This window comes from Paenarthrobacter sp. 22069 (assembly GCF_052046035.1).
In the GTDB taxonomy this organism is placed as follows: Bacteria; Actinomycetota; Actinomycetes; order Actinomycetales; family Micrococcaceae; genus Arthrobacter.
In genome coordinates this window covers 11,005-122,129 of the sequence record NZ_JBQEQF010000012.1, presented here as the reverse complement: position 1 = coordinate 122,129, position 111,125 = coordinate 11,005, and the positions used below count along the sequence as shown (strand labels likewise).

Below are 111,125 nucleotides of genomic sequence, written 5' to 3'. Positions count from 1 at the left end.
CCCAACGCCGTTATCGCCTGAGTACTGGTGAGGACTGGTGAGACCGCCCACGCCACTTCCAGCGCAGCTAGATCGAACTTATGTGATCGCGCACACGTTGGCAAGGGTTTTGACTTGGTAAACCTGTTGACCCCCTCCCCGAGGGCACCTAGCTTTAATTCATCAGGTGATGAATTCCGGGAGGAGTTTCCCGGGCTCCCTGGCAGAGCATCCGGAGGCAGCCGTGTCCCACCCCGCAGCATCCAGAACCGCCCAGCCCGGCCCCCGTGCCGATGCCATCGTGGGCGCCGGGCTTACTGTCAGGCTTGCACGGCAGCCCGTGCTCCATGGACTGGATTTCACGGTCCCCGCCGGACAAATCACCGGGCTGCTGGGGCCGTCCGGAAGCGGCAAGACCACCCTGATGCGGACCATCGTAGGGGCGCAGCGGGTCTCCGCCGGGACCATCCAGGTGCTGGGGCTGCCCGCCGGAAGCCCTGCCCTGCGCCGGGAGGTGGGCTATGTCACCCAGTCCCCCAGCGTCTACCCCGACCTGACGGTGGAGGCAAACGTCCGCTACTTCGGGGCGATGCACCGCAAAGGCAAAACCGACGTGGCAGAGGCGATCGCCGCCGTCGGGCTTGAATCCCTGGCGCGCCGAAAGGCGTCCGACTTATCCGGCGGGCAGGTCAACCGCGTGTCCCTGGCCTGCGCCCTGGTGGCACGCCCCCGGCTGCTGGTCCTCGACGAGCCAACCGTGGGCCTGGATCCCGTCCTGCGAGCCGACCTTTGGGAACGGTTCCGTGCCATGGCCGGGGCGGGTACAACGCTGCTGGTCTCCAGCCATGTGATGGAGGAGGCCGGCCGGTGCGACTCATTGCTGCTGTTGCGGAACGGACGGCTCCTGGCCCATCTGACGCCGGAGGAGCTCGGCAGGAAGGGCCACAGCAGCAATCTGGAGCAGGCCTTCCTGGCAATCATCAGGGAGCAGGAAGAGTACGACGGCGGGAGGCCGCCCGGGCAGGACACCTCCCGGAGCGGTGATAGTGCGGGAATGGAACAGAACAGGAGCGTGCGGTGATGGACGTCCGGATGATGCTCGCGACGGCGCGCAGGGTGCTCAGCCAGTTGCGCCACGACCACCGCAGCATAGGCATGATCCTGGTAGTGCCTGCACTGCTGCTGGCGGCTGTGTATTTCCTCTACGAAAACGAGACACTCCCGCCGGGCGTCCCGCGCACCTTCGACCGGGTGGGCTTGATGATGCTGGCTATCTTTCCGTTCGTGGTGATGTTCCTGGTCACCTCCATCACCATGCTGAGGGAACGCACGTCCGGGACGCTGGAGCGGCTGCTGACCACTCCCGTGCACAAGGCCGACCTGCTGTTCGGTTACGGCCTGGCTTTTTCCCTCATGGCCGCACTGCAGTCGCTGGTGGCCACCGCGGTGGCCTACTGGGTCTTCGGATTGGATATCGCGGGCGCGCCGGGCTATGTGGTGATGATTGCGGTGATCAATGCGGTTTTGGGCGTGGCGCTTGGACTGTTTTGTTCAGCCTTTGCCAGGACCGAGTTCCAGGCGGTCCAGTTCATGCCAATCGTGGTGGTGCCGCAGATCCTCCTGTGCGGCCTGTTCGTGGTGCGTGAACGGATGAACGATGTCCTGGAGGCAGTCTCCAACGTGCTGCCCCTGACCTTTTCGGTTGACGCCCTGCAGGAGATCGCGGCCCATGCGGAGGCGACCAGCCGGCTGTTGCAGGACGCGTTCGCCATGGCGGCCATCGCCCTGGGCGTACTGGTGTTGTCCGCCCTGACGCTGCGGCGGCGGACGTGAGGCTGGAGAATCCGGCGGGCAGTCCTGGCCGGTCTGGCAGGGTCCGAGCCGGAACAGCCGGCGGAACAGCCACGGCCCGCAGAGGGCGCCGCGGCGGCACCACGGAGTCCCGGGACCTCATCCTGGACGTCGCCCGCAAACTCTTCGCCGAGCACGGTTTCGAGGGCACCAGCCTGCGGCAGGTCGCGCGCAGTGCAGGAGTGGATCCGGCCATGATCCACCACTTCTTCACGGGCAAGGACGAACTTTTCGCCCTCAGCGTGGAGCTGCCTGCCGACCCGGACAAGATCCTGGCAGGCATGGCCGGCACGGATCCTGACCAGCGGGCGGAACTGGTTGTCCGGACGGTCCTCCGGCTCTGGGAGAGCCCCGCCCAGGCCGGCCTGCTGGCCTTCCTCCGCGGGACGATCGGGTCCAAAGCCAAGACGGCGCTCCTGCGGGACATGGTGGCCAAACGGGTGATCAGCCGGATCATGGCCGGCGTCCCCGGGACACCTGAGGAGGTGGCACTGCGCGGAAGCCTCGTGGCCACCCAGGTGGTGGGGCTGATGATGGTCCGCTACGTTGTCCGGCTGGAGCCGCTTGCGTCCGCAGCGCCCCAGGACGTTGTGCGGCTCGTGGCCCCGACCGTGCAGCGGTACCTCACCGGACCCCTCGCATGACTTTGTTGGTTGGAGCGCACCACCATGCTGGCCTGCGTGACCAGGGTTCGGGCAGCGGCCGGCTTACTTGATGAGGGCGGCAGCAGCGTCCATCAGCGCGCCTGCCCGCCGCACGGCGTCGGCCTCGCTTTCGCCGCCGGATGCGACAGAGGTAAGAACAACCCCTTGCCGGACCGCCTGGGCCGTGAGCGTGGACTGCGTGCGGCCGTCAGGCAATGTGCTGTCCGTGCGGTATGCAACAGCGCCGGGAACCGAGCTGACCCCAGGAACGGCTTGCACCGTGACAGCGATCTCCATTCCCGAGGCGGTCATGGTCATTGACGGGCACTTCGCCAACTGCTCCGGGGAGTCCGTGACTTTGGCGAGGAAGCTCTGATCCAGGCCTGCCACCAGCGATAGTGCCGTGACCGCGCCGGTGCCGTTATCGGTGCTCATACCGACCGCCATGGCGGCACCGTCGACTGATGGCACCGTGCTGGCGGCGGCAAGCTCCTTGCATTCAGCTGGCTTGACGTCGATGGATGCGAGCATGGACTTGGTTTGCTCCAGGGTACTGGCGATATCCCCGGTGGGCAGGACGGAAAGCCTCCGGTCGGCCGCGTCCCTGACCTGGCCCACGATGGCAGCCAGCTCTTCGGCCGTATATGCCTTGGCGGTGGGTGTTGGCGTGGGTGTGGCGGTTGGAGTGGGCACCGGCGTCGTTGTCTGGGCTGCTGCCGGGGAAGAGTCCGCGGCCTGTGGGGCAGCTGGTCCGCCGCAGGCGGAGATGGAGATGGCCAAAAGGACCGAGGCCCCAAAAGTTCCCAGCACGGACGTCTTCAATTTTTTCCCCCAATATGCAGCTGTGCGCCGGCGTTCGCCGGCTAGAAGAGAACTGTAGCGAATGTCCCCACTTGGCGGAAGCCGACCCGTTCGTAAGTTGACCTGGCCCGGGTATTGAAGCCGTTCACATAGAGGCTGGTGACCGGGGCGATCTTCTGGGCCTGCTCCACCACAGCGGACATGTAGCCGGCGCTCAGCCCCTGGCCGCGGAAAATCGGGTTCATCCAGACGCCCTGGACCTGGGTAACGTCTTCGGTCACCGCTCCGAGCTCGGCTTTGAACACCACCTCGCGGGCTTCGTTGAGGTGGACCAGGGAATGCCCCTGCCGGATGAGGCCCTCGACCCGGCGGCTGTAGAACTCCCTGCCACCCAAATAGGGCGAATACCCGACTTCTTCCTCAAACATGGCGGCGCAGGCGGGAAGGATGCGGTCGAAGTCGGCGAGGTTTCCCTGGGCAAGGCCGGGATTGGCCTGCACCTGGGGGGCGCCGTCAATGACCATCAGGGGCTGGTCCCCGCGGACCTCGTGGGCGTGGTGGCCCAGCTCCGCCAGTTCGGTATTGAGGGCCAACACTGCTGCGGCGGGACCGAAAGCGGACGCATACCTGCGCCCGGAGCTGTTGGCAGCCTGCGCCACCAGGGGCGCCAGCGCGGGATCGAGCTGGACCGGAACCAGGTTGGCTCCGGCCCAGCACGCACCCGCCAGAACGCCGTCGTCGAATATTCCGATGACGCCGGCACCGCCGCTGGTGGGTGCCGCCGTCCCTGTGGCCCGGAGGTGGGCCAGGATGAACACGTTGGCCACCGGGTCCTGCAGGGCCAGCGATGTCAGCGCGGGGGTGTCCTGCCCGTCGAGCGTACGGACTGACAGCCCCGCGGGGTCGGCAACGTCCTTACGAGACGCTAACCACGGGGCTACCCTTGACAGCATCTTCGCCATCGGCCTCCCCCATCTCTTCCGCGATACGCATGGCCTCTTCGATCAGTGTCTCAACAATCGCGCTCTCCGGAACAGTCTTGATGACCTCGCCCTTAACGAAGATCTGTCCCTTGCCGTTGCCGGAAGCAACACCAAGGTCAGCTTCGCGTGCCTCCCCGGGGCCGTTGACGACGCAACCCATGACGGCGACACGCAGCGGGATTTCCATCCCTTCAAGACCGGCAGTGACCTGTTCCGCCAGAGTGTACACGTCCACCTGGGCGCGGCCGCAGGAGGGGCAGGACACGATTTCCAGCTTGCGTGGCCGCAGGTTCAGCGACTGGAGGATCTGGTTGCCCACCTTGATCTCTTCCACCGGCGGAGCGGAGAGGGACACGCGGATGGTGTCACCGATGCCGCGGGACAGGAGCGCCCCGAACGCCGTGGCCGACTTAATGGTGCCCTGGAACGCAGGTCCGGCTTCCGTGACGCCGAGGTGCAGGGGCCAGTCGCCCTTTTCCGCGAGCATCTCGTAAGCTGCCACCATAATCACGGGGTCGTTGTGCTTGACCGAGATCTTGAAGTCGTGGAAGCCGTGCTCCTCGAAGAGCGACGCTTCCCAGACGGCGGATTCCACCAGGGCTTCGGGCGTGGCCTTGCCGTACTTCTTAAGGATGCCGGGCTCCAGGGAGCCTGCGTTGACGCCGATGCGGATTGAGGTTCCGTGGTCCTTCGCGGCCGCCGCGATCTCCTTGACCTGGTCGTCAAACTTGCGGATATTGCCGGGGTTCACCCGCACGGCAGCGCAACCGGCTTCGATGGCCGCAAAGACGTATTTGGGCTGGAAGTGGATGTCCGCAATAACGGGGATCTGGGACTTCCGGGCGATGATGGGCAGTGCCTCCGCATCATCGGCGGATGGGCAGGCAACGCGGACGATGTCGCAGCCGGACGCCGTCAGTTCGGCGATCTGCTGCAGCGTGGCGTTGATGTCCGTGGTGGGCGTGGTGGTCATGGACTGCACGCTGATGGGGTAGTCGGATCCTACGCCTACCGAACCGACTTTGATCTGGCGCGTCTTGCGGCGGGGGGCAAGGACGGGCGGTGGTGCGGACGGCATTCCCAGGCTGACCGAGGTCACGTGGACTCCTTGAGTTGAAAGGGTAAAAGGCGGCTACGCGGCAATCCCGGCCAGGATGCCGGTTACCGGAGACCACTCGGTGATGCGCGTTCCGGCGATCACGCCGGCCGCGGCGAAAGGGTCCTGCTTGAGGATCGAGTTGAGGGCGGCTTCGTCCGATGCCTTGAAGATCAGCAGGGCACCCGCTCCGTCACCATAGGGGCCGCTAGCCACGATGACGCCATCCTCTGCCAGGCCGCCGGTCCATTCGCGGTGGGCGGGACGGACCTCGTTGCGGGTTTGGGTGGAGTCTGCGGCATAAACGTACTCAACGGCAAAAACTGTCATACCGCTACCCTATCGCCATGGCAGGCGTGCCAGCGTACCCATACAGTTCCGGGGACGGTCCAGTACCGGAGACAGAGCGGCACCAGCGACGCTCACTGCAGGAAGAGGACCTTCGCTGCTGCGGCGGTTCCGGCCGCCCAGAGCATGGAGGTGAGGGTGCCGATAATGAACCGTTCGGCGGCCACCGGCGTCTCCTTCAGCTCGGCGAACCTGCCGAGGCCCTTGATGGCGACAATATAGGCGATGGCCACCGGCTGGCCGGCGAGGATGGCAAGGCAAACCCCCAGCCGTTCGAGCACGCCGATGATGGCGCCGCCGCGCAGGATGCGCTGGGTTGGTTGGGCGGGCCCGGCGGCAGTCCCGTCCGACGCCGGGTGGCCGGGCGGGGCGCTCAACTCGCCGTCCACGGCCTGGCCGCCCAGGCCTGTGGCGCCGTCTGCAGCGGCAGGGGACGCATCCGCGGGAGTGCGGGGAACGACGGTTTCGCCGGCTCCCGCAGGTTCGCGGGAGGGATCATCCACGGTGACATCGGCGGAAGGGTCCTGCTCCGCCCGGCGGGAATCCTCCGCTGCCTTGGCGGCGTCTGCCTTGTCATCGATGGTCCTGGCCAGCTTGAACACCAGTGCGGTGACGGGCCAGCCGGCAAAGCCCGCGACCAGAAGGGCCGTTGCCACCCAAAGTGCGCTCACCTGTCTCCTTTGTTCCGCGATCCGGGGGTCCGAACCGGCTGCTGCCAGGGCCAGACCCCATTGCCGGGGCCAGGCCTGCCCTTCAGGCGCCAGGCCCTTTCCGGCGCCAGGCCTGTCCTTCAGGCGCCAGGTCCTTCGGGGCGGGAATTCCTTCAGGCCCGGGCTATCTGCGAGTCTGCCAGGTCCAGAAGCATGGAAGCAGCCGGCCTGGCTGCCCATTCTTCCTGCCACCCGGACCGCAACACGGTACGGCTCACCGACTGCTCCGAAATTCCAAGTTCATGCGCCACCTGCTTCTGGCTTCCATGCCGGCCAGGCCCCGCGCTGCCCGCACCCAGGCGGCGGAGCGCATCCACCACGCGCCACTGTGCCTCGGTGCGTTCCTGGACGAGCCGGCCGAGCAGCCGCAGCACCGCTTCCGCGTTGGCACACGCCTGGACCCCTTTCCCGGCTGGGCCTCCCCCGCCGCTTTCCCCTGCCATGATGCCCGGCACCACTGACAGCGGCACCTGGGAGCCGGCACCCTTGGCGAGTTCGACGGCTCGTCGGGCCGCAACGAAAGCCGTTCCGGATCCTTCCCGCGGGCTGGCGCCGCTGGGCAGCGCAACGGTTCCGACGCCGATCCCGACGTACCATCGCCCGGCGCGGAGGGCGTGCAGGGCGATCTCCACCACCGCGGACGGGTCCCGCACCACACCCTGGACTTCATCCCCCACGGAGCGGTCGAAGACGGGCGGTTCCGAATTCGCCAGATCCAGCCGCGCAACCTCGGCAAGCAGGGCAGGGACCCGGTCCTGGTCTCCGGTACTTCCGCGCTGGTCAATGGTCATTACGAACATGCCTCAACCCTAAACGGCTGATCGCACATAATCAATCAGATTTGGCTGATTCCTGGCTACCAACCGATTTTATCTGGAGCAGGAATATCTACCCGAAGAGGTTCACGGGCTTGACGATGTCCGCGTAGATCAGCAGCATGCTCATTCCCATCAGGAGTGCCGCAACCACATACGTCACGGGAAGCAGTTTGGCGATGTCGAAGGCGCCGGGATCGGGGCGTCCCCGAAGCCTGGCAACCCAGCGGCGCGCGCCCTCGTACAACGCCCCGGCCACGTGGCCGCCGTCCAGCGGCAGCAACGGGATCAGGTTGAATACCGCGAGGGCGAAGTTCAGGCCGGCGAGCAGGCCAACCAGCGTGGCGACCCGCGACTGCAGTGGCACGGCTTCCATGGCCGCCACCTCGCCGGCCACCCGGCCTACGCCCACCACGCTGATGGGGCCGTTGGGATCGCGGGGCTCTTCGCTGAAGGCAGCCTTGGCAACGCCCACCACGCGGGCCGGCAGGTTGAAGACAACCCCGGCCACCTGGCGGATGTTCTCCCCCGCCATGGGCAGGACGGACGACGCCGGCTGGGGCACCAGCGCCGTTTGCGCACCGATGCCAAGGAATCCGACGTCCTGGTACTGCAGGTTGCCGGCAGCGTCTGTGGCCTGCCGTCCGTCGGCACCCATGACCGGCCGGGCCGACAGGACAGGGGTGACGGTGGTGGACACCTCGCTGCCGTCCCGCTCCACGGTGATGGCTACCTGCTTGCCGGCGGAAGCCCGGATCCACTCCGTCAACTGGTCCCAGCTGGTGACCTGCCTGCCGTCAAAGGAGGTGATCGTGTCATTGGGCTTCAGGCCGGCCGCCGCGGCGGGCGTCAGCTGGCAGTCGGCGGAATTTGGATCGACCGTCTGCCCCGCTGCCACCTGGCATTTGGAGACATCGGAAATAGTGGTGGTGGCCGTGGCAAAGCCGAAACCCATGAGCAGCACGGCGGTGAGCAGCACACCAAGGATCATGTTCATGGCCGGACCCCCGAGCATGATGATCACTTTCTTCCAGACCGGGAGGCGGTAAAACACGCGGTTTTCGTCCCCGGGGCCCACTTCCTCGTGCGCCATGGACCGGGCCTCGGTGGCAAGCGTCTGGAACATGCCGGTGCTGGAGGGCCGGACGGAACCGTCCTCCTTGTTGGGCGGGTACATGCCGATCATGGAGACGTAGCCGCCGAGCGGCACGGCCTTCACGCCGTATTCGGTTTCGCCTTTGCGGCGCGACCACAGGGTGGGCCCGAAACCGATCATGTACTTGGTCACGCGCACCCTGAAGATCTTGGCCGGCACCAGGTGCCCCACCTCGTGGAGCGCGATGGATACCGCAATGCCAAGGGCGACGAAGACGACGCCGAGGATGAAAAGTAGAACAGGGGTCATGGAGGTGCTGCTGCTTCCTAGAGGCTGCTGACTGCTAAACGTTCGTGGGCGCGGGCGCGTGCCCAGCTTTCAGCATCCAGCACCGATTCCACCGTCAGCCCGGAAGAACCTGAGTGTTCGCTGAGAACGGCCGCGACGGTGTCGACGATGTCAGTAAACCGGATCCGGCCGGCGTGGAAGGCCGTGACGGCTTCCTCGTTGGCGGCGTTGAACACAGCCGGGAACGTGCTCCCCTGCCGCGCTGCCTCCTTGGCCAGGCCGACGGCGGGGAAGGCCCCAGTGTCCAGCGGCTCGAAGGTCCACGTGGCGGCCTGCGTCCAGTCGCAGTGGCTGGCGGCTCCCGGCACCCGGTCCGGCCAGCCCAGCCCAAGGGCGATGGGGAGCCGCATGTCCGGCGGGGATGCCTGGGCGATGGTGGAGCCGTCAATGAACTGCACCATCGAATGGACGACGGACTGGGGATGCACCACCACGTCGATCCGGTCCAACGGGATATCGAACAAGAGGTGTGCCTCGATGAGTTCGAGGCCCTTGTTCACCAGGGTGGCCGAGTTGGTGGTGACCATAACTCCCATGTCCCAGGTGGGATGGGCAAGGGCCTCCTGGGGCGTAACTGCGTGGAGTTCCTCCCGGCTCCTGCCCCGGAACGGTCCCCCCGAAGCTGTGAGGATGAGCTTGTCCACCTCGGCGGCAGTGCCGGAGCGCAGGCACTGCGCAATTGCGGAGTGCTCCGAATCGACGGGGACGATCTGGCCTTCGCGGGCTGCGGCCTTGACCAGGCTCCCGCCCACGATCAGGGACTCTTTGTTGGCAAGGGCAAGAGTAGCTCCGCTTTTGAGGGCTGCGAGCGTAGGTGCCAGGCCGATGGACCCGGTGATGCCATTGAGCACCACGTCCGCCTCAATCGCGGCAATGCGGGCGGAGGCGTCCGGCCCGGCCACGATCTCCGGCCGGTAACCCGGGCGGCCGGCTGCAGCGGCGGCGTCGCCGATCAGCGACGCCAGCCGGGCAGGATCCCCGCCGGCAATTCCCACCGCAGCGGCGCCGGTGTGGACGGCCTGCTGCGCCAGGAGCTCAAGGTTGCCGCCCCCGGCACTGAGTGCCACTACCTCGAACAGGTGCGGGGCGCCGTCGACGACGTCAATCGCCTGGGTGCCAATGGAACCGGTGGATCCGAGGAGGACGACTCTTCGTGGCTGCATTACTTAAGTATCCCGCACCCGTCACGGCCTGCCGTGCCCCTGACCTGCTGCTGTGCCTTGACCGCCGTGCCGGCGGGCGTAACGTGGATTGCGTGGACTGGCTCTCGTGGTTCGACGCACCGGAGTACGAATTCGCGCGGCAGGTGCTGCAACGGGGTGTGGCGGCACTGTATTGCGTTGCGTTCCTGTCCACGCTGAACCAGTTTCCCGCCCTGCTCGGCGAGCGCGGCCTGCTCCCCGTGCCGGAGTTCCTGGCCGCCTTTACCCGGCTGCGCCGGCCCACGTTCTTCCGCTGGCGGTACTCCGACCGGCTGCTGCGCACCGTCTGCGCCGCTGGCTTGCTGGTGTCGGCGCTGCTTGTGGCCGGCGTCCCCCAGCTGGGCCCGCCCTGGGTGCCGCTGATCGCATTCCTGGCCCTGTGGCTGCTCTACATGTCGATCGTGAACGTGGGCCAGACGTTCTATGGGTTCGGCTGGGAAATGCTGCTCCTGGAGGCAGGCTTCACCGTGGCGTTCTTGGGTTCGGACCAGACGGTGCCGCCCCGGACCATCCTGATCCTGACCGTGTGGCTGGTGTTCCGGTTGGAATTCGGCGCGGGGATGATCAAGATCCGCGGCGGCCGGGAGTGGCGCGACCTGACGGCGCTGTACTACCACCACGAGACACAGCCGATGCCCGGACCGCTCAGCCGCCAAGCGCATCTCCTGCCCAAGCCCCTGCACCGGATCGAGGTGGTGGGCAACCACATCGCCCAGCTGGTGGTGCCCTTCCTGCTGTTCGCGCCGCAGCCCGTGGCCAGCGTCGCTGCGGCGGTGGTGGTGGTCACCCAGCTCTGGCTGGTGGCCAGTGGAAACTTTGCCTGGCTGAACTGGATGGCAATCGTGCTGGCGTTCGCGGCGGTCAGCGATCCCGTGGCGCATGCCGTCATCCCGGCCATTCCCGCCGATTGGGATGCGGCCACGGGAGTGCAGCGGCAAACGCCCCTGTGGTGGCTGGCCATCACCCTGGCGGCGTCAGTGCTGCTGCTGGTCCTGAGCTACTGGCCGCTGCGGAATTTGTTCTCCCGCCGCCAGTTGATGAACGCCAGTTTCAACCGGTGGCAGCTGGTCAACGCGTACGGGGCGTTTGGAACGGTGACGAAGCAGCGCATTGAAATTGTCGTGGAGGGCACGCTGGACGAGGACCCCGACGACGGCCTGGACTGGCGTGAGTACGGCTTCAAGGGCAAACCCGGTGACGTGCGCCGGATTCCACGGCAATGGGCCCCTTACCATCTGCGGCTGGACTGGCTGATGTGGTTCCTGCCCCTGCGGAGCGTGCATGAGGAGTGGTTCTACGCGTTCCTGGCCAAGCTCCTGGCCGCGGACCGGCAGGTGCTGCGGCTGCTGCGGCATGATCCGTTCGACGGCGCTGCCCCGCGCTGGGTGCGCGTGCGCAGCTTCCATTACCGCTTCGCCAGCCGGAAGGAGTTCCGGGAGACCGGCAACCGGTGGGTGCGGACACTGCTCTACGAGCCCATTCCACCAACCTCACTGCGGCGGTCGCCCGGCCGGCAACGCTAAGTGCCGGCAGCGGAAGGAATTGCGCCGCCGGGAGCGCCTCCGCCGCCAGATCCTTCCGTCCGCTAGACCCGTTCCGCCGCGCGGCGGATGATCTCCTGGGCATGCTTGAGGATGGGCCCGTCGATCATCTTCCCATGGTACGTGAAGACTCCCGATCCGGCCGATGCGGCGGCATCCAGGAGCGCCTGGGCCGCGGCCACCTCCTCATCGGAGGGCGCGTAGGCCTTGCGGACGACGGCGGCCTGGCTGGGGTGGATGCATGCCTTGGAGCTGAACCCGGAGGCCACGGCATCGGCGGCTTCTGCGGCCAGTCCGTCAAGGTCCGGGATGTTCGTGTAGACGGCGTCCACTGCTTCCTTCCCATGGGCGCGCGCCGCCAAGAGCACCGACGAGCGGGCGTGCAGCGCCACCGCCCGGTAGCCGCCGTCGTCATTCCTGCTGGACGTGCCGCCAAGTGTGGCGAGCAGGTCCTCCGCCCCCCACATGAGGCCCACCACGTTGGGGGCAGCGGCGATAGCCGTGGCGTTGAGCACCCCGAGGGCTGTTTCACACAGGGCGATGACCTGGTACCCCTCCAGCGCCTTAAGCTGTTCGGCCGATTCGGCCTTGGCCAGCATCACGGTCCGGTAGGGCGTGTGCGCCAGGCAGTGCAGGTCCTTTTCAAAGTCGCCGGTGCCAACAGGATTGACCCGCACGATGGTGCAGCTGGGTTCAAGTTCCGGTTCCACTCCCGTGGTTCCGAGCTGGGCGAGGATGGCGCCCCGGGCACGCTGCTTGTCCGCCGGCGCCACCGCGTCCTCGAGGTCCAGGATCACGGCGTCCGCGCGGGCGGCGGCCTTTTGGTACCGCTCCGGCCGGTCGGCGGGGCAGAAGAGCAGCGCGGGTCCCATCACAAAAGTCATACCGGCATTCTCTCCTGTCCGCTGCCCTGCGCCTTCATGTGCGCATCCCGGATCCACATCAGGCAGCTGCGGGTGGCACGGGCCACCACCGTTCCGTCCTGGTTGCGCCCGGTGTGCTCCATGGTGGCGATCCCCTGCCCGGGGCGCGAGGCCGAAAGCCGCTTCCCGGTGATCACCGTCTCCGTATAGAGCGTGTCCCCGTGGTAGAGCGGATGCGGGAACGACACGTCCGTCAGGCCCAACTGGGCGATGATGGTCCCCTGGGTCAGCTGCGTCACCGACTGTCCCACCATGGTGGCCAGGGTGAACATGGAATTCATCAGCCGCTGGCCGAAGGGCTGGCCGGCGCTCCAGGCCGCGTCCAGGTGCAGCGCCTGGGTGTTCATTGTGAGCGTGGTGAACAGGACATTGTCCGTTTCCGTCACCGTGCGTCCCGGGCGGTGGGCATACACTACGCCCTCCTCCAGTTCATCGAAGTACAGCCCGCGCTGTTCGACCACGCGCCTGCCGCCGTCGCCCTGCCGGGTGCCGGTGGAATCCTTGGCGCTCATACGGTGAGTTCCTGGTCTTCCTCGAAGAGGTCCGCGCCGGTCGCGGCCACGACGTCCTCGGCGGAGACATTGGGGGCGAGTTCGCGCAGGACCAGGCGCGGGGAACCACCGTCCTTGACGACGTCGATGACGGCCAGGTCCGTAATAATCCGGTCCACGCAGCCCTTCCCGGTCAGCGGCAGTGAGCACTCCTGGACGATCTTGGGGTTGCCGCTGCGGTCCACGTGCTCCATCATGACGATCACCCGCTTGGCCCCGAACACCAGGTCCATGGCCCCACCCATTCCCTTGACCATCTTTCCGGGGATCATCCAGTTGGCCAGGTCTCCGTTGGCGGCAACCTCCATGGCGCCCAGGACGGCAAGGTCCACGTGGCCGCCGCGGATCATGCCGAACGACGTTGCCGAGTCGAAGAATGCGGCTCCCCTGTTGACCGTCACGGTTTCCTTGCCGGCATTGATCAGGTCCGGGTCCACCGCGTCTTCCGCGGGGTAGGGGCCCACCCCGAGGATCCCGTTCTCGGAGTGCAGCACCACTTCCACCCCGTCGGGTATGTAGTTCGGAATCAGGGTGGGCATGCCGATGCCCAGGTTCACGTATTGTCCGTTGCGGAGCTCCCGGGCGACCCGTTCTGCCAGTTCGTTTCTGGTCCAGCCTTTGCTGTCGGCGGCGGAGGCCTGGTCGCCGGGGGCGGCATGGCGCTGGGAGCCTGCCCGGCGGTACTCCGGGCGGACCGCTTCGGGCCGCGGCGCTTCGGGGCTGTTCGGATCCATGGTCATGCTCCTGCCTGCTGGACGCTGCCCGGTGTACTTCCGCTGGAGGCTGCGCCCCCGGCAGTTCTCCCCGTCAGGGCGACGGTGCGTTTCTCGATCCGCTTCTCGCCGTCCTTCGCAAGGACCACGCGCTGGACGAAGATCCCCGGGGTGTGGATGTGCTCGGGATCAAGTTCACCGGGCTCCACGAGTTCCTCGACCTCGGCGATGGTGATCCGTCCGGCCATGGCGCACAGGGGGTTGAAGTTCATCGCCGTGGCGTGGAAGACCAGGTTGCCGTGGCGGTCGCCCTTCCACGCATGCACCAGTCCGAAGTCCGGTGTGAGGGACTCTTCCAGGACGTAGTCCACTCCCCCGAACGAGCGGACCTCCTTCGGGGCGGAGGCAACAGCAATGCCGCCGTTCGCGTCGTATTTCTGCGGCAGGCCGCCGTCGGACACCTGGGTTCCGACTCCCGCCTTGGTGTAGAACGCGGGTATGCCGGCGCCGCCGGCGCGCAGCTTCTCCGCCAGCGTGCCCTGCGGGGTCAGTACCACTTCCAGTTCACCGGCGAGGTACTGGCGGGCGAACTCCTTGTTTTCGCCCACGTAGGAGCTGATGGTACGGCGGATCCGCCCGTCCCGGAGCAGGATGCCGAGCCCCCAGTCGTCCACGCCGCAGTTGTTGCTGACGGTCTCCAGCCCCGACGTGCCGGCCCGGTGCAGGGCGTCGATCAGGGCCACCGGGATACCGCAGAGACCGAACCCGCCCACAGCGACGGAGGCGCCGTCGGGAATGTCCGCGACGGCTTCATCGGCACTGGCAACAACCTTGTCAATCATCATCGATCCTTTCAGGCCGGCTGCGTTTCCTGCCGCATGTGCAGGGGCTACAGTCCCAGTTCGCGGGCGATGAGCATCAACTGGACCTCCGTGGTGCCCTCCCCCACTTCAAGGATCTTGGAGTCGCGGTAGTGGCGTGCCACGGTGAACTCGTTGATGAAGCCATAGCCGCCGAATACCTGGGTGGCATCCCGCGCATTGTCCATGGCCGCCTCGCCTGCGACCATCTTAGCGATGGCCGCCTGGGTCTTGAACGGCTTCCCGGCGAGCATCCTGGCGGCAGCATCGTAATAGGCCAGGCGGGCAGTGTGGGCCCGTGCTTCCATCCTGGCGATCTTGAACGAGATGGCCTGGTACTTGCCGATTTCGCTGCCGAACGCGCGCCGCTCCCGGGCGTACCGGACCGACAGGTCAACGCAGCCCTGGGCCGCGCCGGTGGCCAGGGCCGCGATGGCGATGCGCCCCTCGTCCAGGATGGAGAGGAAGTTCGCGTAGCCGCGCCCCTCGGCGCCCAGCAGGTTTTCCTCCGGCACGCGGACATCCTTGAGCGTCAGCGGGTGCGTGTCGGAGGCGTTCCAACCCACCTTGTTGTAGGGCTTTTCCGCCTTGAAGCCCGGGGTGTCCGTGGGCACCAGGATGGTGGAAATCTCCTTTTTGACGCTGCCGTCCCCGCGGTCCGTTTCCCCCGTGACGGCCGTGACGGTGACCAACCGGGTGATGTCCGTCCCGGAGTTGGTGATGAACTCCTTGTTGCCGTTGATCACCCAGTTGCCGTCCTGGCGGCGGGCATGGGTCTTGGTCCCGCCGGCGTCCGAGCCCGCCTCCGGCTCGGTCAGCCCGAACCCGGCGAGCGCCTGTCCGGAGGCCAGCATGGGCAGCCATTCCGCTTTTTGCGCGTCGGTGCCGAAGCGGTAGACGGGCATGGCACCCAGGGACACGCCCGCCTCAAGGGTGATTGCGACGGACTGGTCCACGCGGCCGAGCTGTTCCAGGGCGAGGGCCAGGGCGAAGTAGTCCCCACCCATACCGCCGTATTCCTCCGGGAACGGCAGCCCGAACAGGCCCATCTCCGCCATCTGCTTCACCACTTCGTACGGGAAGCTGTGCTCTTCGTCGTGCTTTGCCGAAACCGGGGCCACCACGTTGTCCGCGAAGTCGCGCACGGTGTCGCTGAGGTCCTGGTATTCCTCGCTGAGTTCAAAACCGGTCATGGTCAGGCTCCTTCGCCTTGCTGTGCAGCTGAATCTGTGTCTGTGGCTTGCGATGTGTCCACGGCGTCCCGGGTGGGGTCCGGGTGGATGGTGGCCAGCACCTGGTCCGCCTTGACCAGGTCGCCGGTACGGGCGGTCAGGTGGACCGTCCCTGCCAGCGGGGCCACCAGGTGGTGTTCCATCTTCATGGCCTCCACGGACACCAGGACGTCCCCGGCCTGGACCGCTTCGCCATCGGCGACCGGGACGGCCACCACGGTCCCGGGCATCGGCGAGCGCACCTCGGGGTCGGCCGCGCCTTCCTGCCGCTGGATGGCAGCCAGCACCCGTTCCAGCCGCGCCTCGCGGGTCAGGACGTCCAGGCCGCAGGACCAGCCGGCATTGCCGAGGAACAGCCGGGCGGGCCCGGCGGGAAGGGCGTTGTCCACCGCAGGAGCCGGCGGCCCTGCATGCACCGGTGCCAGCCGGTAGGCGTGGCGTTGGCCATCGAGGTCAAGGTCGAAGCTTCGCCGGCTGGACCACTGCAGTGACGCACGCATCGCGGGGCCGCCGTCGACGGCAACCACGGCAGTGCCACCCCCGTTGGGGGTGCCGGTCACCTGGATGGTGGCCACGCCGCCGTCGGGCGTTCCCAGGCTGATGCGGCGGGGCGCCGGCTTCCCAAGGCGCCAGCCGCTGCGGTCCCGCCAGGGGCCGCTCCCCGGGTAAGGGTTGCTGTCATCCTCTATGGAGAGCGTGTACAGGGCGGCGGCGACCAGTTCCGCGTCGCCCGCGCGCCGGAACTCCAGCCCGGGCAGTTTCCGTTCGATCAACCCGGTGTCCAGGCGGCCTGCCCGGACCTCGGGATCGCTGAGCAGGAGCCTCAGGTATTCAACGTTGGTGTCGATGCCAAGAGCTGTGTAACCGGACAAGGCTTCGTCCAGGGTGGCCAGGGCGGCTGCGCGGTCTTCACCCCATGCGATGACCTTCGAGATCATGGGGTCGTAGTTGGCCGGGAGCTCCAGCCCTTCGACCAGGGAGGAATCCACCCGGACCCGGCCGGCGGCCTGCTCCACTTCCACGCGGGCAGGAGCGCTGGGCCGCGCCTTGGGCCCAGGCAGTTCGTCCAGCACAAGCACCGTTCCGGTGGACGGGAGGAAGTTCTTTTCCGGCACCTCGGCGTACACCCGGGCCTCCACGGCATGCCCGGAAAGCCTTACGTCGTCCTGCCGGAGCGTCAGTTCGGCACCGGCGGCGATCCGCACCTGCCATTCCACCAGGTCGGTGCCCGTCACCATCTCGGTGACCGGGTGTTCCACCTGCAGCCGGGTGTTCATTTCCATGAAGAAGAATTCGTCCGGCGCATCGTCGGAGACCAGGAATTCCACGGTTCCCGCCCCTGTGTAGTCCACGCTGCGGGCGGCGTTGCAGGCCGCTTCACCGATCCGCGCGCGCACTTCAGCCCCGTTGGGGAGGCTCTCCAGCAGGGGTGAGGGGGCTTCCTCAATGACTTTCTGGTGCCTGCGCTGGAGGGAGCATTCGCGCTCCCCCAGGTGGATGACGTTGCCATGGCCGTCCGCCAGCACCTGCACCTCGATGTGCCGGGGCGTGGTGACCAGGCGCTCCAGGAACAGGGTGTCATCGCCGAACGCTGCGGCCGCCACGCGCCGGGCGGTTACCAGGGCGGAGGGCAGGTCCTCCGGCTTTGCGACGGCCTGCATGCCTTTGCCCCCGCCGCCCGCTGACGGCTTGATCAGGAGGGGAAAGCCGACGGCGGCAGCCGCCTCCATAAGTTCGGCGTCGGTCATCCCGGGCTTGGCGATGCCCGGAACAACCGGCACGCCGTACCCGGCCACGTGGTTCTTTGCCCGGATCTTGTCGCCCATGACATTGAGCGCTTCCACGCCGGGGCCGATGAAGGTGACCCCGGCCTTCTCCAGGGCGCGGGCGAAGTCCACATTCTCGCTCAGGAAGCCATAGCCGGGGTGGACGGCCTCGGCCCCGGTCTCCTTGCAGGCCCGGATGATGGCGTCGGTATTCAGGTAGCTTTCGCTTGCCGCGGCGGGGCCGATCCGCACGGAAGCGTCCGCTTCCCGCACGTGGCGGGCACCGGAGTCGGCGTCGCTGTAGACCGCAATGGAACGGATTCCGAGGCGGCGCAGGGTGCGGATGACGCGGCAGGCGATCTCGCCGCGGTTCGCGACCAGCACCGTGCTGAACACCGGCGCGCCGCCGGCTCCGTGGGTGGCACCAGTACTGGCAGTGGCTGGATCTGTGGTGGTCTGCATGGTCATTGCTGGCTCACATCCGGAAGAGGCCGAAGGAGGTCTCCGGCAAGGGGGTGCGGGAGACGACGTCAAGCGCCAGGCCCAGGACGGTGCGCGTATCGGCAGGATCGATGACGGCGTCATCCCACAGCCGGGCCGTGGAGTAGTAAGGGCTGCCCTGTTCCTCGTACTGCCGCCGGATGGGGGCCTTGAACTCCTCCTCGTCCTGTTCCGGCCATTCCCCGCCGGCCGCCTCGTACTGGTCCCGCTTAACGGTGGCCAGGACAGTGGCGGCCTGGTTTCCTCCCATGACCGAAATCCTGGCCGCGGGCCACATCCACAGGAACCGTGGGGAGTAAGCACGGCCGCACATCGAGTAGTTGCCCGCACCAAAGGAGCCGCCGATGACCACAGTCAGCTTGGGCACCCGGGCGGTGGCAACGGCGGTGACCATCTTGGCGCCGTTCTTGGCGATGCCGCCCTGCTCGGCGTCCCTGCCCACCATGAAGCCGGAGATGTTTTGCAGGAACACCAGCGGGATGCCGCGCTGGTCGCACAGTTCAATGAAATGGGCGCCCTTGAGTGACGATTCGCTGAACAGCACCCCGTTGTTGGCCACGATTCCCACTGGATGCCCCTCGATCCGGGCGAACCCTGTGACCAGGGTGGTGCCATAGTCCTTCTTGAACTCATGGAACCTGCTGCCGTCCACCAACCGGGCGATGACCTCGTGGACGTCGTAGGGGGCATTGACGTCCGTGGGCACGGCGCCATAGAGGCCGTCCGGGTCCACGGCCGGTTCGACGGCGGGTTCCACCTGCCAGGCGGGGGCGCCAGGGGGCGGCAGGGTGGCCACGATGTCCCGGACGATCTGCAGGGCGTGTTCATCATTTTCAGCCAGGTGGTCAGTGACGCCGGAGACCCGGGAGTGCACCTCGCCGCCGCCCAGCTCCTCCGCCGTGACGATTTCGCCGATCGCGGCCTTCACCAACGGCGGGCCGCCAAGGAAGATGGTGCCCTGGTTGCGGACGATGACGGTCTCATCGCTCATGGCGGGGACGTAGGCTCCGCCGGCCGTGCAGGAGCCCATGACGGCCGCGATCTGCGGGATCTTCGCCGCGGACAGGCGGGCCTGGTTGTAAAAGATGCGGCCAAAGTGGTCCTTGTCCGGAAACACTTCGTCCTGTTTGGGCAGGAAGGCGCCGCCGGAGTCCACCAGGTAGATGCACGGCAGCCTGTTTTCCAGGGCGATCTCCTGGGCGCGGAGATGCTTCTTCACCGTCATCGGGTAGTAGGTGCCGCCCTTGACGGTTGCGTCGTTCGAGATCACCAGGACCTGCCGGCCGTGCACCAGGCCGATCCCGGCGATGACACCGGCGCCCGGAGCCTCGTCGTCGTACATTCCGTTCGCTGCCAGCGGGGCAATCTCCAGGAAGGGGCTTCCGTCATCCAGCAACTGGTCGATCCGGTCCCGCGGCAGGAGCTTGCCGCGGGCCACGTGGCGGTCCCTCGACTTTTGCGGGCCGCCCAATGCCGCGTCCGCCAGCCTTTTCCGCAGCTCTTCAGCGAGCGAGAGCTGCGCTTCCCGGTTGGTTCGAAAGGACTCGCTTGCTGCATCAAGCCGGGTGGCAAGGGTCTCCATCGACGGTCCGTCCTTGTGTTGACCGGGTGGCTTCAACGCCAATTCGGTTAGTGTTTAATAACTGAAATTCAGGTTAGTCGCGATTAACTGTGATGTCCAACACACCATCGGCTTGCTAGACTCTGCGTCGGTCCTAGGAGGAAAAGTGGCCAGCACGGAAACACAACCCGGCAATGCAAGGCAGCCAATCACCGCACCGCCCGGTCCCACTACCCAGCGCGGCAGGGCCAAGGAGAACCGGCGGCAGGCATTGCTGGCTGCTGCCGCCTCACTGTTCGCCCTGAACGGTTTCAACCGTGTCTCGCTGGAGGACCTGGGGGCGGCGGCCGGAGTCAGCGGGCCTGCGGTGTACCGCCATTTTTCCGGCAAGCAGGCCGTCCTCGCCGACCTGCTGGTCACCGTGAGCCAGGAACTGCTGGACGGCGGGCGCCAGGTGGCGGAAAGCAGCGCCGACCCCCTGGCCGCGCTGCGCCGGCTGGTGGAGTTCCAGGTGGATTTCGCCCTGGGCAAGCCGGATGTGATCCGGGTGCAGGACCGCGACTTCAGCAACCTGTCAGAGCGGGACCAGTTGGCGGTGCGCACCCTGCAGCGCAGCTATGTGGAGGTATGGGTCGAGGTTCTGGCCAAGGTGCATCCCGGAATTGATACAGCCGAGCTGCGAATGCGGGCACACGCCACCTTTGGCCTTATCAATTCCACTCCGCACTCCGTCCGCACCCACGGCAGGCGGATGGCCGTCGGGGTGGCCCGGCCGCTGCTTGAGCGCATGGCGCTCGCCGCGCTGACCGTGCCGTCGGCCTGACCCGCCCGGCACCGCACGAACGGCCCCGGCCCGCACAACCGGCCCCGGGCAGCGCCGCTTATGCGGGTTGGGGCCGGTGATGTGCAGGTCAGGACCCGTTAGACCATCGTGAGCACCATCCCGGGTTCGGCCAGGATGGCCCCGACGTCGGCCAGGAACCGCGAACCCTGTTCCCCGTCCACCAGGCGGTGATCGAAGGACAGGCTCAGCGTGAGCACCTGTCGCAGCGCCACCTCGCCTTTGTACTCCCACGGCAATGTCCGGACTGCTCCGAGGCCCAGGATGGCAGCTTCCCCGGGATTGAGGATGGGGATGCCGGCGTCGATGCCAAAGACGCCGATGTTGGTGATGGAGATGGTGCCCCCGGAAAGATCTGCGGGGGTTGTCTTTCCGGCCCGTGCGGTTTCGGCGAGCGCCGTCAGGGACTGGGCCAGCTCCGGAAGCGCCAGGGTGTCGGCGTCCTTGATATTGGGAACAGTGAGTCCCCTCGGCGTGGCGGCCGCGATACCCAGGTTCACGTAATTGAAGGTGATGATTTCCTGGTTTTCCTCGTCCCAGCGGGAGTTCAGGGCCGGGTTGCGGCGCAGGGCGATCAGGACCGCCTTGGCCGCGAGCGTCAACGGGGTGAGCTTGACGCCTGCGAACGCCCTGCTGTTCTTGAGTTTGGCCAGCAGCTCAAGGCTTGGCGTGACGTCCACGGTGAGGAACTCGGTGGCGTGCGGCGCGGTGAACGCGCTGTGCACCATGGCAGCCGCGGTGTGTTTGCGGACGCCCTTGATGGGGGTCCGCGTCTCCCGCGCACCGGGGCGGGCTGCAACGTCTTTCGGCGCCGGTCCGGCCGGAGGCGCCGGTTCTTCCGGGTGTCCGGCGAATCCCTGGACGTCTTCGCGGGTGATGAGGCCGCCCGGACCGGTGGCGNCCACGCCGAGGTCCTTGGCCAGCTTGCGGACCGGAGGAGTGGAACGGGGGCGTTCGGCGGGCCGGGGTTCGCCAGGCCTGGTTTCGGCTGGCTTGATTTCGACAGGCTCAACCACCGGAGGCTCGGTTTCGACAGGTTCAACCACCGGGGTGAAGTTCCGCGCCCGCCGCGTGGGCCGGCCGGAGGCTTCGACGACGGCACCGTATCCCACCAGGTTCGGTTCCCTTTTCGGCGTTACCGCAGCGGATTCCCCTTCCCCCGCCGCCAAGCCGGCGGACGGCTGCGAAGGTGACGCGCCGGCGTCGTCCGGAACTTCGAAGGAGACGATCGGCTTGCCCACCTCCACTACGGAACCGGGCTGTTCGTGAAGTTCCTTGATGACCCCGGCAAACGGTGACGGCAGTTCCACCACGGCTTTGGCGGTTTCAACTTCGGCGATGACCTGGTTCAGGCTGACGGTGTCGCCAACGTCCACCTTCCAACTGAGGATTTCTGACTCGGTGAGTCCCTCGCCCAGGTCCGGGAGGCGGAATTCCTTGATCATGGTGGCGCTCATCCTTCCAGTCCACTCAGGGAGTTGGGGCGGCCCAGGGCCCGGTCCACGCCGTCAAGGATGCGGTCCAGGCCCGGCACGTGGTGCATTTCCAGTTTTGAGTAGGGGTAGGGGATGTCAAAGCCGGTCACCCGAATGGGGGCGGCCTCCAGATGGTAGAAGCACCGCTCAGTGATGCTCGCCGCAACTTCCGCGCCCAGGCCGCCGGACTGACCGGCCTCGTGCGTCACAACCAGGCGCCCGGTCTTCCGCACGGAGGCCACTACGGGTTCGTAATCAACGGGAGCCAGCGAGCGCAGGTCGATGACTTCGATGGAGATGCCCTCGTCGGCTGCGGCAGAGGCGGCATCCAGCGCGGTCTTGACCAGGGGACCGTAGGCAACGAGCGTGACGTCGCTGCCGGTGGTCAGCACCCGGGCCTTGTCCATGGGCAGGGCCGACCGCGGGTCGACGGACTCGTCCACTTCGCCCTTGTCGTGGTACCGGCGCTTGGGCTCGAAGTACAGGACGGGGTCGTCACAGGAGATGGCCTGCTGGATCACCGTGTAGGCATCCTGCGGGTTCGCCACTGTCACCACGCGCAGCCCGGAGGTGTGCGTGAAGTACGCCTCCGGGGATTCGGAGTGGTGTTCGGGCGAGCCGATGCCGCCGCCGAACGGGACCCTGATGGTGATGGGCATCTTCACGGCGCCGCGGGTGCGGTAATGCAGTTTGGCCACCTGGCTGACGATCTGGTCAAACGCAGGGTAGATGAACCCATCGAACTGGATTTCCACCACCGGCCGGTAACCCCGGTAGGCCAGGCCGACGGCTGTGCCCATGATCGCGGACTCCGCCAGCGGCGTGTCCACCACCCGGTGCGTGCCGAAATCCTTTTGCAGGCCGTCCGTCACCCGGAAAACACCACCCAGGGCACCGATGTCCTCGCCCAGGAGGACCACCTTGGAGTCGTTCTCCAGCGACTTGCGCAGCCCGGCGTTGATGGCACGGGCAAAGGTCAACTGGGTCATCAGCGTGCACCTTCTTCGGAAACGGCTCCTGCGGGATCGCCGAAGGAGGCCAGGTAGCGGGCGTAGTGGTCCTGCTGGCGTTCCAGCCAGGAATTGGGGGTGCTGTAGACATGCTTGAAGATGTCCATGGGCTGCGGGTCCGGCATGGTGGTGCATCCGCGGCGCATCTGCGCCGCAACGGTGTCGGCTTTGTCCTTGACCTGCTGCTGCAGCGTGTCGGTCAGGAGGCCCTTGCGCTCCAGGAGGCCGGCCAGCCTGGCGATGGGGTCCTTGGCGGCCCAGTCCTCGAGTTCGTTGGGATCGCGGTACCTCGTTGGGTCATCCGCCGTGGTGTGCGGGCCCATGCGGTAGCTGACGGCCTCGATGAACGTGGGTCCGCCGCCCCGCCGGGCCCGGTCCAGCGCAAGCCGGGTGGCAGCCATGACTGCCAGGACGTCGTTGCCGTCCACCCGCAGGCTGGGGATGCCGAAGCCGGTGGCCCGGTCGGCGAGGTGGATGTGGGACTGGAGCCGCACGGGCTCGGAAATCGCCCAGTGGTTGTTGGTGCAGAAGAAAACCACCGGGGCCTGGAAGCTGGCGGCGAACACCAAGGCCTCGTTCACGTCGCCCTCGCTGGTGGCACCGTCGCCGAAGTAGGTGACGGCCACGGCGTCGGCCCCGTCATTCTGGATGCCCATGGCATAGCCGGTGGCGTGCAGGGTCTGGGCACCGATGATGATCTGCGGCGTGGCCATATTGATGCTGTACGGATCCCAGCCGCCGGAGGCGTTGCCGCGCCAGACCCGCAGGAGGTCGGTCAGGTCCACGCCCCGGCAGTAGGCCACGCCGTTCTCCCGGTAGCTGGAGAATACGAAATCGTCGGCCCGCAGGGCCCGTCCCGATCCGATCTGGGCTGCCTCCTGGCCCAGGAACGGCGGCCACAGGGCGAGCTCCCCCTGGCGCTGGAGGGCGGTGGCCTCCACGTCGATCCTGCGGATGACGGTCATGTCCTCATAAAGGGAACACAACTGTTCGTCTGTAATGTCCTTCACCCAGAAGTCGAACTCCGGATGGCTGATGCGTTCACCCGAAGGGGTGAGCAACTGGAGGAGTTCCTGTCCCGCCGCGGAATCTCCTGCGCTTTGCGGGGTCTTTGTACCGCCATGGCCCGTTTCGTCTGTAGACACGATTGCCGCAACCTTCGTACGTCGTTGACCCGTGGTTTTACGGGCTTTTGGCCCCTGCCGCCACCGGCCTTCCGGGCGTCATTGCCCCAGATACTGTGACCCTACTCACAACACCCAGGGGGTACAACCACTGCGGAAATTTTTGAGCAGAGTGCCCTGCCCGGCGTCCCGGGACCGTGCTAGCGTTGCGCATTATGCGAGCTTTGGATGGCACTGACACCCGCCTGCTGTCGGCAATGGCGCAGGATCCGCGGCGCACGGTGGTGGCGCTTGCCCAGAAGCTCGGCTTGTCCCGCAACACCGTCCAAGCGCGCATGGCGCAGTTGGAGAAGAAGCACGTCTTCCTGTCCTTTGAACGTCGCATCAATCCGGTGGCGCTCGGGTACCCGCTGATGGCCTTCATCTCCGTCCACGTCCAGCAGCAGAAGCTTGGGCGCCTGGCGGAGGAGATCGCGGCCATCCCTGAGGTGCTGGAAGGATACGGGCTCACGGGTTCGGCGGATTTGCTGCTGCGCGTGGTGGCCCGGGATGCGGAGGACCTGTTCCGGATCAACGGCAAGATCCTGGCCTGCGACGGGGTAGAGCGGGCAGACACGGCGCTGGCGATGGGTGAGTTGATCCCTTTCCGGGTGCAGCCCCTGCTGGAGCGGGGCTCCGAGGGCGGGTAGAACGATGCGGGCGCCGGGTGCGGCTGGTACGACGGCGGCGGGCAGGGTTATAGGCTGGATGCAGTCATGCGCCGGGCCGGGAAGGCCCGGGTTGGCTCCCCGCGCCAGAGCCCAGTTCGTTGAAAGGTCCCCCTTGAGCAGTCCCCAGGATCCGTACCAGCAGGGCCGGGCCGCCTATACGCCGCAGCAGATTCCCCCCATGCCGGAGCAGCCGGCCCCGTTCGGCCTCCCAGGGGAACCGCCGCAACAGCCCAGCCGGCGGAAGCTCTGGATCATTCTTGGCAGCATCGGCGGCGTGCTGCTGCTGGTGATCATCGGCGTCGCCATCCTGGTGAATGTGGTGGGCAGCGCCACCAACCAGGCCCGGGGACTCGCGGACGAGTTCACCAGGAAGGTGATCGCCGGCGAGACAGCTGGCGCCTACGACGAGTACCTCGACCCCGCCCTGCAGAAACAGCTTTCCAAGGAAGCGTTTATTTCCGGGGTGCGGAGCCTGGAAATGGACAGCTCCTGCAGGCCCGCCTACAACGACCTCAAGGTGGCCACCGAGAACGGGGTGAAGTCGGCGGACGTGATGGGCCAGATCAGCTGCACGGGCAAGAAGGTTGACCTCGCATACCGGTTCGAGGGCAGCGACCGGCTCCTGATGACCAGCATCAAGCTGCGCCCAGCCTCGTAGGCCGTCCCGGCGGCCTGCCCGGAAAATTGGAAAGGGTGCTGATCTTTCTACCCATCCACACCGGCCAATGGTCCGAATCGCTTCCGAGGGTCCCATCCGGGACCCCGCAGCCGGCGGGAACATTCCTCCCCGCCCTATCGGAAGGACCCGGTCCATGCGCAACTCACCCAACCGCCTTGTCGCCACCATCTTCGGAGCCGTCTACCTGCTGGTGGGACTTTTGGGCTTCGCCGTCACATCCGGCGTCGGTTTCGTTGCCACCGAAGGCGCGAACCTCATCATCTTCGAAGTCAACCCCCTGCACAACGTCATCCACCTGGCCATCGGCGCCGCGCTGCTCTTCGCCGGACTCCGCGGTACGGACACCGCACGCACCGTCAATGCCACTGTGGGCGCCGTCTACCTCCTGGTGGGCATTGTCGGCCTGTTCCTGCTGAATTCGCCGCTGAACATCATCGCCCTGAACGGCGCCGACAACGTCCTCCACCTGGCCAGCGCCGTGCTCCTCCTGGGCGTGGGCCTGTCCCTGGACAAGTCCCCGGCCACGGCCCGGGCCTAGCATGGCAACGCCCGGCATGGCAGCACCTGGTGCCGCAGCACCAGGCATGGCAGCACATGCTGCCGCAGCACCGGACAGGACCACATCACCGGACGCCACAGTGTCCCCGGCGGCAGCCCCGGTCCGGCTGCTGACCGGGTTCGCCGGCTTTGGTGCGGGTTCGGTAAACCTTGCCATTTCGTCCAGCATGTTTGCATCATCAGGCGCCGTGGAACCGGCGCGGCTCCTGGCCGGAGTGCTGGCGGGGCTTTGGGGTGCGGCCCTGTTTGCCGGCGCCGTGGTGTTCCTGGCCAAGGAGCGCCTGGTGGGTGGCCGATGGACCCGGTATGCACTGTCCAGTGCGGCCGCGGTGCACCTGGCGGGCATCGTCTTCACTGCGTCCGGAACCCCCGGACTGGGCCTGACGCAGCTTTCCGCACTGTTGCTCACCCTGATGGTCATCGCGTCCGTCGGATGGCTCGGGCGGTCCGGGGACCGCCGGCAGCGGATGGCCACCTCCCCGCAGGCCGCCGGAATGCGGCCGGGCCGGCTCCTGCTGGCTGCTTTCGCCGGTGCCGTCCTGGTGGCCGGAATTGCGACGCCGGGACTCGCCGCATCGACGGCTGGCCAGTATGCCGTGCCGCATGGCGGGCACGGCAACCTGGCGCCGGCCGGCCACCACCAGCGGTAAGCCCCCGCCGGGACCACAGTGGTCCCGGCCCGCCAACGAAAGAGCCTCCGTGCCGCGGCCAGCGGCAGGAGGCTCTTCACGTTTATTGCCGGTTCAGCCCGGAGTGGGCGTCAGTGGTCCACCGCCTTTTCGGCCCCAATGCCCGTCAGTGAACGGACTTCCATCTCGGCCTGCTTGGCAGGATCCTCCCGCCGCTTGTCCAGGGTGGTGCCCAGCCAGCCCAGGAAGAAGGCCAGCGGGATGGACACGATGCCCGGGTTGCTGAGCGGGAAGAGGGCGAAGTTGGCACCCGGGATCATCGAGGTCTTCAATCCCGAGACCACCGGGGAGAACACGATGAGCAGGATGGCCGCGGCCAGGCCGCCGTACATGCTCCACACCGCGCCCTGGGTGGTGAACTTCCGCCAGAACAGCGAGTAGACGATGGTGGGCAGGTTGGCGGAGGCAGCGACGGCGAAGGCCAGCGCCACCAGGAACGCGACATTCTGGCCGTTGGCGAAGATGCCGCCCAGGATGGCCAGGATGCCGATGACCACCACCGTGCGGCGTGCCACCCGGACCTCGGTGGCCGCGTCCGCCTTGCCCTTGGCGATGACGTTGGCGTAGATGTCATGCGCAAAGGACGCGGCAGCAGTGATGGTCAGCCCTGCCACCACCGCGAGGATGGTGGCAAACGCCACGGCCGAGATGAAGCCCAGCAGCAGCGGCCCGCCAAGGTGGAACGCCAGCAGCGGGGCGGCAGCGTTGACACCGCCGGGTGCCGACTTGATGGTGTCCGCTCCCACCAGGGCGGCAGCGCCGTAGCCCAGCACCAGGGTGAAGAGGTAGAACAGCCCGATCAGCCAGATGGACCAGACCACCGACTTGCGTGCCTCCTTGGCCGTGGGCACCGTATAGAAACGCATCAGCACGTGCGGGAGGGCTGCGGTGCCCAGGACCAGGGCCAGGCCCAGGGACATGAAGTCCAGCTTGGAGGTTTCGGTCTTGCCGTACTGCAGGCCCGGATTGAGGACGGCCGGGTTGTTGGCGGTCTCCACGGCGCCGCCCAGCAGGGCCGAGAGGTTGAAGCCGTAGATGGCCAGGACCCAGAGGGTCATGACGGCGGCGCCAGCGATCAGCAGCATGGCCTTGATGATCTGGACCCAGGTGGTGCCCTTCATGCCGCCGATGAGGACATACATGATCATGAGGGCGCCGACGACGACGATCACCAGGGCCTGTCCGCCCCAGTCGCTGATGCCCAGAAGGAGGGAGATCAGGCTTCCCGCGCCGGCCATCTGGGCCAGCAGGTAGAAGAAGCAGACGGCGAGGGTGGAGATGGCGGCTGCGATCCGGACGGGGCGCTGCTTCAGCCGGAAGGACAGCACGTCCGCCATGGTGAACTTGCCGGTGTTGCGCAGCAGTTCAGCCACCAGCAGCAGCGCCACCAGCCAGGCCACCAGGAAGCCGATGGAGTACATGAACCCGTCGTAGCCGTTGATGGCGATGGCACCGGTGATGCCCAGGAACGAGGCCGCGGACAGGTAGTCGCCGGCGATGGCGGTGCCGTTCTGTGAGCCGGTGAAGGAGCGGCCGGCAGCGTAGTAGTCCGCTGCCGTCTTGTTGTTGCGGCTTGCGCGGAACACGATCACCATGGTCACAGCCACGAACAGGCCGAAGATGCCCATGTTGAGCAGGGTGGTGTCCTTGAGGGCGGCCACATCAACCGCAGCAGGAATCGAGATCATTTGTTGGCTCCGCCCACTCGGTTTCCGTCCTTATCGAATTCATGCCCCTCGATTTCCTGCCGGATTTCCGAGGCGATGGGGTCCAGTTTCCGGTTGGAGTAGTGGACATACCAGCCAGTGATGGCGAAGGTCGAGACGAACTGGAGCAGGCCCAGGATCAGGCCGATGTTGATGTTGCCCCAGACCTTGGTGGACATGAATCCCACCGCATAGTCGGCGAGCAGCACGTAGGCGAAGTACCACAGCAGGAAGACCACTGCCATGGGGAAAACAAAGCTGCGGTGACGCCTGCGCAATTCCTGGAACTGCCCGGTCGACTGGACTTGCTCGAAGTCCACGGACGCCGCTGCGTCCGGAGTATGGGCATCATTACCCATCGTTCCTCCTCATTGAGTTGCCGGTACACACCAGGCGGCAGGCCCGGGTGGACACCGCAGATGTGACACCAATCACTCTGCCGTCCGCCGGGCTGTCCGTTCCAGAACTTCGCAGCGCACGGTCGCTCAACGGCTGTGATGCTGCGGCAAACGGCACCCCCCGCTACGCTGGGCACCATGCCGGACTCCCCCCTCCTCACCGCCGCGGCCGTGGCAGTGATTGCCATGGCGATTGCCGTCGTCGTGGGCGTGGGCCTGAAGGTGCTCCGCTCCTTCCGTGAGCTGGGCACTGACGCAGAACGCGCCACGTACCACACGCTCCACGCGGCATCCCAGGCCGGGCAGCACCTGCGCCGCGGACTGAACCCGGCCGGCGCCGCGAAAGCCAGCCGCCAGCTGCGGGCCCTGCTGGCCTGCGACGCCCTGGCGATTACGGACACGTCCGGCGTCCTGGCCTGGGATGGCGGCGCCGAGGACATCAGGCCGCGCCTCATGGACCTCGCTGCCGACGTGCTGGGCTCCGGCCGGACCGCTGTCCTGCCCGCAGGGGCCAACGGAACGGGCGGCCGGCTTGCCGCCGTGATCGCCCCGGTGCGGGCCGGCACCCGCGTGGTGGGTGCCGTCGCCGCCTTCGCCCCGTCCGCCGGGGCCGGCCTGGTCCGGGCCACCGGCGAGGTGGCCGACTGGGTGGCCGTCCAGGTGGAACTCGCCGAGCTGGACGCCTCCCGGACGCTGCTGATGGAGGCGGAGGTGCGGGCGCTGCGCGCCCAGATCAGTCCACACTTCATCTACAATTCGCTCAACGCCATCGCATCCTTCATCAACACCGACCCGCAGCGCGCCAGGGAGCTGGTCGTGGAGTTTGCGGACTTCACCCGCTACTCATTCCGGCGGCACGGCGATTTCACCACCCTGGCGGAAGAGCTGCGCTGCATTGACCGCTACCTGCTGCTGGAACGCGCGCGCTTTGGCGAACGCGTCCAGGTCAGCCTGCGCGTCGCCCCCGAGGTGCTCAGCACGGTCATCCCGTTCCTCAGCCTCCAGCCGTTGGTGGAGAACGCCGTCCGGCATGGGCTGGAGGCCAAGGAAGGACCCGGGCACATCAGCATCACGGCAGAGGACGCCGGCGCCTTCGCAGAGGTCACCATCGAGGACGACGGCGTGGGGATGGATCCGGAGCACCTCCGTTCGGTGCTGGCCGGCCACACCGACGGGGACCACGTGGGGCTGCGGAACGTCGATGCCCGGCTCCGCCAGGTGTACGGCAACGACCACGGGCTGGTGGTGGAAACGGCACCCGGCGAGGGCACCCTGATCACCATGCGGGTGCCGAAGTCCCAGCCCGGCCACGACGCGTGAGGCAGGACCTGCCGCTGGAAGTACCCTAAGAGCATGATTAACGTCCTCGTCGTTGATGATGAGCTGCCCGCCGTTGAGGAGCTGGCTTTCCTGCTGGGCAGGGATGACCGCATCGGGAAGGTGCTGCGGGCGACTTCCGGCGCTGAAGCCCTCACAGCCCTGTCCAGCGGCAGCATCGACGCCGTGTTCCTGGACATCCATATGCCGGCAGTCTCCGGGCTGGACATCGCCGCGGCGATTGCCCGCAGCAGTACTCCGCCCGCCGTCGTCTTTGTCACCGCTGACGAGGACCACGCCCTTGCGGCCTTCGAACTCGCGGCCGTGGACTACCTGCTCAAGCCCGTGCGCGCAGAGCGGCTGGCCCGTTCCGTGGGGCGGATCAGTGAACTGCGCGACGGCGGGACGGCGCCGGAGATGATCACCGTTGACCAGGGCGGGACCACCAGGATGATCCGCCGCGACGACGTCACCTACGTCCAGGCCCAGGGCGACTACGCCCGGCTCCACACCGCCGACGCCAGCTACCTCATCCGGGTGCCGCTGGCCGACCTGGAGCAGCAATGGGCGGACGCCGGCTTTATCCGAACCCACCGTTCCTATTTGGTGGCCCTGAAGCATGTGTCCTCGATGAAGCTCGCTGCCGACGGGCCCCGCGTGACCGTGGCCGGTGCCGGGCTGCCCATCAGCCGGCGGCACCTGCCAACCGTGCGGGAGAAGCTGGAGGCCACCCGGATCAGGCCGCACGCATGACGCGCGTCCGGGTCACGGCGCCCCACGGCGCCGCCCGCACGCCGGTGCGCGCCGGGCAGCGAACGGGCGAATCGCGGGAAGCGGCGCAGGACTCCGAAGTTGGACAGGTATTCGTGCGGTCGCTGATCAGGTCCCAGCTGCGGCTGGCCCTGGTGGTGGCCGGCGGCTTCCTGCTGGTCCTTGCCGCGTTTCCCCTGGTCCTGCTGGCAGTGCCCGGCCTGGCCGATGCCCCGGTCGCCGGGATCCCGTTCGGCTGGCTCCTGCTGGGCGCGGGAATTTACCCGGTCATCGGTCTGAGTGCCTGGTTGTATGTGCGGACCGCGGCCCGCAACGAGGCACGCTACCGTGACCTCGCCGGCGAGCAATGAGGCACGCATGAACGCCGGGACCGCCATTGCAGCCGTGGCGGTAGTGTCGCTCGCGACGGCCATCATCGGCTTTTACGGGCTGCGGATCTCCCGTACCACGGGCGACTTCTACGTTGCCTCGCGTACCGTCCGGCCCTGGTGGAATGCGTCGGCGATCGGGGGCGAGTACCTGTCCGCGGCAAGCTTCCTGGGTGTGGCCGGGCTCATCCTGCTCTCGGGGACGGACGCGATCTGGTTCCCCGTGGGGTACACCGCCGGCTATCTGATGCTGCTGCTCTTCGTCGCCGCCCCGCTGCGCCGTTCCGGGGCTTACACCATTCCTGACTTCACCGAGTCCCGGCTGGCGTCCCGGGCCGTCCGGCGCGTGACCAGCCTCCTGGTGGTGATGGTCGGCTGGCTGTATATCGTGCCGCAGCTGCATGGTGCCGCCCTGACCATCCAGATCGCCACCGGCCTGCCGGCCTGGGTGGGTTCGGTCGCCGTCGTCCTGGTGGTCTGCCTGACGGTGGTGGCCGGAGGCATGCGGTCCATCACCTTCGTCCAGGCCTTCCAGTACTGGCTGAAGCTGACCGCCCTTGCCGTGCCCATCCTGTTCATCATCTTCGTGCTGGCCGGCCAGGGGAGCGGACCGCAGTCCACTCCGGCGGTCAACCCCACCGGACTGGCACCGGCGGGGCCCTACCAGAACGTTTCCCTGCTGGTGGCGCTGCTGTTCGGCACCCTGGGCCTGCCGCACGTGCTGGTCCGCTTCTACACCAATCCGGACGGGCACTCCGCCCGCCGCACGACGCTGATCGTCCTGGGGCTGCTGTCCGTGTTCTATCTCTTCCCCACCGCCTACGGGCTGGTGGCCCGCACCTACGCGCCCGGCCTAGCCCGCTCGGGGCAGCCGGATGCCATGGTCCTGCGGTTGCCCGGCGAGCTCGTTGGCGGCGTGGCGGGAGACCTGCTCTCCGCCCTGGTGGTGGCCGGGGCGTTCGCCGCGTTCCTCTCCACCACCTCCGGCCTGGTGGTGTCCCTGGCCGGCGTCATCAGCCAGGACGTGCTGGGCGGCGGCGTCCGCGGCTTCCGGCTGGCCGCCGTCGTCTCCGCGCTTGTCCCCCTCGGGTTTGCCTTCATGACCGGATCCTCAGCCTTGGCCGGCAGCGTGGGCCTTGTCTTCGCGTTCACCGCCTCCACGGTGTGCCCGGTCCTGTTGCTGGGCATCTGGTGGCGCGGCCTCACAGACGCGGGGGCGATCGCGGGGATGGTAACCGGCGGCGTGCTGTGCGGCGGGGCGATGATCGCCGGTGCCGTGTCCGGTCCGGGAACGGTCCCGGGGTGGCTGGCGCAGCCGGCGGCCTGGAGCGTGCCTGCCGCCTTCGCCGTCATGGTGATCGTGTCCAAGGCCACGGCCCACCGCATTCCTGCCACGATGCCGCGGATCATGACCCGGCTGCATACCCCGGAACGGCCGCTGGCGACGGAGCGGTGGTCGGGAGGACAATAGCGCCATGTCCAGCGAGGACGGCGCAGAGTCCCGGCAGCCAGGTGGGGTCCCGGCCTCCGTGCGCGCCCAGCTGCTCGCCACGGAACACTGGGGCCTGTTGGCATCGCGCAGCACTGCCCAGGGCGAGGTGCTGACGCGGATCAGCATGTTCCTGACCTTCACCTCGGCAAGCGTGGTCAGCATGGCACTGGTAGGCCAGGCCACAGGGTTTTCCGGCGCCTTCGTGCTGCTCGCCGTGGTTGTCCTGTTCATCGACACGGCGATCGGGCTCCTGACCCAGTTGAGGGTGCTGAACGTGGCCCACGAGGACCTCATGTACGTCACCGCAATGAACCGGCTGCGGGCCGCCTACGTGGACCTTGACCCGGGTGTGGCGCCGTACCTGATGGCGGCGCACCATGACGATGAGGCAGGCTCCAAGCAGACCTACTATTTTTTTGGCAACCGCGGCAGCTTCAGCCACGTGGCGGGCAGCAGCATGATCTTCATGACGACGGCGAACGCTGCCTTGATCGCCATCCTGGCCGGGCTGCTGGTGACGCTGGCGGGTGCGGGTACCCCGGCCGCGCCCGTGGTGGGCGCCGTGTGCGGAACCGCATTCCTGGTGGTCTCCGCCGTGCGCGGCTTCCGGAGCTACCGCGGGGTGTGGCGGGGCTTTACGCCGCTGTCCCCTACCCCTCCTGGCTCGGAATAGCAGAATGCCGGCCTGCTAGTCGATGGCCGCCATCAGCTCGACGACGCGGTCCAGGAAGGCGTCAACCTGCGATTCCTCATAGCCGTCGGCGCCAACCGCCGGACGGAAGACGGCGCGGCGCACGCTGTCAACGCTCAGCGGCTTGTCCTGTTCAAGGTAGGCGACGAGTTCGCGGCACAGCCGGTCGACGTCGTCCGTGTTGTAGCTGCGGGCCTTCTTCCTGGTGGGCCGGCGGAAGCGGTCGCCGTCGGGCCGGTGCAGCCGGCCGCGGAGGATGCCGGAGAGGCTTCCGATTTCGCGGAGCCAGGCTTCCTCGCCGTGGGCCGCGATCAGCTCATCCCGCTCCCGGCGGGCGAAGGCGTCTTCGAGCCGGTCCAGGGCCGCGTCCACGACGGCGGCCGAGTAGCCGCCTTTGACGGGGTCGAAGGACACCGCCCGCACGTCGGCGCTGTTCACTGGGTCCGTGGCGGAGCCCGGTGCTTCCAGCGAGACCCGCGCCCGCTGCAGGAACTGGTCCACCTGCTTGGCGTTGTACCCGTACTCGCCGCGCTGTACGCGCTCAAAGGACGCAGGGATCTGCCGATGAATGTCCAATGCCACTTCGATTCCTTCAGTGCTCTTCAGCCGTAGTGCTTCCGCACCAGTTTAGGGTGCCGGAGTCTTGGCGGCCGCCCGGGTGCTGTTTGTGTCAGCCCCGGCGCCTGCCGCTGTGGAGGGGGTTAGGCGCCGGCTACCAGGCCATACATGATGAACGCAACCGGCGAGGCGAAGACGATGGAATCCAGCCGGTCCATCACTCCCCCGTGCCCGGGCAGGATGCTGCTCATGTCCTTGACGCCCAGCTCGCGCTTGACCATGGACTCGGCAAGGTCCCCGGCCGTTGCTGCCGCCACGGTACCCACGGCCAGCAGCACGCCGACCCACCAGGGCTTGTCCAGCACGAAAAGTGCTGCCAGGACGCCGATCAGCGTGGCCCCGGCCACCGATCCCGCGAAGCCCTCCCAGGACTTCTTGGGGCTGATCTTCGGTGCCATGGGGTGCTTTCCGAGGGACGCGCCCACCAGGTAGCCGAAGGTGTCGTTGGAGACCACCAGGAGCAGCATGACCGCAATCTCCCATGCTCCGATGGGCGCAATACCCCCGGGCCACAGCCCCAGCGGCGTGGTGCCGGCGGCATGCAGGGGCAGCGCAGCGAAGCTGATGAAGAACGGCACCCAGCCCAGGGTGAAGACTCCGGCGAAGATGCTGTTGGCGGATCCGGCGGCGCTTTCGATCGAGCGCCACAGCAGGACCGCGACGGCGCTGAGCAGCAGGGCAAACAGCTGGCTTTCAATGCCGCCGAAGTAGGCGGCGAAGGGCATGGCCAGCGTGCCCGTCATCACCGGAACGATAGGCATCCTGGTGCCGTTCGCTTCCAGCGCGCGGTAGATTTCCCAGACGCCGAACACCGCAAAGACCGTGACGATGGCTACGAAGGCCAGCGGGAGGAACAGCAGCCCACCCAGGACACCGAGCAGCATTGCCAGGCCCACCACGACGGCGGCTGGCAGGTTCCTGCCGGCCTTTGGCGTCGGATTGCTCCTGGGCTGCTTCCCCCGCGCGCCGGCCCGTGAAGCCGGGGCCTGATCTGCCTGGCCCATCAGACTTCGAGCAGCTCTGCTTCCTTGCGCTTGAGCAGCTCATCGATGCCGTCGACGTGGGCCTTGGTGAGGCCGTCCAGTTCCTTCTCGGCGCGGTTGCCTTCGTCTTCACCGGCTTCGCCGTCCTTGACGAGGCGGTCAAGGGTCTCCTTGGCCTTCCGGCGGATGTTGCGGATGGAGATCTTGGCGTCCTCGCCCTTGGTCTTGACGATCTTGACGTATTCCTTGCGGCGTTCCTTGGTCAGTTCAGGAATGGTGATCCTGATGACGTTGCCGTCATTGGACGGATTCGCGCCGACCTCGGAATCACTCAGGGCACGTTCGATGTCGCGCATGGCCGACTTGTCGAAGGGGGTGATCAGGATGGTCCGCGCGTCCGGGATGGCGAAGGAGGCCAGCTGCTGCAGGGGCGTGGGCGAGCCGTAGTAGTCCACCAGGACCTTGTTGTACAGGCCGGGGTTGGCGCGGCCGGTGCGGATGGAGGCGAAGTCTTCCTTGGCTACCTCGACCGCTTTGTCCATCTTTTCTTCGGCTTCGAGCAAGGTTTCTTCGATCACGGTGTCTCCTGACGGTTCTGGTGCGGTCCGGGGCGCCGGCTCCATGCACTCACGTGGTTCTTTGCTGCTGTTTCCATCCCCGCCGGGAGGGGCGGGGACGGAACTGTCCTGGAATCATCCTAGCCGGAGCTAGGCGGTGACCAGCGTGCCCAGCTTCTCGCCAAGGATGGCGCGGGTAACGTTGCCTTCACCCTCCATGCCGAACACCACCATGGACAGGTTGTTGTCCTTGCACATGGTCATTGCCGTCTGGTCCATGACCCGGATGTCGCGGCGCAGGGCATCGTCGTAGCTGAGGGTTTCCAGGCGCTCCGCGGTGGGATCCTTCTTGGGGTCGGCCGTGTACACGGCGTCCACGCCGCTCTTGGCCATCAGGACCACGTCGGCATGGACTTCCAGGGCGCGCTGCGCGGCAACGGTGTCCGTGGAGAAGTAGGGCAGGCCGGCGCCGGCACCGAAAATGACCACGCGCCCCTTTTCCATGTGGCGGATGGCGCGGCGCGGGATGTATGCCTCTGCCACCTGGCCCATGGTGATGGCGCTCTGCACCCGGGTTTCCACGCCCGCCTGCTCCAGGAAGTCCTGCAGGGCCAGGCAGTTCATGACTGTTCCCAGCATGCCCATGTAGTCGGCGCGGGAGCGGTCCATGCCGCTTTGGGACAGTTCGGCGCCGCGGAAGAAGTTGCCGCCGCCCACCACAATGGCTACCTCGACCTGCGGGACGGCGGCGGCGATCTGCTTGGCAACGTCGCGGACGGTTTCGGGATCGACACCGAGTTTCCCGCCGCCGAAGACCTCGCCGGAGAGCTTCAGGAGGACCCGCCGCCGGCTCTTCTCTGATTGCGTGACAGTGTTGACGGCTTCCATGATGCCTTCCCGTTGGTGACTCTGAAAAAAGGGTATCCTGCCGGCTCCGGTGGTCGGAACCGCCCGCGCCCGATGTGGACTGCGCGCGGGGTGGATTGTGAGCATGCAAAAGGGGCGGCCACCGAAGTGGCCACCCCTTGCAGTTCGACTAGGAGCCGACGCGGAAACGCGTGAACGCGGTTCCCTTGACACCGGCCTCTTCGAGGACCTGTGCCACTGACTTCTTGGCGTCCTTGGCAAATGCCTGGTCCACCAGGACCTCACCCTTGTAGAAGCCCGTCACGCGGCCTTCCACGATCTTGGTGAGGGCGGCTTCGGGCTTGCCCTCGGCCTTGGCGGTCTCTTCGGCGATGCGGCGCTCGGACTCGACGAGCTCGGCCGGAACGTCCTCACGGGTGAGGTAGTTCGGAGCCATGGCGGCGATGTGGACGGCAACGTCGTGGGCGGCGGTTGCGGCGGCTTCGCCTTCACCGTCGACAGCGAACAGCACGCCAACCTGGGCCGGGAGGTCCTTGGAGGTCTTGTGCAGGTAAGCGTCAACGGTTGCACCCTCGATGCGGGAGATCCGGCGGACAACAACCTTTTCGCCCAGGATGGCGCCCTCTTCGACGACGACCTCAGACAGCGGCTTGCCGTCGACATCGGTGGCGAGCAGGGTCTCGAGGTCGGCAGCGCCGGACTCGACGGCGACGGCCAGGACCCGGTCGGCCAGCTGGATGAACTTGTCAGCCTTGGCAACGAAGTCGGTCTCGCAGTTGACCTCGATCATGACGCCAACGCCGTTGCTGACCTTGGCAGCCACCAGGCCTTCGGCGGTGGAGCGGCCTTCACGCTTGGTAGCGCCCTTGAGGCCCTTGATGCGGATGATCTCGATGGCCTTCTCGGCATCACCGTTGGCTTCGTCAAGAGCCTTCTTGACGTCCATCATGCCGGCGCCGGTGCGCTCGCGCAGGGCTTTGATGTCCGCGGCAGTGTAGTTCGCCATGTGAACCCCTCTGTCTAGAAATGTGTGGTGGTGTACGGACCGACAGGACGGCAGCCCACGGGGGTGGGCTGCCATCCTGTCAGCAGCTCCGGCTGCGGACAGCGCGGAGAATCCGGATTTTGCGTGTGTTACTTGGCGTCTTCGGCGGGAGCCTCGGCAGCTGCCGGAGCTTCCTCGGCGGCCGGAGCTTCAGCGTTCTCAGCCGGAGCGGCAGCAGCTTCTGCCTTGCTGCCTTCGAGGAGCTCGCGCTCCCACTCGGCCAGCGGCTCTTCCGGAGCTTCGGTGGCGCCCGTGCCGCGGTTGTTGCGGGCGATCAGGCCCTCGGCAACAGCGTCGGCAACAACGCGGGTCAGGAGGTTCACGGAGCGGATGGCGTCGTCGTTGCCCGGGATCGGGAAGTCGACTTCGTCCGGATCGCAGTTGGTGTCCAGGATGGCCACAACCGGGATGTTCAGCTTCTTGGCCTCGTCAACGGCGAGGTGTTCCTTCTTGGTGTCGACAACCCACAGCAGGGACGGAGCCTTGGTCAGGTTGCGGATACCGCCCAGGTTGGACTCCAGCTTGGTGAGCTCACGCTTGAGGAGCAGGAGCTCCTTCTTGGTGTAAGCGGAACCGGCGACGTCGTCGAAGTCGATCTCTTCGAGTTCCTTCATGCGCTGGATGCGCTTGGCAACCGTCTGGAAGTTGGTCAGCATACCGCCGAGCCAGCGCTGGTTGACGTAGGGCTGGCCCACGCGGGTTGCCTGCTCGGCAATTGCTTCCTGGGCCTGCTTCTTGGTGCCGACGAAGAGCACGGTGCCGCCGTGGGCAACAGTGGCCTTGACGAACTCGTAGGCGCGGTCGATGTAGGACAGCGACTGCTGCAGGTCGATGATGTAGATGCCGTTGCGCTCGGTGAAGATGAAGCGCTTCATCTTCGGGTTCCAACGGCGGGTCTGGTGTCCAAAGTGGACGCCGCTGTCAAGCAGCTGGCGCATGGTTACGACGGGCATTCCGGCGCTCCTTATTTTCCGGCAGGTCATTCATGAGAAAACCCGGAGGCTTCTTACCCTGCCAATAGTTGACGGTTGATCAGCGTGGCCCGGACGGGCCGTGCTCCTGGCATCCCCCGCACTTCCCATCAGGACCAAAGCCTGACCGCAGGAAGCGCGATCCTCCATGGACGACGCCGGGGCGTTGGCTGCCGGAGGGCTGGATGCGCGTAGTCAGCCGCCGCTCCCCCACACTCCTGAATGAGATGTGCCGACGCGATCCGGACAGGGGGATGCACCGCGGGGGTGGACCACTGGGACGTAACGCGTTGAGGGCGCAGCAAACTGCTCCATCAAGTGTACTACAGGCACCCCCGCCCGCCGGACAGTTCGTGCCCGGCGGCGGCGGTTGTCCACATGGCCGGAATCTGCCCTCCCGGTACGGCCCGGGGCCGGGCAAGGTGGTGCCATGAAACCGCCATTCCTGCTTGCCGCACTCCTGCTGTTGCCGGCGTCGGTGGTGTCGCCAGGCACCGCCTTCCAGTACAGGACTGTTCCCTACGGCGCTGCTCCGCAAGCCACCCCGGCCACCTTCCGGCCGCCTATGCACGTCCAGGCTGCACCGGTCCGGGCCGCCGGCAACGAACAGGAACATACGACGTCCGGCGGAGGGCCGGCCGCCAAACCCTCCTGGCCGTGGCCGCTGGCACCGCGCCCGCCGGTGCTGCGCGGCTTCGATCCCCCGCCCAAGCCATGGCTCAGCGGGCACCGTGGAGTGGATCTGGGAGTTGCCGCCGCCGGGGCCCAGGTTTCGTCCCCCGCAGCCGGAACAGTGAGCTTTTCAGGCGTGGTGGTTGACCGGCCGGTTATCACCATTGACCACGGCGGCGGATTGCGGAGCAGTTTCGAACCCGTGCAAAGCGCCCTCGCCGCCGGCGACACCGTGGCCGCTGGGCAGGTTATCGGAACCGTCACGCCGGGCCACTGCCCGCCGGCCCTGTGCCTCCATTGGGGCGTCAGGGACGGGGATCAGTACGTCAATCCCCTGCAGTTCGTCCTGGACCTGCGCCCCTCGATCCTGCTGCCGCTGGCGGAGGGACCCTAGCCGCAGTTCGGCGGCCTGGGCGGGGTACCGCCTAGACGATGGCCGAGATTCCGGTGATGGCGCGGCCCGTTACGAGCGTGTTGATTTCGGCGGTGCCCTCGTATGAATAGATCGCCTCGGCGTCGGCGAAGATCTTGGCCATCTCATAATCGGTCACGATGCCGTTGCCGCCCAGAATGCCGCGGCCCAGCGCCACGCTCTCGCGCATTCGTGCCGTGGCGAAGGCCTTGGCCAGCGCCGACTGTTCATCCCTGGCCGCGTCCCCGTCCTCCAGCTGGGAAAGCCTGACCATCATGCCTGTGGAGCTGACGGCGTTGCCCAGGATCCGGACCAGCTGGTCCTGGATGAGCTGGAAGGAGGCGAGCGGACGGCCGAACTGCCGGCGCTCAACGGCGTAGCGGCGGGCTACGTCGAACGCGGCCAGCTGGAGGCCGACAGCCTGCCAGGCAACCGCCAGCCGGGTGACCTTCAGCACCTTGTTGACGTCGCGGAAGCTGTTGGCGTTTGCGAGCTTGAAGTGGTCCGGGACTGCAACGTCCGCCAGGACAATGTCCGCGTTCTGGACCGTGCGCAGCGAGATCTTATTCTCGATCTTCGCGGCGCTGAACCCGGGCAGTGAGGTGTCCACCATGAAGCCCTTGACCTGGTTGTCTGCCACGTCCCGGGCGTACACCACCACCCAGTCAGAAAAGGTCGCGTTGCCGATCCAGCGCTTGGCCCCGTTGAGGATCCAGGTATCGCCCTCTTTGCGGGCTGTGGTGCGCGTTCCGCCGGCAACGTCGCTGCCCCCCAGCGGCTCGGTCAGGCCGAAGGCGCCGATCTTTTTCAGCGCATAGATATCGGGGAGCCACTCGTCCTTCTGCTCCTGCGACGCCAGCAGCTCGATGGAACCGGTGAAGAGCCCGTCGTGCACGCCGAGGAACGTGGCAATGGAAGCGTCTGCCCGCGTCACCTCTGCATGCAGCATGCCCGCGAAGAGGTTGGAATATCCCTGGCGGCGCACGGGGCTGACCAGGTCCAGGCCGGCGAGCTTCGGCACCAGGTCCATGGGGAATTCGCCCCGGTTCCAGCAGTCAACCGCCAGCGGCCTGACCTCGCGCGCCAGGAAATCACGAACCTCAGCCAGGCGGTCCTGCTCTTTTCCGGACAGGAGCTGTTCGAAGGCGAAGAAGTCGCCGTCGGCGTAGGGAAGCTCGTGGGGACCGGATGCAGAGGGAGCCATGGGTACCTTCTCGATGATCAGCGCCGACCATGCCTCCAAGCGGGGCACGGTATGTTACTGATCAGTAACATACCGTAGGGCGGAGCGTTAACCAAGGCAACCGCGGCCAACGTGTATCGTCGGCCGCGGTTGTCGGATGGCGGTAGGGCTACTCGGACTTGAACCGAGGACCTTAGGATTATGAGTCCCGCGCTCTAACCAGCTGAGCTATAGCCCCCCAAACCCTGGGAGCTGAGGTCAATCGACCCGCTCCGGCAGGGCAGAAACACTCTAGCAAACCCGGGAACGGGATCAGACCACCTTGTCGTCATACGTGGCGCCGCGGTACAGGTCCTCGAAAGTCTGCAGCGTTCCCTGGATGCTGTGGGGCTCCACCATTTGCCGGCTTGCGCGGCCCATGGCGCGCTGCTCCTCCTGGGGCAGCTCCAGTACCTGGGTGATCTTCTTCGCCAGGTCGTCGCTGTCGTTGGGCGTGAAAAGATACCCGTTCTCGCCGTCGCGCACCAGGTGCGGCAGCGCCATCGCGTCCGCGAGGACCACCGGGGTGGAGGCGGACATCGCTTCCAAGGTCACCAGGGACTGAAGTTCCGCCGTTCCCGGCATGCAAAACAGGTCGGCCCGGATGTAGGCCGTGCGCAGTTCGTCGTCGCTGGCAAGGCCAAGGAACTTGACCCGGTCACTGAGTCCAAGCCGACGCACGAGTTCCTCAAGTGCGGACCGCACGTCGCCGCCGCCAACAATCTCCAGGTGCACGTTCAGCTCCGGCGGTGTCTTGCCGATCGCCTCGATGAGCACATCGACATGCTTTTCCTCGGCCAGGCGTCCGGCGAACAGGACGGTGGGGTTTGCGTGGGGCTCGATGTACTCTCCGGGCTTGAGTTCGTACGCGGCGGAGTCGATGCCGTTGGACAAGGGCAGCACCTTGCGCAGGAAGGCGTGCTCGTGCATGGCACGGGCGGCAAGCGGCGTGGGGGTGGTGACGACGTCGGCCTGGCCCATGACCTTGCCCATGTCCTTCCAGGAGACACGGCCAATGATGTCCTTGAACCACTGCGGGAACGGCAGGAAGGGGTTGAGGTTCTCGGGCATGAAGTGGTTGGTCGCGATAATCCGGACCCCCCGCTTCACCGCCTCGTAGAGTACGTGCTCGCCAATCATGTAATGGCTCTGGATGTGCACCACGTCGGGCTTCACCCGGTCGAAGAGGAGGCTGATTTCCTTCTTGATTTCCCAGGGGAAGCAGAGGCGGAAGGTCTCGTGGGTGAAGGCCTTGTGCGAGCGGAGCCGATGCACGGTTGCTTCCTCGCGGAACTCGGTGAAGCTCTTTCCCTTGCTGTCACGGGACGCCAGGACATGGACCTTGTGGCCCCGGGCAGTCATGCCCTTGGCCAGCCGGTATCCGAACTGGGCCGCCCCGTTGACGTCGGGCGGATACGTGTCCGCCGCAATCAGGATGGTCAGGGGGCGCTGGTCGGCTGGCGTGGTCATATGGAGTACTCCTGATGGTCACGGTGCGGGCAGCGTGGAACTGACAGCACGGTTGGCCGCCGGCGTGGTTGGCTTACGGCCTCGTGGACTTGCTTGGGTGTGCGGAATTCGGTTAGTGGGTGGGCCTGCCGGCGGCCTTCCGCGCGTCCTTCTTGCGCTTGGTGACCTCCGGGTGGTGCCGGGAAAGGGCGATAACCCCAACGATAGCAAGGCACGCAGCCGTTCCCATTGCAACGGCCATGACGGCATGGACGTCCGGGCGCAGTTCGCCCAGGATGATGACCCCGATGGCGATGCCCACCATGGGGTCGATCACCGTGAGGCCGGCGATGACCAGGTCCGGCGGGCCGGTGGAGTAGGCGTTCTGCACGAACCAGGATCCAAGGCCGCCGGCCGCGATGATTGCCACCACCGAATACCACTGGACGTTCAGCAGGAAGAGGCCGTTCGGGTCCAGCAGGTGCTTACCGATGATCCGGGTGAGGACAGCGACGAAACCGAACAGGATGCCGGCGCCGAGGATGTACACAAACGCGTTCATTCGATGCCTGAACGTTACGGCCAGCGTGCCGAACAATCCCACCGCCAGGGCGAGCAGCAGCACGATGGTCAGCTCATCCTCGAGGCTGACGTGGTGGCTCTCCTGGGTGACATTGACGGCGAGGAGGACGAACAGCGCCGAACCGGTGACGCATGCGGCGATGGAAACGGCGGTGGCACGGTTGATGGTCAGGTCCTGGTCCCGGGCGTTGACCACGGTGGTGATCACAAGGGCAATGGCGCCGATCGGCTGGACCACCGTGAGGGGGGCGGACACCAGCGCCACGGCGTTCATGGCCATTCCGGTGCACAGCAGCAGGAGCCCGAACATCCACCGGGGATTGCGCAGCAGGCGCAGGAAACCGTTGGAGCTCAGGGCGAGGCCGCCGGTATCGGCTTTGACGGCGCTGCCCTGCCGCTGGGCGCCCAGGGCAAGGCAGAACGCGCCAAGGACCGCCAGGCCGACGGCGAGCCAGACCATCAGCCGTGACCGCCGTCGTGCTGTTTCTGTTCCCGGCCTTTGCGCAGGATGGCCCAGAAGTAGTTGTAGGCGGCAACCCAGTGGCCAACCAGGCCCAGGCCCAGCACCACCCAGGCGGCGGCGAAGAGCTGGTCCGCGGCGCCGGTATCCAGGCGGGAGAGGACCAGCAGCGGCGTACCAAGGAGGAGGAGCCCGGTCCGGACCTTGCCCACGACACTGACGGGAAGGTCGGGGTGTCCGTGGAAGAAGGAAAGCGTCAGGACCAGCAGGACTGCATCGGGCACCACGAGCGCCGCCAGGTACAGCCAATGCACGACGCCGGCAATCACCAGGGTGGCAGCCACAGCCAGCAGGGCCAGCCGGTCGGCGATGGGGTCCAGGACCCTGCCGAGCTTGGAGGCCTGGTCGAACCGCCGGGCAATATAGCCGTCGATCCAGTCGGTCCCGGCCATGACGGCCAGGACGATGACGCCGGCGCCGTACTCGTGCCGGGCCAGGACCAGCCACATGAACAGCGGGACCCCCATGAACCGCACGATGGTCAGCAGGTTGGGGATGGTCAACACGGAATCGTGGTCCACCAGGGGACGGCCGGGGCGGGCGCCTGCACCAATGAACTTCACCCGTCCCCCTCTCCTTCCTGCCGCGCCGCAGCGCAGTCTTTCGATTGTGTCCAGTGATCCGCCGGCCCGCTTCCTAGCTGGAGCGGACCAGCTTCCGGAGGAGGACCGCCAGGACGGTTCCGGCCGCAACAAAGGCCGCCAGCGGCTTCCAGCGCCGCCGCAGGTCCGCGGAACCGGACAGCGCGGCAAGCCTTTGTCCTGCTGCGTCCACGCCGCGCCGTGCCACGACCTGGCCTTCACGTAGCCTGACCTGCGCCGCGGCCAGCAGGTACCGGGCCTGGGTCTTGACGTCCAACTCCGTGCCGAGTTCGTCGCGGACCTCGGCAAGGTGGTGCCTGCGCTGGCTCAGGCGGCGCACCAGTTCGGGTTCGGACGCATGCGGGAATTCCTGGTCGTGCTGGGCGGCCTTGGCTTGCTTTTCGGCCTTGGCCTTGGCCGCTGCGGCGTCCTTCTGGGCCTTGGCTGCCTTGCCTTCGGGGCTTTCCGGATCCAGGACAGCGGGGTTGAAGGCGGAGCCTTCCCTGGCCACGCCGATATCGTGCCGGATGCCGCGGATGGTTTCTTCGGGCATGAGCGGCATGGCCTTCTTGAACCTTGCCATGCCCACCAGTCCGCCGACCAGGGCGATGATGAGGAATGCTGCGGAGACCAGGAGGGCGGCCAGCCATGCGGGCATGATGGTGGCCAGGCCCATGATCGCTGCAACGATCAGGCCAACCACCAGGAACGCCAGGAACAGAAGCGCGACGGCAAAGAAGGCGGCGGCCACCCCCACCTGGATTCCCTTGCGCTTGAGTTCAATCTTGGCGAAGGCGATCTCGTCGTTGAGCTGGCGGGGCGCCAACCGGAATAGGAGTCTTGCCGTCCCGGGCAGTGCACTGATACGCAATCCCGGGCTGGTACGCCCGCTGTGACGTCCGCTCATCGGTTCCGCCTTACTGGTTTCATGGGTCCATACTGCTTCCGTTCGCTGCGGAAATGTGCAGCCGCACAGTCCACGCCACCCCAAACTACCATTGAGGTTCTGGGCGGACTTGGGGGCATGCCGGACGGCGCGGCCTACAACGCTGCAAAAACAGCGGCGGCCCGGCCTAGGATTGTTCTCCGTGACCACTCCCCCCAATCCGGGCGACCTGCTGAGCCGGCGCCGGAAGCTCCTGTACATCCTCCTCCTGGGCGCGCTGACGGCCCTCGGTCCGTTCACCATCGATCTGTACCTGCCGGCTTTCCCTGCCCTGGAGGCAAGCCTCGGGGTGACAGAGGCCCAGGTCCAGCTGACCCTCGCCGGCACCACGGTCGGTTTCGCGTTCGGCCAGCTGGTGGTGGGGCCGTTCAGCGACAAGTTCGGCCGCCGCACCCCGCTGATCCTGGCCACGGCACTGCACATCGCTGCGTCCCTGGGCGCCGCCCTGTCCACGGACATCTCCACGCTGGGGATCTTCCGTGTACTGATGGGCGTGGGCGCGGCCGGCGGAGGCGTGGTAGCCATGGCCATGGTTCGGGACCTGTTTTCCGGCTACGCCATGGTGCGGATGTTCTCGCGGATGTCGCTGGTCAACGGACTGGCGCCCATCCTGGCCCCCGTCATCGGGTCGCAGCTGCTGCTGGTGATGCCGTGGCCCGGTATCTTCGTGTTCCTTGCCTCCTACGGGACCCTGGTGATCGTCGCGGCCCTGGTCCTGGTGCGCGAAACACTGCCGCCGGAGAAGCGCGGGAAGAGCGGCATGACTGCCGGGCAGCGCTACAAGGCGCTCTTCAGCGACCGGATCTTCGTGGGCCTGCTCATGGTGGCGGGCTTCAATTTCGGCGGGCTCTTCACCTACCTGTCGGCGTCACCCTTCCTCTTCCAGGACGTGTTCGGCTTTTCCGCCCAGCAGTACGGGCTGCTGTTCGGGATCAACTCGCTGGGCATCGTGGCCGGCGTCCAGACCAGTTCGCGGCTGATCAGGATTGTCCCGCCGCAGTGGATCCTGGCCGGGGCCACGGCCTGGATGTTCCTGATGGCGCTGCTGATTGTGGTCTTCGACAGGGCGGGGCTGGGCCTTTGGGGCGTCATGGTCCCGCTGTGGTTCTACATCATGGGGACCGGCTTCATGTTCCCTTGCGTTCAGGTGCTGGCCCTGGCCAGCCACGCGGCACAGGCAGGCACCGCTGCCTCCCTGCTCGGGGCGGCCACGTTCCTCATGGCCGGGCTGATCTCTCCTGTGGTGGGCTGGCTCGGCATCACCAGTGCAGCGCCGATGGGCGCGGTGCAGGCGGCGTGTATCCTGCTGGCAATTGCAGCCCTGTGGCTCGTGGTCCGGCCACGCACGGTTCCATCGATCCACTGACCATCCCTCCACAGACAGTCCATCCACTGACCCGGACCGCCAGCCCACCTGCCAGCCGTTGAACCGAAAGGGCCGCCCATGAGCCGCAGACCGCACCGCAACGGAAGGGGACTTTTCCTGGGCGCCGTGCTTGGCGCCGTCGTCGGCTATTTTGCCGGCCACGCTGTGGGAAACCCCGCCTGGGGCATCATCCTCGGGACGCTGGCGGGCGCCGCGATCCTGTACCGGATCAACCCAGGCCCGCCCAACCGCCGCTGACCGGGCGCCAGCCGGATGTGCCCGGCGCGGCGCTGCGGTCCCTGCCCTCCGGCCCGCTCCCGCGATAAAATGATCCCGTGTCCAGCTGGCAGAACCAACCGCCACTTCCGGCCACATGGCAACGGTGCGACGCCAGGATCCTGCCACTGTGGTGGGAGCGGCTGTGCGCGCAGGCGGGACAGCAGTCGGCGGCGCTGTATGCCGCCGGCCTGTTTACGGAAGACCGCCGCCGGCCCATTGCCCAGTGGTTCAATCCCGCGTTCAACGCCGCCCTGCTGGTGGCACCGGAGACGTCCCCGGAGTGGCCCGTTCAACGCTTCGGAATCTTCTATGCCCCGCCGGACACCGGCTTTGTCCGGATCCATTCCGCGCCGCACGAATGGAGTCCGCGCGAGCCCCGGAAGTCCCCCACCGAGAAGGAAGCCTTCGAAGCTGCCATCGCCGAGGCCGAACGGTTCCTGCAGGTGGAAATGGACTTCGTCTAGGACACGCCTGCCCTGCAGGCTTCCCACCCCGCGGATAGAAAAAATCCCCGCTCCTCCAACCGGAGGAACGGGGATTTTTCGTAACGCTCCTCCTGCTGGACTTGAACCAGCAACCCTTCGATTAACAGTCGAATGCTCTGCCAATTGAGCTAAGGAGGAATGAAGCAGGTATGACATTAGCAAAGGATTCCGGCCCAAGGGAAATCGGCTGTTTTCGGCACCCAAACGCCCCTGCCGGCAAACAAAAATCCCCGTTCCGGAGACCGGAACGGGGATTGGAAGCTCCTCCTGCTGGACTTGAACCAGCAACCCTTCGATTAACAGTCGAATGCTCTGCCAATTGAGCTAAGGAGGAATGAAGCGGGTATTAGCCTAGCAAACACCTGCAGCGGAAACGAAATCGGCCGGGCAGTGATCTGCCCCACCCTCAGGGCCTGCAGCGGGTCAGGCCTCCGCCCGCAAGGCCCGGCGTTCCATCTCCAGCATCATCAGTTCACGGTTGAGCCTCTGATAGGTCTCCGGGTCTGCTGCGGCGTCGAGCCGCTGCAGCTGGCCCATCTTGTCCGCCTTCACACGGGTGATCTGCAGCTCGAACAGCCGGGACAGGATGTCGCGGCAGTACTTGAGCACCGCTTCCTCGGTATGCGCGGGCAACGGCACTACGGCAAGCTCCGAGACCAGCGGCCGGAGGGGCTCAGGGACCTCATGCATCACCTGCTCCACCCAGCGCACCGGATCGCCCGCCAGCCCGGGGCCGGAGGCGCGCATGGCGTCATGGACGGCCTGGAATGCGGGGGTGGCGAACCTGGCGGCCTCGAACCGGTCCCAGACCGCGCCGGCCAGCAGGGCAGGCTGCTGCAAAGCCACTTCCAGCGCCTGCCGCTCCATGGAAGCCACGGGGTCGCGGGGGTCGGGCCGGTGGAAGGACGGGACAGCGCCTGACGACGGTGCCGCAGCGACGCCGGGCCCGCCGGCCTGGGAGCCCCCGGGGTGGGAGCTGCCGGCGTGTGCGGGGGCTGCGCGGGTGCCCGGCCCCTGCTGTTGGGCGGGGGCAGGGGGACGTCCCGTTTCGCCGCGCTTGACCGCAGCGTTGACCAGGCGCAGGACCTCATTGGGGTCCGGCATGCCCAGCCACCCCGTCAGCGCCTGGCAGTAACCGGTCCGCGTGGAGGCGTCACGGATGGCGGCCACGACCGGCACGGAGGCTTTGAGGCCCTGCACACGGCCCTCCACAGTGTCCAGGTTGAACTGCTTCAGGGTGGTGCGGATGGCGAACTCGAACAGTGGCCGCCGGGACTGGATCAGGGCGTGCACCGCCTCATCCCCGCGGCTGAGGCGGAGGTCGCAGGGATCGGCTCCTGTGGGTTCCACGGCCACGTAGGTCTGTGCAGTGAAGCGCTGGTCCTCTTCGAAGGCACGCAGGGCAGCCTTCTGGCCGGCGGCGTCGCCGTCGAAGGTGAACACCACTTCTCCGCCGGTGCCGTCGTCCGACAACAGCCGGCGGGCGATCTTGATGTGTTCGGTGCCGAATGCCGTGCCGCAGGTTGCCACCGCCGTCGTAATCCCTGCCAGGTGGCAGGCCATCACGTCTGTGTAGCCCTCCACCACCACCAGCTGGCGGTCTTTGGCGATGCTGCGCTTGGCGAGGTCGATGCCGTAGAGGACCTGTGACTTCTTGTAGAGCGTTGTTTCGGGGGTGTTGAGGTACTTGGGGCCCTGGTCGTCCTCGTACAGCTTGCGGGCGCCGAAGCCGATAGTGTCTCCGGCGATGTCCTTGATGGGCCAGATGAGGCGTCCCCGGAAGCGGTCGTAGATCCCGCGGTTGCCCTCACTGAATATGCCGGTGAGCTTGAGCTCGGCGTCTGTGAAGCCGCGGCCGCGAAGGTGCTTCAGGAGGGCATCCCATCCTTGTGGCGCGTAGCCGCAGCCGAAATGCTCCGCGGCCGCCCTGTCGAAGCCACGGCCGAACAGGAAGTTCCGTGCCTCCGCGGCACCGGGGGTGAGCAACTGGGCGCGGAAGAACTCGTCGGCGATCTTGTGCGCGTCCAGCAGCCGCTGGCGGCGCCCCGCTTCCTCGCGGTTGGGCCCGGTTCCGCCGTCCTCGTAGCGGAGCTCGTAGCCGATCCGGGCGGCCAGCTTTTCCACGGCTTCCTGGAAGGAGCTGTGGTCCTGCTTCTGGACGAAGGCGATGACGTCGCCGTCCTCGCCGCAGCCGAAGCAGTGGTAGCGGCCCACCTGGGGGCGGACGGTGAAGGACGGCGAGCGCTCGTCGTGGAAGGGGCACAGGCCCTTGAAAGTCCCCAGCCCGGCACCCTTAAGCGTGACGTAGCCGTCCACCACTTCCTTGATGTCCGTGCGCTGGCGTACTTCGTCGATATCTTCGCGTTTAATCAGCCCAGCCACACAGCAATCTTAGTGTCACCGGCCCGGCGTCACCGGCCAGGCCTGCGCCGGTCCGCTTCCGGCGGAGTCCGCTCGACCAGGCCCAGGGCGAGCTTGGGACACAGGAGCACGGCCTCCCGGGCAGCTTCCCGGTCCGCCTCCCGCAGGGGCACGTCGGTGCGGTCCTGGCCCGTCTTTCCACGTGCCACGGGATAGCCCCAGTCATCCCGGTCCAGGACCCCGGGCAGCAGTTCAGCGCACAGGCCCCGGCCGTCACAGCTGGTCCAGTCGATGTGCAGGTGCGTGGTCATGCCGCCACGCCTCCGGGACCCGCACAGTATCCGGAAAGGTGCGCGCGGAAGTCTGCAGCGAAGACCTCCATGGCGCTGGCCACCAGTCCGGCGGTCCCTTCCGGATGGCGGCACGCCCCACGCCCGGATACCAGCCGCCCCAGCCGGTCAAGTTCGGGGACAAGGCGGTGATTGCGTTCCCCTCCCGCGACCCTGTCGAGGATTGAGGCCATCGCCGGCAGGCCGAACATGCAGGGTCCGCATTGCCGGGCGGACTCAGCGGCGAGGTAGCTGAGGATCCTGGCCGTGGCCTGGATGCCGCAGGTCTGCAGGTCCAGGGCGTGGATCACGCCCGCGCCGGGCCGGACCGTGCTGCCGGTGGGTCCTGCGGGCGAGAGGACATGGGCTCCGGGCCGCACCCACCGGCCGTGGTAGCCGCCCACCAGGACGGCGGACACGGCGGCAGGATCCATCCCCGCCTCCCGGAGGACCGGGGAAAGCCCGGCGCCCCCGGGCACCTCCAGGACCACATCCCGGACGGAGGCAGGGCCGGAAACGGATACCAGCCGGGTGCCGGGATCCGTTGCAGTTCCTGCCTTGCGGAACCATAGCGGCCCATAGCGGGCAATCAGTGCCACCTGGGCGAGGGTTTCGACGTTGACCACCAGGGTGGGACGGCCGTTGAGTCCCGACTCGCTCAGGCGGCGCCGTTGGTCCAACGGGACCGCGGTCCCGTTGGCAATCATGTTGACGACGGCGCTTGACTCACCGGCAATGAACGTCCCGGGAGCCTCCACCACGCGCACGCGCCTGGTGCCGGGCCGCTCATTGAGCGCTTCGCGCACGCGGGGAAGGCTGGGTGCGGGTGCGTAGACGTACATGCCGGCACCGCCCAGGGCTGCGGCCAGCACGAGCAGCCCGTCGATGACCAGGTGGGGCGCGTGGGCCAGGAGCGTGCGGTCCTTGAAGCTAAGGGGTTCGCCTTCCGCGCCGTTGGCGACCACCACCGGCCGGGCTGCAAGCAGGCCCTTCCTTACGGAGCCGGCAGTGGCCGAGGCCTTGCGCCAGGTTTCGAACGCAGCTCCGCCCCGCCCCGTGAGTCCGGCAGCTGCCAGCGCCTCCAGCAGGCCCGCTGCGGCAGCCTGTGGTTGCCAGGGCCCGAAGGTGTCCAGGTGCTGGGTCCAGGCAGCATCGGTGCCAGCGGCCAGCAGCCGCGGTTCCTGGCGGTTCGAAGGGGCCCCAATCGAAGGGGCCCCGGTCCGTCCGGCCTGCGGGTGGATGTCATGTGTTTGGCTCACCGCAGGTTTCCTTGCCTGGCGTGGGAAGTTTCGAGGAAGGACGGGCTCAGCCGCCAGAGCAGGGCGGCGGCGACGGCCACCGCGGATGCCGCCGCCAGCAGGAGGAACCAGCCGCCCGAGACGTCGGTGCCGTTGCCGAGGGCGTGCCCCATGGCCACCGGCCACATCCCGTAGCTGAGCCAGTGCACGGCCTTGAAGGTGCGCTGCCCGATCCGGTGCCGGAGCAGCCCCGTCACCACCACGGCCAGGACAAGGTCCAGCGCGACTGTTCCCAGCCCCTGCCAGAACGGCTGGAACGAGCCAAGGAAAGGCACCACGATGTCCACCGGCCGGAGCTTTGCATAGGAGTCGAGGAGCAGGCACCCCACGTGCAGCCCCAGGAAGACCGTGGCGAGCAGGGCCACGTTCCGGTGCAGGAGGCTGATGGAGAACCGCGGCAGCACCATCAGGGGCCGGCCGGACCTGTTCAGGATCCCCAGCAGCACCGAGCCGGTGAACAGGGCGAGGGACATGAACCCGCTAACACGGCCGAAGGCCCACATTGCCTCATCCACGGTACGCTCCCCCGGTGCCGTCAGCCTCAGCAGCGGCCTGACTTCCGGCGGGCCAGCCGCCGGTGGTGGTGACCCTTCCCCGGCTGTCTACGAGCCGGGCCGGGACGCCTTCGGCGCGGAACCACTCCACGGCCGCGAAACCGCGGACAATGGCCGCGGTGCTCAGGGCGTTTGCATCCAAGCATGCCGGCGTCGCCACGGTAACCGTCCGCCAGACTGGATCGGCCGGATCGCCAAAGCGCGGGTCCAGGATGTGGTGGACCCGGGTACCCTGGTGCACCCAGGTCCGCTTTTGCGTACTGGACGTAGCGAGGGCAAAACCGGGGGCCAGCGAGATGTGTTGGGCGGGATCGGCAGGAAGGTCCTGCACCAGGATCTGCCAGTGTCCGGGCCGGCCGTCCTCCTGTGGTCCCGGTCCTGCGCTGGCCAGGTCTCCGCCCAGGCTTACGAGCACCCCGCAGCCCAACTTCCGGTGCACTTCAGCGGCGGCGAGGTCCGCCGCGACGGCCTTGGCAGATGCACCGAGGTCAAGGCGCAGGTCCGCCGGCAGGGTCAAGGTACCTCCGTCGAGGTGCAGGCGGGACCAACCCGGCACGCGCGGTGCCGGCCCGCGCTGCGCCGGCCCGTCCGGCGCGGAAGGCACCGCCGGTACCGGAACGCTCCTCATTCCCGGGTATAGGCGCGCTTCGGCACCATCCTTCAGGGGCCCGTGCCCGAGGGCGGCCAGGTCCGCACCGAGAGTGGGGTCCACGTCGCCATCGGTCATCCTTGCGGCGTCGAGGGCGCGCTCCAGGAGCAGCCGGAACATCGGGCTGACGGTGACGCCCCGGGGCATCAGAGGCTGCAGCCGCATCAGCTCCGAGTCCTCCCGGAACCGGCTGCAGGCAAGGTCCACGGCGGCCACAATGTCACGGACGATGTACTCCGCTGCCCCCAGCGCAACGGAGTCCGTGACCGTAACAGATGCTTCAAGCTCCCACACTGTCCAACTGGATTGTGCCGTGCTTTCCTGGCTGGCCGTGGCCGTGGTGATCCCTGGGCGCGCCACGTCAGGACCCCGAGGACCTGCCGTGGATGGTGCCCCCGTTGCCGGGCTGGACGGGGCTTGTGCTGCCGGAATTGCCGGAGCTCTTCGGGCGGCGGGTGCTGCTGCCCTTGCGGGTGCCCCGGTCGTCGTCATCGGAACGGGCGGCGCTGGACGTGGGCGCGGTGCTTGGGGTACTGCTGTCCGTCCCGGCCGCTGTCCTGGCGATCACCGAGGGCGTGGACGCATACACAGCGGCTGCGGCGATCCCGGCAGCAGCGAAGCTGCCTGCGCCCACGGCTGCAGTGATCCCGGTGGCAAGGCGTTTGCCCCTGCTGCGAGTACTCATGGCCTGATCCGTTCCTAGCGGCCGGTGTTTCCTCCCATAGTGCGCTTCATTCCTGTGTGAATGCTTTAAGGAAGCTGTTACCAGGCCGGTTTCCGGGCCGGGCCGTGCACGGGTCACCAGAGTGAGGGCAGGCTCCCCACCAGGCGTTCGTACATGGCCAGCGCCGACCCGTCGGTCAGCGACGCCACCTGGTCGATGACGACGCGAAGGCGCGCTCCGTCGTCGTCCGCCGCCCGCCAGTCGGCAGCGAACATCGGCTCCAGGTGGCGGTCGCCGGTGGCACTGAGGGCGGTGACCAGGGCGTGGAGGACTTCCCGCTGGCGCTCGTAGATGGGCTGCCGGTGCTCGGTGGTCATCACGAACGTGGTGGCCAGGCCCTTCATCACCGCGATCTCCATCACGGTCTCGTCGGGGACCATAAGTTCGGCGTTGTAGCGGGTGAGGTTCTCCGGCCCGTAGACGGCGCGGGTGGTTTCCAGGGCGCTCTGGCAGAACCGGCCGATGAGCTGGCTGGTCATGTTCTTCAACGCCGCCATGGATTTTCGGCTGCCATCCGCTTCGCCCACCCACACGTCGGTGGCTTCAAGCCGGGCCAGGGCGGCGTCGATGGCTGCGGGGTCGTTGTGCGGCAGGTACCACTGCTTGGCGTAGCCCACCACGCGGGCGCGGTGGTCCGGGTTGTCCATCCAGCGGAGCTGGAAGTGGCCGGCCACGATGGCGTCCTCCACGTCATGCACCGAGTAGGAGATGTCGTCCGCCAGGTCCATCACCTGGGCTTCCAGGCAGGTCCGGCGTTCCGGAGCGCCTTCCCGGATCCAGTTGAAGATGGGCAGGTCGTCCTCATAGGCGCCGAACTTGCTGGTCCGCTGGCCATGGATCACCGGAGCTTCCAAGGCTGACCAGGGGTATTTCGACGCCGCATCAAGGCTTGCGCGGGTCAGGTTGAGTCCGGCGGGCCTGCCGTCCGCCGCCAGGACCTTGGGTTCCAGGCGGGTCAGCAGGCGCAGGGTCTGGGCATTGCCCTCAAACCCGCCGATGGCATGCGCTACCTCATTCAGCGCCGATTCGCCGTTGTGGCCAAACGGCGGGTGGCCCAGGTCGTGGCTCAGGCAGGCCGTGTCCACCACATCCGGATCGCAGCCCAGGGCCCGGCCAAGCTCACGCCCCACTTGTGCCACCTCCAGGCTGTGCGTGAGGCGGGTGCGGACGAAGTCGTCCGTGTCCGGCGCCACCACCTGTGTTTTGGCTCCCAGCCGCCGCAGGGCCGAGGAGTGCAGCACCCGGGCGCGGTCCCTTTCAAAGTCGGAGCGGTAGGTGTTCTTGGGCGGCTCCTCCACCCAACGGGCAGAGTCGTGGGTGTCGTAGCCTGGCAGCGCCAGGGCGGCTGTGGGGGTTCCGGCTGTGGGGGTTGCGGGCATGGGTGTCTCAGCCACCGGAAACGTCCAGTTCCGCAGCTGCAATGTCCCGGGACTGGTCGTCGTTCAGTGCGCGCGAGTCCAGCCAGTCCTTGGGCAGGGCGGGCCGTTTCGGGGAGCCTGCGCGGCCGCGCGGGCCTTCGGCGTCAACGCCCGGGTAGGGCGAGTCCAGGTCCAGCTCGGCAAGGGTGTCCCGGAGGACTTCCAGGCTGGTCACCAGGGCCAGCCGGGTGCGCAGCTCGCCGCCCACCACGTAGCCCTTGAAGTACCACGCGATGTGCTTGCGGATCTCGCGCAGCGCCTTGCCTTCGTCGCCGAAGGTTTCCACCATCAGTTCCGCGTGGCGGTAGACGCCCTCGGCCACCTGGCGGAGGTTGGGCCGGTGCCGGACGTCGCTGCCTTCGAAGGCGGCCTGCAGGTCCCCGAACAGCCAGGGCCTGCCTTGGCAGCCGCGGCCCACCACCACGCCGTCGACGCCGGTCTCGCGGACCATCCGGACGGCGTCCTCGGCGGACCAGATGTCGCCGTTGCCCAGCACCGGGATGTCCGGCAGGGTTTCGCGGAGCCGGGCGATGGCGGACCAGTCGGCCTTGCCGGAGTAGAACTGCGCCGCGGTACGGCCGTGCAGCGCGACGGCGGCCACACCGGCGTCACGGGCGATGCGGCCGGCGTCGAGGTAGGTCAGGTGGTCGTCGTCAATACCCTTGCGCATCTTGATGGTCAGCGGGACGTTGCCCTTGGATGCTTCCTTGACGGCGGTCTGCACGATCGAGGTGAAGAGGTCGATCTTCCAGGGCAGGGCCGAGCCGCCGCCGCGCCGGGTCACCTTGGGGACGGGGCAGCCGAAGTTGAGGTCGATGTGGTCGGCCCGGTCTTCCTCCACGAGCATCCGCACGGCCGCGCCGACTGTGCCGGGGTCCACGCCGTACAACTGGACGGAGCGGACCTTCTCGTCGTCGTCGTGGGAAATGATGCGGAGGGACTCGGGCGTCCGTTCCACCAGCGCGCGTGAGGTGACCATCTCCGCCACGTACATGCCGCCGCCGTATTCACGGCAGAGCCGGCGGAAGGCGGAGTTGGTGATTCCGGCCATCGGCGCGAGGATCACCGGGGTGTCAACGGTGATGGGTCCCAGCTTCAGGGGCGGGAGTTCCAGCTTGGGGGCGGGAGGGGTTGCTGCAACAGTCACCTGTCCATTGTTGCAAAGCCGGGCAAATCGGTGCCGGCCGCCAGTGCCAAAGTACCTGTCGCCGGTTCCGGCCGGCTGTTAGCGTGGCGCGGGGACGGACATCCAGCAGCACGTTTGAAGGAGACTTGCCCATGCTTTCCGACACCGCGTACCCCGTGATCCAGGCGACCCTTCCGGTCGTCGGCGAAAACATCCAGGAAATCGCCTCCCGCTTCTACCAGCACATGTTCCAGGAGCACCCCGAACTGCTTAACGGTTTGTTCAACCGCGGCAACCAGGCTGACGGCCGGCAGCAGCAGGCGCTGGCAGGATCCATTGCCGCTTTCGCCGGCTTCCTGGTCAACGACCCCACCCACCTGCCGGACCACCTGCTGTCCCGCATCGCCCACAAGCACGTCTCCCTGGGCCTCAGCCCGGAGCAGTACCAAGTGGTGCACGACAACCTGATGTGGGCCATCGTCGACGTGCTCGGTGGCGCCGTGACTCCGGACGTGGCCGCTGCCTGGGACGAGGTTTACTGGCTGATGGCCAACATGCTCATCAACAAGGAACGCGGGCTGTATGACGCCGTCCGGCTGGGCCCGGACACCATCTGGCGTACCTGGCGGGTGGCGGAGAAGACCCGGGAGACAGACGATGTTGTCAGCTTCGTCGTGGAGCGCACCGACGAACGCGAGGTGAAGCCTTCGCTTCCAGGACAGTACGTCACCATCAGGATGCAGATGACCGACGGCGTTCTGCAGCCACGCCAGTACAGCCTGACCCAGGGGACGACGGGCAGCACCGGAGGTTCGCCGTCAAGCGCGTCCGCGGCGAGGGGACGCCCGCCGGCGAGATGTCCACCCTGCTGCACGACCACGTCAGCGTGGGCGATGAGGTCACCCTGTCCGCCCCTTTCGGCGACGTTGTCCTCGAATACACCGACCGCCCGGTGGTGCTGGCAAGCGCCGGCATCGGCATTACGCCGATGGCCGGCATGCTGTCCCACCTGGTCAAGTCCGGATCGCAGCGCAAAGTCATGTTCCTTCACGCCGACGACTCCCCGGCCTCCTTTGCACTGCGGAACCAGGTGACGGCCGACCTCGCCGCACTCACTGACGCTTCCCTCACCACGTGGTTCCTCAATCCGGATGGCGAGGGGTCTTCCGGAGGCGGCAGCGTGCATTCCGGATTCATGAACATCCGGGACATCCAGTTGCCCTCCGACGCCGAGTACTACCTTTGCGGCCCCGTGCCCTTTATGCAGACCGTCCGGACAGCGCTGGTGGGCGCAGGAGTCCGGCCGAAAGACATCCAGTACGAAGTCTTCGGCCCGGACCTCTGGCTGGCGGACTACCAATAGCAGTCTGCTGCAGCGGCCAGCGGTGGCTCCCGGGACCAAGTGATGTCCGAGGGGCAGCGCCGCCTGAAGGGGGGTTCAGCCGCGGGCGGCCCTCCGGCCGCGCCGGGTGGCGGGTTCGTCCGCGGCTGGCGGCCCGCTTACCGGCGGGGGCACGTCCGTTGCCGGGGGCTCGACGACGGCGGTGCGCCGGCTGCGTTCCGAAAGCGCGGCTGCGGCGAGCGCCCCCGTGTCCGCCACGTCGTCCGCGTGGCTGTGCCCGGCGTCGTGCTTTCCGTCCCCTGGGCCGGCAATTGGTGCCGGGACTGCGCCGGCCTTGATGCCTGTTGCCTTGACCACGAGGACGGCAATCAGGGTGGTCACCGGGATGGCCAGGACCAGTCCGATGGACCCCACCAGCGTCCGGATGACCTCCTCGGAGAGCTCGGCGCTGGTGAGGGTGTCCATCAGCGGCCGGTCGTAGAGCATGACGATGATCAGGATGGGCAGCGCGGCGCCGGCGTAGGCGAAGGCGATGGTGTAGACGGTGGAGGCGATGTGGTCGCGGCCGATCCGCATGGCGGACGTGAACAGTTTGCGGGCGCTGCTGCCCGGCGCCAGTTCGTAGAGCTCCCACACGGCCGATGACTGGGTGATGGTGACGTCGTTCAGGACGCCCAGGCCGGAAATGATGAGCCCGCACAGGATCACGCCGGAGATGGAGATGTTCGATGACGTGTTCACCAGGGTGGCGGCGTCATGGCTGCCCACGCCTGCGAGGTTGGCGGCGTCTGTGGCCCAGGCGGCCAGGAGGGCCGTGATGGCCAGGCCGAAAATGGTGCCCAGGAGCGCCGTCGACGTGCGTGCGGAGAACCCGTGGGCGAAGTACAGCACCCCGATCATGATCACCGTGGAGCCCACCAGCGCCAGCAGCAACGGCGGCTTGCCTTCCACCAGGCCGGGCAGCAGGAAGCTCACCAGCACAAAGTAGGCACCCACCAGGCCGATCAGGGCGCGGAGTCCGCGCCACCGTGCGACGGCGATGACCACCACGGCATACAGCGCGGCCAGGAGGACGATCGGCAGGGTCCGGACGAAGTCAACGAAAATGTAGGCCGGCGAACCCTGCGACCCTGTGGCGCCCTGGACATTCGAGAGGTTCAGGTAACGGATCTGGTCGCCCGGCTTGACCCCGTGCGATGAGGCAACATCAGGGTTGATGACCACCTTGACCGGGCTGCCGCCCTTGTCCGGCTCGGTGGATGCAAACGTACATTTCGAGCCCTGCTGGCCCGGGTTTTGCGACCCCGTTCCGTCCTGGCCGCTGTTTTGCTGGCCGGTCCCCTGCTGACCGGTGCCCTGCGTGCAGCTTTCGGTTACCACGCTGCGGATGGTCCCCGTATCAAACGTGACCCCGGGGGCCGTGGAGTAAGGATTCGCGAGGGAGATTCCTTCCTTGCTCCCCGACGGCCACAGCGCGGCCATGCCGGCCAAGGTCAGCAGCGCCAATGGGATCAGCACCGCAGCAAGGATCCGGTTCGCTTTGCTGCGGGCAGCCATCGCCTGGGGCGTCGGCTCCGAATCATCTACGGAAGCGTGGGAGTGGCCGGCGCCCATCAGCAGTTCAACCTCATACGTTGAACTCTACGTGCGCCGTCATAGGGTTTATAAATGGACCATCGGGACGGGGAGGAACCAGGCATGGACAACCGTGGATCGCGGGGAACCGGCAGCGCGGCAGGAATTCGCGGGGCCGTGGACGGCGGAGTGCAGGCCGGGCAGGTGCCGGCGGTTCCCGCCTACCAGCCCGTCCTGAGCGTCCTCGAAGCATCCGGCGACACCAAGGGCGTGGTTCTGGTCCTGCATGGCGGCAAGGCCCATAGCCGGGATCCGGTGGAGGCGCGGCACCTAAGCCCGGCCAGGATGATTCCCTTCGCCCGGCATTTGCACCGGGCCGGCCGGAAGCACGGGCTGGCTGTCTGGTCCCTGCGCAACAGCGTCCGCGGCTGGAACGGCCCGGACATGTCGCCGCTGCAGGATGCGCGGTGGGCGCTGGCGCAGATCGCGGAACGCCACCCCGGCGTCCCGGTCTTCCTGTTGGGCCACTCCATGGGAGGCCTGACGGCGGTATGCGCCGCAGACCATCCGCAGGTGGAGGCAGTGGTTGCGCTTGCCCCCTGGCTGGGCCCGGAGACGCCGGCCGGCAGGGTCAGCGGCCGGAAGGTCCTGATCATCCACGGCAGCACCGACCACATGACCAGCCCTGCGCAGTCCCTCGCGTTCGCACGGCGGGCATCCGCGGAGGCGGCCAGCATGCAGTATGTGTCGCTCAAGGGCGTCGGGCACTTCATGCTCCGCAAGATCCGCATCTGGGAGACCCTCGCCAGCGGCTTTGTCATTAAGTCCTTCGCCGAAAGCACGGGTGTAAAGGTCCGGCCGCCGCGGGCGTTCACGCAGCTGCTGCCGGAATCCTCCATCCACGTCACCCTGTAGGCCCCGGCTCCGATGCCCTGGCGGCCCCCGTCCAACGACCGTTTCTACCGGCTGATCGTCCGCACGGGACAGTTCCTGCGGTGGGCGCTGCGGCTCCAGATCCTGCCAACGGGCCTAGGGCACCTGCCCCCGAAAGGACCCCTGAACGGCCCGTCCCGGCGGGTATCGCCCGGCAAGGGCGCCGTCTTCGCCATCACGCACTTTGGCTACGTGGACTTCGCGGTGGTGGAGCTGCTCCTGTGGCGGCACACCCGCGCGCAGTTGCGCTTCCTGGTGCACCAGGGCGCGGCGGACCATTGGCTTGCCGGGCCGGCGATCAGCGCCAGCGGCCACGTGGTGGTCGGATATGCCGGCCGCGCCGATGCCTATGACGCGGCTGTGGCGAAGCTCCGCGCCGGTGAGTACCTGGCAGTCTTCCCCGAAGCGGGGGTCAGCCGCAGCTTCACGGTGCGTGAGTGCAGGACGGGGGCGGTCCGGATGGCCGCGGACGCCGGTGTTCCGGTGATCCCCGTATCTGTCTGGGGCGCCCACCGGATCATGACCCGCGGTCACGGCTTTTCCCTTCGCCGCAGCTGGCAGGCACCGGTACGGGTTCACGTGGGCGATCCACTGGTGTTCCCGCGCGCGCAGGATGCGGAGGCGGACACGGAACTGCTGCGCAGCATCCTCCAGGCAGGGGTGGACCGCTGCATCACCGGCTTTCCGCTCCAGCCCGAAGCCGGGGCCTGGTGGATGCCGGCGCACCTGGGCGGCAGCGCACCGACCGATGCCGAGCGGCAGCTGCTGGACGCCGCTGACGCAGCCGCGGGCCGCCGTCGTACTCCCCGGAGGAAGTAGGCGGCCCGCTCCCGCAGGAAATAGGCAGCCCTCCCTCGCGGGCCGCCGGGATGCCTGGCTAGTCCGAGACCACCAGCGTTTCTGCCCCCGCCAGCCGTGCTTTCCCGGTTTCCAGGAGAGGCTCGACGGCGGCACGCAGGGCGGTCATGGAATCGTCCAGTTCCAGCATGACCGGATGCTGGTACGCGATCAGGGCAAGGATGTCGCGGACCGCCTCGGCGGCGTCGTCGGCATCCAGGGTCGGCTCGTGCCCGACGAAAACGTCCGTGGGAGCCTCGGCTGATGCCGGCCCGGGCTCCTGCCCGGCTTCCGGCGTGGCGGGCGCCGCATAGCTGACCGCGAACGCGCGGATCCGCCCCTTCTTTGCCGGTGCCACGCCCGCCCCGAACGCCGACTCAGGCTGGGCCCGCAGCACGATCGCGCCGTGGGCTCCGGTGAGTTCGTCCAGGAACAGCTTCTGCACCTGGCCTGCGGACAGCACGCCGGGTGAGTCCCAGCCGTGGATGGAGGTGTAGTACCGGCCCACCACGTCCGTCAGCTCCACGGAGCCGGTGGCGAGGTCCATGACCACGTCGGAACCGGCGTTTTCACCGTTGACGGGCCGTCCGCCGTAGTCCTTGTCCGGGAAGACCGGCAGCCGCATGGCGCCGGGCTCCACCACCACCAGGCGGGACCGCTGGATGGGCGTGAGCCCGAACGCTTCGGCGAACGCGGCGCCGGCGGTGCCCGGCTCCACCTTGGCGCGCAGCCTGGTGACGCCCGACGGCGCGTGTTCGGCTTCGCGCCGCAGCATGGTCAGGAGGCTGGCGCCGATGCCCGTGCGGCGGTGGTCCTTCGCGACTTCGATGTAGGTCCAGAGCCGTTCCGGGTGCAGGGAGGCTTCATAGACGACGCCGGCGGCGACAGGGATGCCGACGCCGTCAATGACGTCTTCCGCCACGATGCAGCGGCGCCAGGGGCTGCCGTCCCGTCCGTTGGAGGAGACGGCCAGGGCGCCGCGGAACTGGCGGGCCTGGGCGGTGTCCGGATCGCCCCAGATCTCCAAAAGCGCCAGGTCGTCGCCGTCCCGCCATTCGCGGTAGTCGATGGCCATGCTCAGGCGCCGATCAGCCGTGCCGCCAGGTAGCCCTCAACCTTGTCCAGGGAGACGCGTTCCTGGCTCATGGTGTCCCGCTCACGGATGGTCACGGCCTGGTCCTCGAGGGTGTCGAAGTCGACGGTGATGCAGAACGGCGTGCCGATCTCGTCCTGGCGGCGGTAGCGGCGGCCGATGGCGCCGGCGTCATCGAAGTCGATGTTCCAGTTCTTCCGCAGCTGGGCGCCGAGGTCCTTGGCCTTCGGGGACAGGTCCTCGTTGCGGCTCAGCGGCAGCACGGCGGCCTTGACCGGCGCCAGGCGCGGGTCAAGCTTGAGGACGGTGCGCACGTCCACGCCGCCCTTGGCGTTGGGGGCCTCGTCCTCCGTGTAGGCATCCACCAGGAATGCCATGAAGGAACGGGTCAGGCCGGCCGCCGGCTCGATGACGTAGGGGGTGTAGCGCTCGTTGGTGGCCTGGTTGAAGTAGCTCAGGTCCGTGCCGGAGGCCTTGGCGTGGGTGGAGAGGTCGAAGTCGGTGCGGTTGGCGATGCCTTCCAGCTCGCCCCACTCCGAGCCCTGGAAGCCGAATCGGTACTCAATGTCCGTGGTGCCCTTGGAGTAGTGGCTGAGCTTTTCCTTGGGGTGCTCGAAGAAGCGCAGGTTCTCCTCGCGGATGCCCAGGCCGGTGTACCAGGCCATGCGCTCGTTCATCCAGTACTTGTGCCACTCTTCATCCGTGCCGGGCTCGACGAAGAACTCCATCTCCATCTGCTCGAACTCGCGGGTGCGGAAGATGAAGTTGCCGGGGGTGATCTCGTTGCGGAAGGACTTGCCGATCTGGCCGATGCCGAACGGGGGCTTCTTCCGGGAAGTCGTGAGCACGTTGTTGAAGTTCACGAAGATGCCCTGCGCGGTTTCGGGGCGCAGGTAGTGCAGGCCTTCCTCGCTGGCCACCGGTCCCAGGTAGGTCTTGAGCAGGCCGGAGAACTCCTGCGGCTCGGTCCACTGGCCGCGGGTGCCGCAGTTGGCGCAGACGATGTCCTTCAGGCCATTCTCGGCGGGGCGGCCCTTCTTCTCCTCGTATTCTTCCTCGAGGTGGTCCGCGCGGTAGCGCTTGTGGCAGGAGAGGCACTCCACCAGGGGGTCGGAGAATACCTCCACGTGGCCGGAGGCTTCCCATACCTGGCGGGGCAGGATCACCGAGGAGTCCAGGCCCACCACGTCCTCGCGGCCGCGGACCATGGACTGCCACCACTGGCGCTTGATGTTTTCCTTCAGTTCCGCGCCAAGGGGGCCGTAGTCCCAGGCAGAGCGCGAGCCTCCGTAGATCTCACCGGCCTGGAACACGAAGCCCCTCCGCTTGGAGAGGGAAATGACCTGGTCGAGGACGGATTTTGCTGCCATGGGGTAACTCCAATTTCTACAGGGCCGCTGGGTGCGGTCCGCGGGTTGTCAGGCCCCCGGCTGCTGTGTGCTGGGCACAAACGGCAACGGCCCGGGGCGGATGAAGGAAGAACGGGAAAGCTCGTGTCCTAGCGTACCGGCCGCTGCCTGCGCAGCGCGCCCCTCGGCCAGGGCAGGGTTGCCAGGATGATGGCGGCCAGTGTGAGCAGGGTCCCCAGCACGGTGGCCGGCGCCACGATGGTTCCCGGGGCGGGAAGCGCCAGGTCCAGGGCCAGCGAACCGAGCAGCTGCCCGGCGATCATGCCGAGGCCGGTGACCAGCACGCCCAGGCTGCGGACCAGGAGAGCGCCCAGGCCAATGAACACGCAGCCCATGGGCCCACCCAGGTAATACCACCACTCGCCCGGGAGCGGATTGGCAGGACCGGCCACCGCCAGCTTCACGGCGAGGGCGGTCCACAGCACCAGGCAGCCCGCCACGAAGTTGACCAGTGTGGCGGCGATGGGGGTGCCGTAATGGACGGTGGCGGTACCGTTCATGGCCTGCTGGAAACTCATGAGGAACCCCGCCGCCACCGGCAGGAGAACCGGAATGAGTAAGGCCGAGGGGCCTCCGCCGGTGCCTGCACCCGCTCCGCTGAAGCGCGGTGACACTGCCCAGGCGACGGCGGCGATGGTCAGGACGCAGCCGATGATGCGGATGCCGGTGACGGATTTCTTTCCCGCCGGCCCGATCCCCAGCCGGTCCACCAGGAGGCCGCTTACCGTCTGGCCGGTGACGGTGGCGACGGTAAAGAGGGCCACGCCGAGGATGCCCACCGTGAAGGACTGGGCAAAAACGAACAGCGCACCGATCGCCCCGGCCACCACGTAGATGCGGGGAAAAGCACGGTTCCGGACCGCAGGGAGGATGGCCGCCAGGCCTGCCCGGCCGCGCGGCAACACCAGTGAGATCACGATCATGACCAGCAGGCCTGTGCTGAAACTCACGGCCGCGGCGGCGATTCCGTCGTTCAGCCGGGCCCCCAGGGCCCCGTTGATCCGGCCCTGGACGGGAATGGCGAGGCCGGAGCCCACGGCCAGGGGCAGGCCTGCGAGCACCGGCAGGCGGGAAGGGGAGGTCATTGGATCCACCTTAGTTCAGGCATTATTGCTGTATGAGCAACCCCATTGACGACGTCCCCATCCGCGACAGCATGATCCGGCTGGGCCAACTGCTGAAGCTCGCCAACCTCGTCGAAGACGGCGTGGAGGCGGCGGAGCTCATCAAGAACGGGCTCGTCAAGGTCAACGGCGAAATCGACGACCGCCGCGGCCGCCAGCTGCACAACGGGGACACCGTCACCGTGAATGGCCAGACCGTCCGGGTAGTGGCACCCACGGCGGACTAGCCGCGGCGGCTGCCAGCCGCCGTCGTACTCCTACTTGTTCAGCACCTCATGGGTGAGGAACTCCCCCACGTGGCCGATCTCCTGCTGGTTGATGCCGTGCCACATGCCCGTGTACAGCACCTTGGTGAGCTTGACGTGCCTGCGCACCCAGCCCATGGTGAACTCGATCTTGTCCTGGGTGATCACGGGGTCCTGCTGGTCCCGGCCCCAGAACATGGGAACGGTGCCGTCCAACTGGTCGTCCTTGAAGGTGGGGTCGCCGTCGGCGTCCACCACGAAGCCTGACAGTCCGACGACGGCGGCGAAGTCCGTAGGCCGCTGCCGCAGCAGCGTGGTGGCCATTGCCATTCCCATGGAGAAGCCCAGCAGAGTCACCGAGGGGTGCCCCACCCGGATGGTGTCGATCCACTCCAGGACGTAGGCCGAGGCTTTCTTGACCCGTTCCAGCGAGTATTCGATGGAGGCCGTCAGGGGGAACCAGGTGAAGCCGGGGCCCATGGCGATGGGCGCCCGCACGGAGGCGACGGCGAAGTCCCCCGGCAGGATGTCGGCCAGGCTGAGCAGGTCCTGCTCATTGGCCCCGTAGCCGTGCAGCAGCACCAACAGCGGTTTGCCGGTGCGCTGATCCTCAGGATGGGACCACAGGACAACGGGGGCAGGAAATACTTCGGCGTCAGTCATGGTTTCCATTCATACCAGTTACTTGGAGGTAACAACCTACGTTGGCGTAGCCAGAGAGGCGAAAGGCAGGATAGGGACCGTGACTGACGCAAGTGCCATCCAGACCCCGCCCGCCCACGCCGGATCCCATCCCTGGACCCGGTACGTGGCGATGGGCGATTCCTTCACCGAGGGAATCGGCGACCCCGAACCCTCGAGCCCGGGGGGCCACCGCGGCTGGGCCGACAGGGTGGCCGAGGAGCTGGGCCGCACCCAGCCGGATTTCGCCTACGCCAACCTTGCCGTCCGCGGCCGGCTGCTGCAGCAGATCGTGGACCAGCAACTGGCGCCGGCCCTCGAACTGAAGCCCGACCTGGTGACCCTGTCCGCTGGCGGCAACGACCTTATCCGCCCCGGCGGCGACCCCGACGTCCTGGCCGAAAAGCTGGATTCGGTGGTCCAGATCCTATCCATGGGCGGCGCCACCGTGGTCCTGTTCAACGGCCCGGACACCGGTTCCTCCGTGTTGAGCAGGATCCGCAGCAAGGTGGCCATCTACAACGAGAACCTGCGCACGGTGGCTGCCCGGCATGATGCCGTGATCGCGGACATGTGGTCCCTGCGTCAGCTGAGCGACCCGCAGATGTGGGACCAGGACCGGCTGCACTTCTCGCCGCTGGGCCACCACACAATTGCCGCCATGGTGCTGGATGCGCTGAACGTGGAGCATTCGCTGGAACCGCTGCAGCCCAAGCCGCTGCCGCCCCGCACCTGGCGCGAGGCCAGGAGCGGGGACCTGGTGTGGGCCCGCGAATACTTCGTGCCGTGGGTGCTGCGCCGGCTGCGGCGCCAGTCCTCCGGCGACGGCATCATGGCCAAACGGCCGACGCCGGGTCCCGTCTTTGGCCCGGGCGTCCCGTTGGGATCCGGCGAGGGTCCGCTGGGAACGTCGGAGCCCAGCCGCCGCTAGGGCCGCCCGGGGTTACGCTGGAAGGACAACACACGAGAGGCGCGCCACCGTGAGCAGCTTGTTTTTCTGGATTATCATCCTGTCCTTCGTCGTCCCCATGGCCATGCGTGCATACCGCCGCTCCATGGCCCGGCGGGACCGGAACCAGGGCCTCCCCGGACAGTATCCAGGACCCGGGCAGTTCCCAGGACCGGGACAGGTTCCCGGACCGAACCAGTACCCGGGGTCAAACCAATACCCGGGCTATGGGCAGTTCCCGGGCTCGGCCGGGCCGCAGAGCAACCAGCCCCGCGACGGCTACACCCAGCAGGACTACTTCTCCGGTGGCTTCCGGCGCGCCGGGCAGCAGGACCAGCCGCCGCAGCCCTTCGGCCACCAGCAGCCGCTGCCCAACCAGTACGGGCACCCTCCTTTACCAGACCCTTGGCAGAATGCTCCGCAGGAACCGCCGTACGGTCAGCAGGGTTACCCGCAGCAGAGTTTCCCGCAGCAGGCTTCCGGGTCGCACACTCCCCCGCCGCCGGCAGCTCCCCAAGGATTCCGGGCCCGCAAGCTTGCGGAACTGGACCAGCAGTACACCAACGGTGAGCTGTCCATGGAGGAATACATGAAGCGCCGGGGCGAGATCATGAACGGCTAGCCACCCTGGGACTTAACAGCCCCAACACAACAGGCCGGGGACCGAATGACGGTCCCCGGCCTGTTGTTGCTTAATCCACGTGCCGGGTCGTGGTGCTTAGTCCACCTGCGGGAAGCCCAGGTCTATGACGGAGGTGCTCGGGTCCGGCCAGCGCGTGGTCACCACCTTGCCCCGGGTGTAGAAGCGGATACTGTCCGGGCCGTACATGTGGGTATCGCCGAACAGCGAGTTCTTCCAGCCGCCGAATGAGAAAGTTCCCACCGGGACCGGAATGGGTACGTTGACCCCCACCATTCCTGCCTCGACGTCGAACTCGAACTGCCGGGCCGCGCCGCCGTCGCGGGTGAAGATGGCCGTGCCGTTGCCGTATTCGTTGTCGTTGACCAACTGCACCGCGTCGCTGTAGGTATCGGCGCGGACCACGGACAGGACCGGGCCGAAAATCTCGTCGTCGTACACCTTCATGCCCGGCTTGACGTGGTCCACCAGGCTGACGCCCAGGAAGAATCCCTTGGAGTCGAACTGCTGTGAGCGCCCGTCCACCACCAGCGTGGCCCCCTCGGCTTCTGCTCCCGCGACGTAGGAAGCCACGCGGTCCCGGTGCTCTGCGGTGATCAGCGGCCCCATCTGCGAGGCAGGGTCGGTTCCGGGACCGATCGTAAGGTCCGCCATGCGGGTCGAAATGGCCTTCACCAGGTCGTCGGCGATGTTGCCCACGGCCACCAGGACGCTGACGGCCATGCAACGTTCCCCCGCCGAACCGTAAGCGGCGGATACCGCAGCGTCGGCAGCCATGTCCAGGTCGGCGTCGGGAAGAACCACCATGTGATTCTTGGCCCCGCCCAGGGCCTGCACCCGCTTGCCGTGTTCGGCCGCCCGCCGGTAGATCGTCTTGGCGATGGGGGTGGAGCCGACGAAGCTCACCGCCTTCACGTCGGGGTGCTCCAGCAGCACGTCCACCGCTTCCTTGTCCCCCTGGACAACGTTCAGCACACCGGGCGGCAGGCCCGCTTCGGCGAAGGCTTCGGCAATGAACACGGCAGCCGACGGGTCCTTCTCGCTGGGCTTCAGGAGCACGGTGTTGCCGCAGGCCAGGGCGCTGCCGATCATCCAGAGGGGCACCATGGCCGGAAAGTTGAACGGGGTAATGCAGGCCACCACGCCCACCGGTTGGCGGACCGAGTGCACGTCAATGCCGCCGGCCACCTGCTCCGAACGCTCGCCCTTGAGCATGTGGGACAGGCCGGTGGCGAAGTCGATGTTCTCCAGGCCGCGGGAAATTTCGCCTTCTGCATCGGAGAGGACCTTGCCGTGCTCGCTGGTGAGGATGGCGGCGAGCTCGGACTTGCGCTGGGTCAGGATCTCGCGGACTTTGAAGAAGATGGTGGTGCGCTTGGCCAGGCTGGTGGCCCGCCACGCCGGGAGCGCGGCGCGGGCTGCCGCGATGGCTTCCTCTGTCCGTGCTGCGGAGGCAAGTGCCACCTGCTTCTCCTGCTCCCCGGTGGCGGGGTTGAAGACCGGACCGAAGCGGTCCGCGTCGCTGACGCGGGCGCCGTTGATGTAGTGCGGAATGGTTTCCAAGGGAGTCTCTTTTCCTGCGTTTGCTTGTGGCGTGGTTAGTTGGACGGCGTACGGTCGGCGGCCTGGAGCGAGCCGTCCACGAGCTTGATGATCATGGAGCAGTCCTTGCCGGCGTCCCCGGCATCGATGAGCCGCTGGAACAGCTGCTGGACATGTTTGCCAATCTCCAGGGGCGTGCCTGTGTCCTCCGCCGCGCTGACGGCGAGGCCGATGTCCTTGTTCGCGAGTTCGGCGGTGAACGTGGGTGCGAAGTCGCTGTTGGAGGCAGCAGTGGGCACCACGCCAGGTACCGGGTACCAGGTCCGCAGCGCCCACGAATCCCCCGAGGAGACCGATGCAATGTTCCAAAAGACCTGCTTGTCCAGGCCCAGCCGGTCAGCCAGGACCGCTCCCTCGGCGGTGGAGGCAAGGTTGATGAAGAGCATCAGGTTGTTGCAGATCTTGGCCGCCTGTCCGGTGGTGGGGCCACCGGTGGGAATGATGTTCGCTGCCATGGGGCCGATGTAGCCGGAGGCTTCCTCGACGGCCCCCTTTTCGCCGCCCACCATGAAGGTCAGTGTTCCTGCCTCCGCGCCGCTCATTCCGCCGGACACCGGGGCGTCCACGAAGCGGAAGCCGGCGGCAGCAGCGGCGTCGTGCAGTTCCTGTGCGGAGGCGATGTCAATGGTGGAGGAGTCAATGAGCAGGGTACGGGCATCCGCGTGCGCCAGCACGCCGTCCTCCCCGAGGTATACGGCGCGGGCGTGTTCGCCCTTCGGGAGCATGGTGAACACGGCGTCAGCACTTTTGACGGCTTCGGCAATGCCGGCGGCGCGGGTAACGCCGCGTGCCTCCGCGGCTGCCATGGCCGCGGGATTGAGGTCGAAGCCGCGCACCTCGTGCCCGGCCTTCACCAGGTTCGCGGACATGTGGCCGCCCATGTTGCCCAGGCCGATCCAACCAATAACTGCCATGCGTAAGCTCCTTTGCTTCCCTTCCGGCGATTTGGCCGGGGTATCTGTGTCCACCATCACACCCTGCTAAGGTGCAATCAAGGGGAAAAATCACAGACGCTGTGTGCATTGATGCACATCAAGGGAAGGCCCAGTGTGGAGTCAAGACGCCTGCCAAGCCCGGATGACCTGCTCATCCTGCTGACCGTCGCCCGCCTCGGCCGCTTCAACGCGGTGGCGGAAACCCTGGGGACGACCCACACCACCATTTCCCGCCGCATCCTTGCCCTGGACAGGCAACTGGGTGGCCGCACGCTGGAGCGCAGCCCGAACGGCTGGGAGCTGACGCAGCTTGGCGCAGCCGCGGTGGAGGCGGCTGAGTCGATCGAGGCAACCCTGGGCTCGCTGTCCGGGCTGATCAGCCAGGACCAGGGCTCCCTTTCCGGCCTGGTCCGCGTGGCCACCACTGACGGTGTGGGGGCCGTATTCGTCACCCCGTCCCTGGTGCGCCTCCAGCAGCAGCACCCGCTGCTGAACATCGAGATGCTGAGTGCAACCCGGAAAGTCAGCCAGAACCGCTCCGGCGTGGACCTTGAGATCGTCGTGGGCAGGGCGGACGTCACCTCGGCGCAAACCATCTTCCTCAGCAATTACTACCTGCGCCTCTATGCCAGCCCCGGTTACGCCGGCAGCCACGGCCTGCCTGAAACGCTCGACGACGTGCGGCAGCACGCATTTGTGTCGTACGTTGAGTCGGCGCTGCAGGTGGAGGAGCTTGGGCCGCGCTGGTCCGCGCAGCTTCCGGCGCCCCGGACAAGCTTCCAGGCCACGAGCGTGTTCGCCCAGGTGGAGGCGGTGCGGCAGGGTGCCGGCATTGGACTGCTGCCGAACTTTCTGGTGGCGGATGCGGACTTCGTGCCGGTCCTGCCGGCAGTCTTCGAACGGCAGCTCCCAATCTGGGCCGTCGCACGGCCGGAATCGCTGCGGTCGGCACGGGTGCAGGCGGTGATCTCGGCCCTGAAAGAGGAAGTGAAGGAGAGGTCCGGGCTGCTGTCCGGCTGAGCCGGCCGGGACCCTGGCCTGGGAAGGTCAGGCCCCGAAAAGCCGCCGCACCACCTGCCCGGACGCCAGCGCGTCCAGGCCTTCGTTGATCTCGCTGAGCGGCCGCGTGTCGGAGTGCAGCAGCTCAACCGGCAGCTTCCCCTCCCGCCAATAGCCAAGGTAAGCGGGAATGTCGCGCGCGGGCACGGCGTCGCCCATATAGGAACCGAGCAGCCGTTTGCCTGCCCCGGCGAACTGCAGTGCCGGCACGGTCAGCTGGGCGGATGGATGCGGCAGGCCCACGGAGACTACGGCGCCGCCACGGGTCACCAGCTCCAGGCAGGAGGTGATGACGCCGGCGGAGCCAACGGCCTCCACGGCAACGTCCACGCCGTCACCGGAAGCGTCGGCGACCAGCCGGGCCGCGTCCGCCGGCGTTCCCACAGCTGTGGCGCCGGCGTCCAGGGCCAGTTGGTGCTTGCCCTGGTTCGGATCGATGGCAATCACACTGGCGGCCCCGGCGAGCCGTGCCGCCATCACTGCGGACAGTCCCACCGCACCCAGCCCGAAGACGGCCACTGACTGCCCCGGGCTGACGGCGGCCGTGTTGAGCACGGCCCCCATGCCGGTGAGTACGGCGCAACCAAACATCGCGGCAACCGTGTCCGGGACGTCGTCGTCAATCACCACTACTGATTCGCGCGCAACCACTGCATAGTCCGCGAAGGCCGAGACACCCAGATGGTGGTTGATCCGCTCCCCGCCCGGCGTCCGCAGCAGGGCCGGGCCGTGCAGCAGGTCGCCGGAGCCATTGACCTCCGCTGCCCGGTGGCACAAGGCGGGCCGGCCGGACAGGCAGGCCCGGCAGCCGCCGCAGCTGGGGACGAAGACCAGAACCACGTGGTCCCCCACGGACACATCAGCCACGCCCTCGCCCACCTCCTCCACCCGGCCTACCGCTTCATGGCCCAGGGCCATGGGCAGCGGCCGGACCCGGGAACCGTCAACCACGGAGAGGTCCGAATGGCACAGGCTTGAGTAGGTGATGGAAACGCCCAGCTCACCGGCACGCGGTGTGGGCTGGTCCAGTTCCTGCGCCACCAGCGGCCGGGACTCGGCGTAGCTTTGTTTTCCGGGGGCGGCGTCCGTGGTGGAAACGGTCGCGTAAAGGACGGCTGCTTTCACGGGAATCCTGCCTACTTCTTGGCGGCGGCGAGCAGATCGGCGGTGCCCTTGGCGTCGGCAGCATCCACATCGTGCAGCGAAATCCCCCGCGTTTCCTTCAGGAAGAAGACCGCGACGGCGGTGATGGCACAGGCGATGAGCAGGTACACCGCCACCGGGACGGAGGACTTGTACGTGCCCAGGAGCGACGCCGCGATGATGGGGGCGAGGGAACCGGCCACGATCGACGTGACCTGGTAGCCCAGGGAGACTCCGGAGTAGCGCATCCGGGTGGGGAACATTTCCGCCATGATGGCAGGCTGCCCGGCATACATGAAGGCGTGGAACACCAGACCGATCATAATGGCCGCCAGGATGGTGACATCGTTCTTGGTGTCCATCATGGGGAAGGCGAAGAAGCCCCACGTGGCGCCCATGATGGCGCCGGCCATGTAGACGGGCTTGCGTCCGAACCGGTCTGAAAGCTTGCCCACCATGGGCACCACGGCGAAGTGGACGGCGTGCGCCAGGAGCAGCAGCAGCAGGATCCGGGTGGTATCGGCCTGCACCACGGTCTTCAGGTAGGTGATGGAGAACGTGACCACCAGGTAATAGAGGATGTTTTCCGCGAAGCGCAGGCCCATGGCAGTGAAGACGCCGCGCGGGTAGCGCCGGAACACCTCGGCCACGCCGTAGCCCTTGTGGCCGGCCTCCACCTCTTTGCGGGCCTCCAGGAAGATGGGGGCGTCGTTGACCTTGGTGCGGATGTAGTAGCCGATCAGGACAATCACCGCGGAGAGCCAGAAGGCCACGCGCCAACCCCAGCCCAGGAACGCGTCCTGGGTCAGCGTGGATGAAAGGACGAACAGCACGGCCGTTGCCAGCAGGTTGCCCAGGGGCACCGCGGACTGCGGCCAGCTGGCCCAGAAACCGCGGGAGCGGCTGGGGCTGTGCTCTGCCACGAGGAGGACGGCGCCGCCCCACTCCCCTCCCACGGCGAAGCCCTGGGCAAACCGGAGGACCACCAGCAGTGTGGGGGCCCAGTACCCGATCTGCTGGAACGTGGGCAGGCAGCCCATCAGGAAGGTGGAGACGCCCACCAGGATGATGCTCAGCTGCAGCAGCTTCTTTCGGCCGAACTTGTCACCGAAGTGGCCAAAGACGATGCCGCCGATAGGCCGCGCCACGAAACCGACGGCGTAGGTGAGGAATGCGGCGATGATGCCGTCCAGTTCGGTGCCGGCGTTGGGGAAGAAGGCTTTTCCGAAGACCAGCGTGGCCGCTGATGCATAGAGGAAGAACTCGTACCACTCCACGACCGTTCCGGCCATGGACGCGGTGACCACCTTCTTGAGGCCGGAGGCCCTAACATCAGTTTCCTCTGTGCGCCTTGCGGCGGAGTTTTCCGTACTCATGTGAACTCCTTCGGCGTCGTCGTCGACACCACGGGGACCAAATCGGTGGCAGTCGGGTGTGATGCACACCACGAAAGCCGGATTGGATGAGTATGGTCTGCGCTGAGTGCAACCTCAACGCCGAATAGTGCAGAGGGCATCTGCAGGAATGCACATCCGCCTTTAGCTGGTGCCCGCAGGCGTGGGCGTTGCGCGCTGCCTTCTAGACCAGGAAGCTGCTCCGCAACTGGTCGCCCAGCTGGCCGATTTCAGTCAGGAAGCCGTCGTGCCCGATGGGCGCCTGGATGACGTGGACATCCACGTCCCCTGGCAGCGCCTGGGCGAGTTCCCGGGACTGCGATGGAAAATACAGCCGGTCGGAGTCAACGGCCGCCACGAAGAAACGGGCGGTGGACCTGGCGAGGGTCTCGGCCAGGGTTCCCCTGCCGCGGCAGATATCGTGGCTCATCAGCGCCTCGGTCAGGGCAATGTAGCTGTTGGCGTCGAAGCGCTTCACGAGCTTGTTGCCCTGGTGGTCCAGGTAGCTTTCCACCTGGTAGCGGCCTCGGGCGGCGAGCACGCCCCCCTGCAGGGGCGACTCCGGCGCCTGGTGCGCCCTGCCGAAGCGGCCTTCGAGTTCGGCTGCGGACCGGTAGGTGATGTGGGCAATGCGCCGGGCGAGCGCCAGCCCTTCCTCAGGGCAGGGGCCGCCGTAGTAGTCGCCGCCGTTAAAGTGTGGATCCTGCCTGATGGCCAAGGTCTGGGCCTGGGCAAAGGCGATCTGTTCGGCCGTGCTGGCGGCGCCGACGGAGATGACGGCGCAGCGCTGTACCCTCTCCGGGTAGGTGACGGCCCATTCCAGGGCGCGGGCGCCGCCCATGGATCCGCCCAGGACCGCGAACCAGCTCCGGATGCCCAGCTGGTCCGCCAGCCTGGCCTCCGCGACGGTGCTGTCCCGGAGCGTGACGAGCGGAAAGCGGGAACCCCAGGGGACTCCATCCGGGGCCGGCGAGGAGGGGCCGGTGGACCCGTAGCAGCCGCCCACGATGTTGACCGAGACCACGAAGAACCGGTCGGTGTCCACGGGGGCGCCCGGCCCGGCCAGTTGTTCCCACCAGCCCTCTTCGTCGGTGTCCCCGCGGGTCACGTGGGTGCTGCCGGTGAGGGCGTGCTCGATCAGGATGGCGTTGCTGCCGTCCGCGTTCAGGGTGCCCCAGGTTTCGTAGGCCAGCGTGACGTCGGGAAGGTATCCCCCGGCTTCAAGCTCCAGTCCGCCAATGGAGGCGTAACGGACGATTCCGTGTTCGGGGGCGGTGGTACGGGCGACGGTAACCGTCATGGCAAGACCTCTTCTACGCGTTTGCCCACCGTCGTCTGACCGGCAGGCCAGGTCCTCACCCGGGGCACCCCACCGCGGAAGGAGGGTTGCCGGCCAGCAAGCCGGGGCTGTCACTGGCACTCATGACCTGGTACGAGTGTACGAAACACCCCCCGCTCCAGGCCAAGAGTATGACCGGTTGTGACTTCCCGGCTTGCCGCCGGCGCTGGACCCGATCAGGCGTCGGTTGCATGCGCTACCGACGCCCGGGGTACCCGGCGCGCCTTACGCCCGGCTGCCTGCTAGGCCTCCTTGGCGGCGCGGAAGCCCGCTTCGAGGTCGGCCAGGATGTCATCGATGTGCTCCAGGCCGACGGACAGCCGTACCAGCCCCGGGTTCACCCCGGCCACTACCTGCTGTTCCGGGGAAAGCTGGCTGTGGGTGGTCGACGCCGGGTGGATGACCAAGGAGCGGACGTCGCCGATATTCGCCACATGGGAGTGCAGCTCGAGGGCATCGACGAAGCGCTTGCCCGCCTCCGCCCCGCCGGCCAGGTTGAAGGAAACAACGGCGCCAGTCCCTTTGGGCCCGTACTTGCGGCCACGCTCGTACCAACGGCTGGACGGCAGCCCCGCGTAGGCGACCGATTCGACGTCGTCCCTTGCCTCCAGCCAGCGCGCCACTTCGGTGGCGTTGGCAACATGCCGTTCCACCCGCAGGCTCAACGTCTCAAGGCCCTGCGAAATGAGGAACGCGTTGAACGGTGATACCGCCGAGCCGAGGTCCCGCAGCAGCTGGACACGGGCCTTGAGGATGTAGGACAGGTTGGCGCCCAGGGCGCCGTCCGCTCCGAGGTCGCGTGCGTAGACGAGTCCGTTGTAGGTGGGGTCGGGGGTGTTGAAGCCGGGGAACCGGTCCGGATCCTTGCTGAAATCGAAGTTTCCGGAGTCGACGATGACGCCGGCGATGGCCGAGCCGTGGCCGCCCAGGTACTTGGTGGCAGAGTGGATCACGATGTCCGCTCCCCATTCAAGGGGGCGGATGAGGTACGGGGTGGAGAGGGTGTTGTCCACGATCAGGGGGACGCCTGCCTCGTGGGCCACCCGGGAAATACCCTCGATGTCCAGGACGTCCTGGCGCGGATTGGACACCACTTCACCAAAGAAGAGCTTGGTGTTGGGCTGCACGGCGTCGCGCCACTGGTCCAGGTTGTCCGGATCGGCCACGAAAGTGACGGAGATGCCGAACTTCTTCAGCGTGTGGGCAAAGAGGTTGTAGGTTCCGCCGTAGAGGCTTGGGCTGGCCACGATGTGGTCGCCGGCCTCGGCAATGTTCAGCACCGCGAACGTTTCGGCGGCCTGCCCGGAGCTGAGGAGCAGGGCAGCCAGGCCGCCCTCCAGGCTGGCAATCCGCTGCTCCACGGCGTCCTGGGTTGGGTTGCCGATGCGGGTATAAATGGGGGCCAGTTCGGCCAGGGCAAAGCGGTTGGCAGCGCTTTCGGCACTCGGGAACACGAAGGACGTGGTCTGGTAGATGGGCAGGGCGCGGGCTCCCGTGGCACTGTCCACTTCCTGGCCGGCATGGATTTGGCGGGTTTCGAAGGACCATCCGTTGGACATTTCAGTCTCCTGTGACATGGGCCCGGCATGCTCGGAGCAGTGCGGGCCGCGCTTGCTTCCGGCTTTTGCCGGACAGCCAGGTCTTCACCCGGGGCACCCCACCGCGGATGGAGGGTTGCCGGCCAGCGAGCCGGGGCTTTGCGCTGGCGCTCATGACCTGGGCTCAGTCTAGGAACCGGATAGTTGCCTCGGAAAGCATTGTGACGAACAAGGTCTTCCGGCGGCCGTGCCGGGTGCAGCGATGCCGATGCCACGGTCGGTGCCGGGCCTGCCAACGAGCGTGCCCAACAGGAAAAATGCTAGTAAGGCTGCCCTTAGCTGAGAGCCCGATCACAAAGTGCCAAGATGTTCGCATGCGCATGGATCACGTCTCTTACGCCTGTGAACACGATGGCCTCGCGGCCACTACCGAACGTATTGCAACTGCCCTCGGCGTTGAGGCAGTGAAGGGCGGGGTGCACCCCCGGTTCGGAACCCGGAATATGATCATCCCGCTCGCCGGGCACAAGTATCTTGAAGTTGTGGAGGTGCTGGACCACCCGGCATCGGACAAGGCACCGTTCGGCCAGGCAGTTCGTGCCCGTTCCGCAGCCGGTGGCGGCTGGATGGGCTGGTGCGTCGAAGTGGACGACCTCGCCCCCTTCGAGGAACGCCTTGGCCGCGCTGCCGTGAACGGCAACCGGAAGTTCCCGGACGGCCGCGAACTGGTCTGGAAGCAGATCGGCATCCTGGGGCTCATCGCGGATCCCCAGGTCCCGTACATGCTCAAGTGGGAGGGCGATCCGTCGCTGCACCCGTCCAACGCCTACCCAAGCAACCTCAAGATGAGCTGCCTCACCATTGCCGGTTCCGCTTCGCGCGTGACCGAGTGGCTGGGTGAGCCCGTGGAGAAGCCGCTGGAGGATGTGGCGGTGGAGTGGGTTGCCCCGCATGGCACCCCGGGCATCCTGTCGGTCACGTTTGAAACAGCCAGCGGAGCCGTCACCATCTGACCATCCCTGCGTCCCGCAGCCTGCGGGATCTGGCTCTCCGGCACGTGCCCGGATTCGCTTCGGCCGCCATCGGGTGGTGACAACGGCGTCACCACCCGATGGCGGCCGAATTCATTTAACGAGTTCCGGGTGCCTGTGCCTGCGTGGGCAGCTTTTCGACTCTCATTGTCGGACCCTCGTTGGATGATGTGGGTATGGGAATCAGCGGTGGCGTTGGGGCAGTGATGGCGGGTATTTCTGCCTCTGTTGCTGCCCTTGATGCGCTGGACCTTGAGGATGCTGTTCTGGATTCCGATGCTCATGGTGGCACTGACGTTGATGTGTTGCAGCGGCGGTACGAACTGCGGCTGCAACGGCTCGAGGTGGTGAAACGGCTGGAGGGCCAGCTCGCCGTGGTGAAAGCCCGTGATGTTGCCGACGCCGCCGAGATCCAGCACGCGTTGCTTGCCCCGAACGCCCCTTTGCAGGAGCGGACCTACGCGGAGATGTCGGCCGTGGAGGAGATCGCCGGGATCCTGACCATCAGCTCCGCCGCGGCCGGCGCTTTTGTGGACCAGTCGCGCCGGATCTGCTCCCTGCCGCCGGTGATCGACGCTTTGGCCGCCGGGGCCATGTCCTGGCAGCACGCCCGCATCGTTGCGGACGAAACCGAGGGCCTCACCCCTGCCGGCGCTGCTGGATTGGTGGCGCACTTCTTCGACCCCAACGCCCCCAGCCCGGCCCGCGGCGCCGCCCCCGGCCAGCTCGTCCCGTCCCGGTTCCGGGCCAAGGTCCGCTCCTGGCGCGAACGCCACCACCCCGAATCGATCGAGAAGCGCCACGCAAAGGGAGTCGCTGACCGGCGGATGGAATACACCCCCGACCGGGACGGCATGGCCTGGCTCTCCCTCTACCTGCCCGGCCACACCGCCTCAGCCATCTGGAACCGCACCACCGCCACCGCACGCGGACTCCAAGGCCCCGACGAACCCCGCACCCTCACCCAACTCCGCCCCGACATCGCAGCATCCCTCCTCCTCGGAGCCAGCCTGAAGCCCGGCACAGAGGAAGACGGGCACGCCGCAGGCACCACCGGCACGCAGAATGTCACCAGGATCGGGAAAGTCCCCACCCCGCGGGCCGACGTCCTGGTGACCGTGCCGGTGTTCGCCCTGCTCGGTATCACGGATGAGCCGGCGGAATTGGACGGCTTCGGTCCCATCCCGGCATCGATGGCGCGGAAACTCGTAGCGGACGGCGCCAACTCGTTCTACCGGGTGCTGGTCGACCCCCGCGACGGTGCACCTTTGGAGATCGGCCGCACCCGCTACCGGCTCACCGAGGCCATCAAACAATGGATCAGGATGCGCGACCGGAAATGCACCTTCCCCGGCTGCAGCAACCACACCCCCGACAACGACACCGACCATGGGACCGCCTGGGAACACGGGGGAAGCACCGGGATCACCAACCTGGCCCAGCTCTGCCCCAAACACCACCGGCTCAAACACAACTCCCGGTGGGTACCCGATACCGCGGCCCCGAATGAGCCACCAGGCTGGACCTCACCCACCGGCCGGCACTACACACCCGAACACCCCACCCCCGAACCAACCCACTGGCCACCAGACACCCTGCCAGACACTGGTGCGAGGCCAACTGTCGAAAGCGCACTGCCCCATGCCCCGACTCCACCGGAGCTGACCAATCAGTCGCCAACCTCAGTCCGACCCGGAACCGAACAACAACACCCGGGGGCACAGGAACTGGAGGACCTGCACTGGCTCCAGATCCTCGCCGGGATGCCCGCCTGGCCGGACCCCCCGCCCGAGGAACCACCGGGAAACAATATGGTGGACACCGACGACCTTTGCTGCACCGATCCCCTGTGGGACGACTTCTACGCCCTGCCTTTCCGGTTGCCGGCCGACCCACAAGCCAGCTTGCAACAGTTGCTACCGCACACCTGACATTGGCACTCCAGCCTGCTCACGACGGGAAAGCAGCTCTTTTACAGCTGAATCGCGCGGCTGGATGCCTCGCGCGCGCATCCCGGTTTTTCGGGCCGAACAATTAGCGGGCCGCAGAAGGCTCACAGACCGGAGACATTCACCCCAGGCCCACGGCCTTGCCAAAGAGGCTGAAGCCCACAAAGGCCACCATGTCCAGCAGGGCGTGCGCGATGACCAGGGGCATGACGCGGCGCGTGCGGGTATACAGCCAGGCGAAGACAATGCCCATCACGGCATTGCCGATGAAAGGTCCGAAGCCCTGGTACAGGTGGTAACTGCCGCGCAGCACTGAACTCACACCGATGGCCAGCGGCATACTCCAGCCGAACTTGCCGAAACGGTCCAGCAGGTAACCCACCACAATGACTTCCTCGAGCACTGCGTGGCGGACAGCCGAAAGAATGAGGACGGGGACGGTCCACCAGTAGGCATCGAGGGCGCTGGGGATGATCGCCGTGGTGATTCCCAGGGCACGGCCGGCGGCATAGAGGCCCAGTGAGGGGATGCCGATCAGCGCGGCCAGACCAAGCCCCTGCAACAGGTCCCGGCCCGGCCGCGCAAAATTGAAGCCGAGTTTCCGAAAGGCTGATCCGGCGTTGTGGTCCTCACCGGGCCCCGCCTGGCGCTGGTCGGTCAGGAAGTAGAAGACCAGCAGCACCGGTACCAGCGCGAAGATGATGTCCAATAGCTGGTACGTCAGGTCGAAGTACTCGCGCGTGCTCTGCGAGCGGTTCAGGGTGGACGTACCCTCGGCCAGTGGCGCCCGGGTCATCTTGTCCAGCAGCTGCACCACGGAATAGACAGCCGACTGGCCCAGGGACAGGCCCAGGACGATCCATACTTCAAGCCGCAGGCGGCGGCGGGAGGGAACCAGCATGTTCCCATCTTGCCTTCAGTTTCTGGATCCGGGCTGATGGAGCGGAAGGTGTCAACTAAAGTGCACGCAAGCCGCCGTGCGAAGCATGGATCAGGCGGGGGCGACGATGACTTCCGTACCGTTGGCCTCAAAGGCGGCTTTGTCGCGTGCGGAGATGCCGGAGTCGGTAATCAGCCGGGTGAAGTTGTACCCGTCCATCGTGGCAAAGGCCCGCACCCCCACCTTCGAGGAATCCGCCAGGACGTAGGACACCCGCGCCCGGCTGGCGAGCAGGGCATTGACGGACGCCTCCCCCTCCCCCGTATTGGTGGGCCCGACTTCGGGATCGATGCCGTTCACGCCAATGAACGCGATGTCCAGCACCACCTTCTGCATGATGATGTCCGTATAGGGGCCCACCAGCTCGTAGGACCGCGGGTTCAGGATGCCGCCGGTTACCATCACCTTGATATTGGGCCGGACCGCAAGCTGGCCGGCGATGTTGATGGCATTGGTCACCACCGTGAGCGTCGGCTGGTTGGAGGGTGCGTTCAGGTCCTCCCGGGTGGCCAGGATCTGCGCAAGGGCGGTGCTGGTGGTGCCCCCGCAGAGACCGATCACCGCACCCGGCCGGATCAAGGCAGAGGCGCACTGCGCGATCTGTTCCTTGGCTTCCGCGTGGTCGTCGCGGTTGTATCGTCCGGGCAGGTCGTATGCGAGGGCGCCCGTGGTGGCGCCTCCCCGGGTCCGCGTCAGCAGGCGTCGCTTGGCAAGGCTGTCCAGGTCGCGCCGGGCCGTGGCAGGGGAAACGTTGAGGGTGCTGACGATCTCGTCGACTTCAACCTGGCCGGTCTTGGCCAGCAGGTCAAGAATTGCGGTCAACCGGTCAGTTCGCGTCATCCGAGGGCCTTTCAATACACCAGCCACCGCATCCAGTGACGTTTCTTGATTGTATCCCATGGGAAACAATCAAGAACAATCAAAAGTGCAGAAGTGGTCTACCGCTGCCGAACGCCGGCCCGCCACACAGCGTACGTCAGGGGCATGCCCGGGCGGTAAGCGAGGTGCGTCGCGGAGGGCGCATTCAGCAGGTGCAGGTCGGCGCGGTGTCCGATCGCAATCGAGCCCACGGCGCGTTCGCCATCGGCGTCCCGTCCGGTCTCCCGGTGCATGGCCAAGGCGCCGCCGTAGGTGGCAGCCCTGACTGCCTCGTGCACGCTGAGGTGCATCTGCAGGACGGCAGTGGTCACGCAAAAGGCCATCGAGCTGGTGTATGACGTGCCCGGGTTGCAGTTGGACGCGAGTGCCACCTGCACTCCCGCATCCAGCAGCGCACGGGCGGGGGCCAAGGGCTGGCGGGTGGAAAGGTCGCAGGCAGGCAGGCAGGTGGCCACAGTGCCACGCTCGCCTGTTCCTGCGGCGGCATCCCAGCCGGACCAGGAGGCAGCCAGGGCCTTGACGTCCTGCGCGGCAAGGTAGTTGACGTGGTCCACGCTCGCGGCCCCCACCTCCACGGCCAGCTGCACGCCGGGGCCCTCACCCAACTGGTTGCCGTGCAGGCGCAGGCCCAGGCCGGCCTCGCGGCAGGCCATCAGCACCCGGCGGGACTGCTCGGCGTTGAAGGCACCCTCCTCACAGAACACGTCGGCCCATTGGACGTAGGGCCGCACTGCGGCCAGCATCGGACCGCAAACCAGGTCTGTGTACGCTTCCGCATCCTGGCCGGCGGGAACCAGATGGGCGCCAAGGTACGTCACCTGGTCGGCGACGGTGGAGGCTATGCGTGCGCTTCGTGCCTCGTTTTCGATGTCCAGTCCGTAGCCGGTCTTCGTTTCGAGATAGGTGGTTCCCTGCGAGACAGCTTCGGCAACCCGGCCCATGGCCAGCCGGGTGAGGTCGTAATCGGAGGTCGCACGGGTGGCACCCATGGTCACAGCGATGCCCCCGGCGGCGTACGCCTCCCCCGCCATCCGGGCTTCGAATTCGGCGGTGCGGTCCCCTGCGAACAACAGGTGCGTGTGCGAATCCACCCACCCGGGAAGCATCGCCCTGCCGCCGGCGTCGACGGCGTCGTCCGCCGCGGGAGCATCGGCCGAGGCCCCGATCCAGGAGATCCGCTCCCCCTCGACCACTACCGCCGCATCCTTGAGGACCCGGTGCTCGAGGTCCTGGGTCATCAATTCGGCAATGTTGGTAATGAGGGTGCTCATGGAACCATTCTTCAGCGCCGAATGGACCAGCGGGTGGCAGCCAGGGCGCGCGCTGTCCGGGATTCCGGACCTTCGCTTCCGGCTGACAGGCCCTGTGGCCCGGCGAGAATCTGGTCCGCTGCCAGTTCGGCCATGGCAGCAGAGGTCTGGAACCCGTAGCCGCCCTGGCCGGCAAGCCAGTAGAAGCCCGCGGCCTCGGCATCGAAACCTGCCACCGGAACCCCGTCGGCGGCTTCCGTGCGCAGGCCGGTCCAGGCCCGGCGGATCCCCGTGATGCCCAGGCTGGTGAACGAGTTGAGCTTCTCCACCAGTCGTTCCACGTCACCTGGGCGGGGGCGTGCATCCTCGGGCCCGCTGGGCACCGTTTCCGACGGGGAGATCAGCACGTCAGCCCCGTCCGGCCGAAAGTAGAACGAATTGTCGGCGGCGGCCACCATGGGGGTGTCGGCCGGCAGGGGGTGGCCGACGGCGGCAATCGCCGCAGTGCGCCGGTACGGCTGTAGCCCCAGCTTCTCGACGCCGCTGATCACCGCCAGCTCGTCCGCCCACGCGCCGGCCGCGTTGACCAGGACAGCGGTTTCGAGTCCCTCCGCTCCGGCGCCCACCTGCCACCCGGATCCCAGCCGCTGCGCCGAGTGGACCCGTGCGCCCGTGATGATGTCGACACCGGCGGCAACGGCCCGTTTGCGGTGCCCGGCCAGCAGCAGGGGTGCGTTGCAGCCAAATGAGCCGGTATCCAGCCCGGCCGCCGCAAAGGTTCCCGGTAACAGGGCCGGGCACAGCTCAAGCGCACGGTCGACAGTGATGGGCTGCATGTGGCCGCTGGCTTCCGCGGACACATCCGCTTCCGAGCCGATGAGCATGAAGCTGCGCGGCGTCAGGACCGGTTCCGGCAGGTGCCGGTCCAGGGCTGCCATCAACTCGAGGGTCCGGACCGTGAGTTCCTGCACCACGGGAGGCCCGTAGCTGGGGATCAGCTGGCGGGCGGAGCGGGAGGACGTGTGGTACGCCAGTTCCTGCTCCGCCTCCACCAGCGCCACGCTGCAGCGTCCGGCCAGCGCGGCGGCCAGGGACAGGCCGGCAATGCCGCCGCCGACAATCAGGACATCGTAATGTGCTGCCATCGGTCCATCCTCGCAGAGTTCATGCCCCTGGCGCTCCCGTCAGGCTGCTGCCTCGGCACGGCTGGCGACAAAGGCACCAACGCACGCTTCGACGTCGTCCGCTGAATGTGCGGCGGACAGCTGCACCCTGATCCTTGCGGCACCCCTAGGGACCACGGGGAAGCTGAAGGCGGTGACAAAGACGCCGTGCTGCAGCATCCGGTCGGCCACCTTCGCGGCCATCACGGCGTCGCCGAACATGACCGGGACGATCGCGTGTTCGCCTGGAAGCAGGTCAAAGCCCTCCTCGGTCATGCGGCGGCGGAACAGGCCGGCGTTTTCGAACAGGCGGCGGCGCAGGTCGGCCGAGTTCTCCACCAGGTCCAGCGCCTTCAGGGTGGCGGCCACAATGGCGGGCGCCAGGGAGTTGGAGAACAAGTACGGACGGGCCTTTTGCCGCAGCATGGCGACGATTTCGCGGCGGCCGGATACGTACCCGCCGGACGCCCCACCGAGTGCCTTACCGAAGGTACCCGTGTAGATGTCCACGCGCTCGGACACGCCGGCGTGCTCGGGGGTGCCCGCACCGGTCCCGCCCATGAACCCCACCGCGTGGGAATCGTCCACCATCACCAAGGCGCCGTATTTCTCGGCAAGGTCGCAGATGGCCTCGAGGGGGGCCAGGTAGCCGTCCATGGAGAACACGCCGTCGGTGACGATGATGGTCCGGCGGGCGTCCTGCGCCTCCTGCAGGCGTTCTTCCAGTTCGGCCATGTCGCGGTTGGCGTAGCGGTACCGGCGTGCCTTGCACAGGCGGATGCCGTCAATGATGGAGGCGTGGTTCAGGGCGTCCGAAATGACCGCGTCCTCCGCACCGAACAGGGACTCGAAGACACCGCCGTTGGCGTCGAAGCAGCTGGAGAAGAGGATGGTGTCCTCGGTGCCGAGGAAGGTGGAGACCCTGGCTTCGAGCTCCAGGTGCAGGTCCTGGGTGCCGCAGATGAAGCGGACGCTGGCCATGCCGAAGCCACGCTCGTCCATGGCGGCCCTGGCTGCACTGATGATGTCCGGGTGGTCCGCCAGGCCCAGGTAGTTGTTGGCGCAGAAGTTCAGGACGTCCGCGCCGGGGCCGCCGATCCGGCCCGCGGTGATGTGGCTGGACTGCGGCGAGCTGATGGTGCGTTCGGTCTTGTAGAGCCCGGCGGTGCGGATTTCTTCCAGCTCGTCGTGGAGCTGGTCCTTGATGGAGGTGTACATGGGTTTCCTTACAGTCGGGTCTTAAAGCCGGGTCCAGTCGAGGACGACTTTGCCGCCCACGCCGCTGCGGGCGATCTCGAAGCCCTTTTCCCAGTCCGTGGCGGGCAGCGTGTCCGTGACCACCGCGGAGATGCCGGCGTGGAGGACCGGATTGGACGAGAGCATGGCGCTCATGGCGTACCAGGTTTCAAACATTTCCCGGCCATAGATGCCCTTGAGCGTGAGCATGTGGGTGACCACCTTGCCCCAGTCGATGGTGATCTCCTGGCTGGGCAGTCCCAGCATGGCGATCCTGCCGCCGTGGTTCATGTTGTCGATCATCTCAGGCAGCGCGGAAGGGTGGCCGGACATTTCCATTCCGACGTCGAAGCCTTCGCGCATGCCCAGCTCACGCTGGGCGTCGCGCACCCGGGTGGTGGAGACATCGATGGCAAGGTCCGCGCCCAGCTGCCGGGCCAACTCCAGCCGCGGCTTGGAAACATCAGTGATGACAATCTTGCGTGCGCCGGCGTGGCGGGCGACGGCGATGGCCATCAGCCCGATGGGGCCTGCGCCGGTGATGAGCACGTCCTCGCCCACCAGCGGGAAGCTGAGTGCGGTGTGGACGGCATTTCCGAAGGGATCGAAAATGGCGCCAAGCTCGGGCGTGACAGAGGGATCATGGTGGACCCACACGTTGGTTTCGGGAATCACCACGTACTCGGCAAACGCCCCGTCACGCTGGACGCCCACGCTGACGGTATGGATGCACATCTGGCGGCGGCCAGCGCGGCAGTTCCGGCAAATGCCGCACACCACATGCCCTTCGCCGGAGACCCGGTCCCCCACCTTGACCTCGCGGACATCCTCGCCCACTTCCACCACTTCGCCGTAGAACTCGTGGCCGGCGATCAGGGGGGCTTCGATGATCCCCTGCGCCCACGAGTCCCAGGACTGGATGTGCAGGTCCGTACCGCAGATCCCAGTGGTCATGACCCGGATCTTTACGTCAGCCGGACCCGCTTCGGGCTCGGGCCGGTCGACGAGTTCGAAACCAGCCTGCGGGCCGGCCTTGTACAGGGCCTTCATTGGCGTCCTTACTTCTTGCACTCACGGTTGAGGGGGTTGTCCTCCCCATTGAAGCCCCCTGCATGCTTTAGCACAACAGGGATTTTCTCAATCGACGATGTAGCGAATGCTAAGGATTAGACTGGTGCCGTGGAGGTTCATCAACTCGAAATCCTGCGTGAGCTCGGCGCACTTGGAAGCGTCAAGGCCGTGGCTGACACCCTCATGGTGACTCCCTCAGCCGTCTCGCAGCAACTGGCACACCTGCAGCGCACTGTGGACGTACCTTTGACACGTAAGGAGGGCCGGAACCTGGTGCTCACCGAGGCCGGCCAGGTCCTCGCCGACGCCGGAGCCGCCGTCGTCAGCGCCATGGCGGAGGCCCGTGGCGCCCTGGTGACGTATCACGGTTCGCCCGCCGGAAGGGTGACGGTCTGCGGTTTCCACAGCGCAGGGCAGGCCCTGTTCGCGCCGTTGGCCCGGATGCTGGACCGGCCGGAGCACCCCCGGATCGAACTGTCCGATGAGGACGTGGCCCAGCAGGACTTCCCTGCCCTCACCGCCCGGTACGACCTGGTCCTGGCACACCGCATGGACCACAGTCCGCGGTGGCCCGCCGAAAGGGTTGCCGTGATCCCGCTGGCTCACGAGCCCCTGGACGTGGCGCTGCCCGCCAACCACCCGCTGGCCCGGCAGGAGACGGTGACGGCTGACGACGTCGGCGCTGAAGCCTGGGTGACCAGCCACCCCGGTTACTCCCCCGCCGATGTCCTGTCCGCCGTCGCGGCTGTTTCCAGCCGGGAGCCGAACATTGTCCACCGCATCAACGACTACTCCACGGTGGCGGCCCTGGTGGCGGCCGGCGGCGTCATCGGGTTGCTGCCCAGGTACACCGCCGGGCCTGTCCTGAACCCGGACATCGTGCTGCGCCCGCTGGAAGGCATCAGCACCAGGCGAAGGATCGACCTGCTCGCCCGGCCGGAAAACCTGAAGCGGCGTTCAGTGGTCATGGTCTGCGAAGCCCTTGAGGACATCATGGCCGGGCTGGTGCAGCAGGGCTGACGCAGCAAGGCTGGGCAGGCCCCGGCCTGGGTCAGGAATCCAGGTCATCCTGGCTGTCGTCATTGCCGTTGTCATTGCCGTTGCCGTTGCCGTTGCCGTTGCCGTTGCCGTTGCCGTTGCCCATCTTTTTGCCCGGCCCATGACCGGGCCCGTGGCCGCGTCCCATACCCATGCCTGGCCCCTCACCGGCACCCTCCACGATTCGCTTCGCGGTCACCGTGCCCCCATCCTTAACCCCGGAGATGCGCACGGTATCTCCGGTGGCGATGTCCGCGATGGTTCCGTCCGTCGGCTTAAGCCGTTTGCCGTCGTCGCCCATTGCTCCCGGGGTTGCGCCCGGGCTGGGATTCGCGCTGGCTCCGGGGCCGCCGCTGTTCCCTGAACCGTCCGGGGCAGCGGCGGGAATCCTGGTGATCCTGGTGTCGCCGTTGACGGCGTAGGCCTGGGAGAAACCGTCCTCACTCTTCACCGTAACGGCCGTGCTGCTGACGGATTCGACGGTGCCGCGCTGTTCCAGGATGGTCTGGAAGGTGCCATCAGGATTCTTGACCACGCCCTCGCCGTGGAGCGGCTGCGCGCGCTGGGCCTTGTCAGGCTTGTTCTGTCCCTCCGGCTTGTTCTGTCCCAGAGCCTTGCCCGAATTGCCAGGCGCCGACTGCGACGGCGAGGGGGTGGGTGACGGCGAATCGGCGGCCCACGCGAGGGCAACCCCGGTGCCTGTCAGTGCCAGGGCCACCGCCCCGGCCAACATCGTTTTCCGCATTCCCATGGGTTCCCGGACCACCATCGCTGCTCCTCCTGCATGCCGCGGGGGCACCAGCGCCCCGTGGGCTCCAGTGTAGGTCTGCCGGCGGCCGGCAGCCACGGGTACTTTTGGCCCACGCTACCTGAGTACTTAACGCCCAACTGGGTAGCGCTGGGTGCCGTTGTGAGGGTTCACAACGACACCTGGCGCTACCCAGTTGGGTCAAGCAGGGGTGCCCTAGGCGGTGACGCCCAGTTTCTCCAGGATCAGTTCGCGGACGCGGGCTGCGTCGGCCTGGCCGCGGGTGGCCTTCATGACCCCGCCCACGATAGCGCCGATGGCCTGGACCTTGCCGCCGCGGATCTTCTCCGCGACGTCGGGCTGCGCGGCAAGTGCGGCGTCGATGGCTTCCAGGAGGGGCCCGTCGTCGGAGACGACCGCCAGGCCGCGCTTTTCGACGATCTCTTCCGGGGTGCCTTCGCCGGCGAGCACGCCGTCCAGCACCTGCGAGGCCATCTTGTTGTTGATCTTGCCGGCCTCCACCATGCGGCTCAGCTCCACCACGGTGGCGGGCTCAACACCCAGCTGGCCGGGGTCAACGTCCGCAGCCTTGGCACGGCCCACGATCTCGCCCATCCACCACTTGCGGGCCACGGACGCTGAGGCGCCGGCGGCAATGGTTTCCTCGATCTCGTCCAGGACGCCTGCGTTCACGACGTCGCGGAACTCCAGGTCGGAGTAACCCCAGTCGGTCTTGAGGCGCTTGCGGCGCTCGGCCGGCGGTTCGGGCAGGGTGGCGCGAAGTTCCTCCACCAGTTCGCGGGAGGCGACCACGGGCACCAGGTCCGGTTCCGGGAAGTAGCGGTAGTCGTCGGCGTCGGACTTGGGCCGGCCCGAGGTGGTGGTGCGGGTGTCCTCGTGCCAGTGCCGGGTCTCCTGGACCACGGGGTTGCCGGAGTCCAGGACGGCGGCGTGGCGCTGGATCTCGTAGCGGACCGCATGCTCCACGGCGCGCAGCGAATTCACGTTCTTGGTCTCGGAGCGGATGCCGAAGCGTTCGCGGCCGTGCGGGCGGAGCGAAACGTTGGCGTCGCAGCGGACGTTGCCGCGTTCCATCCGGGCATCGGACACGCCAAGGTTCTTCACGATTTCGCGGATGGCCGCAACGTACGCCTTGGCCAGTTCCGGTGCACGGGAACCGGCACCCTCGATGGGCTTGGTGACGATTTCCACCAGCGGGACGCCGGCACGGTTGTAGTCCACCAGGGAGAAGTCGGCGCCGTGGATGCGCCCGGTGGCACCACCCATGTGGGTCAGCTTCCCTGCGTCCTCCTCCATGTGTGCGCGCTCGATCTCGACGCGGAACACGGTGCCGTCTTCAAGTTCAATGTCCAGGTAGCCGTCGTACGCGATGGGCTCGTCGTACTGGGAGGTCTGGAAGTTCTTGGGGGTGTCCGGGTAGAAGTAGTTCTTCCGGGCGAAACGGCAGGACTCGGCGATCTTGCAGTTCAGTGCCAGGCCGATCTTGATGGAGGACTCCACCGCCGTCTTGTTCACCACCGGCAGGACGCCGGGCATGCCGAGGTCCACCTCGTTGACGTTGGTGTTGGGCTCGTCGCCGAAGACGTTCGGGGCGGAGGAGAACATCTTGGTCTTGGTGTTGAGCTCCACGTGGACCTCGAACCCCAGGACGGGATCGTACTTCTCCATGGCCTCGTCGAAGCTCAGGATTTCATCGGTGCTCATTATTTTGCCTCCTGGGTTTCGAGGGATTCAGCGGCAAGGTCGGGCGCCTGGGCCAGCAGCGGGCCACCCCACTTGGCTTCGAGCAGCGATTCCAGGACCGCGCCCACCCGGTACAGGCGGGCGTCCTCGCGGGCCGGTGCCAGCAGCTGGATGCCCACGGGCAGTCCGTCCTCGTCCGCCAGGCCACCGGGCAGCGACAGGCCGGGGACACCGGCCAGGTTTGCCGGGATGGTGGCGACGTCGTTGAGGTACATGGCCAGGGGGTCGTCCAGTTTTTCGCCGAGCGGGAACGCCGTGGTGGGGGCGGTGGGCGAGATCAGGACGTCGGCCTGCGCGAAGGCGGCCTCGAAGTCCCGCTGGACCAAGGTGCGGACCTTCTGCGCGGAGCCGTAGTAGGCGTCGTAATACCCGGCGGACAGGGCGTAGGTGCCCAGGATGATGCGGCGCTTGACCTCGTCGCCGAAGCCGGCGGCGCGGGTGGCACCCATGACGCGTTCGATCGTCATGGGGCCATCCTCGGGGAGGACGCGCAGGCCGTACCGGACGCCGTCGAACTTGGCCAGGTTGGACGAGGCCTCCGACGGCATGATCAGGTAGTAGGCGCCCAGCGCGTACTGGAAGTTGGGGCAGGAGACCTCCACGATCTCGGCGCCGGCTTCCTTGAGCAGTTCCAGGGCGTCGTTGAAGCGGTTTTCGACGCCGGCCTGGTAGCCCTCGCCGTGCAGTTCCTTGACGATGCCGATCCGCAGCCCTTCGACATTGCCGGTCTTCGCGGCAGCAACAAGGTCGGCCAGGGGTTCCGGCAGCGAGGTGGAGTCACGGGGATCATGGCCGCCGATGACCTGGTGCAGCAGGGCGGAGTCCAGGACGGTCCGGGTGACCGGGCCGATCTGGTCCAGGGACGAGGCCATGGCGATGGCCCCGTAGCGGGAGACGCTGCCGTAGGTGGGCTTCACGCCAACGGTTCCGGTGACGGCGCCCGGCTGGCGGATGGAGCCGCCGGTGTCGGTGCCCAGGGCCAGGGGGGCTTCGAAGGCGGCAACGGCGGCAGCCGACCCGCCGCCGGAGCCGCCCGGGATCCGGTCCAGGTCCCACGGATTGCGGGTGGGTCCATAGGCTGAGTGCTCCGTGGAGGAGCCCATGGCGAATTCGTCCAGGTTGGTCTTGCCCAGGATGGGCATCTTCGCGGCACGCAGGCGCTCCACAACGGTGGCGTCGTAGGGGCTGTGCCAGCCTTCGAGGATCTTCGACCCCGCAGTGGTGGGCTGGCCGATGGTGACGATGAGGTCCTTGACGGCAATGGGGACGCCGGCCAGGACGTGCAGGGCCTCGGCTTCGGCACCTCCGGCGGCGCGGATGGCGTCAACTTCGGCAGCAACGGCGAGGGCTTCCTCGGCGTTGACGTGCAGGAAGGCATTGACCTTGCCGTCGACGGCGGCGATCCGGTCCAGGTGCGCCTGGGTTGCCTGCACGGCGGTGACCTCGCCCGCGGCGAGTTTCTCGGCCAGCTGCGCGGCGGAGAGCCGGATCAGGGCGTCGGCGCTGATGTTCTGTTCAGTCATGGTTATGCCTCATCCAGGATGGCCGGGACCTTGAAACGGTTGTCATCGGAATCCGGGGCGCCGGAGAGTGCCTGTTCCGCTGTGAAGGTGTGCCCCACTACGTCCTCGCGGAACACGTTGGTGAGCGGAATCGGGTGTGAGGTGGCCGGAACGTCGTCCCCCGCGGCCTCGCTGACGGACTTGACCGAATCAACGATGACGGCGAGCTCGCCGGCCATCCTGTCCAGCTCTTCGGCACTCATCTCGATGTGAGCGAGCCGCGCGAGATGCGCGACGTCGTCACGGTTGATCGCAGCCATGGATCTCCCCTGCAAAGTTCGAATTGTTTTCCGATCCAGTCTAGTGGGGAAACGCAGATGCCCGTCTGACGGCCCCCAGCGGGCGTCAGACGGGCACCTTCGGTACCCGGTCCTGCCTCGGGGACAGGAGCGCGGGCAGCTACAGACTAGCCGATACCAATGGCTCCGGTCAGCATGCCGACGCCAAGCATTACCAGGGAGATGACGGCGGTGCGCCACAGGACCTTCTTGTGGTGGTCGCCGAGGTCCACCTTGGCCAGCGAGACCAGCAGCAGGATGGCCGGCACCAGCGGGCTCTGCAGGTGGAACGGCTGGCCCGTGATGGAGGCCCGGGCCATGTCGGCAGCGCCCACCCCGTAGTGCGCGGCGGTCTCGCTCAGCACCGGCAGGACGCCGAAGTAGAACGCATCGTTGCTCATGAAGAACGTCATGGGGATGCTCAGGATGCCGGTGATGACGGCCATGAACGGGCCCATGGAGGTCGGGATGATCTGGACCAGCCACGCGGACATTGCTTCCACCATGCCGGTACCCTTGAGGACGCCGGTGAGGACGGCTGCGGCCATGACCATGCTGACTACGGCCACGATGGAGGGTGCGTGCGCGATCAGCTGGGCGCCCTGGTCCTTGACCTTGGGGAAGTTGACCAGCAGGGCGATGGCGGCGCCCACCATGAAGACGAACGGCAGCGGGATGATGTTGGCCACCAGGACCACCATGACGGCGACAGTCAGCGCCAGGTTGAACCAGAACAGCTTGGGGCGCAGGGTGCTGCGGTTGGGGTCCAGGGCGGTGTCCGCCATGGCGGAGTCGTGCTCGTCCACGAGGGTTTCGGTGCGTTCCAGGACGGTGACACCGGCGCCGCCCAGCGGGGCAGCTCCGCCGGGGTTGCCACCCTTGCGTCCGCGGCCGGTGCCGGACCCGCCGGCGGAGGTGCCGCCGTCGAACTCTTCTGCAGTGTCCGGCACGCCCCAGATCTCGGGAGCGGTAACACGGAGGCGGTTGCGCTCCTGCAGGCCCAGCAGCCAGGAGAAGGCGAGCACGACGACCAGGCCGGCCACCAGCGAGGGGATCATGGGAACGAACACGTCGTTGACGTCGATCTTCAGGGCGGTCGCGGCGCGGGCGGTGGGGCCGCCCCACGGCAGGATGTTCATGGTGCCGTTGGCCAGGCCGGCCACACAGGTGAGGACCACGGGGCTGATCTTCAGGCGCAGGTACACCGGCAGCAAGGCGGCGGTGGTGAGGATGAAGGTGGTGGACCCGTCACCGTCCAACGACACGGCGGCCGCGAGGATGGCCGTGCCCAGGACAACCTTGGCGGGGTCGTTGCCCAGCTTGCGGAGGATGAACTTCACCAGCGGGTCAAAGAGGCCGACGTCGATCATCAGGCCGAAGTAGATGATGGCGAACATCAGCAGGGCCGCGGTGGAGGTCATGGACTTCATTGCGTCCATCACCATGTTGCCGATGCCCAGCCCGGCGCCGGCAAAGAGGCCGAAAACCGTAGGGACAATGATCAACGCCAGCACTGGCGTCAACTTCTTCGTCATGATCAGCACCATGAAAACTGCGATCATGGCGAATCCAAGTATTACCAGCACAGCCGGCTCCTTCGTGTGAACGGCACCACAGCGTTGTGATGCGTGCTACAGACTGTAGGGTGGCGGCCGTCACGGCAGTGCCTTTGGCTCAATTGATTGGCATACTGCTTATTGGGAGCATTTTGCTCATTGTGCTCACGCCCGCAGAGGGGCAGCGCAACAGCCCGTGATACCCGTCAAGGAGGATGACATGCAGCGTTCCGCGCCCCGGCAGCCGCTGCGGTTTTCCACCCAGACGCTCCTCCTCCAGCTGGCCGTCGTCCTGCTCGTGGTGCTGCTCAGCGCCGCCGTGCACGCCTGGCTGACCTACGACAGGGTGGGCAGCAACGCCGAAGACCAGGCGCTGACACTCGCCCGCACCGTCGCCTCGGACCCCGAAGTTCGGGCCGACGTCCTGGCGATCAGCGGACAGCCCGGCACTCCCCCGGCCGCCGAACTGCTGGCAGGCCCGCTGCAGGCATCCGCGGAGGCGGCCCGGACCAGGACCGGAGCCCTGTTCGTGGTGATCACCGATGAAACCGGCATCCGGATGGCCCACCCCGACCCGCAGCGGCTCGGCGAGAAAGTCAGCACCGACCCGTCCGAGGCGTTGTCCGGGCAGGAAATCACCACCCGGAACACAGGAACCCTCGGTCCTTCCGCCGGCGCGAAGGTTCCCGTATACGCGCCGGGCACTGCCACGGTGGTGGGCGAGGTCAGCGTGGGCTACTCGATGGATACAGTGGCCCAGAGCGTGGCCCGGGACATTGGGCCCGTGGCCCTCACCGCCGCCGGCGCGCTCCTGGCCGGGGTCCTGGGGTCCTTCCTGCTGCGCCACCGCCTGCAGCGCCTTACCCTGGGCCTGGAGCCGGAGGAAATCAGCACGCTGGTCCATGACCAGGTGGCGGTCCTGCAGGGCGTGGACGACGGCGTGATCGGCGTCAGTGCCGACGGCCGGGTGAGCGTCTTCAACGCCGCCGCGCAGCGCCTTTTGGGGTTGCCGGACCTGTCCGGCTCACAGTGGGAGCAAGCCCCGGTGCCCGAGCAGCTGAAAGCCCTGACGCGCCCGGGAACCGGTACTGCGGGTCCGGCCGTGGCTACCGGCGGACTACACCAGGACGCCCTGGAACTGGTCGCCGGCGGCCGGGTCCTGGTGGTGAACGCCCGCAAGGCCCTGCACCGCCGGGAAGACCTGGGCTGGGTCATCATGCTGCGGGACCGCACCGAGCTGCAGCAACTCACCCGCCAACTGGACGCCGTGGGCACCATGTCCACAGCACTGCGGGCCCAGCGGCACGAGTTCGCCAACCAGCTGCACACCCTGGCAGGCTTCCTTGGCATCGGCCAGCACCAGGAGGCGCGCGACTACCTGGCCCGGCTGGCCGCCACCGGTCCGCTGAAGTTCCCGGTGGACCAGGCCGAGCTGCTGCAGGACCCGTACCTCCAGGCGTTCGTGGGTGCCAAAGGCGTTGAGGCGGACGAGCGCGGCGTGTCCCTTCGCATCGGGCCGGAGACGCTGGTCCGGGGTCAGGTCACCGAAGCCCAGGATGTGACCACGGTCCTGGGGAACCTGATCGATAATGCAGTCAACGCCGCCGTGGCGGGCTCATCCACGGACCGCTGGGTTGAGCTTGAGGTGCTGGACGAGCCGGCTGACGACGGCGGCACGCTGCATATCGTGGTGGCGGACTCGGGTGACGGGCTCGCAGAAGGAGCCGATACTGAGGGCGTCTTCGCCGAGGGGTTTACCACCGCGTCCGGTCCGGTCCGGGCAGGCGGCGGGCAGGGCTTTGGACTGGCCCTGGCGCGCCAGCTGGCCCGGCGCCGCGGTGGCGAAGTCAAGGTGCTGGAGCGGGGAACCAGGGGCGGCCCGGGGGCCGTGTTCATGGCCACCCTGCCGCATACGACGGCGGGAAATCCTGCCGCCAACATCCCGGGGGCAGCCGGAAAGGATGAAAATGGCTGACGATTTTCGGGTCCTGATCGTGGACGACGACTTCCATGTGGCCAAGCTCCACGCGGCCTATGTGGACTCGGTGGCAGGGTTCCTGGCCCTGGCGCCCGTTGGCACAGCGTCGCTGGCGCTGCAGGCCATCCACAGCCTGCGCCCCGACCTGGTGCTGCTGGATGTGTACCTGCCGGACGCGTCCGGCCTGGACCTGCTGCAGCAGCTGGATGTCGACACCATCATCCTCAGTGCCGCTTCCGACGCAGCGTCCGTCCGGGTGGCGTTCCGCCGCGGAGCCCTGGGGTACCTCCTCAAGCCCTTCACGGCCGAGTCGCTGTCCCAGCAGCTGCGTTCCTACGCCCGGTACCGGCGGCTCCTCGGCCAGCCGGGCGCACTGGACCAGGAGGCGGTGGAACGGGCCAAGCGGGCGCTGGTCCCCGGTGACGTCACGCCGTCGTCAAAACCCCGCTCCGCCACTGAAGCGGCGGTTCTGGAGTCGCTGGTCCCGGGCGAGCAGTATTCGGCGGCGGAGGTGGCTTCCCGGGTAGGCGTGTCCCGCGCCACCGCCCAGCGGTACCTGTCGTCACTGGCCGACGACGGGGCCGTGGACATCCAGCTGCGCTACGGAACCACCGGCAGGCCGGAACACCGCTACGGCCTGCCGGCACGTTGACCGGACCCCGGACTTGAGCCCGGGATCCGGCCCTGGGGGTGTGGTTATGCGCTCTTCTGGGCGACGAGTTCGATCTCGACGAGCATCTTGGGGTCCAGGAACGGCAGTACGTGGACCAGGGAGAGTGTGGGGCGGATGTCACCGAAGACCTCGCCGTGGGCGCGGCCTGCCTCTTCCCATTTGCTGATGTCCGTCAGGTACAGCTTGGACTGGACCACGTCTTCGTAGGCGAAGCCGGCGTCGGCCAGGACTTTGCCGAGTTTCTGCAGGATGTACTGCGTCTGGGTGTAGAAATCGTCCCCGACGATGCCGTCGTCGCCGCTGGCGGCGGTGGCGGAAATGTAGAGGGTGTTGTCCACCTGGACGGCGCGGGAGTAGCCAAGGGTCTGTTCCCAGACGGATCCGCTGCCGAAGGTTTTGCGCATGGGTGGCCTTTCAAAGCTGGAATGGGTCGCCACCACTGTAGGGCTGCTACAGGCTGCGCCGGTAAACCAGCAGTTTTGTGTCGGTGCCGGGTACGAACCAGTCCCGTTCCGGCACGCGATGGAAGCCGGTCCTGCGGTAGAGGCCGTGGGCGCTTTCCCATTCGCTGCCCGTGGTCAGTGCCACGCCGGTGATGCCCGGCAGGGTCCTGGCATGGGCCACGATGGCCTCCACCATGGCTTTGCCGGCACCGCTGCGCTGGACGGCAGGGTCCACCACCAGCATCCGGAATTCCAGCTCGTCCTGCAGCGCAATGTCCGCGTAGGGTTCGCCCGCCAGTGCCAGCGTGACCGAACCGATGACTGTCCCCTGCCGCTCGGCAACCCAAATGGTGGCCTGGCGGGCGCGTTCCGCAACGTCCATGATTTTGACCATGTACGGGTGGGCGGCATCGTCAAAGTAGCCGGCGGAAAGATACGAGTCGCCGGTGATGCGGGCGATGGCGGCGAAATCGGCCTCGACGGCGGGACGGATGGTTAGTTGCTGGTGCACTCCGTCAATGCTAATGGCGGGCGTGCCCCGGTTACGGCGGAAATGCGGTTTCCGTGACCGAACTATCAGATTGCCCCGGCGTACCTGGAGTCCGCCCGAACCCGACTCCTAGAGTGGAAACTTGCCGGACAGCTCCAGGCTGGCGGCGCAGGTCCAGGCGTCCAGACGCTCGTCGTCGCTGGGGCCGCCGTCAAGCGGACTGGTCAGGCGCGGCCTGCGGACCCAGCACCCGGCTTCCTCTGCGATCAGCGCTCCGGCCGAGAAATCGTGTTCGTTCAGCCCTCGCTCGCCGTAAGCGTCGTGCGTTCCATCCGCCACCATGCAGAGGTCCAGGGCGGCGGACCCAAGCCGGCGGACGTCGGCGAAGCCTTCCATGAGGGTGCCGAAGGCTGCCGCCTGCTGGGACCGGATGTGGGGCTCGTAGCTGAACCCGGTGGCCAGGATCTGCCCGGCGCGGCCGGGGACAGGCCCCTCGAGCCGGGTGGTTTTTCCGCGTTCCTCCAGCCACGCCCCCTGGCCGCGGGCAGCGTAGTACACCCGGCCCAGCGCAGGGGCGTCGACCACCCCGGCCAGCCACGCGCCGTCGGCATCGGCCACAGCCACGGACGTGGCGTAGTAGACGATGTTGCGGATGAAGTTGGTGGTGCCGTCCAGGGGGTCGATGGACCACCGGTAGCCGGTGGGATGCGCCGGGCGGGAGGTTCCCTGTTCCTCGCCGGTGATGCTGTCTCCGGGCCGGGTCGAGGCAATGACATTGCGCACGGCGGTCTCTGCCGCCACGTCGAAGGCAGTGACCCAGTCGCCGGCGGCACCCTTGTTGCTTGCGTCGAGCGCGTCGCCGTCCCGGCCGGCCAGGACTCTGGCGCCGGCCGCGGCAGCCTGCCTGGCCACCTCCAGCAATTCCACGGCGGACGTCATGCGTTCTCCTCCACTGTGGTCTCCTCGACGGTGCTCTCCCCGGCAGTACTTTCCCCGACAGCGGCCGGGACCGACGCTTCCCCTGTGCCTTCCTGCGCCTGATCGGTGGGCGCAGCGTCCCCCACGGCCGCCGGGCCGCCGTCGAGCAGCCTGCGGAATCCGTCCTCGTCCAGGACGGGCACGCCCAGCTGCTCCGCCTTGTCCAGTTTGCTGCCGGCGCTTTCGCCGGCCACCAGGTAGCTGGTGTTCTTCGAGACGGACCCGGAGGCCTTGCCGCCCCGGAGCAGGATGGCCTCCTTGGCCTCATCGCGGCTGAAGTTGGGCAGGGAACCGGTGACCACCACGGTGAGTCCTTCGAGGGTCCGGGGCATGGACTCGTCGCGTTCATCCTCCATGCGGACCCCGGCGGCGGCCCAGCGGTCGATGATCTCCAGGTGCCAGTCCTCGGCGAACCACTCCTTGAGCGCCGCCGCGATGGTGGGGCCCACCCCGTCCACGTGGGCCAGTTCCTCTTCCGAGGCTGCCCGGATCCGGTCCATCGTGCCGAATGCCTGCGCCAGCGCCCGTGAAGCGCGGGGTCCCACGTGGCGGATGGACAGGGCCACCAGCACCCGCCACAGAGGCTGGGTCTTGGCCTTTTCCAGTTCCTTGAAAAGCTTCTGGGTGTTGGCGGTGGGCTTTGACGGCGCCTTGGCAGTGCCCTTGCTGAAGAAGTACGGCACCAGTTCGTACTCGCCGGTGGGCACGCCCTTGACCTTCTTTTCCCTGCGGATCCGCACGTCGGCAAGGTCCTCGGGGGTGAGGTCGAAGAGCCCGGCTTCGGAACCCAGCGGGGGCACGTCGGGCTCGGCCGGCTGGGTCAGCGCTATGGCCGCCTCCCAGCCCAGGGCCTCGATGTCGAAGGCGCCGCGGCCGGCCACATGGAACACCCGCTCCCGGAGCTGCGACGGGCAGGACCTGGCGTTGGGGCAACGGACGTCCACATCACCCTCCTTCGCCGGCGCCAGCGGGGTACCGCAGGAAGGGCATTCGGTGGGCATCACGAAGTCGTGCACCGGCGGGTCCTGCTGGTCGCGGAGGGACAGGACCGGGCCCACGATCTCGGGGATGACGTCGCCTGCTTTGCGCAGGATCACGATGTCGCCGATCTTGACGCCCTTGGCCTTGACAACGTCCTGGTTGTGCAGGGTGGCCATCTCAACCGTGGATCCGGCAACCTTGACCGGCTCCATGACGCCGAACGGGGTCACACGGCCGGTGCGGCCCACGTTGACCTGGATGTCCAGCAGCTTGGTATGAACTTCCTCCGGCGGGTACTTGTAGGCCACGGCCCAGCGGGGAACGCGGGTGGTGTTGCCCAGGGCCCGCTGGGTGGCGAAATCGTCCACCTTGATGACGATGCCGTCGATTTCGTGGAGCAGCTTGTGGCGCTGGTCCCCGTAGCGCTTGATGAAGGCCAGGACGTCCTCCCGGCCGGCCAGCACTTCGAAGTACGGGCTGACCGGCAGACCCCATTCCTTGAGCAAGCCATACGTTTCGGACTGGCTGCCGGCGGCCAGTCCTTCGCGGGCGCCAATGCCGTGGACGAACATCTTCAGGGGCCGTTTGGCCGTCTCGGCAGGGTCCTTCTGGCGCAGCGAACCGGCGGCGGCGTTGCGCGGGTTGGCCAGCGGGGCCTTGCCTGCCTCGATCAGGGCCTCATTGAACTCCGCGAAGTCCTTGGACGGGATGAAGACCTCGCCGCGCACCTCCATTTCGGCGGGAAAGCCGCTGCCGCGCAGTTCCTGCGGGATTTCCTTGATGGTGAGCAGGTTGTGCGTGATGTCCTCGCCAGTGGTGCCGTCGCCGCGGGTGGCAGCACGCACCAGCCTCCCGTCGCGGTACAGGAGGTTGACCGCCAGGCCGTCGATCTTGAGTTCCGTCAGCCAGGCCGCCCTGGCACCGCCGTCACCGATTTTTTCGATGCTTGCCTCGGCCCGGTTGAGCCACGCATCCAGCTCCTCCAGGGAGAAGACGTCCTCCAGGCTGTACATCCGCTGCAGGTGTTGGACGGGCGCGAACGCGGCCGATACCTCGCCGCCCACTTCCTGGGTTGGCGAATCGTTGGCCACCAGCTCCGGGTGCAGCGCCTCGATCTCCTCGAGCCTGCGGAAGAGCGTGTCGAACTCGGCGTCCGAGACCAGGGGCGCGTCCTCCTGGTAATAGGCGAACCGGTACTTCCGCACCACGTCGGCGAGGTTTTCGTACTCCTCGCGGATGGCTTCGGTGGGGATCGTTTGGGGCTCGATGGGTGCCGTGGTCCGGGTTGCGGTCTGTTCTGCGGGTCCTGGTCCTGTGCTCACAGACCTATCTTGCCTTACACCCCGGACAGTGGACGGGCGCAGCGGCCGGAGCGGCTTCAAAAGGGCAGGGGCGTGCCCGCTTCAGTGCCTTGGGTCAGTGTGACCTGAGCCTGTTCCTGCCCCACAGCGCGAAGGCGCCGGCTGACAATCCCACCAGCAGGACGCCGGCGGGAATGTAAAGGTTGGAGGCGCCGCTGCCGGGGGATCCGGTACGTGTTGCCGCGGCCGGGGTGGGGGCGGGGGATTTTGCAGTGGTTTTGTTCCAGTTGGATTCCGACGACGGTGCGGCTGCCGTGGAGGACGGGGAACCGGACGTGGGCGTGTCGGCCGGCATTGTTTCGTCAGGTTGGACCGTTGCCCCGGCAATGCCGGGAACGGGCGCCGTGGGGGCCGGCACCGGCACGCGTGGAGGCGCCGTGGGCGCGGACGTACGCGGGGGTGCGGTTTCGCTGGTGGCAGGCTGGGAGGGCGAACCACCCTGCCCCGGCGGGTCGGTGGGCGCGTCGGGCTTGCCGGACCGCCCGTTCGCCGTCTTGTCCGGTGCGGGCTGGTCGGTCGGTGCCGCACTGGTGGCAGCGGGCGTTGCTTCCGGGGAATCGGCAAGGGCGGGTGTGGTGGCAGGGAAGCCGAGGGCAAGGGCAAGGACTGCCGCGGAAAAGGCGGCGGGGACAGCACGGAATGGCGGGGAGGATGGGCTCACGGTTACCTTTCGACGCCCACGGATCCCCCGTCCGCGGCTTTCTGGGTTCCGCAGCAGTCTTCTACACTCTCCCGGACGGCCGCAAATCCGCGTGTGGCGCGGCCGCCCGGCGCAGGCCCCTTCAGTCCCGGTTTTCGGGCGGCAGCGCCACCTGGATTTTCCGCGCCTTGCCGCGTCCCACCACGTACCCGCGGCCCGGGATGAAGTCGGGGCTGACCCTGCCAAGCGAGGTGTTGAGCAGGCTGTCGCCTTCGATGTCGCCCGGGTTGAGCAGCAGGCCGCGGCGGCCGGATTTGAACGGCTGGGCGAGCTGCCACGCCGAGGACCAGGTGGAGGATTCCGACTCCCCCACCACCCACTGGTCTGCCTTCAGCGATGCCGTGACAAGCTGCGCCATTCCGGATTCCGCGATGGTGTCGGTGAACTCCGTGAGGCCTTCGATGAAGATGGCCACCATTCCGGGGTTGCCGGTGGAGTGCTCCACCAAGTCCTCCACGACTTCGGCGAGGTCATCGGGCCCCACCACGGCCCGGTTCCAGATGGGCAGGGACGCGACGGCGGAGCGGCGGGATCCAACGTAGATCAGCTCGGTGGCGGGGTTGGACCGGCGCAGGGCATAGGCCAGGGTGACCAGGGCAACGGTACGGCCGGCGCCGGGCGGACCGGCCAGCAGCAGCGGGCCGCGGGCCATGATCTCAGCGGGCTGCAAGGACTCGTCATCCACGCCGATCACCGGCAGGTCCGGGTTGCCGGCAGGCAGGACATCGAGGTCCACCTGCTCCGGGAGCCGCTCGATGCCGGGGGCGGCGTCGAGGCCCTGGCGCAGCATTGCCTCGCTGAGCTTGTGGACTTCGCGGGCCTGCAGGGCCAGGTTCGAGTTGCCGCCAAGGACGGCCAGCTGCACTTCAAGGCCGTCGAGGAGTCCCCGGCCCGGAGGGGAATTGGCGGTGAGGACGTCCCTGGGGACGTCCATGGAGATGTAGTCGTCCTCGTTGGAGAGCCGCAGGACCAGGCGGCGCTGGATGGAGGCCAGCAGTGATGCGGGGACGGCGTTGGGCCGGTCCCCCGTCACCACCAGGTGGATGCCCAGTGTTCTGCCGTCGGTGGCCAACTGCAGGAAGATGTCCCAGAGCCCGGAAAGCTTGCTGTGCTCGTAAGCCTCACGGAACGCGGACATGCCGTCCACAAGCACGAAAATCCGCTTCTCGTCCGGCCGGTTGGCCAGCTTCCGGTACTCCACGATGGTGGAAGCACGCACCTCCGCGAACTGCGCGGACCGCAGCTCGGCGATGTCCCGCAGGAGGCGCAGCAGCCTGCCGACGCGTTCCACGTCGTCGCCGTTGATGATCTCGCCCACGTGCGGGAGCTCCTCGAGCATGCGCAGCCCGGCCGAGCCGCAGTCAATGCCGTACACGTGGACGGGACCGCCGCGCGGGGTGACGGCGGCAGCAATGGCAATGCCGCGCAGTGCGGCGGACTTGCCGGAACCGCCCGTTCCGTAGATGGCCATGTTGCCGTCCCGGTCCGGTTCATAGAACACGGTGGGCTGGTCCTGGTGCACAGGATCGTCGGCAACGCCCAGCAGCAGCTGTTCATCGGTGCGGGGGTTGGGCAGCTTGGAGAAGTCGTAGGTCTTGGCCAGTTCGTCCAGCCATGGCTTGCGCGGGGGCCGGATGGCCAGGGTGTCCGCGGCGTGGACGATGGTGGAGGTCATCCGCGCGATGTCGTTGGGCCCGGCGGGCTCGGCGAGAACGGGCTTGTCGGAGGCCGGCGGCTCCCAGCTGGGTCCCGAGCCGAAGGCCATTTCCACGATGTCGATCTGGGGCCGCTGGGGTTTGTCCGTGGTCCAGCCGCCGGCGTAGCCCGTCTGGAATCCCTGGATGCGGCCGGGTCCAGTTTTGGCGGCGCCGCGGCCCGGGATGCCGGGGTCGAAGTAGGCGGCGTCCGGGACGCCCAGGATGTCGGTGGCGTCGTCCTCGTCGGCCATGCGAAGCGCAACGCGGAGGTTCGTGTTGGCGCGGAGGTTGTCCTTGATGACGCCGGCGGGCCGCTGGGTGGCGAGGATGAGGTGCAGGCCCAGGGACCGGCCACGCGCAGCCACGTCCACCACACCGTCCACGAACTCTGGTACGTCGTTGGCCAGGGCCGCGAACTCGTCCACGATGATGATCAGGTACGGCGGCGCTTCCGGATCAGCCTCCCGCTGCAGTGCCAGCAGGTCCTTGGCCTTCTTCCGGTTCAGCAGCTGCTCGCGGTAGTGCAGCTCGGCCCGCAGCGACGTCAAAGCCCGGCGCACCAGGTGCGGGGACAGGTCCGTCACCAGCCCCACCGTGTGCGGAAGGTTGATGCAGTCGGCGAACGCGGCGCCCCCTTTGTAGTCCACGAAGAGGAAGCTGACTCGGTCGGGGCTGTAGGCGGCCGCCATGCCCATCACCCAGGACTGCAGGAACTCGGATTTGCCGGCACCGGTGGTACCGCCCACCAGGGCGTGCGGCCCTTCGTTCTTCAGGTCCAGGTAAAGCGGTTCGATGCCCTTTGACCCCACCAGGGCGCGGAGGGTTCCGTTGTCCTTGCGGTTGGCCACCGCCGTTGCACGGACGGAGTTGTTTTCCGTCCAGCGCTCCGCGACGGCCTGCGGGTTGTCCAGAAAGTCTTTGCCGATCAGGGTGGCGTAGGAGACGGCGCGCGGCAGGTCGGAGTCGTCGTTGACGGGCTTGCCGACGTCGACCACCGGCGCCAGCATCCGGGCGAGCTGGGCCGCGAGTTCGGCGTCCACGCTCTCGCAGCTGACGGGGTAGGTGTGGCGGCCCAGGCGCACCTGGCCGGTGGTGGTGCCGTGGTCGCCGTCCACCACCATGAAGTCGCGGCAGGCGGCAGGCAGGGCCTGGATGTCCGTGGCGACCCACAGGACGTGCACGCCGGAGTCCGGACCCCGTTCAGCCAGCCGGGTGAGGCGGCCGCGGTCCACCGGAGCGTCGTCCTCCACGATCACCAGGACCGAGGGAAGGACTGGTTCTTCGAGTTCGTGCTTCACCGGATCAATGCCGGGGCGCAGGTCCGGGCCGGACCGCTTGGCCGCGGCCTCCCGGGCGTCCACCAGGTCCTCAAGGCGGGCCAGCAGGGAGGAGCCGCCCGCGGAGCCGGCAGCGAGGTGGTCCCCCGCCAGGGGGCTGTGCCCCGAGCCCACGTGCGGCAGCCACTGCAGCCAGTTCCAGCGTTCCCGCGACTGGGCGGATGTGACGGCGGTCAGAACCACCTCGGCCGGGGAATGCAGTCCCACGAGCTGGAGCACCATGCCGCGGGCAACATCGTCCACCAGGCCGCGTGAGCCGGCGATGCCCAGCGCCCCGGAGGTCCGCAGCTGGGAGACCACGGGAACACCTTCGATCTCGCTGAACTGCTTGATGCAGTCCTGGATTTCGCGGCTGTACTGCACCTCGGTGTCGTTGTTGGACGGTTCTTCCAGCGGGATGCGGGACGGCGCCGTCCCCAGCCCGAACCGCAGGCCCAGAAAGGAGGGGTGCTCGGGCCGGTGCGTCCACAGCAACGGTCCCAGTTTGTAGATCGCGTCCACGGTGTCGCTGACGGATGGCGCTTCCTGCAGCCTGACCGCGCGTTCCACTTGCTGCAGCTCGGTGAGGTCCTGCCGGAAAGCGGCCATGGAGGCACGGAACTGCTTGAGCTGTTCCTTCTGCTGCTTCCGGGTGCGCATCTTCTGGTCCACGTAGTGGCCGACGATGAACAGGGGCATCATCAGCATGAACACCATGGAGAGCACGTTCTGGGTGACCGCGAAGATCACTGCACCCATCATCAGGGGTGCCACCAGCATGATGTAGGGGAAGGGCTGGTCCTCGGGGCGCTTCGGCCCGGCGGGCAGCACCCGCTTGGGCACGTCGAAGCGGGGCACCACGCGCGGCGACCGGTTGAAGTTCAGCAGGGGCGACGTCGGAGCTGCCGCATGGTTGTGCCCCAGCGGCACCACGGTCACGGTGGTGTCGCCCAGGGTCACGGTGTCGGAGGAATTCAGGGTGGCGCGCGTGACGGGCAGCGCGTCCATCAGGAGGCCGTTGGCGGAGTTGGTATCGACAATCTCGATGCTTTCGCCCACCGTGATCCGGGCGTGCCGTTTGGAAGTCAGCGGGTCCGTCAGCCGGATGTCCACGTTGCGGTCCCGGCCGATGTAGCTGGTCCCGGTGGGCAGCGAAAATTCGCGGCCGACGTCGGGCCCCGACAGCACGCGCAGGGTGGCCGCCGCCGGTCCGCGGTTCGCCCCGGGCTCGTGGAACTGTTCGCTGACCTGGGCCAGGGATACCACCGAACCGGGACGCAGGCCCGATTCCAGGAGGTTGTCACCCCGGGCCAGGACGTTTCCGCTGATGCCGGCACCGACGAAGGCTTCGTCGATGCGCAGGGAAAGGTTGTCCGGTGCGGGGGTGCCTTTCCGGTCAGGGTCAGCGGCCCAGAGCACGGTGGCGATGTCGGCCACCGTGGCCAGTCCGTCCACCGTGACGGCCAGGTCCTTGGCGTCGGCGGGTTCACGGCGGAGTGTCAGCCGGATCCTCATCCTTCGTCCACGCCCCTCATCTTTTCGAGCAGGTACAGGTCATCGGATGTCACCAGGTGGGTGGTGACGGCGTGTTCAACCAGCCGCACCCGGCGGTTGGTGGCGAGCTTCCCGCCCCCGCCCCGCAGTCCTGCCACGCCCACCCGGTCCAGCTTGTCGCAGACGTTGTCCAGCTTTCGGTTGAAGCGGGTAAGGGCCCAGCCCAGGGTTTTGGCGGCGGCCGCGGAGGAGGGGATGGCGCTGAAACCGGTGCCCTCGCGCCGGAGTACCGGCTCGGCGAGCGCCACGATCAGCGCCTTCTGTGCGTCCGTGAAAACGACGGGACCGATGGTGGTGTCGCCGCTGCTGGCGCCCTCGCGGGCTTCCTGCCGGAAGGATGGCGTCTTCAGGTGCACGGCGAACTCATAGGTGGTGGGCCCGGCCGTGAAGATGACATTGGTGTGGCTGAACACCAGCGGAATCCGGGCACCGGGCGACAGCCAGGCCTGCATGCCGCCGGAGGCGTCGGCCACGGTCGCGGACAGCATGCTGCCCACGTTGCTGAGCCACCAGATGCCGTCATAGCGGGCCACCTGCAGGAACTGCCGGTGCAGGTACGGGTTGTCGTCCACTTCAAGATCGCCCTCGCGGCCAATATTGAAGATGTCCTCATCCGATGGCTCATACCATTCGCCACAAAAATCGATTGCTAGATCCCCCATGATCCGTGCCTCCTCAAGGCATAACTGGTCCGATAACCGCAGTACTGATGGTGCAATGGTGCCGTTCCGCCGGGCAGGAACCTCACTGGCCCGTGCAGGCGATGGAGCCTGGTTCCATGGGTGAGAATGAACCGTCGGTGCGCACGATCATCACCTGGATGCAGGTCTGGCCGGTGGGATTGGGCCGGACGCGGACCGGCGGCTGCGCAATGGCCTGGAACTCCGCTCCACTGCCGCCGATGGTGTACACCTTCCATTTGTAGGTGTCCCCGTCCTTGGGCTGCGGGTTGGTCCAGGTGAAGGTGGCCTCCCCGTCACCGCCGATGGTGCCCTTGAGGCCTTCCACGTCGGGGACGGTGCCGTTGTCAAGTGCGTCAGCGGGCGGTTTGGTGACCTGCTGGGTGGGCACGGGCTTCGGGGCGCCGGGAGCCGCGTTGGCCACCACGATCCCCACCACGGCCGCCAGTGCCAGGAGAGTGCCGCCGGAGATGGCGAGCCACAGGTTGCGCTTGCCGTGGTCTGCTTCCGGTTCCGGCTCGGGCTGGTCCACCTTCACGGCCCGCTGCACTGTTGCGTCTGCGGTGTAGGCAGTCTCCTGCCCGGTACCTCCCGCATCGGTGGCCGGGGCTCCTGTCACCGACGCACCGTAGTTCACCGCCCCTTCGCTGCCGCGCAGGACGGTGGACTGGGCCCACTCCCCCTGCCCGCCGTCGTCGGCCGCGGCTGTTCCAGGGCCGCCCGCTCCGGCCGGGCTTGCGGGGATGTGCGGCACTGCCGGGGCAGCCCGCCACTGCGTGGGGGCGGCCGGGGTAAAGGACGACGGCGGGGCGGCGCCCCTGCGCGCCGTCGCGTCAGTCCCGGACGGGCTGGGGCGGGATGGGCTGGGGCGGGTTCGGGCCGGGAAAGTGGGGGCGCTGCCGGTCCGCTCCGGGTCGATCGCGGCGATGCTCCGGACCCGCGTTTCCTCGGTGCCGTCGTCCGGGTGGCTTTCCTCCGGCTGCGGCTCTTCCAGGACCTCGAAGGGCGTCACGGAGAGGTTGAGTTCGGCCTGGATGCGCTGCAGGGCCAGGGCGAAGGCGTGGGCCGAGGAGTAGCGGGACTGCGGCGACTTGGCCATGGCGGTAGCCAGGGCCAGCTCCAGGGATTCGGGCACGTCCGCACGGCCCAGCCGCGGCAGCGCCATGGTGCTGATCCGGCTGATCAGCTCGCGCTGCGAGTTGTCCGCACCGGGCATGACGAACGGCGACCTGCCTGCCAGCAGGGTGTAGAGCGTGGCGCCGAGTGCCCAGACGTCAACCATGACGCCGTCAACGGCGCCGTCCCGGAACTGCTCCGGTGGAGACCAGGGAATCGACATGCCGGAGTCGTCATCGCTGTCGCCCGCGAGCGTTCCGGAGATACCGAAGTCGGTGAGGGCAGGACGGTTGTAGTCCGTAACCAGGATGTTGGCGGGCTTGATGTCCCGGTGCGCGATCCCGGCGCGGTGCGCGGTTTCGACGGCGGAGGCCACCTGGATGCCGACGGCCAGGACTTCATCGACGCTGAAGCGTTGCCGCCGGTACCGCACATCCAGGCTGGGCCTGGAGCAGTACTCCATGGCAAGGTAGGAGTGCCCGTCGTCGGTCACCTCCGCTTCGAAGATGGTGACGATGTAGGGGTGCGAGGACAGCTGGGCCATCAGGTTGGCCTCTGACTCGAAACGGCGCCGGGCGCCTTCGGTCTTCAGGTCCGAGAGCAGCACCTTGACGGCGACCTTCCGGCGCGGCCTGTCCTGTTCGTACAGGTAGACGTCGGAAAAGCCGCCGGACCCCAGCAGGCTGATGTAGGTAAAGCCCGGGATGCGGGGCGGCGGCGCAACCGGCCTTTTGGAACTCACGGAATCTCCTCAAAACGCATCGAGATGTTGTCGCCCAGCTCCGCGATGTCGCCGTCGAGCAGGATGGCCATCTCGTTCTGGGCCAGCCGCCGCGGCGGCTGGCCTTCGCGGACCAGGACGGTTCCGTTGGTGGCTTTGAGGTCGCACAGCATCACATGCCAGCCCTCGAGCCGGACTTCGACATGTGACCTTGAGATGTCGCCGCCCGGGCTCGCCACTTGGACCAGCCTTGGCATGACACCGCCCTGGACCCGGGAAACGGACGGCTGCCGGCCGATGACCATCGATTCATCAAGGTCCAGCAGTTCACCGGTGGACAGGCGCATCCGCCCCAGCCGCGGACGGGCCACCTGCACCGCATCCGGCAACAAGGCGCTCCCGCAAACACTGCACTGGGCACGGGTTGGTGGATTGGGGTGGCCCTGCGCACAGACACGGGCCAGCACCAGTGGGCCGCCGGGGGCGTCCTGTGGTGGGACTGCCCCGCCAGCAGTCGGACCACCTGGAGCCAGGCCAGACGGTGCCCCCGGCAAGCTGCCCTTCAGCACCGTCTGGCCGTCGTGGTCGGGATCAAAGCCCTGGCCCTGTTCATTGCTGCTGCCTGCGTTCCCCGCGGGGGTGTGGCTAGCCGGGCTGGATGCCGTATGCGGACCGGATGGAGCGGCCATGGATGAAGCGTCGGGTGCAGATGGAACGTCGGGTGCAAATGGAGCCGGGGGCGTCCCCACCGACGGTGACATCCGGGGGCCGGCTGGTGCCGGGGTGGCACCGCCGGTACGCCACGGCACCGAATCGATCAGACCCGGGGACGCAGGACGGGCCCGGGGTGGATCGGGCCGGGCAGAATCGGGCTGGGCAGGATCAGGCTGGGCAGGATCAGGCTGGGTGGAAGCGTACCCGCCCGGGCCGGACCCGGCAGGGGAACCTGTGTCGGCTCCCGGGCCGGATGCAGCTGAATCTCCGGCACCGGAATGCGCTGCTCCCTCTGGCCCGGCCAGGGTCCCAGCGTCTCCGGTGCCCAGCGCGTGCAGGGGTTCGGCTGCGGCCAGGGCGGCCTGCTGCTGCGGGAGCACGTGGCCGGAATCGGCGTCGGGCTCCTCCCGGACGGCAGCATCCTCGATGTTCCGCATCACGGTGCGGTCCCACAGATGGTCGTAGGATGACGTCGTCTCCGCTGCGAAGGCGGCCTCGGCCTGGTCCCGGGCGGCACTGGCTGGCCGAGCGCTCTCTGCCCCGGCGGCATCTTCGTCCGCATTTTTCCCGTCAGTGCCGGCAGCATCAGCGGCGGCGTCGCCACCGGCCTCCGTCTGAAGGTGTTCGGGACCTGTGCCGGCCGCGTCAACGGCAAGTTCCCCGTCAATGTCGATGATGGCGCCGGGGGCAATCGTGGCGTCCGGGTCAAAGCTTTCCCCGGGTACCGGGCCCAGGCTCTCGTCCCCTGACTGCCCACCCTCGGGCCCTGCCACGGGTTCAGGATTGGGTTCGTCCTCGACGACGCCCACCACGGTCCCGGAAGAAGCGGCTGCCGTCTCCTCCGTCTCCGAGTGGGAATCCCCGGCACTGCCCGCTGCAGCAGCGGTGGGGCCGGCGTCCGCCATGGGCGCCCCTGGTGAAACACCGGATGCGGTGTCCTCGCTGTCGCTGTCGGCATGACCGTCCACCACGCCAGCAGTGTTCACGGCAAAGGTGCCATCGGCAGAAGGGGACGTATTCCGTGCTGCGGTTCTGCCCGCGGCGGCGGGGCCGCGGACTGCGGCGGGGCCGGAGGGAACGCCGAGCGTCAGGGACTGCAGCAGCACCACGCCCTCGCCCAGCGGCAGCTCGCGATGTTCCCTCGCGTGCCCACTACCGGTGCCGCCGACCGCGATACCCAGCCTGCACCTGCCCGGGACGACGAACTTGCGCTCGTTCCAGGTGGTGACATCCCGCCCATCAAGGTCCACCGCTCCGCCCGGCTGCTCTACGGTCAGATCGATGTCGCCGCGCAGGAACACGCGCAGCGGGCCGTTAAAGTCCAGGATCCCGAACGACGGCAGCTGGGTGAGCGATCCGCCGGAGCCGCTGGTGACGGCAGCGAGGACCTCGTGCGGCTCGGGCCGTCCCGCCAGGAGCTCCCACACAGCGCCGGCGAGTTCAGCCGGCAGACCGGGGCCCAGGAGCACCGCGGTGCGGGACCGCACAATGCCCAGCCAGGTGCCGGGAACGTAGCTAGCGCCCGTCATCGTCCGGCTCCCCCGCGTTCTCCGCAGCGTCCGCGGCCGGTTCGGGCAGGGGCTTCGTCACGGGCGCGGCTGCCGCGGGACGCGGCAGCGTCACTTCGTCCCCGTCCGCGGACGTGTGCCGGGGCGCGGTGGTGCCGGCGCCGTCGTCGTTCGATACGTTCGTCGCGTCCACCACAATGGCTGTGACGTTGTCCCGGCCGCCGTTGCGCAGTGCGGCCTGGATGAGGGCGTCCACGGCTTCCTGCGGATCCGCGGTGGTGCTGAGGATCCGGAAGATGTCATCGTCCGACAGTTCCCCGGTGAGGCCGTCCGAGCACACCAGGACGCGGTCACCTTCCTCGACGGGAAGCAGCCAGTAGTCGGCCTCCGTCTCATCCCCCGTACCCAGTGCACGGGTCACCACATGCCGGCGCGGGTGGACGGTGGCCTCCTGCGCAGTGATCTCGCCCGCGTCCACCAGTTCCTGGACTTCGGAGTGGTCAACGCTGATCTGCTCGAACCGCCCCTGGCTCAAGCGGTAGGTGCGCGAATCGCCGATGTTCAGGACCAGCCAGTACGGCATGCCCATTTGTTCCACCACCACGGCGCCGGTCAGGGTGGTGCCCGCCCGGCCTCCCGTGGCTTCGCGGATGGAGCTGTCCGCCCGGACCAGGTACTGCTGGAGGACTGCTGCCGTAATGCTCCGCTCCCCTGTGGCGACCTGGGGCATCCCGGCCAGTGCACGCACGCACAGGCCGCTGGCTATCTCGCCGGCTTCATGCCCGCCCATCCCGTCCGCCACGGCGAAGACAGGATCGGAGGCAATGTATGAGTCCTCATTCAGCTCCCGGCGGAGCCCGCGGTCCGTCCCGTAGCCGAAGGCCAGGCTGAGGCCCGGCCCTGGCTGGATGGTGGAGGAAACACTGGCGGGGTGCTGGTTCATGCCTGTCCTAGGTAAAAGGTACGGTCTCCAAAATGCACGCTGGATCCCGGGGTGACAAACGTGGGGACGCCCGGCACCAGGGGGGTGCGCAGGCCGTCCGGGGTGGTGACGGCGCTTCCGTTGGTTGACTGCCGGTCCGTCACCCAGATGCCCGCACCGTCAGTGAGCAGGTGCAGGTGCGTCTTCGAAATTGAACGCCCGGGATCGTCCACGGCCAGCAGCTGGGCGTGCTGTTCCCCGGCCTGCCCGAGCGGGTTCCGGCCCACCAGCACGCTGCGGTCCAGCTGGAAGTCGCGGCCGTCATCCAACCGGATGCGGAGGACGGCCACCTGGGCGGGGCCGGTCGTTCCGGGGCGCACCTGGGTTCGTTCGACGTCGTCGTCCACGTGCGGCGAAGGCACCCTGTGGCCCGGGGGGACGCCCTGGGAATCGGCCACGGGCGGCGCGAAGGATGCCGGCGAGGCGTATGGCATGGTCTGGGACGGCATGCTGGCCGACGGCGCTGGTGCTTGGGGTGCGGATGCCTGGGGTCCGTTGACCTGGGGCGCCGGAGCCACCGGCGTCGGGTTGTACGGGGCCGGGTTGTACGGGGCCGGGTTGTACGGGGCCGGGACAGCGGGTGGCGGAGTTTGCAGTGCCGGAGCAGGCGGCTGGGAGCCAGGGGTTTGGGGTGCGGCGGTTTGCGGCGAGGCGGTTTGCGGCGATTTGGGGCCGGCCACCGGGGAGAGCACCTGCTGCACGGGGGGAAGGTCAAGGGGCGCGAAGCTGTAGGGCCCTTGGATGCCGCCGGTGGTGATAGGGTCCCTGCCGGCTTTGACATCGAACACCAGGGTCTTGGCGGCGGTGTCGTTCCAGGCCCGCAGGCCGCCGTTCTTGTCCCACCGGTTGGAAACCACCGCCAGCACGGCCCAGGCAGCACCCACCAGGAGCAGCGTGCCGAGGATGAACAGAGCGGCGTCAAACCATTTGAAGACCACTACCAGCACTGCGGCCAGCAGGGCCAGCAGAATGCCTGCACCGGTGATCAGACCGCGCAGGAAGACAGCGCCGGCGCCGGGTGCGTAGCCGTCCCGGTCCGCGCTGCGGATGCCCATGGCCAGGTTGCCTGGCGTCTTACCGGTGCGGCCTTCCAGCCCCAGTACAACGAACAGGTACGCCAGGGTCGCCCCCAGGCCGATGCCACCAAACAGGACCAGGGAAGAGGTGTCGTACACAATGAAGCCGCCGCTCCTGGTGCGGGTGATCCCGGCAAATCCGATGGCGAACATCACCACCAGCACTGCCACCCCCGGAAGCCAGTCGATGACGGCAGCGCCAAGCCGCTTGCCCGCCGCAGCCGGAACAAGCTGAAGGTTCACTGCCATTCCCGTTCCTCCCCCTGGAGCGGCTTCCACCCTGGTGGAACCGCCGGTCCTGCCCGGCCCGGTGCCCGTGTGCAGGGTGCCCCTGCGCGCGTTGCCCGTATGTGCTGTGTCCGCCGGCTGACCTGCCGGGGGCCTTTCTACTACCGGGATAGTACCGGGAATCCCAGGCGCATGCGTGGGGCGCGCTTCCCAGGCGTCACTCCTGTCCCTGTGCTCCAGCGTGTCCGGGGTGCGGGTGCGG

General features: G+C 67.3%; 103 protein-coding genes, 3 tRNA genes and 2 riboswitches. Of the genes, 31 read left to right on the top strand and 75 right to left on the bottom strand.

All coding sequences use genetic code 11. The features are described from left to right. Positions 1-223 precede the first annotated feature (223 nt). The 3 genes from ACTJK0_RS11750 (at position 224) to ACTJK0_RS11740 (ending at position 2,474) form a co-directional block, all read left to right on the top strand. The gene (locus ACTJK0_RS11750) at positions 224-1,060 is read left to right on the top strand and encodes an ABC transporter ATP-binding protein (RefSeq protein WP_440745268.1); all 837 of its coding nucleotides are present in this window, start codon (positions 224-226) and stop codon (positions 1,058-1,060) included. Next, positions 1,060-1,812, top strand: a complete 753-nt coding sequence (locus ACTJK0_RS11745) for an ABC transporter permease (RefSeq protein ID WP_181422499.1) — start codon at positions 1,060-1,062, stop codon at positions 1,810-1,812. The genes ACTJK0_RS11750 and ACTJK0_RS11745 overlap by 1 nt, the downstream gene beginning before the upstream one ends. Before the next feature lie 119 nt (positions 1,813-1,931). After that, positions 1,932-2,474, top strand: a complete 543-nt coding sequence (locus tag ACTJK0_RS11740; RefSeq protein ID WP_440745294.1) for a TetR/AcrR family transcriptional regulator — start codon at positions 1,932-1,934, stop codon at positions 2,472-2,474. Between the two features lie 63 nt (positions 2,475-2,537). Here the strand turns inward: ACTJK0_RS11740 and ACTJK0_RS11735 are convergent, their stop codons facing one another. From ACTJK0_RS11735 to dxr, 8 genes are all read right to left on the bottom strand, one after another. After that, positions 2,538-3,284 carry a hypothetical protein gene (locus tag ACTJK0_RS11735; RefSeq protein ID WP_440745267.1) on the bottom strand — a complete coding sequence of 249 codons (747 nt, stop codon included), beginning with the start codon at positions 3,282-3,284 and terminating at the stop codon, positions 2,538-2,540. Between the two features lie 53 nt (positions 3,285-3,337). Continuing rightward, a complete protein-coding gene (locus tag ACTJK0_RS11730; RefSeq protein ID WP_110544763.1) occupies positions 3,338-4,228 on the bottom strand; it encodes a GNAT family N-acetyltransferase in 891 nt (296 codons plus the stop codon). Continuing rightward, on the bottom strand, positions 4,191-5,357 hold the full coding sequence (gene ispG, locus ACTJK0_RS11725) for a flavodoxin-dependent (E)-4-hydroxy-3-methylbut-2-enyl-diphosphate synthase (RefSeq protein ID WP_043452822.1): 1,167 nt from the start codon (positions 5,355-5,357) through the stop codon (positions 4,191-4,193). The genes ACTJK0_RS11730 and ispG overlap by 38 nt, the downstream gene beginning before the upstream one ends. Before the next feature lie 33 nt (positions 5,358-5,390). Then, positions 5,391-5,684 carry a YciI family protein gene (locus tag ACTJK0_RS11720; protein ID WP_110544761.1) on the bottom strand — a complete coding sequence of 98 codons (294 nt, stop codon included), beginning with the start codon at positions 5,682-5,684 and terminating at the stop codon, positions 5,391-5,393. A 92-nt stretch (positions 5,685-5,776) separates the two neighbouring features. Further along, positions 5,777-6,373: a hypothetical protein gene (locus tag ACTJK0_RS11715; protein WP_110544759.1), complete on the bottom strand. Its 597-nt coding sequence runs from the start codon at positions 6,371-6,373 to the stop codon at positions 5,777-5,779. Between the two features lie 152 nt (positions 6,374-6,525). After that, entirely contained in the window at positions 6,526-7,212 is a 687-nt protein-coding gene (locus ACTJK0_RS11710; RefSeq protein WP_110544758.1) for a MarR family transcriptional regulator, read from the bottom strand. A gap of 88 nt (positions 7,213-7,300) precedes the next feature. Beyond that, positions 7,301-8,632 (bottom strand): M50 family metallopeptidase, encoded by a 1,332-nt coding sequence (locus ACTJK0_RS11705; protein WP_440745266.1) that lies wholly within the window; start codon positions 8,630-8,632, stop codon positions 7,301-7,303. Between the two features lie 17 nt (positions 8,633-8,649). Next, a complete protein-coding gene (gene dxr, locus ACTJK0_RS11700) occupies positions 8,650-9,834 on the bottom strand; it encodes a 1-deoxy-D-xylulose-5-phosphate reductoisomerase (RefSeq protein WP_440745265.1) in 1,185 nt (394 codons plus the stop codon). Positions 9,835-9,926: 92 nt separating this feature from the next. Between dxr and ACTJK0_RS11695 the strand changes: the two genes are divergently transcribed. Further along, a complete protein-coding gene (locus ACTJK0_RS11695; protein ID WP_440745293.1) occupies positions 9,927-11,396 on the top strand; it encodes a lipase maturation factor family protein in 1,470 nt (489 codons plus the stop codon). Positions 11,397-11,458: 62 nt separating this feature from the next. On the opposite strand, the gene ACTJK0_RS11690 is transcribed toward ACTJK0_RS11695, so the two are convergent. From ACTJK0_RS11690 to ACTJK0_RS11660, 7 genes are read right to left on the bottom strand one after another with little or no spacing between them, the layout of a single operon-like run. Further along, positions 11,459-12,298 (bottom strand): HpcH/HpaI aldolase/citrate lyase family protein, encoded by an 840-nt coding sequence (locus ACTJK0_RS11690; RefSeq protein ID WP_440745264.1) that lies wholly within the window; start codon positions 12,296-12,298, stop codon positions 11,459-11,461. Next, positions 12,295-12,849: a MaoC family dehydratase gene (locus ACTJK0_RS11685; protein WP_440745263.1), complete on the bottom strand. Its 555-nt coding sequence runs from the start codon at positions 12,847-12,849 to the stop codon at positions 12,295-12,297. Before ACTJK0_RS11685 ends, ACTJK0_RS11690 begins: the two co-directional genes overlap by 4 nt. Continuing rightward, on the bottom strand, positions 12,846-13,628 hold the full coding sequence (locus tag ACTJK0_RS11680) for a CoA transferase subunit B (RefSeq protein WP_440745262.1): 783 nt from the start codon (positions 13,626-13,628) through the stop codon (positions 12,846-12,848). Before ACTJK0_RS11680 ends, ACTJK0_RS11685 begins: the two co-directional genes overlap by 4 nt. Continuing rightward, positions 13,625-14,443: a CoA transferase subunit A gene (locus ACTJK0_RS11675; RefSeq protein ID WP_110544910.1), complete on the bottom strand. Its 819-nt coding sequence runs from the start codon at positions 14,441-14,443 to the stop codon at positions 13,625-13,627. Before ACTJK0_RS11675 ends, ACTJK0_RS11680 begins: the two co-directional genes overlap by 4 nt. Positions 14,444-14,490: 47 nt before the next feature. Then, the gene (locus tag ACTJK0_RS11670) at positions 14,491-15,654 is read right to left on the bottom strand and encodes an acyl-CoA dehydrogenase family protein (protein WP_440745261.1); all 1,164 of its coding nucleotides are present in this window, start codon (positions 15,652-15,654) and stop codon (positions 14,491-14,493) included. A gap of 2 nt (positions 15,655-15,656) precedes the next feature. Continuing rightward, on the bottom strand, positions 15,657-17,927 hold the full coding sequence (locus ACTJK0_RS11665) for an ATP-binding protein (RefSeq protein WP_440745260.1): 2,271 nt from the start codon (positions 17,925-17,927) through the stop codon (positions 15,657-15,659). Positions 17,928-17,934: 7 nt separating this feature from the next. Continuing rightward, positions 17,935-19,542 (bottom strand): carboxyl transferase domain-containing protein, encoded by a 1,608-nt coding sequence (locus tag ACTJK0_RS11660; RefSeq protein ID WP_440745259.1) that lies wholly within the window; start codon positions 19,540-19,542, stop codon positions 17,935-17,937. Between the two features lie 187 nt (positions 19,543-19,729). Between ACTJK0_RS11660 and ACTJK0_RS11655 the strand changes: the two genes are divergently transcribed. Further along, positions 19,730-20,344 (top strand): SACE_7040 family transcriptional regulator, encoded by a 615-nt coding sequence (locus ACTJK0_RS11655; protein WP_440745292.1) that lies wholly within the window; start codon positions 19,730-19,732, stop codon positions 20,342-20,344. A 98-nt stretch (positions 20,345-20,442) separates the two neighbouring features. On the opposite strand, the gene ACTJK0_RS11650 is transcribed toward ACTJK0_RS11655, so the two are convergent. Genes ACTJK0_RS11650 through pdhA form a run of 3 tightly spaced genes read right to left on the bottom strand, consistent with a single transcriptional unit; the run spans position 20,443 to position 23,992 of the window. Next, on the bottom strand, positions 20,443-21,819 hold the full coding sequence (locus ACTJK0_RS11650) for a dihydrolipoamide acetyltransferase family protein (RefSeq protein ID WP_440745258.1): 1,377 nt from the start codon (positions 21,817-21,819) through the stop codon (positions 20,443-20,445). Further along, positions 21,816-22,826 (bottom strand): alpha-ketoacid dehydrogenase subunit beta, encoded by a 1,011-nt coding sequence (locus ACTJK0_RS11645; RefSeq protein ID WP_440745257.1) that lies wholly within the window; start codon positions 22,824-22,826, stop codon positions 21,816-21,818. Before ACTJK0_RS11645 ends, ACTJK0_RS11650 begins: the two co-directional genes overlap by 4 nt. Further along, positions 22,826-23,992 (bottom strand): pyruvate dehydrogenase (acetyl-transferring) E1 component subunit alpha, encoded by a 1,167-nt coding sequence (gene pdhA, locus ACTJK0_RS11640; protein ID WP_440745256.1) that lies wholly within the window; start codon positions 23,990-23,992, stop codon positions 22,826-22,828. Before pdhA ends, ACTJK0_RS11645 begins: the two co-directional genes overlap by 1 nt. A gap of 194 nt (positions 23,993-24,186) precedes the next feature. On the opposite strand from pdhA, the gene ACTJK0_RS11635 reads away from it, so the two are divergent. From ACTJK0_RS11635 to ACTJK0_RS11620, 4 genes are all read left to right on the top strand, one after another. After that, a complete protein-coding gene (locus tag ACTJK0_RS11635; RefSeq protein ID WP_110544731.1) occupies positions 24,187-24,660 on the top strand; it encodes an Lrp/AsnC family transcriptional regulator in 474 nt (157 codons plus the stop codon). Between the two features lie 133 nt (positions 24,661-24,793). Then, positions 24,794-25,339 carry a hypothetical protein gene (locus tag ACTJK0_RS11630; protein ID WP_440745255.1) on the top strand — a complete coding sequence of 182 codons (546 nt, stop codon included), beginning with the start codon at positions 24,794-24,796 and terminating at the stop codon, positions 25,337-25,339. A gap of 154 nt (positions 25,340-25,493) precedes the next feature. Beyond that, complete coding sequence (locus ACTJK0_RS11625) at positions 25,494-25,898, top strand: DUF4383 domain-containing protein (protein WP_110544908.1); 405 nt, start codon at positions 25,494-25,496, stop codon at positions 25,896-25,898. 16 nt (positions 25,899-25,914) lie between these two features. Then, on the top strand, positions 25,915-26,568 hold the full coding sequence (locus tag ACTJK0_RS11620; protein ID WP_440745254.1) for a hypothetical protein: 654 nt from the start codon (positions 25,915-25,917) through the stop codon (positions 26,566-26,568). 110 nt (positions 26,569-26,678) lie between these two features. On the opposite strand, the gene ACTJK0_RS11615 is transcribed toward ACTJK0_RS11620, so the two are convergent. Next, positions 26,679-28,295 carry a solute symporter family protein gene (locus ACTJK0_RS11615; protein ID WP_440745253.1) on the bottom strand — a complete coding sequence of 539 codons (1,617 nt, stop codon included), beginning with the start codon at positions 28,293-28,295 and terminating at the stop codon, positions 26,679-26,681. Next, the gene (locus tag ACTJK0_RS11610; protein ID WP_110544723.1) at positions 28,292-28,672 is read right to left on the bottom strand and encodes a DUF485 domain-containing protein; all 381 of its coding nucleotides are present in this window, start codon (positions 28,670-28,672) and stop codon (positions 28,292-28,294) included. The genes ACTJK0_RS11615 and ACTJK0_RS11610 overlap by 4 nt, the downstream gene beginning before the upstream one ends. A 177-nt stretch (positions 28,673-28,849) precedes the next feature. On the opposite strand from ACTJK0_RS11610, the gene ACTJK0_RS11605 reads away from it, so the two are divergent. From ACTJK0_RS11605 to ACTJK0_RS11585, 5 genes are read left to right on the top strand one after another with little or no spacing between them, the layout of a single operon-like run. Further along, positions 28,850-30,031, top strand: coding sequence for a histidine kinase (locus ACTJK0_RS11605; RefSeq protein WP_110544906.1), 1,182 nt, complete (start codon positions 28,850-28,852; stop codon positions 30,029-30,031). Between the two features lie 33 nt (positions 30,032-30,064). After that, positions 30,065-30,781: a LytR/AlgR family response regulator transcription factor gene (locus tag ACTJK0_RS11600; protein WP_110544721.1), complete on the top strand. Its 717-nt coding sequence runs from the start codon at positions 30,065-30,067 to the stop codon at positions 30,779-30,781. Further along, on the top strand, positions 30,778-31,149 hold the full coding sequence (locus tag ACTJK0_RS11595) for a hypothetical protein (RefSeq protein ID WP_110544719.1): 372 nt from the start codon (positions 30,778-30,780) through the stop codon (positions 31,147-31,149). Before ACTJK0_RS11600 ends, ACTJK0_RS11595 begins: the two co-directional genes overlap by 4 nt. A gap of 7 nt (positions 31,150-31,156) precedes the next feature. After that, positions 31,157-32,638, top strand: a complete 1,482-nt coding sequence (locus tag ACTJK0_RS11590; RefSeq protein ID WP_110544718.1) for a sodium/solute symporter — start codon at positions 31,157-31,159, stop codon at positions 32,636-32,638. 4 nt (positions 32,639-32,642) lie between these two features. Next, positions 32,643-33,332, top strand: a complete 690-nt coding sequence (locus ACTJK0_RS11585; protein WP_110544716.1) for a hypothetical protein — start codon at positions 32,643-32,645, stop codon at positions 33,330-33,332. 15 nt (positions 33,333-33,347) lie between these two features. Here the strand turns inward: ACTJK0_RS11585 and ACTJK0_RS11580 are convergent, their stop codons facing one another. The 6 genes from ACTJK0_RS11580 to rpsB form a co-directional block, all read right to left on the bottom strand. Next, complete coding sequence (locus ACTJK0_RS11580; RefSeq protein ID WP_440745252.1) at positions 33,348-33,932, bottom strand: DivIVA domain-containing protein; 585 nt, start codon at positions 33,930-33,932, stop codon at positions 33,348-33,350. A gap of 119 nt (positions 33,933-34,051) precedes the next feature. Next, positions 34,052-34,972, bottom strand: a complete 921-nt coding sequence (locus ACTJK0_RS11575) for a phosphatidate cytidylyltransferase (protein ID WP_440745251.1) — start codon at positions 34,970-34,972, stop codon at positions 34,052-34,054. Next, positions 34,972-35,529: a ribosome recycling factor gene (gene frr, locus ACTJK0_RS11570; protein ID WP_110544711.1), complete on the bottom strand. Its 558-nt coding sequence runs from the start codon at positions 35,527-35,529 to the stop codon at positions 34,972-34,974. Before frr ends, ACTJK0_RS11575 begins: the two co-directional genes overlap by 1 nt. A gap of 129 nt (positions 35,530-35,658) precedes the next feature. Continuing rightward, positions 35,659-36,396, bottom strand: a complete 738-nt coding sequence (gene pyrH, locus ACTJK0_RS11565; RefSeq protein ID WP_110544709.1) for a UMP kinase — start codon at positions 36,394-36,396, stop codon at positions 35,659-35,661. Between the two features lie 148 nt (positions 36,397-36,544). Continuing rightward, positions 36,545-37,381, bottom strand: a complete 837-nt coding sequence (tsf, locus tag ACTJK0_RS11560; protein WP_110544707.1) for a translation elongation factor Ts — start codon at positions 37,379-37,381, stop codon at positions 36,545-36,547. 128 nt (positions 37,382-37,509) lie between these two features. After that, on the bottom strand, positions 37,510-38,373 hold the full coding sequence (gene rpsB, locus ACTJK0_RS11555) for a 30S ribosomal protein S2 (protein WP_110544706.1): 864 nt from the start codon (positions 38,371-38,373) through the stop codon (positions 37,510-37,512). A gap of 448 nt (positions 38,374-38,821) precedes the next feature. Here rpsB and ACTJK0_RS11550 point away from each other — a divergent pair, with 448 nt between their 5' ends. Further along, positions 38,822-39,457, top strand: coding sequence for a murein hydrolase activator EnvC family protein (locus tag ACTJK0_RS11550; RefSeq protein WP_440745250.1), 636 nt, complete (start codon positions 38,822-38,824; stop codon positions 39,455-39,457). Between the two features lie 31 nt (positions 39,458-39,488). Here ACTJK0_RS11550 and ACTJK0_RS11545 read toward each other — a convergent pair whose 3' ends face one another. From ACTJK0_RS11545 to ACTJK0_RS11520, 6 genes are all read right to left on the bottom strand, one after another. Further along, a complete protein-coding gene (locus ACTJK0_RS11545; protein ID WP_110544703.1) occupies positions 39,489-40,679 on the bottom strand; it encodes an acyl-CoA dehydrogenase family protein in 1,191 nt (396 codons plus the stop codon). Between the two features lie 143 nt (positions 40,680-40,822). Further along, positions 40,823-40,896, bottom strand: a tRNA-Ile gene (locus tag ACTJK0_RS11540). 74 nt (positions 40,897-40,970) lie between these two features. Further along, positions 40,971-42,167 carry a glycosyltransferase gene (locus tag ACTJK0_RS11535; protein WP_440745249.1) on the bottom strand — a complete coding sequence of 399 codons (1,197 nt, stop codon included), beginning with the start codon at positions 42,165-42,167 and terminating at the stop codon, positions 40,971-40,973. A 112-nt stretch (positions 42,168-42,279) separates the two neighbouring features. Next, positions 42,280-43,188: a DMT family transporter gene (locus ACTJK0_RS11530; protein ID WP_110544699.1), complete on the bottom strand. Its 909-nt coding sequence runs from the start codon at positions 43,186-43,188 to the stop codon at positions 42,280-42,282. Beyond that, the gene (locus ACTJK0_RS11525) at positions 43,188-43,811 is read right to left on the bottom strand and encodes a CDP-alcohol phosphatidyltransferase family protein (protein WP_440745248.1); all 624 of its coding nucleotides are present in this window, start codon (positions 43,809-43,811) and stop codon (positions 43,188-43,190) included. Before ACTJK0_RS11525 ends, ACTJK0_RS11530 begins: the two co-directional genes overlap by 1 nt. Positions 43,812-43,884: 73 nt before the next feature. Next, the gene (locus ACTJK0_RS11520) at positions 43,885-44,736 is read right to left on the bottom strand and encodes a phage holin family protein (protein ID WP_440745247.1); all 852 of its coding nucleotides are present in this window, start codon (positions 44,734-44,736) and stop codon (positions 43,885-43,887) included. Between the two features lie 181 nt (positions 44,737-44,917). Between ACTJK0_RS11520 and ACTJK0_RS11515 the strand changes: the two genes are divergently transcribed. From ACTJK0_RS11515 to ACTJK0_RS11505, 3 genes are all read left to right on the top strand, one after another. Beyond that, positions 44,918-46,141: a multidrug effflux MFS transporter gene (locus ACTJK0_RS11515; protein WP_110544694.1), complete on the top strand. Its 1,224-nt coding sequence runs from the start codon at positions 44,918-44,920 to the stop codon at positions 46,139-46,141. Between the two features lie 78 nt (positions 46,142-46,219). After that, positions 46,220-46,399, top strand: a complete 180-nt coding sequence (locus ACTJK0_RS11510; protein WP_110544692.1) for a glycine zipper 2TM domain-containing protein — start codon at positions 46,220-46,222, stop codon at positions 46,397-46,399. 77 nt (positions 46,400-46,476) lie between these two features. Further along, the gene (locus tag ACTJK0_RS11505) at positions 46,477-46,884 is read left to right on the top strand and encodes a hypothetical protein (RefSeq protein WP_110544690.1); all 408 of its coding nucleotides are present in this window, start codon (positions 46,477-46,479) and stop codon (positions 46,882-46,884) included. A gap of 86 nt (positions 46,885-46,970) precedes the next feature. Here the strand turns inward: ACTJK0_RS11505 and ACTJK0_RS11500 are convergent. From ACTJK0_RS11500 to dusB, 10 genes are all read right to left on the bottom strand, one after another. Then, positions 46,971-47,043 (bottom strand) — tRNA-Asn (locus ACTJK0_RS11500). A gap of 123 nt (positions 47,044-47,166) precedes the next feature. Then, positions 47,167-47,239: transfer RNA gene (locus ACTJK0_RS11495), tRNA-Asn, on the bottom strand. Positions 47,240-47,328: 89 nt separating this feature from the next. Next, positions 47,329-49,287 carry a DNA primase gene (gene dnaG, locus ACTJK0_RS11490; RefSeq protein ID WP_440745246.1) on the bottom strand — a complete coding sequence of 653 codons (1,959 nt, stop codon included), beginning with the start codon at positions 49,285-49,287 and terminating at the stop codon, positions 47,329-47,331. Positions 49,288-49,316: 29 nt separating this feature from the next. Next, on the bottom strand, positions 49,317-49,577 hold the full coding sequence (locus ACTJK0_RS11485; RefSeq protein ID WP_440745245.1) for a ferredoxin: 261 nt from the start codon (positions 49,575-49,577) through the stop codon (positions 49,317-49,319). Beyond that, positions 49,574-50,854 (bottom strand): NADH-ubiquinone oxidoreductase-F iron-sulfur binding region domain-containing protein, encoded by a 1,281-nt coding sequence (locus tag ACTJK0_RS11480; protein ID WP_440745244.1) that lies wholly within the window; start codon positions 50,852-50,854, stop codon positions 49,574-49,576. The genes ACTJK0_RS11485 and ACTJK0_RS11480 overlap by 4 nt, the downstream gene beginning before the upstream one ends. Further along, the gene (locus ACTJK0_RS11475) at positions 50,851-51,408 is read right to left on the bottom strand and encodes a ferric reductase-like transmembrane domain-containing protein (protein ID WP_440745243.1); all 558 of its coding nucleotides are present in this window, start codon (positions 51,406-51,408) and stop codon (positions 50,851-50,853) included. The genes ACTJK0_RS11480 and ACTJK0_RS11475 overlap by 4 nt, the downstream gene beginning before the upstream one ends. After that, positions 51,401-52,390 (bottom strand): FAD:protein FMN transferase, encoded by a 990-nt coding sequence (locus ACTJK0_RS11470; RefSeq protein ID WP_440745242.1) that lies wholly within the window; start codon positions 52,388-52,390, stop codon positions 51,401-51,403. Before ACTJK0_RS11470 ends, ACTJK0_RS11475 begins: the two co-directional genes overlap by 8 nt. Before the next feature lie 67 nt (positions 52,391-52,457). Next, positions 52,458-52,781: a hypothetical protein gene (locus tag ACTJK0_RS11465; protein ID WP_110544682.1), complete on the bottom strand. Its 324-nt coding sequence runs from the start codon at positions 52,779-52,781 to the stop codon at positions 52,458-52,460. A 113-nt stretch (positions 52,782-52,894) separates the two neighbouring features. Then, the gene (locus ACTJK0_RS11460; protein WP_110544681.1) at positions 52,895-54,199 is read right to left on the bottom strand and encodes a deoxyguanosinetriphosphate triphosphohydrolase; all 1,305 of its coding nucleotides are present in this window, start codon (positions 54,197-54,199) and stop codon (positions 52,895-52,897) included. Positions 54,200-54,206: 7 nt separating this feature from the next. Next, positions 54,207-55,385 carry a tRNA dihydrouridine synthase DusB gene (dusB, locus tag ACTJK0_RS11455; protein WP_110544679.1) on the bottom strand — a complete coding sequence of 393 codons (1,179 nt, stop codon included), beginning with the start codon at positions 55,383-55,385 and terminating at the stop codon, positions 54,207-54,209. 131 nt (positions 55,386-55,516) lie between these two features. Between dusB and ACTJK0_RS11450 the strand changes: the two genes are divergently transcribed. Both ACTJK0_RS11450 and ACTJK0_RS11445 read left to right on the top strand, forming a co-directional pair. Then, positions 55,517-56,458 carry a globin domain-containing protein gene (locus tag ACTJK0_RS11450; protein WP_440745241.1) on the top strand — a complete coding sequence of 314 codons (942 nt, stop codon included), beginning with the start codon at positions 55,517-55,519 and terminating at the stop codon, positions 56,456-56,458. Beyond that, the gene (locus tag ACTJK0_RS11445; protein WP_440745240.1) at positions 56,353-56,727 is read left to right on the top strand and encodes a hypothetical protein; all 375 of its coding nucleotides are present in this window, start codon (positions 56,353-56,355) and stop codon (positions 56,725-56,727) included. The genes ACTJK0_RS11450 and ACTJK0_RS11445 overlap by 106 nt, the downstream gene beginning before the upstream one ends. Before the next feature lie 75 nt (positions 56,728-56,802). Here the strand turns inward: ACTJK0_RS11445 and ACTJK0_RS11440 are convergent, their stop codons facing one another. Continuing rightward, a complete protein-coding gene (locus ACTJK0_RS11440; protein ID WP_440745239.1) occupies positions 56,803-58,320 on the bottom strand; it encodes a YibE/F family protein in 1,518 nt (505 codons plus the stop codon). An 84-nt stretch (positions 58,321-58,404) separates the two neighbouring features. On the opposite strand from ACTJK0_RS11440, the gene ACTJK0_RS11435 reads away from it, so the two are divergent. Together ACTJK0_RS11435 and ACTJK0_RS11430 are read left to right on the top strand one after the other, a co-directional pair. Continuing rightward, the gene (locus tag ACTJK0_RS11435; protein WP_110544675.1) at positions 58,405-59,196 is read left to right on the top strand and encodes a serine aminopeptidase domain-containing protein; all 792 of its coding nucleotides are present in this window, start codon (positions 58,405-58,407) and stop codon (positions 59,194-59,196) included. Between the two features lie 12 nt (positions 59,197-59,208). Then, a complete protein-coding gene (locus tag ACTJK0_RS11430) occupies positions 59,209-60,033 on the top strand; it encodes a lysophospholipid acyltransferase family protein (RefSeq protein WP_110544673.1) in 825 nt (274 codons plus the stop codon). Positions 60,034-60,091: 58 nt separating this feature from the next. Here the strand turns inward: ACTJK0_RS11430 and ACTJK0_RS11425 are convergent, their stop codons facing one another. From ACTJK0_RS11425 to ACTJK0_RS11415, 3 genes are all read right to left on the bottom strand, one after another. Further along, a complete protein-coding gene (locus tag ACTJK0_RS11425) occupies positions 60,092-61,126 on the bottom strand; it encodes a GNAT family N-acetyltransferase (RefSeq protein WP_440745238.1) in 1,035 nt (344 codons plus the stop codon). Between the two features lie 2 nt (positions 61,127-61,128). Continuing rightward, complete coding sequence (locus ACTJK0_RS11420; protein WP_110544670.1) at positions 61,129-62,514, bottom strand: glycine--tRNA ligase; 1,386 nt, start codon at positions 62,512-62,514, stop codon at positions 61,129-61,131. A 128-nt stretch (positions 62,515-62,642) separates the two neighbouring features. After that, positions 62,643-63,638: a DMT family transporter gene (locus tag ACTJK0_RS11415; protein ID WP_440745237.1), complete on the bottom strand. Its 996-nt coding sequence runs from the start codon at positions 63,636-63,638 to the stop codon at positions 62,643-62,645. 32 nt (positions 63,639-63,670) lie between these two features. Here ACTJK0_RS11415 and ACTJK0_RS11410 point away from each other — a divergent pair, with 32 nt between their 5' ends. After that, a complete protein-coding gene (locus ACTJK0_RS11410; RefSeq protein WP_110544666.1) occupies positions 63,671-63,904 on the top strand; it encodes an RNA-binding S4 domain-containing protein in 234 nt (77 codons plus the stop codon). 30 nt (positions 63,905-63,934) lie between these two features. Here ACTJK0_RS11410 and ACTJK0_RS11405 read toward each other — a convergent pair whose 3' ends face one another. Continuing rightward, positions 63,935-64,585 carry an alpha/beta hydrolase gene (locus tag ACTJK0_RS11405; RefSeq protein WP_440745236.1) on the bottom strand — a complete coding sequence of 217 codons (651 nt, stop codon included), beginning with the start codon at positions 64,583-64,585 and terminating at the stop codon, positions 63,935-63,937. Positions 64,586-64,664: 79 nt separating this feature from the next. Between ACTJK0_RS11405 and ACTJK0_RS11400 the strand changes: the two genes are divergently transcribed. Together ACTJK0_RS11400 and ACTJK0_RS11395 are read left to right on the top strand one after the other, a co-directional pair. After that, the gene (locus ACTJK0_RS11400) at positions 64,665-65,534 is read left to right on the top strand and encodes an SGNH/GDSL hydrolase family protein (protein WP_110544663.1); all 870 of its coding nucleotides are present in this window, start codon (positions 64,665-64,667) and stop codon (positions 65,532-65,534) included. Between the two features lie 49 nt (positions 65,535-65,583). Continuing rightward, positions 65,584-66,174: a hypothetical protein gene (locus ACTJK0_RS11395; RefSeq protein WP_110544661.1), complete on the top strand. Its 591-nt coding sequence runs from the start codon at positions 65,584-65,586 to the stop codon at positions 66,172-66,174. Positions 66,175-66,270: 96 nt separating this feature from the next. Here the strand turns inward: ACTJK0_RS11395 and ACTJK0_RS11390 are convergent, their stop codons facing one another. Further along, complete coding sequence (locus ACTJK0_RS11390; RefSeq protein WP_110544659.1) at positions 66,271-67,755, bottom strand: CoA-acylating methylmalonate-semialdehyde dehydrogenase; 1,485 nt, start codon at positions 67,753-67,755, stop codon at positions 66,271-66,273. A 35-nt stretch (positions 67,756-67,790) separates the two neighbouring features. Beyond that, entirely contained in the window at positions 67,791-68,765 is a 975-nt protein-coding gene (gene mmsB, locus ACTJK0_RS11385) for a 3-hydroxyisobutyrate dehydrogenase (protein ID WP_440745235.1), read from the bottom strand. Between the two features lie 54 nt (positions 68,766-68,819). On the opposite strand from mmsB, the gene ACTJK0_RS11380 reads away from it, so the two are divergent. Beyond that, a complete protein-coding gene (locus ACTJK0_RS11380; RefSeq protein WP_110544656.1) occupies positions 68,820-69,749 on the top strand; it encodes a LysR family transcriptional regulator in 930 nt (309 codons plus the stop codon). 27 nt (positions 69,750-69,776) lie between these two features. On the opposite strand, the gene ACTJK0_RS11375 is transcribed toward ACTJK0_RS11380, so the two are convergent. From ACTJK0_RS11375 to ACTJK0_RS11360, 4 genes are all read right to left on the bottom strand, one after another. Beyond that, entirely contained in the window at positions 69,777-70,913 is a 1,137-nt protein-coding gene (locus ACTJK0_RS11375; protein ID WP_440745234.1) for an alcohol dehydrogenase catalytic domain-containing protein, read from the bottom strand. An 11-nt stretch (positions 70,914-70,924) separates the two neighbouring features. Further along, positions 70,925-72,307 carry an MFS transporter gene (locus ACTJK0_RS11370; protein ID WP_110544653.1) on the bottom strand — a complete coding sequence of 461 codons (1,383 nt, stop codon included), beginning with the start codon at positions 72,305-72,307 and terminating at the stop codon, positions 70,925-70,927. Between the two features lie 202 nt (positions 72,308-72,509). Then, the gene (metX, locus tag ACTJK0_RS11365) at positions 72,510-73,625 is read right to left on the bottom strand and encodes a homoserine O-acetyltransferase MetX (protein ID WP_110544651.1); all 1,116 of its coding nucleotides are present in this window, start codon (positions 73,623-73,625) and stop codon (positions 72,510-72,512) included. A gap of 12 nt (positions 73,626-73,637) precedes the next feature. Next, positions 73,638-73,753: riboswitch (SAM riboswitch) on the bottom strand. 153 nt (positions 73,754-73,906) lie between these two features. Next, entirely contained in the window at positions 73,907-75,241 is a 1,335-nt protein-coding gene (locus tag ACTJK0_RS11360; protein ID WP_110544649.1) for a bifunctional o-acetylhomoserine/o-acetylserine sulfhydrylase, read from the bottom strand. A 25-nt stretch (positions 75,242-75,266) separates the two neighbouring features. Then, positions 75,267-75,381: riboswitch (SAM riboswitch) on the bottom strand. Positions 75,382-75,582: 201 nt separating this feature from the next. Between ACTJK0_RS11360 and ACTJK0_RS11355 the strand changes: the two genes are divergently transcribed. Beyond that, complete coding sequence (locus ACTJK0_RS11355) at positions 75,583-76,215, top strand: VOC family protein (RefSeq protein WP_440745233.1); 633 nt, start codon at positions 75,583-75,585, stop codon at positions 76,213-76,215. A 194-nt stretch (positions 76,216-76,409) separates the two neighbouring features. Further along, positions 76,410-78,164, top strand: coding sequence for a DUF222 domain-containing protein (locus tag ACTJK0_RS11350; RefSeq protein ID WP_440745232.1), 1,755 nt, complete (start codon positions 76,410-76,412; stop codon positions 78,162-78,164). Positions 78,165-78,303: 139 nt separating this feature from the next. Here the strand turns inward: ACTJK0_RS11350 and ACTJK0_RS11345 are convergent, their stop codons facing one another. The 6 genes from ACTJK0_RS11345 to tdh form a co-directional block, all read right to left on the bottom strand. Then, the gene (locus ACTJK0_RS11345; protein ID WP_440745231.1) at positions 78,304-79,083 is read right to left on the bottom strand and encodes a CPBP family intramembrane glutamic endopeptidase; all 780 of its coding nucleotides are present in this window, start codon (positions 79,081-79,083) and stop codon (positions 78,304-78,306) included. A 90-nt stretch (positions 79,084-79,173) separates the two neighbouring features. Further along, positions 79,174-79,962, bottom strand: coding sequence for a DeoR/GlpR family DNA-binding transcription regulator (locus ACTJK0_RS11340; RefSeq protein WP_110542901.1), 789 nt, complete (start codon positions 79,960-79,962; stop codon positions 79,174-79,176). Positions 79,963-80,060: 98 nt separating this feature from the next. Further along, positions 80,061-81,272, bottom strand: a complete 1,212-nt coding sequence (gene hutI / locus ACTJK0_RS11335) for an imidazolonepropionase (protein WP_440745230.1) — start codon at positions 81,270-81,272, stop codon at positions 80,061-80,063. 11 nt (positions 81,273-81,283) lie between these two features. Then, positions 81,284-82,396: an NAD(P)/FAD-dependent oxidoreductase gene (locus tag ACTJK0_RS11330; RefSeq protein ID WP_440745229.1), complete on the bottom strand. Its 1,113-nt coding sequence runs from the start codon at positions 82,394-82,396 to the stop codon at positions 81,284-81,286. Positions 82,397-82,435: 39 nt separating this feature from the next. After that, a complete protein-coding gene (locus ACTJK0_RS11325; RefSeq protein WP_440745228.1) occupies positions 82,436-83,632 on the bottom strand; it encodes a glycine C-acetyltransferase in 1,197 nt (398 codons plus the stop codon). A gap of 21 nt (positions 83,633-83,653) precedes the next feature. Further along, positions 83,654-84,700 carry an L-threonine 3-dehydrogenase gene (gene tdh, locus ACTJK0_RS11320; RefSeq protein WP_110542897.1) on the bottom strand — a complete coding sequence of 349 codons (1,047 nt, stop codon included), beginning with the start codon at positions 84,698-84,700 and terminating at the stop codon, positions 83,654-83,656. Positions 84,701-84,829: 129 nt separating this feature from the next. Here tdh and ACTJK0_RS11315 point away from each other — a divergent pair, with 129 nt between their 5' ends. Continuing rightward, the gene (locus ACTJK0_RS11315; protein WP_110542896.1) at positions 84,830-85,741 is read left to right on the top strand and encodes a LysR family transcriptional regulator; all 912 of its coding nucleotides are present in this window, start codon (positions 84,830-84,832) and stop codon (positions 85,739-85,741) included. Positions 85,742-85,772: 31 nt separating this feature from the next. On the opposite strand, the gene ACTJK0_RS11310 is transcribed toward ACTJK0_RS11315, so the two are convergent. The 5 genes from ACTJK0_RS11310 to ACTJK0_RS11290 all read right to left on the bottom strand — a co-directional run bounded on the left by ACTJK0_RS11310 (position 85,773) and on the right by ACTJK0_RS11290 (position 91,697). Further along, positions 85,773-86,606 (bottom strand): DUF5666 domain-containing protein, encoded by an 834-nt coding sequence (locus ACTJK0_RS11310; RefSeq protein ID WP_440745227.1) that lies wholly within the window; start codon positions 86,604-86,606, stop codon positions 85,773-85,775. 117 nt (positions 86,607-86,723) lie between these two features. Beyond that, a complete protein-coding gene (gene gatB, locus ACTJK0_RS11305; protein ID WP_440745226.1) occupies positions 86,724-88,232 on the bottom strand; it encodes an Asp-tRNA(Asn)/Glu-tRNA(Gln) amidotransferase subunit GatB in 1,509 nt (502 codons plus the stop codon). Continuing rightward, positions 88,232-89,794, bottom strand: a complete 1,563-nt coding sequence (gene gatA / locus ACTJK0_RS11300) for an Asp-tRNA(Asn)/Glu-tRNA(Gln) amidotransferase subunit GatA (protein WP_110542893.1) — start codon at positions 89,792-89,794, stop codon at positions 88,232-88,234. The genes gatB and gatA overlap by 1 nt, the downstream gene beginning before the upstream one ends. Before the next feature lie 2 nt (positions 89,795-89,796). Beyond that, entirely contained in the window at positions 89,797-90,093 is a 297-nt protein-coding gene (gene gatC, locus ACTJK0_RS11295) for an Asp-tRNA(Asn)/Glu-tRNA(Gln) amidotransferase subunit GatC (RefSeq protein WP_043455998.1), read from the bottom strand. A gap of 146 nt (positions 90,094-90,239) precedes the next feature. Beyond that, complete coding sequence (locus ACTJK0_RS11290) at positions 90,240-91,697, bottom strand: CitMHS family transporter (protein ID WP_440745225.1); 1,458 nt, start codon at positions 91,695-91,697, stop codon at positions 90,240-90,242. A gap of 190 nt (positions 91,698-91,887) precedes the next feature. Between ACTJK0_RS11290 and ACTJK0_RS11285 the strand changes: the two genes are divergently transcribed. Together ACTJK0_RS11285 and ACTJK0_RS11280 are read left to right on the top strand one after the other, a co-directional pair. Beyond that, a complete protein-coding gene (locus ACTJK0_RS11285; protein WP_440745224.1) occupies positions 91,888-93,642 on the top strand; it encodes an ATP-binding protein in 1,755 nt (584 codons plus the stop codon). Continuing rightward, complete coding sequence (locus ACTJK0_RS11280) at positions 93,635-94,297, top strand: response regulator (RefSeq protein WP_110542890.1); 663 nt, start codon at positions 93,635-93,637, stop codon at positions 94,295-94,297. The genes ACTJK0_RS11285 and ACTJK0_RS11280 overlap by 8 nt, the downstream gene beginning before the upstream one ends. 44 nt (positions 94,298-94,341) lie before the next feature. Here the strand turns inward: ACTJK0_RS11280 and ACTJK0_RS11275 are convergent, their stop codons facing one another. The 11 genes from ACTJK0_RS11275 to ACTJK0_RS11225 all read right to left on the bottom strand — a co-directional run bounded on the left by ACTJK0_RS11275 (position 94,342) and on the right by ACTJK0_RS11225 (position 110,884). Continuing rightward, entirely contained in the window at positions 94,342-94,722 is a 381-nt protein-coding gene (locus ACTJK0_RS11275; protein WP_110542889.1) for a RidA family protein, read from the bottom strand. A 46-nt stretch (positions 94,723-94,768) separates the two neighbouring features. Beyond that, a complete protein-coding gene (locus ACTJK0_RS11270) occupies positions 94,769-95,272 on the bottom strand; it encodes a GNAT family N-acetyltransferase (protein ID WP_110542888.1) in 504 nt (167 codons plus the stop codon). 108 nt (positions 95,273-95,380) lie between these two features. Continuing rightward, complete coding sequence (locus ACTJK0_RS11265; protein ID WP_110542887.1) at positions 95,381-96,190, bottom strand: inositol monophosphatase family protein; 810 nt, start codon at positions 96,188-96,190, stop codon at positions 95,381-95,383. Continuing rightward, a complete protein-coding gene (gene ligA / locus ACTJK0_RS11260; protein WP_110542886.1) occupies positions 96,187-98,532 on the bottom strand; it encodes an NAD-dependent DNA ligase LigA in 2,346 nt (781 codons plus the stop codon). The genes ACTJK0_RS11265 and ligA overlap by 4 nt, the downstream gene beginning before the upstream one ends. Before the next feature lie 94 nt (positions 98,533-98,626). Beyond that, the gene (locus ACTJK0_RS11255; RefSeq protein WP_440745223.1) at positions 98,627-99,232 is read right to left on the bottom strand and encodes a hypothetical protein; all 606 of its coding nucleotides are present in this window, start codon (positions 99,230-99,232) and stop codon (positions 98,627-98,629) included. Between the two features lie 121 nt (positions 99,233-99,353). Beyond that, positions 99,354-103,799, bottom strand: a complete 4,446-nt coding sequence (locus ACTJK0_RS11250; RefSeq protein ID WP_440745222.1) for an FtsK/SpoIIIE domain-containing protein — start codon at positions 103,797-103,799, stop codon at positions 99,354-99,356. Further along, positions 103,796-104,500, bottom strand: a complete 705-nt coding sequence (locus ACTJK0_RS11245; RefSeq protein ID WP_440745221.1) for a hypothetical protein — start codon at positions 104,498-104,500, stop codon at positions 103,796-103,798. The genes ACTJK0_RS11250 and ACTJK0_RS11245 overlap by 4 nt, the downstream gene beginning before the upstream one ends. A gap of 82 nt (positions 104,501-104,582) precedes the next feature. Continuing rightward, positions 104,583-106,376 carry a protein kinase domain-containing protein gene (locus tag ACTJK0_RS11240; protein WP_440745220.1) on the bottom strand — a complete coding sequence of 598 codons (1,794 nt, stop codon included), beginning with the start codon at positions 106,374-106,376 and terminating at the stop codon, positions 104,583-104,585. Next, positions 106,373-108,598, bottom strand: a complete 2,226-nt coding sequence (locus tag ACTJK0_RS11235) for an FHA domain-containing protein (RefSeq protein WP_440745219.1) — start codon at positions 108,596-108,598, stop codon at positions 106,373-106,375. The genes ACTJK0_RS11240 and ACTJK0_RS11235 overlap by 4 nt, the downstream gene beginning before the upstream one ends. Continuing rightward, complete coding sequence (locus ACTJK0_RS11230; protein ID WP_440745218.1) at positions 108,585-109,520, bottom strand: PP2C family protein-serine/threonine phosphatase; 936 nt, start codon at positions 109,518-109,520, stop codon at positions 108,585-108,587. Before ACTJK0_RS11230 ends, ACTJK0_RS11235 begins: the two co-directional genes overlap by 14 nt. Next, positions 109,517-110,884, bottom strand: a complete 1,368-nt coding sequence (locus ACTJK0_RS11225) for an RDD family protein (RefSeq protein WP_440745217.1) — start codon at positions 110,882-110,884, stop codon at positions 109,517-109,519. Before ACTJK0_RS11225 ends, ACTJK0_RS11230 begins: the two co-directional genes overlap by 4 nt. Positions 110,885-111,125 lie beyond the last annotated feature (241 nt).

What these genes read in the sequence shown, in the direction of transcription:
- gatA (WP_110542893.1), bottom strand. Translation starts at nt 89,794, where the DNA reads ATGACTGAACAGAACATCAGCGCCGACGCCCTGATCCGGCTCTCCGCC.
- tdh (WP_110542897.1), bottom strand. Translation starts at nt 84,700, where the DNA reads ATGAAGGCCCTGTACAAGGCCGGCCCGCAGGCTGGTTTCGAACTCGTC.
- ACTJK0_RS11575 (WP_440745251.1), bottom strand. Translation starts at nt 34,972, where the DNA reads ATGGGCCAGGCAGATCAGGCCCCGGCTTCACGGGCCGGCGCGCGGGGG.
- hutI (WP_440745230.1), bottom strand. Translation starts at nt 81,272, where the DNA reads ATGAGCACCCTCATTACCAACATTGCCGAATTGATGACCCAGGACCTC.
- ACTJK0_RS11420 (WP_110544670.1), bottom strand. Translation starts at nt 62,514, where the DNA reads ATGGCAGCAAAATCCGTCCTCGACCAGGTCATTTCCCTCTCCAAGCGG.
- ACTJK0_RS11405 (WP_440745236.1), bottom strand. Translation starts at nt 64,585, where the DNA reads ATGACTGACGCCGAAGTATTTCCTGCCCCCGTTGTCCTGTGGTCCCAT.
- ACTJK0_RS11530 (WP_110544699.1), bottom strand. Translation starts at nt 43,188, where the DNA reads ATGGTCTGGCTCGCCGTCGGCCTGGCGGTCCTTGGCGCGTTCTGCCTT.
- ACTJK0_RS11465 (WP_110544682.1), bottom strand. Translation starts at nt 52,781, where the DNA reads ATGAGTACTCGCAGCAGGGGCAAACGCCTTGCCACCGGGATCACTGCA.
- ACTJK0_RS11325 (WP_440745228.1), bottom strand. Translation starts at nt 83,632, where the DNA reads ATGTACACCTCCATCAAGGACCAGCTCCACGACGAGCTGGAAGAAATC.
- ACTJK0_RS11625 (WP_110544908.1), top strand. Translation starts at nt 25,494, where the DNA reads ATGCGCAACTCACCCAACCGCCTTGTCGCCACCATCTTCGGAGCCGTC.
- ACTJK0_RS11235 (WP_440745219.1), bottom strand. Translation starts at nt 108,598, where the DNA reads ATGACGGGCGCTAGCTACGTTCCCGGCACCTGGCTGGGCATTGTGCGG.
- ACTJK0_RS11435 (WP_110544675.1), top strand. Translation starts at nt 58,405, where the DNA reads ATGGACAACCGTGGATCGCGGGGAACCGGCAGCGCGGCAGGAATTCGC.
- ACTJK0_RS11225 (WP_440745217.1), bottom strand. Translation starts at nt 110,884, where the DNA reads ATGGCAGTGAACCTTCAGCTTGTTCCGGCTGCGGCGGGCAAGCGGCTT.
- ACTJK0_RS11350 (WP_440745232.1), top strand. Translation starts at nt 76,410, where the DNA reads ATGGGAATCAGCGGTGGCGTTGGGGCAGTGATGGCGGGTATTTCTGCC.
- ACTJK0_RS11710 (WP_110544758.1), bottom strand. Translation starts at nt 7,212, where the DNA reads ATGTTCGTAATGACCATTGACCAGCGCGGAAGTACCGGAGACCAGGAC.
- ACTJK0_RS11685 (WP_440745263.1), bottom strand. Translation starts at nt 12,849, where the DNA reads ATGAGCGCCAAGGATTCCACCGGCACCCGGCAGGGCGACGGCGGCAGG.
- ACTJK0_RS11665 (WP_440745260.1), bottom strand. Translation starts at nt 17,927, where the DNA reads ATGACCATGCAGACCACCACAGATCCAGCCACTGCCAGTACTGGTGCC.
- ACTJK0_RS11610 (WP_110544723.1), bottom strand. Translation starts at nt 28,672, where the DNA reads ATGGGTAATGATGCCCATACTCCGGACGCAGCGGCGTCCGTGGACTTC.
- ACTJK0_RS11615 (WP_440745253.1), bottom strand. Translation starts at nt 28,295, where the DNA reads ATGATCTCGATTCCTGCTGCGGTTGATGTGGCCGCCCTCAAGGACACC.
- ACTJK0_RS11280 (WP_110542890.1), top strand. Translation starts at nt 93,635, where the DNA reads ATGGCTGACGATTTTCGGGTCCTGATCGTGGACGACGACTTCCATGTG.
- ACTJK0_RS11545 (WP_110544703.1), bottom strand. Translation starts at nt 40,679, where the DNA reads ATGGCTCCCTCTGCATCCGGTCCCCACGAGCTTCCCTACGCCGACGGC.
- ACTJK0_RS11285 (WP_440745224.1), top strand. Translation starts at nt 91,888, where the DNA reads ATGCAGCGTTCCGCGCCCCGGCAGCCGCTGCGGTTTTCCACCCAGACG.
- ACTJK0_RS11660 (WP_440745259.1), bottom strand. Translation starts at nt 19,542, where the DNA reads ATGGAGACCCTTGCCACCCGGCTTGATGCAGCAAGCGAGTCCTTTCGA.
- mmsB (WP_440745235.1), bottom strand. Translation starts at nt 68,765, where the DNA reads ATGGTGGACACAGATACCCCGGCCAAATCGCCGGAAGGGAAGCAAAGG.
- ACTJK0_RS11605 (WP_110544906.1), top strand. Translation starts at nt 28,850, where the DNA reads ATGCCGGACTCCCCCCTCCTCACCGCCGCGGCCGTGGCAGTGATTGCC.
- pyrH (WP_110544709.1), bottom strand. Translation starts at nt 36,396, where the DNA reads ATGGAAGCCGTCAACACTGTCACGCAATCAGAGAAGAGCCGGCGGCGG.
- dxr (WP_440745265.1), bottom strand. Translation starts at nt 9,834, where the DNA reads ATGCAGCCACGAAGAGTCGTCCTCCTCGGATCCACCGGTTCCATTGGC.
- ACTJK0_RS11675 (WP_110544910.1), bottom strand. Translation starts at nt 14,443, where the DNA reads ATGATTGACAAGGTTGTTGCCAGTGCCGATGAAGCCGTCGCGGACATT.
- ACTJK0_RS11680 (WP_440745262.1), bottom strand. Translation starts at nt 13,628, where the DNA reads ATGACCATGGATCCGAACAGCCCCGAAGCGCCGCGGCCCGAAGCGGTC.
- metX (WP_110544651.1), bottom strand. Translation starts at nt 73,625, where the DNA reads ATGACGGTTACCGTCGCCCGTACCACCGCCCCCGAACACGGAATCGTC.
- ACTJK0_RS11535 (WP_440745249.1), bottom strand. Translation starts at nt 42,167, where the DNA reads ATGACCACGCCAGCCGACCAGCGCCCCCTGACCATCCTGATTGCGGCG.
- ACTJK0_RS11360 (WP_110544649.1), bottom strand. Translation starts at nt 75,241, where the DNA reads ATGTCACAGGAGACTGAAATGTCCAACGGATGGTCCTTCGAAACCCGC.
- ACTJK0_RS11355 (WP_440745233.1), top strand. Translation starts at nt 75,583, where the DNA reads ATGGATCACGTCTCTTACGCCTGTGAACACGATGGCCTCGCGGCCACT.
- gatC (WP_043455998.1), bottom strand. Translation starts at nt 90,093, where the DNA reads ATGGCTGCGATCAACCGTGACGACGTCGCGCATCTCGCGCGGCTCGCT.
- ACTJK0_RS11380 (WP_110544656.1), top strand. Translation starts at nt 68,820, where the DNA reads ATGCACATCAAGGGAAGGCCCAGTGTGGAGTCAAGACGCCTGCCAAGC.
- ACTJK0_RS11445 (WP_440745240.1), top strand. Translation starts at nt 56,353, where the DNA reads ATGGCCGGCATGCTGTCCCACCTGGTCAAGTCCGGATCGCAGCGCAAA.
- ACTJK0_RS11510 (WP_110544692.1), top strand. Translation starts at nt 46,220, where the DNA reads ATGAGCCGCAGACCGCACCGCAACGGAAGGGGACTTTTCCTGGGCGCC.
- ACTJK0_RS11430 (WP_110544673.1), top strand. Translation starts at nt 59,209, where the DNA reads ATGCCCTGGCGGCCCCCGTCCAACGACCGTTTCTACCGGCTGATCGTC.
- ACTJK0_RS11720 (WP_110544761.1), bottom strand. Translation starts at nt 5,684, where the DNA reads ATGACAGTTTTTGCCGTTGAGTACGTTTATGCCGCAGACTCCACCCAA.
- ACTJK0_RS11425 (WP_440745238.1), bottom strand. Translation starts at nt 61,126, where the DNA reads ATGGCCATCGACTACCGCGAATGGCGGGACGGCGACGACCTGGCGCTT.
- ACTJK0_RS11415 (WP_440745237.1), bottom strand. Translation starts at nt 63,638, where the DNA reads ATGACCTCCCCTTCCCGCCTGCCGGTGCTCGCAGGCCTGCCCCTGGCC.
- ACTJK0_RS11600 (WP_110544721.1), top strand. Translation starts at nt 30,065, where the DNA reads ATGATTAACGTCCTCGTCGTTGATGATGAGCTGCCCGCCGTTGAGGAG.
- ACTJK0_RS11595 (WP_110544719.1), top strand. Translation starts at nt 30,778, where the DNA reads ATGACGCGCGTCCGGGTCACGGCGCCCCACGGCGCCGCCCGCACGCCG.
- ACTJK0_RS11550 (WP_440745250.1), top strand. Translation starts at nt 38,822, where the DNA reads ATGAAACCGCCATTCCTGCTTGCCGCACTCCTGCTGTTGCCGGCGTCG.
- ACTJK0_RS11730 (WP_110544763.1), bottom strand. Translation starts at nt 4,228, where the DNA reads ATGCTGTCAAGGGTAGCCCCGTGGTTAGCGTCTCGTAAGGACGTTGCC.
- ACTJK0_RS11745 (WP_181422499.1), top strand. Translation starts at nt 1,060, where the DNA reads ATGGACGTCCGGATGATGCTCGCGACGGCGCGCAGGGTGCTCAGCCAG.
- ACTJK0_RS11275 (WP_110542889.1), bottom strand. Translation starts at nt 94,722, where the DNA reads ATGCGCAAAACCTTCGGCAGCGGATCCGTCTGGGAACAGACCCTTGGC.
- ACTJK0_RS11520 (WP_440745247.1), bottom strand. Translation starts at nt 44,736, where the DNA reads ATGAGCGGACGTCACAGCGGGCGTACCAGCCCGGGATTGCGTATCAGT.
- gatB (WP_440745226.1), bottom strand. Translation starts at nt 88,232, where the DNA reads ATGAGCACCGATGAAATCCTGAGCTTCGACGAGGCCATGGAGAAGTAC.
- ACTJK0_RS11705 (WP_440745266.1), bottom strand. Translation starts at nt 8,632, where the DNA reads ATGACCCCTGTTCTACTTTTCATCCTCGGCGTCGTCTTCGTCGCCCTT.
- tsf (WP_110544707.1), bottom strand. Translation starts at nt 37,381, where the DNA reads ATGGCGAACTACACTGCCGCGGACATCAAAGCCCTGCGCGAGCGCACC.
- ACTJK0_RS11340 (WP_110542901.1), bottom strand. Translation starts at nt 79,962, where the DNA reads ATGACGCGAACTGACCGGTTGACCGCAATTCTTGACCTGCTGGCCAAG.
- ACTJK0_RS11485 (WP_440745245.1), bottom strand. Translation starts at nt 49,577, where the DNA reads ATGACCACGCACCTGCACATCGACTGGACCAGCTGTGACGGCCGGGGC.
- rpsB (WP_110544706.1), bottom strand. Translation starts at nt 38,373, where the DNA reads ATGCCCGTCGTAACCATGCGCCAGCTGCTTGACAGCGGCGTCCACTTT.
- ACTJK0_RS11370 (WP_110544653.1), bottom strand. Translation starts at nt 72,307, where the DNA reads ATGAGTACGGAAAACTCCGCCGCAAGGCGCACAGAGGAAACTGATGTT.
- ACTJK0_RS11635 (WP_110544731.1), top strand. Translation starts at nt 24,187, where the DNA reads ATGCGAGCTTTGGATGGCACTGACACCCGCCTGCTGTCGGCAATGGCG.
- ACTJK0_RS11250 (WP_440745222.1), bottom strand. Translation starts at nt 103,799, where the DNA reads ATGAGGATCCGGCTGACACTCCGCCGTGAACCCGCCGACGCCAAGGAC.
- ACTJK0_RS11450 (WP_440745241.1), top strand. Translation starts at nt 55,517, where the DNA reads ATGCTTTCCGACACCGCGTACCCCGTGATCCAGGCGACCCTTCCGGTC.
- ACTJK0_RS11645 (WP_440745257.1), bottom strand. Translation starts at nt 22,826, where the DNA reads ATGACCCAGTTGACCTTTGCCCGTGCCATCAACGCCGGGCTGCGCAAG.
- ACTJK0_RS11245 (WP_440745221.1), bottom strand. Translation starts at nt 104,500, where the DNA reads ATGGGGGATCTAGCAATCGATTTTTGTGGCGAATGGTATGAGCCATCG.
- ACTJK0_RS11460 (WP_110544681.1), bottom strand. Translation starts at nt 54,199, where the DNA reads ATGCCCGCAACCCCCACAGCCGGAACCCCCACAGCCGCCCTGGCGCTG.
- ACTJK0_RS11690 (WP_440745264.1), bottom strand. Translation starts at nt 12,298, where the DNA reads ATGACTTTTGTGATGGGACCCGCGCTGCTCTTCTGCCCCGCCGACCGG.
- ACTJK0_RS11440 (WP_440745239.1), bottom strand. Translation starts at nt 58,320, where the DNA reads ATGGGCGCCGGCCACTCCCACGCTTCCGTAGATGATTCGGAGCCGACG.
- ACTJK0_RS11670 (WP_440745261.1), bottom strand. Translation starts at nt 15,654, where the DNA reads ATGACCGGTTTTGAACTCAGCGAGGAATACCAGGACCTCAGCGACACC.
- ACTJK0_RS11410 (WP_110544666.1), top strand. Translation starts at nt 63,671, where the DNA reads ATGAGCAACCCCATTGACGACGTCCCCATCCGCGACAGCATGATCCGG.
- ACTJK0_RS11590 (WP_110544718.1), top strand. Translation starts at nt 31,157, where the DNA reads ATGAACGCCGGGACCGCCATTGCAGCCGTGGCGGTAGTGTCGCTCGCG.
- ACTJK0_RS11620 (WP_440745254.1), top strand. Translation starts at nt 25,915, where the DNA reads ATGGCAGCACCTGGTGCCGCAGCACCAGGCATGGCAGCACATGCTGCC.
- ACTJK0_RS11345 (WP_440745231.1), bottom strand. Translation starts at nt 79,083, where the DNA reads ATGCTGGTTCCCTCCCGCCGCCGCCTGCGGCTTGAAGTATGGATCGTC.
- ACTJK0_RS11330 (WP_440745229.1), bottom strand. Translation starts at nt 82,396, where the DNA reads ATGGCAGCACATTACGATGTCCTGATTGTCGGCGGCGGCATTGCCGGC.
- ACTJK0_RS11230 (WP_440745218.1), bottom strand. Translation starts at nt 109,520, where the DNA reads ATGAACCAGCACCCCGCCAGTGTTTCCTCCACCATCCAGCCAGGGCCG.
- ACTJK0_RS11265 (WP_110542887.1), bottom strand. Translation starts at nt 96,190, where the DNA reads ATGACGTCCGCCGTGGAATTGCTGGAGGTGGCCAGGCAGGCTGCCGCG.
- ACTJK0_RS11585 (WP_110544716.1), top strand. Translation starts at nt 32,643, where the DNA reads ATGTCCAGCGAGGACGGCGCAGAGTCCCGGCAGCCAGGTGGGGTCCCG.